The organism is Dactylosporangium sp. CA-139114 (genome assembly GCF_050955725.1).
Lineage (GTDB): Bacteria > Actinomycetota > Actinomycetes > Mycobacteriales > Micromonosporaceae > Dactylosporangium.
The window spans coordinates 4263298-4375910 of record NZ_CP192080.1 but is presented as its reverse complement, the minus strand read 5'-3'; the positions used below and the strand labels follow the sequence as shown (position 1 = coordinate 4375910).

The 112613-nt window shown below is 73.9% G+C and carries 103 protein-coding genes and 2 pseudogenes (2 of these 105 only partly in view); 34 read left to right on the top strand and 71 right to left on the bottom strand.

Annotated features, from left to right (window positions below):
* A protein-coding gene (locus ACQP2P_RS19910) for a hypothetical protein (protein WP_433618059.1) crosses the window boundary here: on the bottom strand, positions 1 to 348 show its start. Its footprint begins 420 nt before the window's first position; 348 of the gene's 768 nt are visible here — the first part of the coding sequence; the start codon lies at positions 346 to 348; its stop codon lies beyond the left edge, outside the window.
* A 329-nt stretch (positions 349 to 677) separates the two neighbouring features.
* Between ACQP2P_RS19910 and ACQP2P_RS19905 the strand changes: the two genes are divergently transcribed.
* A complete protein-coding gene (locus ACQP2P_RS19905) occupies positions 678 to 1334 on the top strand; it encodes a flavodoxin family protein (RefSeq protein WP_433618058.1) in 657 nt (218 codons plus the stop codon).
* On the opposite strand, the gene ACQP2P_RS19900 is transcribed toward ACQP2P_RS19905, so the two are convergent.
* The 6 genes from ACQP2P_RS19900 to ACQP2P_RS19875 are packed head-to-tail and all read right to left on the bottom strand — an operon-like array spanning position 1277 to position 6375.
* On the bottom strand, positions 1277 to 1813 hold the full coding sequence (locus tag ACQP2P_RS19900) for a hypothetical protein (protein ID WP_433618056.1): 537 nt from the start codon (positions 1811 to 1813) through the stop codon (positions 1277 to 1279). The genes ACQP2P_RS19905 and ACQP2P_RS19900 overlap by 58 nt on opposite strands.
* The gene (locus tag ACQP2P_RS19895) at positions 1803 to 2195 is read right to left on the bottom strand and encodes a carboxymuconolactone decarboxylase family protein (RefSeq protein WP_433618054.1); all 393 of its coding nucleotides are present in this window, start codon (positions 2193 to 2195) and stop codon (positions 1803 to 1805) included. The genes ACQP2P_RS19900 and ACQP2P_RS19895 overlap by 11 nt, the downstream gene beginning before the upstream one ends.
* A 3-nt stretch (positions 2196 to 2198) precedes the next feature.
* Positions 2199 to 3407, bottom strand: coding sequence for an MFS transporter (locus ACQP2P_RS19890; protein WP_433618052.1), 1209 nt, complete (start codon positions 3405 to 3407; stop codon positions 2199 to 2201).
* Between the two features lie 7 nt (positions 3408 to 3414).
* A complete protein-coding gene (locus ACQP2P_RS19885; protein ID WP_433618050.1) occupies positions 3415 to 3927 on the bottom strand; it encodes an aromatic-ring-hydroxylating dioxygenase subunit beta in 513 nt (170 codons plus the stop codon).
* Positions 3924 to 5213: an aromatic ring-hydroxylating oxygenase subunit alpha gene (locus ACQP2P_RS19880; RefSeq protein ID WP_433618048.1), complete on the bottom strand. Its 1290-nt coding sequence runs from the start codon at positions 5211 to 5213 to the stop codon at positions 3924 to 3926. Before ACQP2P_RS19880 ends, ACQP2P_RS19885 begins: the two co-directional genes overlap by 4 nt.
* Complete coding sequence (locus ACQP2P_RS19875) at positions 5185 to 6375, bottom strand: glycosyltransferase (RefSeq protein WP_433618046.1); 1191 nt, start codon at positions 6373 to 6375, stop codon at positions 5185 to 5187. The genes ACQP2P_RS19880 and ACQP2P_RS19875 overlap by 29 nt, the downstream gene beginning before the upstream one ends.
* A 218-nt stretch (positions 6376 to 6593) precedes the next feature.
* Here ACQP2P_RS19875 and ACQP2P_RS19870 point away from each other — a divergent pair, with 218 nt between their 5' ends.
* The gene (locus ACQP2P_RS19870) at positions 6594 to 7337 is read left to right on the top strand and encodes an SDR family NAD(P)-dependent oxidoreductase (RefSeq protein WP_433618045.1); all 744 of its coding nucleotides are present in this window, start codon (positions 6594 to 6596) and stop codon (positions 7335 to 7337) included.
* Positions 7338 to 7402: 65 nt separating this feature from the next.
* Here ACQP2P_RS19870 and ACQP2P_RS19865 read toward each other — a convergent pair whose 3' ends face one another.
* Entirely contained in the window at positions 7403 to 7936 is a 534-nt protein-coding gene (locus ACQP2P_RS19865) for a CGNR zinc finger domain-containing protein (protein WP_433618043.1), read from the bottom strand.
* A gap of 87 nt (positions 7937 to 8023) precedes the next feature.
* On the opposite strand from ACQP2P_RS19865, the gene ACQP2P_RS19860 reads away from it, so the two are divergent.
* Entirely contained in the window at positions 8024 to 9556 is a 1533-nt protein-coding gene (locus ACQP2P_RS19860; RefSeq protein WP_433618041.1) for an aminotransferase class I/II-fold pyridoxal phosphate-dependent enzyme, read from the top strand.
* A gap of 74 nt (positions 9557 to 9630) precedes the next feature.
* Here the strand turns inward: ACQP2P_RS19860 and ACQP2P_RS19855 are convergent, their stop codons facing one another.
* Positions 9631 to 10068: a GNAT family N-acetyltransferase gene (locus ACQP2P_RS19855; protein ID WP_433618039.1), complete on the bottom strand. Its 438-nt coding sequence runs from the start codon at positions 10066 to 10068 to the stop codon at positions 9631 to 9633.
* A gap of 32 nt (positions 10069 to 10100) precedes the next feature.
* Between ACQP2P_RS19855 and ACQP2P_RS19850 the strand changes: the two genes are divergently transcribed.
* Entirely contained in the window at positions 10101 to 10382 is a 282-nt protein-coding gene (locus tag ACQP2P_RS19850) for a hypothetical protein (protein WP_433618037.1), read from the top strand.
* Here the strand turns inward: ACQP2P_RS19850 and trxA are convergent.
* A complete protein-coding gene (gene trxA / locus ACQP2P_RS19845) occupies positions 10379 to 10810 on the bottom strand; it encodes a thioredoxin (RefSeq protein ID WP_433618035.1) in 432 nt (143 codons plus the stop codon). The two genes, ACQP2P_RS19850 and trxA, sit on opposite strands and share 4 nt — an antisense overlap.
* A 55-nt stretch (positions 10811 to 10865) precedes the next feature.
* Complete coding sequence (locus ACQP2P_RS19840; protein ID WP_433618034.1) at positions 10866 to 11945, bottom strand: hypothetical protein; 1080 nt, start codon at positions 11943 to 11945, stop codon at positions 10866 to 10868.
* Positions 11946 to 12071: 126 nt separating this feature from the next.
* Between ACQP2P_RS19840 and lexA the strand changes: the two genes are divergently transcribed.
* Both lexA and ACQP2P_RS19830 read left to right on the top strand, forming a co-directional pair.
* Complete coding sequence (gene lexA / locus ACQP2P_RS19835) at positions 12072 to 12680, top strand: transcriptional repressor LexA (protein ID WP_433618033.1); 609 nt, start codon at positions 12072 to 12074, stop codon at positions 12678 to 12680.
* Positions 12681 to 12770: 90 nt separating this feature from the next.
* Positions 12771 to 13649, top strand: coding sequence for an AMIN-like domain-containing (lipo)protein (locus ACQP2P_RS19830; protein WP_433618031.1), 879 nt, complete (start codon positions 12771 to 12773; stop codon positions 13647 to 13649).
* Positions 13650 to 14143: 494 nt separating this feature from the next.
* Here the strand turns inward: ACQP2P_RS19830 and ACQP2P_RS19825 are convergent, their stop codons facing one another.
* Positions 14144 to 15052 (bottom strand): class I SAM-dependent methyltransferase, encoded by a 909-nt coding sequence (locus ACQP2P_RS19825; RefSeq protein WP_433618029.1) that lies wholly within the window; start codon positions 15050 to 15052, stop codon positions 14144 to 14146.
* A 48-nt stretch (positions 15053 to 15100) separates the two neighbouring features.
* Between ACQP2P_RS19825 and ACQP2P_RS19820 the strand changes: the two genes are divergently transcribed.
* On the top strand, positions 15101 to 15679 hold the full coding sequence (locus ACQP2P_RS19820; protein WP_433618027.1) for a helix-turn-helix domain-containing protein: 579 nt from the start codon (positions 15101 to 15103) through the stop codon (positions 15677 to 15679).
* On the opposite strand, the gene ACQP2P_RS19815 is transcribed toward ACQP2P_RS19820, so the two are convergent.
* From ACQP2P_RS19815 to ACQP2P_RS19785, 7 genes are all read right to left on the bottom strand, one after another.
* The gene (locus ACQP2P_RS19815; RefSeq protein WP_433618025.1) at positions 15676 to 16428 is read right to left on the bottom strand and encodes an aminotransferase class IV; all 753 of its coding nucleotides are present in this window, start codon (positions 16426 to 16428) and stop codon (positions 15676 to 15678) included. The genes ACQP2P_RS19820 and ACQP2P_RS19815 overlap by 4 nt on opposite strands.
* Entirely contained in the window at positions 16403 to 17881 is a 1479-nt protein-coding gene (locus ACQP2P_RS19810; RefSeq protein ID WP_433618023.1) for a chemotaxis protein CheW, read from the bottom strand. The genes ACQP2P_RS19815 and ACQP2P_RS19810 overlap by 26 nt, the downstream gene beginning before the upstream one ends.
* Positions 17878 to 20709 carry a methyl-accepting chemotaxis protein gene (locus ACQP2P_RS19805; protein ID WP_433618021.1) on the bottom strand — a complete coding sequence of 944 codons (2832 nt, stop codon included), beginning with the start codon at positions 20707 to 20709 and terminating at the stop codon, positions 17878 to 17880. The genes ACQP2P_RS19810 and ACQP2P_RS19805 overlap by 4 nt, the downstream gene beginning before the upstream one ends.
* 216 nt (positions 20710 to 20925) lie before the next feature.
* Entirely contained in the window at positions 20926 to 21111 is a 186-nt protein-coding gene (locus ACQP2P_RS19800) for a hypothetical protein (protein WP_433618020.1), read from the bottom strand.
* Between the two features lie 19 nt (positions 21112 to 21130).
* Entirely contained in the window at positions 21131 to 21634 is a 504-nt protein-coding gene (locus ACQP2P_RS19795; RefSeq protein ID WP_433618018.1) for a dihydrofolate reductase family protein, read from the bottom strand.
* 38 nt (positions 21635 to 21672) lie between these two features.
* Positions 21673 to 23025 (bottom strand): alpha,alpha-trehalose-phosphate synthase (UDP-forming), encoded by a 1353-nt coding sequence (locus ACQP2P_RS19790; RefSeq protein WP_433618017.1) that lies wholly within the window; start codon positions 23023 to 23025, stop codon positions 21673 to 21675.
* A 125-nt stretch (positions 23026 to 23150) separates the two neighbouring features.
* On the bottom strand, positions 23151 to 25178 hold the full coding sequence (locus ACQP2P_RS19785) for a glycoside hydrolase family 6 protein (RefSeq protein ID WP_433618015.1): 2028 nt from the start codon (positions 25176 to 25178) through the stop codon (positions 23151 to 23153).
* Positions 25179 to 25789: 611 nt separating this feature from the next.
* On the opposite strand from ACQP2P_RS19785, the gene ACQP2P_RS19780 reads away from it, so the two are divergent.
* Positions 25790 to 28222, top strand: a complete 2433-nt coding sequence (locus ACQP2P_RS19780; RefSeq protein WP_433618013.1) for a GH32 C-terminal domain-containing protein — start codon at positions 25790 to 25792, stop codon at positions 28220 to 28222.
* Positions 28223 to 28302: 80 nt separating this feature from the next.
* Here the strand turns inward: ACQP2P_RS19780 and ACQP2P_RS19775 are convergent, their stop codons facing one another.
* From ACQP2P_RS19775 to ACQP2P_RS19765, 3 genes are all read right to left on the bottom strand, one after another.
* Positions 28303 to 28539 (bottom strand): hypothetical protein, encoded by a 237-nt coding sequence (locus ACQP2P_RS19775; protein ID WP_433618011.1) that lies wholly within the window; start codon positions 28537 to 28539, stop codon positions 28303 to 28305.
* A 65-nt stretch (positions 28540 to 28604) separates the two neighbouring features.
* Positions 28605 to 29489 carry a hypothetical protein gene (locus ACQP2P_RS19770; protein WP_433618010.1) on the bottom strand — a complete coding sequence of 295 codons (885 nt, stop codon included), beginning with the start codon at positions 29487 to 29489 and terminating at the stop codon, positions 28605 to 28607.
* Positions 29490 to 29519: 30 nt separating this feature from the next.
* On the bottom strand, positions 29520 to 30014 hold the full coding sequence (locus ACQP2P_RS19765) for a SigE family RNA polymerase sigma factor (protein WP_433618008.1): 495 nt from the start codon (positions 30012 to 30014) through the stop codon (positions 29520 to 29522).
* A gap of 91 nt (positions 30015 to 30105) precedes the next feature.
* Here ACQP2P_RS19765 and ACQP2P_RS19760 point away from each other — a divergent pair, with 91 nt between their 5' ends.
* Positions 30106 to 30930 (top strand): hypothetical protein, encoded by an 825-nt coding sequence (locus tag ACQP2P_RS19760; RefSeq protein WP_433618006.1) that lies wholly within the window; start codon positions 30106 to 30108, stop codon positions 30928 to 30930.
* Here ACQP2P_RS19760 and helR read toward each other — a convergent pair.
* Positions 30914 to 33034 (bottom strand): RNA polymerase recycling motor ATPase HelR, encoded by a 2121-nt coding sequence (gene helR, locus ACQP2P_RS19755; protein WP_433618004.1) that lies wholly within the window; start codon positions 33032 to 33034, stop codon positions 30914 to 30916. The genes ACQP2P_RS19760 and helR overlap by 17 nt on opposite strands.
* Before the next feature lie 178 nt (positions 33035 to 33212).
* Between helR and ACQP2P_RS19750 the strand changes: the two genes are divergently transcribed.
* Complete coding sequence (locus tag ACQP2P_RS19750; RefSeq protein WP_433618003.1) at positions 33213 to 33539, top strand: hypothetical protein; 327 nt, start codon at positions 33213 to 33215, stop codon at positions 33537 to 33539.
* Positions 33540 to 33651: 112 nt separating this feature from the next.
* The gene (locus ACQP2P_RS19745) at positions 33652 to 34509 is read left to right on the top strand and encodes an alpha/beta fold hydrolase (protein WP_433618001.1); all 858 of its coding nucleotides are present in this window, start codon (positions 33652 to 33654) and stop codon (positions 34507 to 34509) included.
* Here ACQP2P_RS19745 and ACQP2P_RS19740 read toward each other — a convergent pair.
* The 10 genes from ACQP2P_RS19740 to glgX all read right to left on the bottom strand — a co-directional run bounded on the left by ACQP2P_RS19740 (position 34463) and on the right by glgX (position 45414).
* Positions 34463 to 34819 (bottom strand): hypothetical protein, encoded by a 357-nt coding sequence (locus ACQP2P_RS19740; protein WP_433618000.1) that lies wholly within the window; start codon positions 34817 to 34819, stop codon positions 34463 to 34465. The two genes, ACQP2P_RS19745 and ACQP2P_RS19740, sit on opposite strands and share 47 nt — an antisense overlap.
* Before the next feature lie 92 nt (positions 34820 to 34911).
* Positions 34912 to 35628: a hypothetical protein gene (locus ACQP2P_RS19735; RefSeq protein ID WP_433617998.1), complete on the bottom strand. Its 717-nt coding sequence runs from the start codon at positions 35626 to 35628 to the stop codon at positions 34912 to 34914.
* 403 nt (positions 35629 to 36031) lie between these two features.
* Entirely contained in the window at positions 36032 to 37789 is a 1758-nt protein-coding gene (locus ACQP2P_RS19730; RefSeq protein WP_433617997.1) for an ankyrin repeat domain-containing protein, read from the bottom strand.
* Positions 37776 to 38624 carry a type 1 glutamine amidotransferase domain-containing protein gene (locus tag ACQP2P_RS19725; RefSeq protein ID WP_433617995.1) on the bottom strand — a complete coding sequence of 283 codons (849 nt, stop codon included), beginning with the start codon at positions 38622 to 38624 and terminating at the stop codon, positions 37776 to 37778. The genes ACQP2P_RS19730 and ACQP2P_RS19725 overlap by 14 nt, the downstream gene beginning before the upstream one ends.
* The gene (locus tag ACQP2P_RS19720; protein ID WP_433617994.1) at positions 38621 to 39445 is read right to left on the bottom strand and encodes an MBL fold metallo-hydrolase; all 825 of its coding nucleotides are present in this window, start codon (positions 39443 to 39445) and stop codon (positions 38621 to 38623) included. The genes ACQP2P_RS19725 and ACQP2P_RS19720 overlap by 4 nt, the downstream gene beginning before the upstream one ends.
* Positions 39438 to 40211, bottom strand: a complete 774-nt coding sequence (locus tag ACQP2P_RS19715) for a DJ-1/PfpI family protein (protein ID WP_433617992.1) — start codon at positions 40209 to 40211, stop codon at positions 39438 to 39440. The genes ACQP2P_RS19720 and ACQP2P_RS19715 overlap by 8 nt, the downstream gene beginning before the upstream one ends.
* Positions 40208 to 40639, bottom strand: a complete 432-nt coding sequence (locus ACQP2P_RS19710; RefSeq protein ID WP_433617990.1) for an ester cyclase — start codon at positions 40637 to 40639, stop codon at positions 40208 to 40210. Before ACQP2P_RS19710 ends, ACQP2P_RS19715 begins: the two co-directional genes overlap by 4 nt.
* Positions 40640 to 40650: 11 nt before the next feature.
* Positions 40651 to 41235, bottom strand: a complete 585-nt coding sequence (locus ACQP2P_RS19705; protein WP_433617988.1) for a DJ-1/PfpI family protein — start codon at positions 41233 to 41235, stop codon at positions 40651 to 40653.
* A complete protein-coding gene (locus ACQP2P_RS19700) occupies positions 41232 to 43367 on the bottom strand; it encodes an AGE family epimerase/isomerase (RefSeq protein ID WP_433617986.1) in 2136 nt (711 codons plus the stop codon). Before ACQP2P_RS19700 ends, ACQP2P_RS19705 begins: the two co-directional genes overlap by 4 nt.
* 13 nt (positions 43368 to 43380) lie before the next feature.
* Positions 43381 to 45414: a glycogen debranching protein GlgX gene (gene glgX, locus ACQP2P_RS19695; protein WP_433617984.1), complete on the bottom strand. Its 2034-nt coding sequence runs from the start codon at positions 45412 to 45414 to the stop codon at positions 43381 to 43383.
* 89 nt (positions 45415 to 45503) lie between these two features.
* On the opposite strand from glgX, the gene ACQP2P_RS19690 reads away from it, so the two are divergent.
* On the top strand, positions 45504 to 46283 hold the full coding sequence (locus ACQP2P_RS19690; protein ID WP_433617982.1) for a hypothetical protein: 780 nt from the start codon (positions 45504 to 45506) through the stop codon (positions 46281 to 46283).
* Here ACQP2P_RS19690 and ACQP2P_RS19685 read toward each other — a convergent pair.
* From ACQP2P_RS19685 to ACQP2P_RS19670, 4 genes are all read right to left on the bottom strand, one after another.
* Complete coding sequence (locus tag ACQP2P_RS19685) at positions 46253 to 47176, bottom strand: hypothetical protein (RefSeq protein WP_433617981.1); 924 nt, start codon at positions 47174 to 47176, stop codon at positions 46253 to 46255. The two genes, ACQP2P_RS19690 and ACQP2P_RS19685, sit on opposite strands and share 31 nt — an antisense overlap.
* A gap of 340 nt (positions 47177 to 47516) precedes the next feature.
* Positions 47517 to 48350 (bottom strand): class I SAM-dependent methyltransferase, encoded by an 834-nt coding sequence (locus tag ACQP2P_RS19680; RefSeq protein WP_433617979.1) that lies wholly within the window; start codon positions 48348 to 48350, stop codon positions 47517 to 47519.
* 13 nt (positions 48351 to 48363) lie between these two features.
* Positions 48364 to 49404, bottom strand: coding sequence for a WD40/YVTN/BNR-like repeat-containing protein (locus tag ACQP2P_RS19675; RefSeq protein WP_433617977.1), 1041 nt, complete (start codon positions 49402 to 49404; stop codon positions 48364 to 48366).
* A gap of 58 nt (positions 49405 to 49462) precedes the next feature.
* Entirely contained in the window at positions 49463 to 50998 is a 1536-nt protein-coding gene (locus ACQP2P_RS19670; protein ID WP_433617975.1) for an alpha-L-arabinofuranosidase B, read from the bottom strand.
* Positions 50999 to 51159: 161 nt separating this feature from the next.
* Here ACQP2P_RS19670 and ACQP2P_RS19665 point away from each other — a divergent pair, with 161 nt between their 5' ends.
* Together ACQP2P_RS19665 and ACQP2P_RS19660 are read left to right on the top strand one after the other, a co-directional pair.
* On the top strand, positions 51160 to 52188 hold the full coding sequence (locus ACQP2P_RS19665) for an NAD(P)H-binding protein (protein ID WP_433617973.1): 1029 nt from the start codon (positions 51160 to 51162) through the stop codon (positions 52186 to 52188).
* Positions 52185 to 52886 carry a lysostaphin resistance A-like protein gene (locus ACQP2P_RS19660; RefSeq protein ID WP_433617972.1) on the top strand — a complete coding sequence of 234 codons (702 nt, stop codon included), beginning with the start codon at positions 52185 to 52187 and terminating at the stop codon, positions 52884 to 52886. Before ACQP2P_RS19665 ends, ACQP2P_RS19660 begins: the two co-directional genes overlap by 4 nt.
* A 44-nt stretch (positions 52887 to 52930) precedes the next feature.
* On the opposite strand, the gene ACQP2P_RS19655 is transcribed toward ACQP2P_RS19660, so the two are convergent.
* The 3 genes and pseudogenes from ACQP2P_RS19655 to ACQP2P_RS19645 all read right to left on the bottom strand — a co-directional run bounded on the left by ACQP2P_RS19655 (position 52931) and on the right by ACQP2P_RS19645 (position 54666).
* Positions 52931 to 53422 (bottom strand): SRPBCC family protein, encoded by a 492-nt coding sequence (locus ACQP2P_RS19655; RefSeq protein WP_433617970.1) that lies wholly within the window; start codon positions 53420 to 53422, stop codon positions 52931 to 52933.
* Position 53423: 1 nt separating this feature from the next.
* Positions 53424 to 53759 (bottom strand): annotated as a pseudogene (locus ACQP2P_RS19650) (ArsR/SmtB family transcription factor); the annotation flags it as partial.
* Between the two features lie 397 nt (positions 53760 to 54156).
* Positions 54157 to 54666, bottom strand: coding sequence for an alpha/beta fold hydrolase (locus ACQP2P_RS19645; RefSeq protein WP_433617968.1), 510 nt, complete (start codon positions 54664 to 54666; stop codon positions 54157 to 54159).
* 299 nt (positions 54667 to 54965) lie between these two features.
* Here ACQP2P_RS19645 and ACQP2P_RS19640 point away from each other — a divergent pair, with 299 nt between their 5' ends.
* Positions 54966 to 55154: a hypothetical protein gene (locus tag ACQP2P_RS19640; protein ID WP_433619603.1), complete on the top strand. Its 189-nt coding sequence runs from the start codon at positions 54966 to 54968 to the stop codon at positions 55152 to 55154.
* Positions 55151 to 55756, top strand: a complete 606-nt coding sequence (locus ACQP2P_RS19635; RefSeq protein WP_433617966.1) for a TetR/AcrR family transcriptional regulator — start codon at positions 55151 to 55153, stop codon at positions 55754 to 55756. The genes ACQP2P_RS19640 and ACQP2P_RS19635 overlap by 4 nt, the downstream gene beginning before the upstream one ends.
* A 104-nt stretch (positions 55757 to 55860) precedes the next feature.
* Here the strand turns inward: ACQP2P_RS19635 and ACQP2P_RS19630 are convergent, their stop codons facing one another.
* Positions 55861 to 56469, bottom strand: coding sequence for an acetoacetate decarboxylase family protein (locus ACQP2P_RS19630; RefSeq protein ID WP_433617964.1), 609 nt, complete (start codon positions 56467 to 56469; stop codon positions 55861 to 55863).
* A gap of 225 nt (positions 56470 to 56694) precedes the next feature.
* Here ACQP2P_RS19630 and ACQP2P_RS19625 point away from each other — a divergent pair, with 225 nt between their 5' ends.
* Positions 56695 to 57303, top strand: coding sequence for a hypothetical protein (locus tag ACQP2P_RS19625; protein ID WP_433617962.1), 609 nt, complete (start codon positions 56695 to 56697; stop codon positions 57301 to 57303).
* Between the two features lie 75 nt (positions 57304 to 57378).
* Here ACQP2P_RS19625 and ACQP2P_RS19620 read toward each other — a convergent pair whose 3' ends face one another.
* Positions 57379 to 58608 carry a D-alanyl-D-alanine carboxypeptidase family protein gene (locus ACQP2P_RS19620; protein ID WP_433617960.1) on the bottom strand — a complete coding sequence of 410 codons (1230 nt, stop codon included), beginning with the start codon at positions 58606 to 58608 and terminating at the stop codon, positions 57379 to 57381.
* Between the two features lie 144 nt (positions 58609 to 58752).
* On the opposite strand from ACQP2P_RS19620, the gene ACQP2P_RS19615 reads away from it, so the two are divergent.
* Positions 58753 to 60990: a putative bifunctional diguanylate cyclase/phosphodiesterase gene (locus tag ACQP2P_RS19615; protein WP_433617958.1), complete on the top strand. Its 2238-nt coding sequence runs from the start codon at positions 58753 to 58755 to the stop codon at positions 60988 to 60990.
* Here the strand turns inward: ACQP2P_RS19615 and ACQP2P_RS19610 are convergent.
* From ACQP2P_RS19610 to ACQP2P_RS19575, 8 genes are all read right to left on the bottom strand, one after another.
* Positions 60987 to 61358, bottom strand: a complete 372-nt coding sequence (locus tag ACQP2P_RS19610; RefSeq protein ID WP_433617956.1) for an AtzH-like domain-containing protein — start codon at positions 61356 to 61358, stop codon at positions 60987 to 60989. The genes ACQP2P_RS19615 and ACQP2P_RS19610 overlap by 4 nt on opposite strands.
* 10 nt (positions 61359 to 61368) lie before the next feature.
* A complete protein-coding gene (locus tag ACQP2P_RS19605; RefSeq protein WP_433617955.1) occupies positions 61369 to 63042 on the bottom strand; it encodes a regulator in 1674 nt (557 codons plus the stop codon).
* A 5-nt stretch (positions 63043 to 63047) separates the two neighbouring features.
* Positions 63048 to 63728: a cysteine hydrolase family protein gene (locus ACQP2P_RS19600; protein ID WP_433617953.1), complete on the bottom strand. Its 681-nt coding sequence runs from the start codon at positions 63726 to 63728 to the stop codon at positions 63048 to 63050.
* 11 nt (positions 63729 to 63739) lie between these two features.
* Positions 63740 to 64435 carry a biuret amidohydrolase gene (gene biuH, locus ACQP2P_RS19595; protein ID WP_433617951.1) on the bottom strand — a complete coding sequence of 232 codons (696 nt, stop codon included), beginning with the start codon at positions 64433 to 64435 and terminating at the stop codon, positions 63740 to 63742.
* Positions 64432 to 66168 carry an allophanate hydrolase gene (atzF, locus tag ACQP2P_RS19590; protein ID WP_433617950.1) on the bottom strand — a complete coding sequence of 579 codons (1737 nt, stop codon included), beginning with the start codon at positions 66166 to 66168 and terminating at the stop codon, positions 64432 to 64434. The genes biuH and atzF overlap by 4 nt, the downstream gene beginning before the upstream one ends.
* Before the next feature lie 118 nt (positions 66169 to 66286).
* Positions 66287 to 66928, bottom strand: coding sequence for a GntR family transcriptional regulator (locus tag ACQP2P_RS19585; protein WP_433617949.1), 642 nt, complete (start codon positions 66926 to 66928; stop codon positions 66287 to 66289).
* A gap of 67 nt (positions 66929 to 66995) precedes the next feature.
* Positions 66996 to 68342: a chitosanase gene (locus ACQP2P_RS19580; RefSeq protein WP_433617948.1), complete on the bottom strand. Its 1347-nt coding sequence runs from the start codon at positions 68340 to 68342 to the stop codon at positions 66996 to 66998.
* A gap of 89 nt (positions 68343 to 68431) precedes the next feature.
* Positions 68432 to 70660 carry an ATP-binding protein gene (locus ACQP2P_RS19575; RefSeq protein WP_433617947.1) on the bottom strand — a complete coding sequence of 743 codons (2229 nt, stop codon included), beginning with the start codon at positions 70658 to 70660 and terminating at the stop codon, positions 68432 to 68434.
* 64 nt (positions 70661 to 70724) lie between these two features.
* Between ACQP2P_RS19575 and ACQP2P_RS19570 the strand changes: the two genes are divergently transcribed.
* From ACQP2P_RS19570 to ACQP2P_RS19560, 3 genes are all read left to right on the top strand, one after another.
* Complete coding sequence (locus tag ACQP2P_RS19570) at positions 70725 to 71102, top strand: response regulator transcription factor (protein WP_433617945.1); 378 nt, start codon at positions 70725 to 70727, stop codon at positions 71100 to 71102.
* 33 nt (positions 71103 to 71135) lie between these two features.
* Positions 71136 to 72791: a lysine--tRNA ligase gene (gene lysS / locus ACQP2P_RS19565; RefSeq protein ID WP_433617943.1), complete on the top strand. Its 1656-nt coding sequence runs from the start codon at positions 71136 to 71138 to the stop codon at positions 72789 to 72791.
* Between the two features lie 175 nt (positions 72792 to 72966).
* Complete coding sequence (locus ACQP2P_RS19560; RefSeq protein ID WP_433617941.1) at positions 72967 to 73605, top strand: FKBP-type peptidyl-prolyl cis-trans isomerase; 639 nt, start codon at positions 72967 to 72969, stop codon at positions 73603 to 73605.
* A 62-nt stretch (positions 73606 to 73667) separates the two neighbouring features.
* Here ACQP2P_RS19560 and ACQP2P_RS19555 read toward each other — a convergent pair whose 3' ends face one another.
* The gene (locus tag ACQP2P_RS19555) at positions 73668 to 74813 is read right to left on the bottom strand and encodes a trans-sulfuration enzyme family protein (protein WP_433617940.1); all 1146 of its coding nucleotides are present in this window, start codon (positions 74811 to 74813) and stop codon (positions 73668 to 73670) included.
* A 71-nt stretch (positions 74814 to 74884) separates the two neighbouring features.
* Between ACQP2P_RS19555 and ACQP2P_RS19550 the strand changes: the two genes are divergently transcribed.
* Positions 74885 to 75481 (top strand): NlpC/P60 family protein, encoded by a 597-nt coding sequence (locus tag ACQP2P_RS19550; protein ID WP_433617939.1) that lies wholly within the window; start codon positions 74885 to 74887, stop codon positions 75479 to 75481.
* On the opposite strand, the gene ACQP2P_RS19545 is transcribed toward ACQP2P_RS19550, so the two are convergent.
* The gene (locus ACQP2P_RS19545; protein WP_433617937.1) at positions 75468 to 76574 is read right to left on the bottom strand and encodes an ROK family transcriptional regulator; all 1107 of its coding nucleotides are present in this window, start codon (positions 76572 to 76574) and stop codon (positions 75468 to 75470) included. The genes ACQP2P_RS19550 and ACQP2P_RS19545 overlap by 14 nt on opposite strands.
* A 42-nt stretch (positions 76575 to 76616) precedes the next feature.
* On the opposite strand from ACQP2P_RS19545, the gene ACQP2P_RS19540 reads away from it, so the two are divergent.
* Together ACQP2P_RS19540 and ACQP2P_RS19535 are read left to right on the top strand one after the other, a co-directional pair.
* Positions 76617 to 77228, top strand: coding sequence for an HAD family hydrolase (locus tag ACQP2P_RS19540; RefSeq protein WP_433617936.1), 612 nt, complete (start codon positions 76617 to 76619; stop codon positions 77226 to 77228).
* Positions 77229 to 77464: 236 nt separating this feature from the next.
* The gene (locus ACQP2P_RS19535) at positions 77465 to 77923 is read left to right on the top strand and encodes a group II truncated hemoglobin (protein WP_433617934.1); all 459 of its coding nucleotides are present in this window, start codon (positions 77465 to 77467) and stop codon (positions 77921 to 77923) included.
* A gap of 4 nt (positions 77924 to 77927) precedes the next feature.
* Here the strand turns inward: ACQP2P_RS19535 and ACQP2P_RS19530 are convergent, their stop codons facing one another.
* Positions 77928 to 78839: a GNAT family N-acetyltransferase gene (locus tag ACQP2P_RS19530; protein ID WP_433617932.1), complete on the bottom strand. Its 912-nt coding sequence runs from the start codon at positions 78837 to 78839 to the stop codon at positions 77928 to 77930.
* 63 nt (positions 78840 to 78902) lie between these two features.
* Positions 78903 to 79712, bottom strand: a complete 810-nt coding sequence (locus ACQP2P_RS19525) for a winged helix-turn-helix transcriptional regulator (protein ID WP_433619190.1) — start codon at positions 79710 to 79712, stop codon at positions 78903 to 78905.
* Positions 79713 to 79837: 125 nt separating this feature from the next.
* On the opposite strand from ACQP2P_RS19525, the pseudogene ACQP2P_RS19520 reads away from it, so the two are divergent.
* Positions 79838 to 80998 (top strand): annotated as a pseudogene (locus ACQP2P_RS19520) (MFS transporter); the annotation flags it as partial.
* Between the two features lie 405 nt (positions 80999 to 81403).
* Here the strand turns inward: ACQP2P_RS19520 and ACQP2P_RS19515 are convergent.
* Positions 81404 to 81874: a hypothetical protein gene (locus tag ACQP2P_RS19515; RefSeq protein WP_433617930.1), complete on the bottom strand. Its 471-nt coding sequence runs from the start codon at positions 81872 to 81874 to the stop codon at positions 81404 to 81406.
* Positions 81875 to 81883: 9 nt separating this feature from the next.
* Positions 81884 to 82075 (bottom strand): hypothetical protein, encoded by a 192-nt coding sequence (locus tag ACQP2P_RS19510; protein WP_433617929.1) that lies wholly within the window; start codon positions 82073 to 82075, stop codon positions 81884 to 81886.
* A 97-nt stretch (positions 82076 to 82172) separates the two neighbouring features.
* On the opposite strand from ACQP2P_RS19510, the gene ACQP2P_RS19505 reads away from it, so the two are divergent.
* Complete coding sequence (locus ACQP2P_RS19505) at positions 82173 to 82919, top strand: hypothetical protein (protein ID WP_433617927.1); 747 nt, start codon at positions 82173 to 82175, stop codon at positions 82917 to 82919.
* An 8-nt stretch (positions 82920 to 82927) separates the two neighbouring features.
* On the opposite strand, the gene ACQP2P_RS19500 is transcribed toward ACQP2P_RS19505, so the two are convergent.
* Together ACQP2P_RS19500 and ACQP2P_RS19495 are read right to left on the bottom strand one after the other, a co-directional pair.
* Positions 82928 to 83218 carry a peptidoglycan-binding protein gene (locus ACQP2P_RS19500; protein ID WP_433617925.1) on the bottom strand — a complete coding sequence of 97 codons (291 nt, stop codon included), beginning with the start codon at positions 83216 to 83218 and terminating at the stop codon, positions 82928 to 82930.
* A 49-nt stretch (positions 83219 to 83267) separates the two neighbouring features.
* Positions 83268 to 85922, bottom strand: coding sequence for an AAA domain-containing protein (locus tag ACQP2P_RS19495; RefSeq protein WP_433617923.1), 2655 nt, complete (start codon positions 85920 to 85922; stop codon positions 83268 to 83270).
* A 213-nt stretch (positions 85923 to 86135) separates the two neighbouring features.
* Here ACQP2P_RS19495 and ACQP2P_RS19490 point away from each other — a divergent pair, with 213 nt between their 5' ends.
* Positions 86136 to 87281 carry an ROK family transcriptional regulator gene (locus ACQP2P_RS19490; protein ID WP_433617922.1) on the top strand — a complete coding sequence of 382 codons (1146 nt, stop codon included), beginning with the start codon at positions 86136 to 86138 and terminating at the stop codon, positions 87279 to 87281.
* Positions 87282 to 87289: 8 nt separating this feature from the next.
* Here ACQP2P_RS19490 and ACQP2P_RS19485 read toward each other — a convergent pair whose 3' ends face one another.
* Positions 87290 to 87697, bottom strand: coding sequence for a hypothetical protein (locus ACQP2P_RS19485; RefSeq protein WP_433617920.1), 408 nt, complete (start codon positions 87695 to 87697; stop codon positions 87290 to 87292).
* 185 nt (positions 87698 to 87882) lie between these two features.
* Between ACQP2P_RS19485 and ACQP2P_RS19480 the strand changes: the two genes are divergently transcribed.
* On the top strand, positions 87883 to 88665 hold the full coding sequence (locus tag ACQP2P_RS19480) for a universal stress protein (RefSeq protein WP_433617919.1): 783 nt from the start codon (positions 87883 to 87885) through the stop codon (positions 88663 to 88665).
* Positions 88666 to 88758: 93 nt separating this feature from the next.
* Here the strand turns inward: ACQP2P_RS19480 and yidD are convergent, their stop codons facing one another.
* The 6 genes from yidD to sthA all read right to left on the bottom strand — a co-directional run bounded on the left by yidD (position 88759) and on the right by sthA (position 98910).
* A complete protein-coding gene (gene yidD / locus ACQP2P_RS19475) occupies positions 88759 to 89190 on the bottom strand; it encodes a membrane protein insertion efficiency factor YidD (RefSeq protein WP_433617918.1) in 432 nt (143 codons plus the stop codon).
* A 48-nt stretch (positions 89191 to 89238) separates the two neighbouring features.
* Entirely contained in the window at positions 89239 to 90510 is a 1272-nt protein-coding gene (locus tag ACQP2P_RS19470) for an aminotransferase class I/II-fold pyridoxal phosphate-dependent enzyme (RefSeq protein WP_433617916.1), read from the bottom strand.
* An 18-nt stretch (positions 90511 to 90528) separates the two neighbouring features.
* Positions 90529 to 93594 (bottom strand): EAL domain-containing protein, encoded by a 3066-nt coding sequence (locus ACQP2P_RS19465; protein WP_433617915.1) that lies wholly within the window; start codon positions 93592 to 93594, stop codon positions 90529 to 90531.
* A gap of 919 nt (positions 93595 to 94513) precedes the next feature.
* Complete coding sequence (locus ACQP2P_RS19460; protein ID WP_433619188.1) at positions 94514 to 95797, bottom strand: hypothetical protein; 1284 nt, start codon at positions 95795 to 95797, stop codon at positions 94514 to 94516.
* Positions 95798 to 95969: 172 nt separating this feature from the next.
* Entirely contained in the window at positions 95970 to 97487 is a 1518-nt protein-coding gene (locus tag ACQP2P_RS19455) for an NTF2-like N-terminal transpeptidase domain-containing protein (RefSeq protein WP_433617913.1), read from the bottom strand.
* Positions 97488 to 97506: 19 nt separating this feature from the next.
* Positions 97507 to 98910, bottom strand: a complete 1404-nt coding sequence (gene sthA / locus ACQP2P_RS19450) for a Si-specific NAD(P)(+) transhydrogenase (RefSeq protein ID WP_433617911.1) — start codon at positions 98908 to 98910, stop codon at positions 97507 to 97509.
* A 330-nt stretch (positions 98911 to 99240) separates the two neighbouring features.
* Between sthA and ACQP2P_RS19445 the strand changes: the two genes are divergently transcribed.
* Positions 99241 to 99738 carry a type II toxin-antitoxin system PemK/MazF family toxin gene (locus ACQP2P_RS19445; protein ID WP_433617909.1) on the top strand — a complete coding sequence of 166 codons (498 nt, stop codon included), beginning with the start codon at positions 99241 to 99243 and terminating at the stop codon, positions 99736 to 99738.
* A gap of 554 nt (positions 99739 to 100292) precedes the next feature.
* Here ACQP2P_RS19445 and ACQP2P_RS19440 read toward each other — a convergent pair.
* Positions 100293 to 100952 (bottom strand): hypothetical protein, encoded by a 660-nt coding sequence (locus tag ACQP2P_RS19440; protein WP_433617907.1) that lies wholly within the window; start codon positions 100950 to 100952, stop codon positions 100293 to 100295.
* Between the two features lie 452 nt (positions 100953 to 101404).
* On the opposite strand from ACQP2P_RS19440, the gene ACQP2P_RS19435 reads away from it, so the two are divergent.
* Positions 101405 to 101755 (top strand): STAS domain-containing protein, encoded by a 351-nt coding sequence (locus tag ACQP2P_RS19435; protein WP_433617905.1) that lies wholly within the window; start codon positions 101405 to 101407, stop codon positions 101753 to 101755.
* Between the two features lie 90 nt (positions 101756 to 101845).
* Here the strand turns inward: ACQP2P_RS19435 and ACQP2P_RS19430 are convergent, their stop codons facing one another.
* The 3 genes from ACQP2P_RS19430 to ACQP2P_RS19420 all read right to left on the bottom strand — a co-directional run bounded on the left by ACQP2P_RS19430 (position 101846) and on the right by ACQP2P_RS19420 (position 104930).
* Entirely contained in the window at positions 101846 to 102697 is an 852-nt protein-coding gene (locus ACQP2P_RS19430; protein WP_433617903.1) for a DUF3159 domain-containing protein, read from the bottom strand.
* Between the two features lie 161 nt (positions 102698 to 102858).
* Complete coding sequence (locus tag ACQP2P_RS19425) at positions 102859 to 104058, bottom strand: polysaccharide lyase family 7 protein (protein ID WP_433617902.1); 1200 nt, start codon at positions 104056 to 104058, stop codon at positions 102859 to 102861.
* Positions 104059 to 104204: 146 nt separating this feature from the next.
* Positions 104205 to 104930, bottom strand: coding sequence for a tyrosine-protein phosphatase (locus ACQP2P_RS19420; RefSeq protein ID WP_433617900.1), 726 nt, complete (start codon positions 104928 to 104930; stop codon positions 104205 to 104207).
* A 321-nt stretch (positions 104931 to 105251) separates the two neighbouring features.
* On the opposite strand from ACQP2P_RS19420, the gene ACQP2P_RS19415 reads away from it, so the two are divergent.
* From ACQP2P_RS19415 to ACQP2P_RS19400, 4 genes are all read left to right on the top strand, one after another.
* On the top strand, positions 105252 to 106493 hold the full coding sequence (locus ACQP2P_RS19415; protein WP_433617899.1) for an aromatic acid exporter family protein: 1242 nt from the start codon (positions 105252 to 105254) through the stop codon (positions 106491 to 106493).
* A 186-nt stretch (positions 106494 to 106679) separates the two neighbouring features.
* Positions 106680 to 108248: an ABC-F family ATP-binding cassette domain-containing protein gene (locus ACQP2P_RS19410; protein ID WP_433617897.1), complete on the top strand. Its 1569-nt coding sequence runs from the start codon at positions 106680 to 106682 to the stop codon at positions 108246 to 108248.
* 6 nt (positions 108249 to 108254) lie between these two features.
* Entirely contained in the window at positions 108255 to 110618 is a 2364-nt protein-coding gene (locus ACQP2P_RS19405) for a DUF6493 family protein (protein WP_433617895.1), read from the top strand.
* On the top strand, positions 110615 to 111808 hold the full coding sequence (locus ACQP2P_RS19400; RefSeq protein ID WP_433617893.1) for an SWIM zinc finger family protein: 1194 nt from the start codon (positions 110615 to 110617) through the stop codon (positions 111806 to 111808). Before ACQP2P_RS19405 ends, ACQP2P_RS19400 begins: the two co-directional genes overlap by 4 nt.
* Before the next feature lie 24 nt (positions 111809 to 111832).
* Here the strand turns inward: ACQP2P_RS19400 and ACQP2P_RS19395 are convergent, their stop codons facing one another.
* Together ACQP2P_RS19395 and ACQP2P_RS19390 are read right to left on the bottom strand one after the other, a co-directional pair.
* Positions 111833 to 112351: a hypothetical protein gene (locus tag ACQP2P_RS19395; RefSeq protein WP_433617891.1), complete on the bottom strand. Its 519-nt coding sequence runs from the start codon at positions 112349 to 112351 to the stop codon at positions 111833 to 111835.
* Positions 112352 to 112537: 186 nt separating this feature from the next.
* A protein-coding gene (locus ACQP2P_RS19390) for an FAD-dependent oxidoreductase (protein WP_433617889.1) crosses the window boundary here: on the bottom strand, positions 112538 to 112613 show its end. Its footprint extends 950 nt past the window's final position; 76 of the gene's 1026 nt are visible here — the last part of the coding sequence; its start codon lies beyond the right edge, outside the window; the stop codon is at positions 112538 to 112540.

The window sequence follows — 112613 nt, the reverse complement described above, 5'->3', positions numbered from 1 at the left end:
CGGCTCCAGGGCGGGGCAGCCGGGGAAGCTGCCGCCGCCGATGCTCACCTTGCCGTTGTGGCTGCTCGCCACGGCCACGGGGGTGAAGCCGCCGCCGGGGATGTCGGCGTCGGTGAGCAGGGCCGCGCGCAGGTCGTCGGCCGCGTTCGAGGTGCCGGCCGAGGCGCCGGGCGATGCGCCGGTGCCCGGGGCGCTGGGCGCCACCATCACGGGCGCGACCGAGGATGCCGCGGCCAGGCGGGCCAGGCCGGTCAGGCGCACCGCCGTCTCCGCGTTCGCGTGCTCGGAACAGCCGGTCAGGGCCAGGGCGCCGAGGAGCAGCAGCGCCGCCCCCTTCGTGCGATTCACCGCTCGTCTCCCTCCGATCGGGCCTGTCACGCCCGACCTTACGGAACTGACGAATGCGATGTGTCCGAAATTTCGGATTTACGCGCACTATGCGGGAATCCGAAGCCGTGCGACCGCACCGGCCGGGGACCGCGAAGCCGAGCCGCTCGTGGACCCCGGATCCCTCGCGCGACGCTCGCGGCCGGCCGCGCCGCGGCGACGCCCCCACCGGATCGCCGAGGACTGCGAGTGCACGGTGTTCGGCACCGCGCCGCGGCAGCCGAGGCGTATCGGTGGCGCTCGATTGCCGGTAGGTTGAGGCGCACCGAGCGGACCGGGAGGCTCTTCGCATGAAGATCGTGGCGTTGTCCTGCACGCAGAAGCGCCTCCCGTCGCTGACCGACGCGCTGCTCGAGGCGGCGATCACCGGCGTCGCCCGGGAGGTCGGCGACGCGGAGATCCAGCGGATTCGGCTCATCGACCACCGCATCGCGATGTGCGAGGGCGAGGACACCTGCCTCGATCCCGAGGTGGGCCGGTGCACGCTCGACGACGACTTCGAGCACGTGGTCGGCCTGGCCGAGGGCGCGCAGGCGATGCTGCTCGCCATGCCGGTGTACGCGGGAAACGTCCCCGCGGTGCTGAAGATCTTCCAGGAGCGCCTGAAGAGCTTCATGAACGCCGCGCAGCGCCCGTTCGGCAACCTGCTGGTGGCAACGATCGTGCATTCGCGCACCATGCTGACCGAGCCCGCGCTGGGATCGCTGTTCCCGTGGTACCTGCGCCTGCGGAACAGGAACGTCGCGTCGGCGTGCTTCACCCAGCACGAGCACCAGGACCTGACCCGCACCGCGGCGCTCGACATGTGCGTGGCCGTCGGCCGGCAGCTCGGCATGACGCTCGACGGCAGCCGGTCGCCGGCCGCCGGCCGCACGGCGCTGCCGCTGGTTCAGTCGCCGGCCCGTCCGAGATGCGGCGACCCGGCCCCGTCCGCTCCCGGGTCGTGAGGGGACTCCGCGCGCCAGGTGCACCCGTCGCCCGCCTGCTCGCACGACACCGTGACCTCCGGCTCCACGTAGCGGGCGGCGATGGCGGTGTTGAGCTGCTGGCAGTACGGGCACGGCGAGGAGAACGTCAGCACGACGCCGGCGCGGGCCGCCCGTTTGCGGTACCGGAGGATCCCGCAGTCGGCGTTGCGCAGCACGGCGCCCGAGGGCTGCGGCTCGCTGGTCACGGCCGAGTCGTACAGCAGCAGCTGATGCCGCAGCCGGGCCATGAAGTGATCCGTGGCGGACACCCCGGCGGGCCGTTGCGCCCGCAGCAGCTCCGCGGTGATGCGGGAGTTCGCCTGGATCCACGCGGCCAGGCCCTCCTCGCCGTGCTCGCCCAGGATGAACTCCTCCGCGGCCGCCTGGGCCTCGAAGAACCGCTGACGCCACAGGTCGACCTTGTCGGCCGGGTCGAGGGGCGACGGCTCACCGGTCATGGCCCCCATCCCTCCCGGTGGCGCTGTCGAGCTCGGCGAAGACCTCCTGGGCGACGCGCAGCCCGTTGTTGGCGACCGGCCAGCCACCGTAGTAGGCGAGCTGGATGATGACCTCGACGATCTTCTCCCGCGACATGCCCAGGTGCAGGGCGGCGCCGATGTGGCCGCGCAGCTCCCAGTCGGTCCGCGCCAGCGTGACCGCGCTCAGCGCGACCAGTTCGCGCTCCTCGACGCTCAGGTGCGGGCGGGTCCAGATCTCGCCGAAGAGGTGGTCGACGGTGATCCCCAGGAACTCCGGGTAGGAGCCCGGGCGCGGTTCGCGGCCGAAGACCCGCTGGAACATGGCCTCCCCCCGCTCGTGCCGGGCAGACGGCTCCGTCATCGATCAGCTCCTTCGTGTTGGCCGAGCGGTTGTCAACGTCCACGACGCCGCGAAGGCGACGACCAGCAGCGCGGCGCCGCTGCCGAAGGCGGCCGGCACACTCGCGCGTTCGGCGATGAGCCCGGCAACGACCGGCCCGGCGACGGCGCCGGCATCGGCGCACATCGAGAAGACGGCGACGCCGCTGCCGCCCCGGCCGGCCACGACGTCACCGACCAGCGCGGCCGGTGCGGCGTTGAGCAGCGCCGATCCCGCCGCGTACACACCGAGCAGGACGACGAGCCAGGCGTAGCCGTCCACGAACACCAGGGCGGTGATCGCCGCCGCGGCCACACCGGTCCCGGCGATCATGGCGGACCGGCGGCCGGCCCGGTCGACCACCCGGCCGGCCGGCATGATCAGCAGCGTCTGCACGACGGCGGAGATCGTGAACGCCCACCCGACCCACGTCACGTCGTGCCGCCACGCCACGACCACGATGGGGACCAGCGCGCTGCGCAGCCCGAACAGGACCCATCCCTGCGCCAGCGCCGCGAGGCAGGCGACCAGGTAGCGCCGGTCCCGCAGCAGCACCGGGAGCCGGACCACGTCACGGCCGGGCTCCGCGCCGGCGGCTCGGCCGGTCCGCAGCACCGCCAGGGTCAGCGCCGCGGCGGCCAGCAACAGCAGGGCGTACACCACGAACGGCGCGGGCAGGGCGATGAGCGCGAGGAGCCCGCCGAGTGCCGGTCCGCAGACCCCGCCGAGCAGGAAGCCCGCCTCGAACACGGCGCTGGCCCGGCCCCGCTGACCGGCCGGCGCGATCGCCAGGAGGGTCGCCAGCGCGGACACCGAGAACAGCACCGAACCGGCGCCGCCGAGGCTGCGGAACACGAGCAGCTGCCAGTAGGACCCGGCGAACGCCGTCAGGGCCGAGGAGACCGCGCACACCAGCAGGCCGGCGACCAGGACCCGCCGCTCCCCGAACCGCACCGCGAGCCGGCCGCAGAAGGGACTCGTGGCCAGGCGCATCAACGCGAACAGGGAGACCAGCGCGCCGGTCCGCGCCGGCCCGGCCCCGAACGTCGCCGCGTAGACCGGCAGCACCGGCAGCACCAGGCCCAGGCCCAGCATGACGCAGCCGCCGACGACGCTGAGGACGTACACCTCACGAGGAAGACCCGGCTGGGCGGCGGCAACGGGTGCGGCGCTGCCGGGGACGGCCGTCGTCACTGCCCGGTCACAGGATGATGCTGAGCTTTCCGTGCTCGTACAACGTCTCGTGGTCGAGCACCACGACCCGTCGCCGAACCCGGAACGACTCACCGTCGACGACGAGCTCGAACCGGCACTTGCCGACGTAGGCGTCGCAGCGCCCGTGCCCGAAGCGGTGCACGATGAGGTTCGCCGCCACATCGAGGTGCGTGCCCCGATCGGCCAGGATCTCCACGTTGCCGATCATCCGATTCGTCCGCGACCGAGGGTTCTCGCACCACACCTCGCCGTTGAGGAGCTGCTCGATCCGCTGGCGGAGCCGGGCGGCGTCGTCGTCGATGAGCCCGAGCGCGTCGGCCGTCTCGCCGCGCACGTCGGTGGCCGGAACCGAGTAGCGCACGTCGCCGGTCAGCATCTCGTCGTACCACTCCAGCAGCCGCCACTCGTCCAGCAGCCGCGCCTCACGGAACAGGAACTGGCTCACCCGGTGCCATAGCCGGACCCGGGCCGCCTCGTCGACCGTCAGCTCGATGGTCATCGTGCGACCTCGCGGTGACCGTCGCCGCCGTGCATCAGCCGGTCCCACTGCCGCCAGAACTCGCGGGCGGGCAGCTCGTCGGTCGTCTCCGGGACCGCCTTGTTCATCCCGCGGGACAGATCCGAGTAGCGGACCGTGCGGTTGCGGTAGCCCCGCTGGCACGACTCGATGATCTCGATGTCGTCGGGGGTGGCGAAGCCGGCGGGGCCGAGGAACGTCAGGTAGTGGCTCTTGCGGAGTTCCCGGATGTCCGGGTCCTCGTCCCGGGGGGCCAGGGCGACCGAGGTGATGGCCATCCGGCCGGCGCCCACCGGGTCGATCTTGCGGATGGTGATCGCGATCGCGTCGATGATCATCAGGTTGGGGAAGACCAGCAGCGCGCGGTTGGTGCCGGTGATCCGTCCGGCGCGTTCGGGGCCGAACCGGTCGACGAACCGTGCGGCGGTCGCCTCGATCCGCGGCCGGACCTCGGTGCCGAACATCGGCGTCCAGTAGGCGAGCGGGCGGGCCGCCGCCGGCGGCAGCTCGTTGGCGCCGTGCCCCAGCCCGAGGGCGCGGCCGAAGCCGCCCCGTCGTCGTGGTGGCACCGACCCCAGCGACTCCATGTAGCCGACGTAGCGCTTGTGCAGGGCCCGGAAGTGGTAGATGTCGACGCTGTTCTCCATCATGAGCTTCCAGTTGGCCTGGGCCCCGTGCAGCTGCGCGCCCTGGATCACCTCCATGCCGACCTCGGACTGGTCGTCGATCAGATCCAGGTACTCCGCCGCCCCCGCCAGGTACTCGGTCAGGGTGCGCGGCTGCTCGGGATCGAAGGTGGCGAACACGAAACCGCGGTAGCTGTCACTGCGGTGCCGCGCCAGGCCGAAGTCCGCCTTCCGGAAACCCGGCCCGTACCCGTCCGGGATCGGGACCCCGACCAGGTCGCCCTGGTTGGAGAACGTCCAGTCGTGGTACGGGCACCGAAACGATCTGGCCCGCCCGGCCGGCTGCGAGCAGATCAGCGCCCCGCGGTGCGGGCAGCTGTTGGCGAACACCCGGATCACCCCGTCGGACCCGCGCGCCATGACCACCGGGCGCCCGCCGACGTCGCGCGCCACGTAGGAGCCCGGGGCGGGCACCTCCGACTCGTGCCCGACATACAGCCAGCAGCGATCGAAGATCCTGGTCATCTCCCGCGCGGCCAGGTCGTCGTCGGTGTAGGCCCGGCGATCCACCCGGAACGAGAGGCGTTCGGGATCATCGACCACGATCGGGTCGTCAACGGGCCGTTGCAGCTCGATCGTCACGGCTTCCCTTCCGCTGTAGCGTCTCGATGGTGCCGATGACCAGCTCGGCCGCGCGCACGGCGGCGTCGCCGCACTCCGGCCGCGCGGCCCGCAGCCGGGCCCGGTAGTCCCGGGCGGGATCGAGCAGGTCGGTGACGGCGTCGGCGACCGCCCGCTCGGTGACGCCGACCGGCTCCAGCGCCGTGCCGAAGCCCGCACTGCTCACGAAGTACGCCTGGATGGGCTGGTCCACCGCCAGCGGGATCACCAGCATCGGTGTCGCCGCCCGGATCGACTCGGCCACGGAGTTGTAGCCGCCGTGGGTGATGAACACGTCGGCGCGCTCGAGCACCTCACGCTGCGGCAGGTACGGGGCGGTGAGCACGTCGCCGGGCAGCGCGAGCTCCTCGGCGAGGTCTCCCACCGCGGCGACCACCTGCGCGCCGGTCGCCGCCGCGGCGGTGATCACCGTGCGCAGCAGGTCCGGTCGCCGGTAGAAGATCGTGCCGAAGGAGACGTACACCAGCGGACGGCCGGGGTCGATCCGCTCCAGGCCCGGGAAGGCGACCTCGTCGCCGCGGGCCCCCGCCGCCCCCGGCAGCCCGACCAGTTGCACACCGTCGTCGGTGACCGCGTCGCCGCCGACGAGGGACGGAATCGTCGGCATCAGGTTGAGCAGCGGCGAGCGCGCCGAGTGGGTCCGCGTCGACCACAGCACCCCGTGCCTGGTCAGATAGTCCCCGACCTGCTCGTCGTAGGGCCAGCGACCCCGCCGGTGCTCGCGCGGGCACACCCCGCCCAGGTTGGCCCAGATCATCCCGTACGGCACGCCGGAGGCCTGCACTCCGGCCATGGCCGACGCCGTGATCGGCAGCGAGTCGACGAGCACGAAGTCCGGCGCCGCGGCACGGATGGCCTCGCCCGTCAGGCCCGCCACCGGTGACGACTCGAGCATCGGGCCGATCTTCGCCGGGTCGCCGCTCCACGGCGCCATCTCGATCTGCCCGATCGCATGAACCGGCGTGCCGCCCAGGGCCCGGCGGCGCCGCTCGTCGAGCGCGCCACCGTCCGCGGACAACAGCAGCAGCGTGACCGCACTGCCGGCGGCTCGCAGCGCATTGACCACCGGAGTGTAGGGATTCAGGTGGCCGTGCTGCGTCGTGGTGAGGAGGGCGACGCGCATCAGATCTCCGATCCATCGCGAGAGGACGGCCAGCAACGAGTCGAGGCGGCGGCGCACGGACGCGCGCAGGGCCCCCGCACGACGGCTCTACGCATTCGTCAGCATCAAAGCGTGCCGGGATGCGCACTCGATGTCAACGCCCCGCGACTGTCAGCTACGACCGGCTTGCGCCAGGCCTGGGGCATGCACGTTCTTGCGCCCGCTACGATGTCGACCTGATGAGAATTCTGGTCACCGGTTCGACGGACGGCATCGGGCTGCAGACGGCCCGCACCCTGCAAGAGCTCGGGCACGACGTGGCCTTCCACGCCCGCAGCGAGCAACGAGCCGCGGCGCTCGACGGCTCGCCCGAAGTGCTCGTCGGCGACCTCGCCGACCTGGAGCAGACCCGCGCGATGGGCCGGGCGGCCGGCGCGTTCGACGTGGTGATCCACAACGCCGGGATCGGCGGGCAGGACGAGCGCCGCGTGACCGGCGACGGGATCGAGCACATCTTCCAGGTCAACGTGCTCGCGCCCTACGTGCTCACCGCGCTCATGCCCCGTCCCCGGCGCATCGTGTACCTCACCAGCGGCCTCGAGTCCGTGGGCGTGGCCGACCTCGACGACCTGCAGTACGAGCGCAAGCCCTGGCACGGGATGCAGGCGTACAGCGACTCCAAGCTGCACGACGTGGCCCTCGCGTTCGCGGTCGCCCGGCGGTGGCCGGACGTCTGCTCCAACGCCGTCGACCCCGGCTGGATCCGCACGAAGCTCGGCGGCCCCAACGCGACCGACGACCTGCCCGAGGGCGCCGAGACGCAGGTGTGGCTGGCCACCGGGGACGGCGACGCGCTCGTCACCGGGCGGTACTTCAAGCGCCGCCAGGATCTCACGCCCAACGCCGCCGCGCGGGACGTGCGCTACCAGGACGGGCTGCTCGCCGCGTGCGCCCGGCTGAGCGGCGTGGAGCTCCCCGGCTAGTGTTCGGCGGCGCCGCCCGTTCGACGCCGGCGATGATCGGCGAGGTCGCCGGGCGCGCCGTGACGCTAGGCGTTCGTGGCGCGGCGGGCGCGGTAGGACGCGGCCTTCACGCGGTTGCCGCACTCCTCCATCCCGCACCAGGTGCGGTTCCCCGCGCGCGAGCGGTCCACGAACAGCCGGGTGCACTCCTCGCCCGCGCACTCGCGGATCGGCGGGCGGGTCTCCAGCAGGGTCAGGGCCGCGCCCGCGATCGCGGCGGCCAGCGCGGGCGCGTCGCCGGTGCGGCGCACGCCGTCCGGGGTCAGGGACGGGCGGGGGCCGGGATGGGCCGCGGCCCGGTTCAGCACGCGCACGTCGGACGGGCGGGGCGCCCCCGCGTCCGGGTGCAGCAGCCGGTAGACGGACTCGCGCAGGGTGAGCAGGTCCCGCAGATCCTCGGGGCCGACGCGCGGCGGGCTGGTCAGCACGCCCGCCTCGACGGACCAGCGGGCCACGTCGGCGCCGGTCGGCAGCAGCTCGTCCGGGGCGGGGCGGCGGCGCCACTTGCGGGTCGCGGCGAAGTCCAGGGCCAGGTCGCCGCTCACGAACACGAAGCTCACGTCACCACCTTGACAGGTGACGGCGGGCCGGCGCAAGCTTCCCCCCGTCACCGGTTCAGACGGTGACGCGGGTGAAGGGAGCGGGTCGTGATCACCGTCGAGGAGTATCTGGGCGCGGTCGGGCGGGCGCTCGACGGCATGGCCGACATCGTGGCCGGGCTCGGGGACGAGCTGGCCAATGCGCGGCCGCCGGTGCAGGGGGCCAGCTCGCCGTACGCGCTGCTGACGCACTGTCTCGGCGTGGTCGGCTACTGGGCCGGCGGGCTCGTCGCCGGGCGGGTCGCCGAGCGGGACCGCGAAGCGGAGTTCACCAGCTCGGGGCCGGTCGCGCCGCTGCTCGAACGCGTCCGCCAGACCCGGGAGCAGCTCGCGGCCGACGCGCGCGGCGCCGACTTCGCGGGGCCGCTGCGCGCGACGCCGAACCCGGACTTCCTCGGGCCCGCCGGGATCGCGACGCAGGGGGCGGCGCTGCTGCACGTGTACGAGGAGCTGGCGCAGCACCACGGCCAGATGGAGATCCTCCGCGACCTGCTGCGGCCCAAGGAGGGCATCCGGCGCGGCACCGGGGCCAAGTGGGGGGCGGTCGGGCCGGACACGATCGGCGCCTGGGTCGCCGACATGGACCTCGGGGTGGCGCCGGCCGTCCGGCACGCCCTGCTGGATGCCGTGGACCGCGAGGACTTCGGGTATCCGCACTGGCCCGCCGGCGACCCGGTGCCGGCCGCGTTCGAGGCGTGGATGGCCGAGCGGCACGGCTGGGAGCCCAGCGCCGGGCACACCCGCGTCTTCACCGACGTGCTGCAGATCCTGCAGGTCGTGATCGAGCAGACCACCCGGCCCGGCGACGGGGTGGCGATCCACGTGCCGGCCTATCCCCCGTTCCTGGCCGCGATCCGGCGCAGCGGGCGGCGCATCGTCCCCATCGGACGGTCCCCGATGGACGGTGTACGGCTCCTGGTGCTCGTCAACCCGCAGAACCCCAGCGGGCGGGTGTTCCGGCGGGAGGAGCTGGAGGCGCTGCTGGAGCTGGCCGAGCGGCACGACCTGCCGGTGCTGGCCGACGAGATCCACGCCGACCTGGTGTACGCCCCGCACCGCCACATCCCGTTCGCGTCGCTGGGTCCGCGGGCGGCCCGCCGTACCATCACCACCACCTCGGCGACGAAGGCCTTCAACCTCGCGGGGCTGCGCTGCGCGGTCGCGCACGTGGGACCGGCGGACCTGCGCGCGCGGCTGGACGCGATGCCGCCGGACATCTTCGGCACCCCGAGCACGCTCGGCCGCCTCGCGACGGTGGCCGCGTGGCGCGACGGCGCCGGCTGGCTGGAGGGGCTGCGGGCCACGCTCACCGCGAACCGGGCCACGATCGGCGCCTGGGCGTCCGGGTTGCCGCTGCGGTACCGCGAGCCGGAGGGCACCTACCTCGCCTGGCTCGGCGGCCTGCGGGGGCCCGAGCCGGCGGCCCGGCTGGAGCGGACCGCGCTGGTGCGGCTCAGCGAGGGGGCGGAGTTCTCCGAGGGCACCGACGTGGAGACCGGCGACTGCGTGCGCCTGAATTTCGCGACCAGCCCCGCGGTGCTGGCCGAGATCCTCCGGCGCCTCACCCCGCAGGTCGGCTGACGCAGGGGGGAGCGTCCAGCGCGGTGCCGTGCCCTGAACGCTCCCGCACGTGACACTGTACGGTTACCCGCCGGTCAGCGCAGCGCCCGGCTCATCCACACGGAGTCCTCGGCCGCGAACCCGTGCCGCGCGTAGAAGCCGCGGACGCGCTCGTTGTGCGCCTCGGTCTCCAGGAACATGACCGCGGCGCCCGCCTCGGCCGCGGCCGCGACCACCCGCCGCAGCAGGTGCGCCCCGGTGCCGTTGCCGCGCTCGCGCACGTAGATCTCGTCGAGCAGCGCCTCCCGGCCGCCCGATTCGAGGCTCCATCCCCACGTGACGACGGCGTACCCGGCCGCCGCCCCGGCCAGCCACACCTGGCCGTGCTCGTCGTCGCGCAGCAGCGCCGTGAGGGCGCGGGTGATTCGCGCCTCGTCGAACTCGTGCCCGTCCTCGGCGCAGAACTCCCGCACGAGCGGGAGGATCGCCGGGAGGTCGGCGGGCTCGGCGCGGTACACCCGGATGTCGGCCACGCCGGTCAGACTACGCGTGGGAGACTGGGCCGGTGCCCGCACCGCTGCTCGTGGCCCTGCTCGTGGCGCTCGCGTACGCCGGGCTGATCGCCGCGCACGCCCGGCTGATCCGCCGCGACCGGCGCCGCGGCGCCTACGAGCCGCGGGCCGCGCTGTGGCTCGCGTCCCGGTTCGGCCCGCTGCCCGCGCCGCGCGGACCCGGCGGGCTCGACCGCGTCGAGGCCGAGGCGATCGAGCGGCTGCTGCGCGGGGAGCTCGAGCCGGCGGCGTACCGCGCCACGATGGCCGACGTCGCCGCCCGCGCGGCGCGCTAGGCGTTCTGGAGGGCGCCCTCGACCCAGGAGCGCAGGGCGGCCGGCGAGGCGGCCCCGGCCTGGCGCGCGATCACGGTGCCGTCCCGCACGATCAGCAGGGTCGGGACCGCGCGCACGTCGAAGCGGCGCTGCAGACCGGGCGCGTCGTCGATGTTGACCTTCACGAGCTTGACGGCGCCGGCCAGCTCGCCCGCGACCTGCTCCAGGGCCGGGCCGACCATCCGGCACGGGCCGCACCACGGCGCCCACAGGTCCACCAGCACGGGGGTCGCCGAGCGCTCGGCCACCTCGCCGAAGTCGGCCTCGCCGGCGTCGACGATCCACGGCACCGCCGCGCGGCACGTGCCGCACACCGGCTTCCCGCTCGCCGCGGCGGGCACGCGGTTGCGCTGCCCGCACTGGACACAGGACACGATCCGCGAACTCATGCCGAGTACGACGCCGTGGTGCGCCCGGGCATTCCCGGCCGGCGCGAGCCCGGCGTCAGAGGCGGGCGGGGTCGACGCCCAGGGCGACCCCGCGCCGCGCGATCGCGGCGGTCAGGGCCGAGGCGATGCCCAGCGGCTGGCCCATCGAGCGCAGGCGGGCCAGCTCGCGCAGGGCCGGCACGGTGCTGAACCGCTCCAGGGCGTGGATGCCCGCGTGCGCGAGCATCTGGCTGCGGGGGCCGTGGCCGGGGACCTTCTCCGCGCTGTACTGGACCAGCCGCCCGACGGCCGCGGCGTCGTCGTCGTGCGGCGGGGTCACGGCGAGCAGGTACAGCAGCCCGCGCAGGGCCCGCGCGTTGTACGCGTCCGGGATCTCGTTCGGGTCCCAACGACCGTCGAGCGGGCGCAGCGGGATCGTGCGGCGGTGCGGCACGAGCGCGAACCAGCCCCGGATCAGGGCGCGGGTCTCGTCGCCGCCGGCCTCGGGCAGCAGCGCCCGGGCCTGCCGGGTCCAGCGCGACGCGGGCTTGGCGCCGGACGCGGCGAGGGCGTGGACGAGCAGTGCCGGGCCGGGCGTCGCGGCGTTCGCGGCCTCGGCCCAGGGCTCGCCGGCGTTGAGCCCTCCGGCGGCGCGGTCGAGCCACGGCTGGATCGGGGCGCGGTACCGGGCCGGCCAGCGCTTGTCCCCCTCGTGCGCGGTGCGCCGCATGACCGCCAGCAGCGCGGGCGGGCACTCGCCGGTCTCCCGCTCGGCGACGCCGGCCAGCACGGCGAGGATCTCGGGGGCCGCGGCGACCCAGGCGGAGACGGCCTCGACGAGGTAGCGCCCGGCCCGCCAGGACAGCGCGTCGGCGGGGACGCCCTCGAGGAGCCCGACGAGGAGCCGCTCGGCGCGCACCGGCGGGGTCGCGGTCGTGGCGCGCTCGATCACGCGCAGGATGAGGGCGCCGCGGCGGCCGACGGGCAGTGCCCGCAGCTCGGCGTGCACGTCGTGGCGCCAGGCGTCGCCGTCGGCCGCCGCGAGGTCGACGAGCTCGGCGGCGAGACCGGCGTCGTCGCCCGCCTCGGCCAGCTCGTGGACGCGGGCGACGCGGTGCGGGGAGGTGTCCCGGGGCGCCCGGGGCCGGTCGAGCATGGCGGTCAGCATAAGCCTCGCGGTCGTCGATGTACTGGGCCGAACAGCGCGCCGGCGGTCGCACGGATGGATTGAATCCGGGGCAGATTCGTACATCTGATCGAAGCGCTGGGGTATCGTGCTGCCATGACGAGCCCGCGCCAGCAGAGCATCCTGACGGTGATCCGCGAGTCGATCGAGAAGCGCGGCTATCCGCCGACGGTGCGCGAGATCGGCGCGGCGATCGGGCTCGGGTCGCCGTCATCCGTCGCCCATCACCTCAAGGCGATGGAGAAGATCGGCCTCATCCGCCGTGACGCGCACGGGCCGCGGGCGGTCGACATCCGCGGCCCCTACGACGGCGCCGCGCGCGGCACCGACCCGGGCGTGCCGGTGCCGCTGGTCGGCACGATCGCCGCCGGTGGGCCGATCCTGGCCGAGCAGGTGCCCGACGACGAGCTGACGCTGCCGACGACGCTGGTCGGGCACGGCACGCTCTTCGCCCTCAACGTCAAGGGCGACTCGATGATCGAGGCGGCGATCTGCGACGGCGACATCGTGGTCGTGCGCCAGCAGCAGGTGGCCGAGAACGGCGACATCGTCGCGGCGATGCTCGACGGCGAGGCGACCGTGAAGGCCTACCGCAACCGCGACGGGCACGTGGAGCTGGTGCCGCGCAACCCGGCCTACCAGGTCATCCCCGGCGACGACGCCACGATCCTCGGCAAGGTCGTGGCCGTCCTGCGCCGCGTCTGACCGGGAGACGACAACCGGCGCGTCAACCGGGCGGCTTGATCCGGCGTCTTGTGTGCACCCACATCCCCGAGAGGGAAAGGAGCACCCGCGATGCGCCGTTCACTGCTCGCCGCGGCGGTCTGCGCCGGGCTGGTGGTGGCTCTGCCGGTCGCCGCCCAGGCCGCGGACCTGCCCGCCCCGACGAGCACCGCCCCCATCGCCGGCGACCCGTCCGGCTCCGGCCGCCCCGTGCTGACGGGCATCCGCACCGGACGGCACGACGAGTACGACCGCACCGTCTTCGACTTCACCGGCGGCACGCCCGGCTGGCGGGTCGCGTATGCCCCGCTGGTCGAGCAGGGCCGCGGGAACACCATCCCCGTCGCGGGCGCGGCGACCCTGCTCGTCGTGTTCGACAGCGCGGGCCCGCCGGCGGTCGACCTCGCCACCGTGCACGAGGTGAACCTGCCCACGCTGCGCCAGATCAAGTCCGGCGGCTACTTCGAGGGCCGCGCGAGCTTCGGCCTCGGCGTGCGCGACCGGGCCGGGTTCCGGGTGCTGGTGCTGCACGGCCCCGATCGCATCGCGGTGGACGTGGCCCACCAGCCGGCCCAGGCGTTCACCGCCGAGCCGTTCTCCCACACCGGCGACGCCTCCGGCACCGTCGTGCGGGCGGTGCGGGCGGGCAGCCACCCCGGCTACGACCGCATCGTCTTCGACCTGGCGGGGACCGCATGGCCGACGCTCGAGGTCGGGTACCTCGGCTCCGGCCCGACGATCCGGGTCCGCCTCACCGGCACCGGGCGCGCCGCGGGCGTGCCGCCGGCGATCGCGTTCGGCCGGCCCGCGCTGCGATCGGTCGCCTTCGACCCGGCGGGCGCGGCGACCGCGGACATCACGACCGCGGACATCACGACGGCGTACGCGCGCGGGTTCCGGGTGATGCTGCTGGACGGCCCGGCCCGCGTGGTCGTGGACGTCGCCTCCTGATGCGCACGGCCCCCGCCCGGCAGGACGGGGGCCGTGGTGCCGCAGCTCCCGGCGGAGAAGAAGCCGGAGACCTCCGACGCCGGCCGGGCGCGGCTGTAGCGCGGACGCTGTCGGCGGCGCCGTCGAGCTCCGGTCTTCGCCGACGGCGACAGCGACCTCCTCGCCGGCTGGACACCGATCGACCACGCGGCCCGCGCTGCGCGGGCGGCACGATCGACGCCGACGACCTCGCGCGCATGGAGTCCATCCTGGGGCACCTGCCGCCGCGCTGGCAGGTGGAGCTGCTGCGCTGCGCCACGGCCGGCCCGGCGGCCGCGGCGCTGCTGCGCCCCGCCGACATCACGTTTTCGAGGACGAGGCCGCGTACGCGCTGTCGATCGGCCAGCCCTACGGCGCCGAGATCTCCCGCCTGCTGGCCCAGGTCCCGCCCGCCGTGGCGGAGCCGGTCACCTGAGGAGCCGGTCAACTGAGGAGGCGGTCAACTGAGGAGCCGGTCAGCTGACCGGCCGGGCGATCCAGACGGTCCGGGCGGCACGGACGGTCAGGTCGGCGCGGCGGCGCACCGAGCGGGGGCCGTCGCCGAGCAGCTCGTCCAGCGCGGCCACGTCGGCCGGGTCGAGCAGGTCGGCGAGGCCCTGACGGGTGCGGCTCAGCGACGCGTGCGCGTAGCGCGTGGCCGCCTGCGGCAGCGGTGCGCGCAGCGCCACCTCGAAGCGCCGCTCGGCCTCGACCTTCAGGCCCGCCCCGGCCAGGGTCGCGGCCCAGTCGTCGCCCATGTGCGGCATGTCCTGCTCGCGCCGGCGGGCCATCGCCGCGTGGCAGCGCTCCTCCAGGCCGCCCTCCGCCCCCTCGGGCAGGAACCGCGCGAACGAGTCGAGCTCGGCCATGGCCAGCAGCCCGTCCGGGACGAGGGCGGCGCGGATGTCGGCGAGCACGCGCGCCGGGTCGGCCATGTGGTGCATCGAGTTCGCCGCCCACACCAGGTCCAGCCCGTCGAGGTCCGGCCCGGCGGGCCAGCCGGCGTCGAGGTCGGCCCGCAGCGTGCGCACCCGCTCGCCTGCGCCGCGGGCGGCGGCGTTGCCCGCGAGGCGGTGCAGCATGGCCTCGTCGGCGTCGACGGCGGTGACGGTCGCGCCGGGGAACCGGGCGAGCAGGCCGAGAGTGCCGGCGCCGGTGCCCGCGCCGATGTCGGCGATGCGCCGGACGCGGCCGGACGGGTCGTGCGAGCGGACCCAGCCGAAGATGCCGTCGTGGAAGTCGTGCAGGACCTCGGCGTCGAGCTCGAGCAGCTCGGCGAGGCCCTCCTGGTGCTCGTGCCCATGCTGGCCGTGACCATGACCGTGACCGTGATCGTGACCGTGCGAGCGGGCGTGGCCGGTATCGGGGTGACCGTGCGTGTGCATACGGCCGACTGTAGCCGCGACTTGCCGTTATCGCATACCATCTTGCGTATGAAGCAAGAAGCAGATGGCGGGGACCTCGACGCGCTCGTCCGCAAGCGGATCCGCGGGCTGCGCGCCGCGCTCGGCATGTCGCTCGACGACCTGGCCGCCGCGTGCTTCATCAGCCCGTCCACGCTCAGCCGCATCGAGACCGGGCACCGGCGCATCAGCCTCGACCAGCTCACCGCGATCGCCCGGGCGCTCGGCACCACCCTCGACCAGCTCGTCGAGTCCGCCGACGCCGACGTGGTCATCCGGCCCCGGCACGAGCCCGCCCGCGGCATCACCACCTGGACCCTGCGGCACGAGGCCGGCCCGGGCGGCACGACCGTCGCGAAGATGCGCATCGACCGGCCGCTGCCGGGGCCCGACCAGCTCAAGGCCCACCCCGGGTTCGAATGGTTCACGGTGCTGTCCGGCACCATCGCGCTGCGGCTCGCCGAGCGCCTCATCCTCGTCGAGACCGGCGAGGCCGCCGAGTTCTCCACGATGGTCCCGCACGCGTTCGGCAGCCACGAGGGCCCGGCCGAGATCCTCGGCATCTTCGACCACGACGGCCGCCGCACCCACCTGCGCAAACTCCCCTAGATGACGTCCCAGGGGATGCTCGCCTCGGCGTCGGCGACCGCACGCATCAGCTCGGCGTCGACGTCGAAACGCACGTCGTCGACCGCCGCCACCGCGGCCACCCCGATGGAGTTGGCGACGAACGCCGACCGGAACGAACCCAGCTCCGCCAGCCCCACCCGCGCGTCGACGGACCGCAGCAACGGCTTGAGCAGCTGCATCGCGGTCCCCGGCAGGTGCGGCGAGGACGGCCACGTCAGGGCCGCACCGTCGAAGAACGCGATGTTGGCGGAGGCCGCCTCGCACACCGCCCCGCCCGCGTCGACCAGCAGCGCGTCGTCGAAGCCCTCGGCCCGGGCCCGCTCCCCGAAGTAGCGCTGCCCGAACCCGCCCACATGCTTCAGGTGCGCCGCCGGCCGCACATACGGCACCGAGCGCAGCCGCAGCGCAGCCGCCGGTGGCAAGGCCGGCGGCCGCACGCAGACCACGGTCATCAGCTCCTCGCGCCGGTACACGTTGACGCGCACGGAAGCATCCGGCACCCCGCGCACCGCATGCCCGAGCAAGCCCCGCACGCGCCCCACGTCCAGGGACGCGCCGAACAGCTCCCGGGACGCGTCCGCGAGACGGCTCAGGTGCAGCTCCAGGCCGCGGACCCGGCCGCCGCGCACCTGCATCGCGGTGAAGTGGCCGTAGCTGGACAGCAGCGCGTGGGACAGCTCGGCGACCGTCGGCTCCCGGCCGTCAACCTCCACCCGGATCGGCTCCACGATCGCCAACCATAGTGCGGGCGAACTCCTCCAGATCCAGCCGGGCGAGCATCCGGGTGCCGATCTTCACCAGCGGGCTGCCGGCCAGCTTCGTCGGCGCCGGGCCCTCCTCGGCGATCCGCTCCTCCCACGTCGACTCCTCGATCGCGCGCAGCGCCGGCACGATGAACCCGACCCCGCCGACGAGCAGCACCCGCGCCGCCGCCGGGTCGATGTCGGCCCGCTCGCCGAGCAGCACCGGCAGATCCACCAGCGGCACCGACCGGCGGTGGTGCGTGAACACGCCGCGCAGCGGCCCACCGCCGACGAACGGGATCACGTCGCCCGGATACGGCACGATCTCGGCGATCTGCGTCAGCGGCGTGGCCACCTCCGGCCCCGCGAGATACGTCAGGTACTTGCGGACCCGGTGCTCGATCACCCGCCCGTCCTGCGGCGCCGGCCCGTCCTCCCGCGGCGGCTCACGCCGCGGCGCCGCCCCCGCCCCGCCCACCGGCGTGCCCAGCCCGGCCAGCGTGCCCAGCTCCTCGTCGGCCCGCAGCCGCGCCCCGTCGATCACCAGATACGAGCCGCCGGCCGGACCGGGCAGGATGCCGACCGCGTACTGCGACGCCGGCAACCCGAAGCCCGGCATCGGCAGCACATCGCCGTCGGCCACCGAGACGATCGACACCACCTCGGTCACCGCGAACGTCAACAGCCCCCGCTCGTAGGCCAGCGCCACGCCCCGCTTCACGTCGACCGGGGCCAGCGCGCCCAGCCCCAGCACCGCCAGCGCGTCGACGGCCGGCACGAAGTGCTCGGCGAGCTCGATGACCCCCTGGATGATCCCGCCGTCGATCGGCGAGGACTTCAGCACCAGCTCCGGCACGACCGAGTGAATGTGCGACACGTCCACGCACAGGCCGATCTCCCCGGCCCGCAGCAGCATCATCATGCGGCGATTTCCCGTACCACCGTCACGCCCCTGCTCCTGCGCCTGCGCCATCGCCCCGCTCGGGCCGCCCGTGTCGGTCGCGACGACCATCCCCGGCAGGCGCTGGATCGCCGCGCAGTCCAGCACACACACGACCGCACCGTCGTCCGGCCGCTCGAACGTGCGCGCGAACACCTGCGGCAGCTCGCTGTTGACCGAGATCCCCAGCTGCTCGCGCTCCTCGACCTGCACCACGCCCCGCACCGCGTCGCCGAGCAGCCCGAACACCGACCCCTCGTGGGAGGCGACCACGACCACGTCCTGCCCCGACGGCGAGCGCACCCCGAGCATCCGGCGCAGATCCAGCACCGGGATCACCTGGTGGCGCAGGTTCACCGCACCGACCAGACCCGGCGCCGTGGCCAGCAGCGGGTTGAACGACGACGGGCACGGAATGACCTCGCGCAGCTCCGACAACGGCAGCGCGACATGCACGTCGGCAACCGTGAACACCCCGTACAGAATCCCGCCGCTCATCCCTCGATGCCGATTTCGCCCTGCGGCGCCGCCCCCACCAGGTCACCGATGAGCGAGTTCACGGTCCGCGACGCGTCCTGCTGCATCTGCGTCTGCGTCACGATGTGGTGGATCGACTCCGCGGTCTTGCCGACACTGCGCAGGATCTCCTCGAACGCGTCCTGCGCCCGCTGCGCCACCTGCGAGCCCTGGTTGATCCGCGTCGCCGACTCCTGGATGAGCCGGCTGATCTCCCGCGCCGAGTCCGACGACCGCTCGGCCAGCTTGCGCACCTCACCGGCCACGACCGAGAACCCGACCCCGTGCTCGCCGGCCCGGGCCGCCTCGATCGAGGCGTTGAACGCCAGCAGGTTCGTCTGGCTCGCGATCTCCCCGATCACCTGCACGATCCCGGCGATCTGATCCGAGGAGCGCTCCATCAGGTCGATCGCCTCGATCGACTTGCGCAACTCCTCGAAGCCCCGCTGCGCGTTCGTCTGCGTCTCCCCCGCCAGCTCACTGGCCTGCCCGGCGTTGCCGACGATGGTGGCAATCGACGTGCTCAGCTCGTCGATGGCCTTGCTCATCTCACGGGTCTTGACGCTCAGCCGCTGCTCCAGCTCGATCTGCTGGGTGACGTCGGTGGCGAACTTGATCACCTTCACCGGATCGCCCTTGAGATCGAAGATCGGGTTGTACGTCGCCTGCAGATACACGTCCCGGCCGTACTTGCCGATCCGGTGGAACCGCCCGCTCAGGATCTCGCCCCGGCCCAGCCGCAGCCAGAAGTCGCGGTACTCCTGCGACGTGATGTAGTCCTGCGTGCAGAACATGCTGTGGTGCTGGGCCAGGATCTCCCGCATCGAGTAGCCCAGGGTGCGCAGGAAGTTGTCGTTGGCGACGAGCACGTTGCCGTCCAGATCGAACTCGATCACCGCCTGCGCCCGGTTGATCGCCGCGACCTTCCCCTCGAACTCGGCCGTGCGCAGCTTCGCCTGCGTCACGTCGGACGCGAACTTCACGATCTTGTAGGGCCGCCCGTCGAGATCCAGGATCGGGTTGTACGTCGCCTGAATCCACACCTCGCGCCCGTCCTTGCCGACCCGCTTGTACTCCCCCGAGTCGAACTCCCCGCGCCGCAGCCGCTCCCAGAAGTCCTCGTACTGCTCCGACTGCGCCTCCTGCGGGTCCACGAACATCCGGTGATGCTTGCCCCGGATCTCCTCCAGCCCGTAGCCCAGCAGGTCCAGGAAATTCCGGTTCGCGTCGATCACCACGCCGTTGGTGTCGAACTCGATGACCGCCTGCGCCCGGTTCATCGCGGCGACCTTGCCCTCGAAGTCCGCGTTGCGCGCCTTCTGCTCGGTGACGTCGACGGCGTACTTCACCACCTTGTACGGCCGGCCCTCGAGATCGAAGATCGGGTTGTAGCTGGCCTGCAGCCACACCTCCCGGCCGCCCTTGCCGAGCCGCTTGTACTCCCCCGACTCGAACTCCCCGCGCCCCAGCCGCTGCCAGAACTGCCGGTACTCCTCCGACGCGGCCACGAGCGGGTCCACGAAGATCCGGTGGTGCTTGCCCTTGAGCTCATCGGCCGAGCCGTAGTGCATCGTCTCCAGGAAGTTCCGGTTCGCCGTCAGGATCATCCCGTCGAGGTCGAACTCGACCACCGCCTGCGCCCGGTCGATCGCGGCGACCTTCCCCTCGAACTCGGCGTTGCGGTTCTTGGTGTCGGTGATGTCGGTGGCGTACTTCACCACCTTGTACGGCCGACCGTCGAGGTCGAAGATCGGGTTGTAGCTGGCCTGCAGCCACACCTCCCGGCCGCCCTTGCCGAACCGCTTGTACTCCCCGGACTCGAACTGCCCCTTGGACAGCCGCTGCCAGAAGCCCCGGTAGGCGTTGGAGCGGGCCTCGTCCTCGCTCACCAGCATCCTGTGGTGGCGCCCGACGAGCTCGTCGGGCTCGTAGCCGGTGACGTTGCAGAAGTTGCGGTTGACCGCCGTGATCGTGCCGTCGAGGTCGAACTCGATGACCGCCTGCGCCCGCTCGACGGCCGCGACCTTGCTGACGAACTCCGCGTTGGCGAACTTGGTCTCGGTGATGTCCAGCGCGTACTTCACGATCTTGTACGGCCGGCCCTCGAGATCGAAGATCGGGTTGTACGTCGCGCGCAGCCACACCTCGCGACCGCCCCGGCCGATCCGCTTGTACTCGCCGGTCTCCACCTCGCCGCGCGCGAGCCTCGCCCAGAACTCGGCGTACTCGGCGCTGCTGGCGGTCCCCTCCTCGACGAACATCCGGTGGTGCTGCCCGACGATGTCACCGAGCGCGTAGCCGGTGAGCGTCAGGAAGTTCTCGTTCGCGGTCAGGATCTCGCCGTTGAGGTCGAACTCGATGACCGCCTGGGCCCGGTCCACCGCCGCGTACTTCCCGCGCAGCTCCGCCACCAGCCGCCGGTCGTTGGTGATGTCGTAGGCGGTGACGAGGATCGCCTCGGTCTCCCGCCCCGCCCCGCCGACCGGCCCGCAGTTGAACCGCAGCCAGCGCTGGCGCCCGCCGCTGTCGACGATCGAGTTGACCATCTCGATGAACTTGTGCGCCCGCGCGGCGTCGAGGAGCTGGTCGACGGTCTGCGACTGCAGCCGCCAGAGGTCCTCGAGCCGCCGCCCGACGATCTCCTCGATCGGCACGTCGGTGGTCTCCAGCACCCGGTCGTTGACCGAGACGATGGCGCCGTTCTTCGCGTTGAGCACGATGACCAGGCGCTCCTGCACCAGCAGCGCGATCGCCGCCTGGGCCAGCGCGGGCGTCGCGTTGTCGTTGACCAGACCGGTGGATTCGGGCACGGGTTGCTCCTCGGGTGCCGCCGCGTTGCTGACCACCGGCCTGTTCGGCGGATTCCGTCCCTCCTTGAGACAAACCGTTCGCACCCCGTCACACTGCGTACGCTTTCCTAGGAAACTAGGTCATGACGCCACGGCCGGTCGATCTCCGCGGCTCACACGCGCTCCTGGCCGCGGCCGAGGGCTTCGTCTCGCCCAGCACCGTCGTGCGGACCGTCGTCAGGGTGAGGCGGTCCAGCGCGTCGCGCACCTCGCTGCGGCGGGGAGCCGGGGCAGGCCGAGCGGGGCCGTGGGGTCGTCGCCGCCGGGCGGGCAGGCCACCCGGGCCGGGTGCATCTCGGGCGGCGCCGGCGACAGTGCCGGGGCGGCGCAGGCGGCGAGCACGATCAGGGCGACGGCGAGCACCGCGACGCCTCGCGTGGCCCTACGACGCGGCGGCCGGCCCCACGGTTCCCGGGCGGTAGTCGAGCAGGACCAGGCGGCCGTCGAGGACCCGGGACTCGGCGAGCTCGTAGCCCACGCGGGGCAGCTCGATGTGCTCGCGGCCGTCGGCGCCCATGGTCACCGGGAACACCATCAGCCGCAGGTGGTCCACCAGGCCCGCCGCCAGGAGCCCGGCGACCAGCCGCAGGCTGCCGATGGTCCGGATCGGGCCGTCCGACCCGGCCTTGAACTCGGTGACCGCCCGGGTCAGGTCGCCGCTGAGCAGCCGCGCGGAGCCGGCGGAGGTGAGCGTGTTGGAGTAGACCGCGGCGGCCAGGTCCGGGAAGGTCTCGTAGGTGTTGCGGCCCACGAGGATCCGGTAGTGGCTCGCCGAGGCGATCCAGGCCTGCAGGTCCGGGCCGTCGTAGCCGAAGAAGGCCTCGGTGTTGTCGCCGGCCGCGTAGCCGTCGGCGCTCACGAACAGGTCGCAGGTCAGCTCGGCCACGCCCGCAGCCTAGCCGCCCCGCCCCGGCGCCGCCCGTCTCACCCGAGCGTGTCGAGAAACGCGCGGGCCCACCGGTCGACGTCGTGCGCCCGCACCTGCTCGCGCATCCGGCGCATCCGCCCGGCCAGGTCCTCGGGGCCGGCCGCGATCGCCGAGGCGATGCCGCGCTTGAGATCGTCGACGTCGTACGGGTTCACCGAGAACGCGCCGCCGCACAGCTCGCTCAGCTCCGAGTGGGCGCCGGTGAACTCGCTGAGCACCAGCGCGCCGCCCTCGTCCCGGCGGGCCGCCACGTACTCCTTGGCCACCAGGTTCATCCCGTCGCGCAGCGGGGTGACGAGCATGATGTCGGCGGCGAGGTAGAGGGCGACGAGCTCGGCCCGGGTCCGCGACTGGAACAGGTAGTGCAGCGGCACCCGGCCGACGTCGCCGAACTCCCCGTTGATCCGGCCCACCTCGCGCTCGACCCGCTCGCGCAGCTGCCGGTAGTGGTCGACCCGCATCCGGCTCGGGGTGGCGACCTGCACCAGGACGGCCTCGTCGTTGGTGATGATGCCGTCGGCGAGCAGCTCGCCGTAGGCCTCGATGCGCTGGTCGATGCCTTTGGTGTAGTCGAGCCGGTCGACGCCGAGCAGCAGCAGCCGGCGGTCGCCGCCCAGGTCCTTGCGCAGCCGCCGGGCACTGTCCTGCACGGCCGGGTCGGCCGCCAGCGCCTCGATCTCGGCCACGTCGATCGAGATCGGGAACGCCCGGGCCGTGACCGTGCGGCCCTCGTACTCCACCCGCTCACCGTCGGGCCGCAGCCCGAGCACCTGCGCGGTGAGGCGCAGGAAGTTCTGCGCGGCGAGCGGCTGCTGGAAGCCCACCAGGTCCGCCCCGAGCATCCCGCGCAGGAAGTCGGCCCGCCGCGGCAGCTGCATGAACAGCTCGACCGGCGGGAAGGGGATGTGCAGGAAGAACCCGATGCGCAGGTCGGGCCGCAGCTCGCGCAGCATCCCGGGCACGAGCAGCAGCTGGTAGTCGTGCACCCAGACCGTCGCCCCCGGCGCCGAGGCGGCCGCGGCGGCCTCGGCGAAGCGCCGGTTGACCTGCTCGTACGCCACCCGCCAGGCCCGCCGGTGCACCGGCGGCTCGACGCTGTCGTGAAACAGCGGCCAGATCGTCGAGTTGGACTGCCCCTCGTAGTACCGGTCCACGTCGTCGCCGCTGAGCTCGACGGGGTGAATGCGCACGCCCTCGTGCTCGAACGGCTCGGGCCGCTCGTCGGGCTCACCGGTCCAGCCCACCCACGCCCCGCCGGAGCTGCGGGCGATCGGGTGCAGGGCGCTGACCAGGCCACCGGGGCTCGCATCCACCGGCAGCCGGTTGGCCACCACCACGAAAGGCTTCACGACTGCCCCTGTACCGCACGATCGCCCGCTGAAACGTCCGCGGCAAGGGCGGAGGGCCCCCGGGTGACCGGGAGCCCTCCTGACGTGCGGTGGAGCCGTGTGGCGTTGCGTGACGCCGCGGCCGGCTAGAGCGCCGGGTACGCGTTCTGCATCAGCTGCTGGAACTGCGCGGAGAACCACGCACCGGAGACCGGGGCGTTGGGCAGCGCGCCGCTCAGGCTGTTGCCGTTGCGGCCGTTGCCCGTGTAGGTCGGGTCGCACATGCGGTCGAAGCCCTTGCCACCCGGGTTGTTCGGGCCGGTCGGGACCAGCGAGCTGGAGCCGTCGGACTCGCCCGGGGGCTTGATCCACACGTAGGCGTCGATGCCGGCGGCCGGGGTCGCCCGCGGACGCTCGCCGAGACCCGCACCGCTCTGGTTGCACCAGTTACCGGCGTGGATGCGCCGGTCGATGCGCGACTGGTCGACGTAGGTGTTGACGTCGGTCGAGGTGCTCGCCGCGGTCGGCCGGGCCGAGCCGCCCCAGCCGTTGCGGGAGGTGTCGATCAGCATGCCGATGTTCGAGTTGAAGCCCTGCGAGACCAGCTGGTTGCGGAAGGCCTGCGCGAAGGTCAGCTCGTCGGTGTACTGGTTCCAGTCCACCCACTTCGACTGGCGGATGTTCTGGCCGCCGACCGTGGTCGTCGGCTGCACCCACGGCTCGGACAGGGCCGAGTAGTTCGCCGTGTTGGTGATGAAGCCGTCGACCGTGTTGACGCCACCGACGGCACCCTTCGCGGTGCTCGCGAAGAGCTGGGCGGAGGGGGTGAAGTTGCTGTCCCAGCCGATCCAGCCGTGGTGCGCGGCGTCGATGTAGTTGTAGGTGTTCGTGCCCGCGGCGTGCAGCTTGCTCAGGGCGTACTGGATGCCCGTCACGTAGTTGCCGTTGGCCTTCATCGTCGCGCAGGCCGCCGTGGCGCCGGCCTGGCCGTCCGCGTTGGTCACGAGGTTCGGCAGCGAGTCGATCTCGATGATGTTGATGATGCGGATGCCCGCGTACTTCGGGTTCGCCTCGATCGCGGCGATCGGGTCGATGTACTCGGTCTTGTAGCGGTCGATCTCGGTCGGGCCGAGCTCACCGTTGGAGGCCAGCGCCGCGCAGTCACGGCCGGGCAGGTCGTAGATCACGAACTGCGCCGCCGTCGCGCCCTGGGCGATCGCGTTGTCCAGGTGCTTGGCCATGCTGGTGGTGTAGCCCGAGCCCGCCGGCGCCGTGATGGCGGCGATCGAGTCCAGCCAGACACCGGTGGGCTGGTTGGAGATCCGGCTGCCGCCGGTCTCCGCGGCGGCCTTGGCCGACCAGTCCGGGTTCACGTAGACCTTGGCGCCCACGTAGGGGTTGTCCACGTGGGTGCCGTTGTTCCCGCCGCCGGTCGTCACGCTGATCGCCGCCGAGGAGCTGGTGGCGGTCTGGTTGGCCGCGGTGTACGCCTTCGCGCTCACCGAGTAGTTGCCGGCCGCGACGTTGGCCCAGCTGTAGGTGTACGGCGCGGTGGTGTCGGTGCCCAGCAGCGTCGTGCCGTTGTAGAACTCGACCTTGCTGATGGTGCTGCCGGTGACGCTCGCGTTGGCGGCCAGGCTGATCGTGGCCGGCGCGGTGAACGTCGAGCCGGTGGTCGGGCTGGTCAGCGTCACGCTCGGCGCGCCGTTGCCCGGGTTCGACGGCGAGGTCGACGGGGACGGCGACTGCGAGGACGGGCCGCCGGTGGTGCCGCCCGTGCAGGCGGTGCCGTTGACCGTGAAGTTGGTCCCGGCCGGGTTGCTGCCGCTCCACGCACCCGTGAACCCGAACGAGATCAAGCCGTTGGTGGCGACGTTGCCGTTGTAGCTCAGGCTGGTGGCGTTGACGTGCACACCGGACTGGGTCTTGTTGGCGTTCCAGATCTGGGTGATCGTCTGCGAGCTGTTGCCGAAGTCCCAGCCGACGTTCCAGCTGGTGAGCGCGTCACCGAGGTTGGTGACGTCGACCTGGGCCTGGAACCCGCCCGGCCATGAGCCCACGATCGTGTACTTGGCTGAACACCCGGCGGCCGCGAACGCCTGATTGGCGACCACGACGGTACCGGCGGTCGCCACGACGGCAGCGGCCGATATGAGGGCGATCTTGCGCCTCATCGACTCTCCTAACATTGACGGGTCGGAATCGAAGTGCGATTACCGTCCGTACCGTCCCGGGACCGCGTCAAGGTGATCGTCGGCGAGGACCGCGTTCACCTCGTAAGTGCCTGGTAGCGGGCCTGAAACTTACGCCACGAAGATCCGGGTGACGCCTCGGGAGGGGTGGCGGCGTGGAGCCCCCGGAAGATCAGCTTTCGCCAGAACGCCCGTCTCCCCACGTGAGGGCTCCACGTGGCTGAGGATGCTGCCACGAATCCCCCGACCCGGAAATGTCGATCAAGCTCACCGCGGGACAGCCCCCGGGGCTTCGGAGATCCATCGATGGCTGACAACCGCGCTCCCGGTCGAAGCGCTTCCGGACCCGATGACGAGGTCCATGAAAGTTACGCAGCGCTGCCCCGGCCCCGTCCCGCGGGCCCCCGGGCGGCGACGCCGGGGCCGCGCCGGCCGATCCTCGCCCCGAACATATTGACCATCGTCACAGCAAGGCGAACACTGACAACGTTGACGTACCGGGCCGCGGCTTCTGGCCGCGGCTCCAGCGGGCCGACTTTGACAACGTTGTCAAAGGCGAGTTCGCGATTCCGGCCGCCACCGGGAGGGCCACCATGAGAAGACGCCTGCTGTCCTGCGCCGCCGGGCTGCTGCTGGCCGTGGCCGCGCTCGTCGCGCTGCCGCCCGCCGCCGCCTCCGCGGGCACCGTCGCCGACTATCCCGAGTTTCCGTATCCGGCCACCGCGTACGACGAGCCGCTGCGCGGGCAGTTCCACTTCAGCCCGCGCGCCGGCTGGATGAACGACCCGAACGGCATGGTCTACTACCGCGGCACCTACCACCTGTTCTTCCAGCACAACCCGCACGGCCTGGCCTGGGACACCATGCACTGGGGCCACGCCACGAGCCCCGACATGGTCCACTGGACCCAGCGCCCGATCGCCCTCGAGCCCGGCGTGCACCCCGGCGACCTGTGGTCGGGCAACGGTGTCGTCGACACCGCGAACGTCACCGGGCTCAAGTCCGGCGACGACGACCCGATCCTCGTGTTCGCGGGCACCAACGGCGTCACCGTGCACTACAGCACCGACGGCGCCAAGACGTTCCAGAGCTTCGACCACGGACGCAAGGTCGCCGTGCCGAGCGGGACGAGCCGCGACCCGCACGTGTTCTGGCACGCCGCCTCGAACCGGTGGGTGATGGTTGTCTGGAACGACGGCGGGGGCAGTAACGATGGCGGGGGCAATGGCGCCTCCTTCTACACCTCGGCGAACCTGCTCGACTGGACCTTCGCGAGCCGCTTCCCGGCCGGCTGGTTCTTCGAGTGCCCGGACATGTTCCCGCTGGCCGTGGACGGCAACACCGCGAACCAGAAGTGGGTGCTCACCGACGCCTCGGGCGAGTACGTCATCGGCACCTTCGACGGCACGACGTTGCGCTCCGACTGGTCGTCGCCGCAGCGGATGGACATGGGCGCGAACACCCCCGACGGCACGTTCTACGCGGGGCAGACCTTCACCGGGGTCCCCGACGGGCGGCGCATCCAGATGAGCTGGCAGCCCGGCAACCACGGCAGCACGTGGACCGGCGACCAGACCTTCCCGGCGGAGCTGGCGCTGAGGACGTTCCCCGAAGGCGTGCGCCTGACCCGCAACCCGATCGGCGAGATATCCACCCTGCGCTCGGGCGGGGTGTTCTACGCGAACCGGGCCGTCGGCGCCGGCAGCCCGCTCGCGGTCGCGACCGCCGACACCTACGAGGTGACCGCCGAGTTCGACGTCGGCGGCGCCACCGCGAGCGCGTTCGGCCTGCGGCTGCACACCCGCGCCGACGGCTCCTACGACCGGGCCGTCGGCTACGACCGGGCGGCGCAGACGCTGTACGGCCGGGCCCTCGCGCCCGTGAACGGCCGGGTGAGGATGCGCGTGCTCGTCGACCGCGGGCAGCTGGAGGTCTTCGGCAACGACGGCCGCCTCTCGGTCAGCGACAACGTCGGCTTCAACTCCGCGCCGGCGAGCCAGGGCCTCCAGGTGTACGCCGAGGGCGGCACCGTCAACCTGGTCTCCCTGCAGTTCTACCGCCTGGGCAGGGCCTGGGGCACCGCCGAGTCCACCTTGGACGGCAACCTGGCCGGCCCGTGGAGCGCGGTGGGCGGCGCGTGGAGCGACACCGCCGGCGGCAAGCAGGGCACCGCGACGGGCGACGCGTTCTACCTCAGCGGCACCACCGCCGCCGACTTCACCTACGAGGGCGACGTCAAGGTCGTCAGCGGGACCGCCGCCGCCCTGACGTTCCGCGCCAGCGCCGACGGCACCCAGCACTACACCGCGAACATCGACACCACCGGCGTGGTCAAGCTGTGGCGCCCGGGCCGGGAGATCGCCACCTACGCGACCCCGATCGCGACGGGCCGCTTCTACCACCTCAAGGTCGTGACGACGGGTCCGAGGATCCGCGTGTACCTCGACCACAGCACCGGTCCCGTGGTCGACGCCACGGACACGACGTACACCTCGGGCCGCCTGGGCCTCAACGTCTTCCACGGCACCGGGGTCCTGGCCGGCCCGACCCTGAACGGCGTCGGCCTGCGCACCAACCTGGCCGGCCCCTGGCACCCGGCCGCGGGCACCTGGACCGTGCCGGGCACGGGCCTGAAGGGCAACGCGGGCGGCGACGCCTTCTACCTCAGCGGCTCGACGGCGGCGGACCTGACCTACGAGGGCGACGTGCGGGTCGTCAACGGCGTGGCCGCGGCCCTGACCTTCCGCGCCGGCGCCGACGGCACCCAGCACTACACCGCGAACATCGACACCGGCGGCCTGGTGAAACTGTGGCGCCCCGGGCGGGACATCGCCGTCTTCGCGACCCCGATCCTGGAGGGCCGCACGTACCACCTCAAGGTCGTCGCCCGCGGCCCGAGCATCGCCGTGTACCTCAACGGCACCAAGGTGATCGACGCCTCCGACGGGACCTACGGCTCCGGCGCCGTGGGCGTCAACACCTTCAACGGCACCGCCACGTTCCAGAACCTCACCCTGTCCGCCTAAGGAGGTCCGTACCGACCACGGGTGGCCGCCTCCGGTGCGGCGGGGGCGGCCCTCGGCCGGGTGGTGGCGGGGTGCGCCGGCTACGGCAGCGGGTGCCCGCCGTCGCCGTCGGCCTTCGTGTCCATGACGCCGTCCTCGTCCAGGTCGGCCATGGTGACGTTCACCTGGCCGTCGCCGTCGCTGTCGAGCTGGAACAGGTCGGCCTTGCCGTTGCCGTCGGTGTCGATGGCGAGGACGTCGTTGACGCCGTCGTGGTTGGTGTCGACGGCCAGCAGCTCGGTGCGCTGCTCGCCGCGGGTCTGCACGGGTTCGGTCATGGGCGGCACGATACGGCGGCGGCACCCGGGCCGGGCGACCCGGGTGCCGCCGCCGGTGCGGGCACTCAGGCGACGATGTGGAAGGCCTGGTCGAGGGCGAGCGCGGCGAGCCGCTGGTCGTCGAAGGGCAGCTCGGTCAGCGGCGGGGCGGTGTTCTCCGGCGAGAAGTTGCCCTGCCGGGACTGCGCGACGTAGACGGTCGTGCCGTCGGGGTAGCGGTACGTCGACCATTTGTCGAGCCGGTCGTCGGTCTTGCCGCCGGTCGACAGCGCGACGGTCTGGCCGCCGGACTGCACGGTCGTGCAGGTGCCCGGCGCGGACCAGAAGATCAGGTCGCACAGGCCGGCGCCGGGGCGCAGGCCCGGCTCGTACACCTCCACGATCAGCTGCCCGGCGGTGGCACCCTTGCGGATCTCCAGGGTGACCAGGTAGCTCCAGCGGTCCTGGCCGCCGACCTTGTCCTCGAACTGGGCCTGCACGATGTTCATCGGCGCGTCGGGAACGGCGGTGTAGCCGGCCGGCACCAGCGAGATCACGTGCGCGGCGAGGGCCTTCGCGGCGTCGGCCTTGCGGCCGGCCCGGGCGGTGCGGTCGCCCTGCGGCGAGCCGTCCACGCCGGTGGGCCAGACGGGCTTGGTCTCCCCGCCGGTCCCGATCGGCACCGGGCTGGGGGTGACGCTCACGCTGGGGCCGTTGCCGCTGGCCAGCGGGGCGGGGCTCGGGGCGCCGGGGCCGGCGGCCTGCCGGGCGCCCGAGCCGGCGGTGGCCACCACCAGGCCGAGCGCGGTGACGATGGCGAGCACGCCGGCCCCGGCGGCCCCGGCGGCGAGCGTGCGGCGCCGGGCCGCGCGGCGGCCGGCCTGCAGGGCACCGCCCGGCGGCATGCTCGGCGGCGCGGTGGTGTGGTCGAGGGCATCGCGCAGCGAGGCCCGGAACTCCAGTTCGTCCATGATGTTCGCGCTCTTTCGTCGCAGCGGTGGTCAGTCGGTGGTGAACGTCGGGCTCAGCCGGGCGCGCAGGGCCTGCAGTCCCCGGGCCGCCTGGCTCTTGACCGTGCCCGCCGAGCAGCCGAGCAGCTCGGCGGTCTCCTCGACGGAGAGGTCCTCCCAGTAGCGCAGGATCAGCACGGCGCGCTGCCGGGGCGGTACCGCGCTCAGGGCGGCCAGCACCGCGACCCGCTCCTCGGGCCCGGTGTCCACGGTCGGCGGCTCCGGCGGCGTGTCGCTGGTGCGCACGCGCCGCCACCAGCCGAGCCGCCGCTCGTCGAGGTACGTGCGCACGAGCGTGCGCCGCAGGTACCCGTCGAGCACCTCGTGCCGCGAGACCCGGTTCCAGGCGAGGTACAGCTTCGTGAACGCCGTCTGGGTGAGGTCCTCGGCCCGGTGCCAGTCGCCGCACAGCAGAAACGCCGTGCCGCGCATCGCGTCCGACCGCGCGGCGAAGTACTCGGCGAATGCCGTGTCCCGATCCGTCATGCGCTACTCACGGTCGTGGCCCTCCACCGGGTTGCACGCCCGGCCGGAAATTTCTCTGGCGCCGCAACCGGGCGGGGTGATCCAATGCGCCGTGCTCGCTCGTCACTGGCGCTGGGGCGCCGCCGCCGTCTCGCTCGCCACCGCGCTGTGGACGGCCTGGTTCACCGCCGGGCCGGTCGGCGAGTGGTTCACCACCGCATTGTTCCTCGTGGCGCCGCCGATCATCGCGGCGCTGATCGCCCCGGCCTGGCGCTCGGGGGCGGCCGTGACCGGGGCGCTGCTGGCGGCGTTCTGCGGGCTCGTCCTGTTCTCCACGCAGCGTCCGGACTCCCTGCGCCCGCCGCAGACCGACTGGCTGCTGCCGTACCTCGCGCTGGCCCTCGTCGCCTGGATCGCCGCGTTCGCCGCCCGGGTGGTCGCGACCGGTCCCGAGCGGCGCAGGACGGTCCTGCTCGCGGGCGCGGGCGGCGCCCTCGTGCTGCTGTGCCTGGCCGGGATCGTCGCGGGCGGCCCCGGCGGGCAGCGCCCCGGCTCCGGCGACGTGGGCATCGATCGCAACGACCTGGTGCCGTTCCCCGCGGCCCTGCGCAACCGGCGGGTCGCCATCGACTGCACGACCGGCACCGGCGTGTGCACCGAGCTGATCGAGTTCTGGAGCGAGACCGGCCAGTCCCCGGACGCGATCGCCGCGACGGTCGCGGCGCACCTGCGCACCCGGGGCTGGCCGATGGTGGAGGACCCCCGGACCGGCCGGCTGACCGGCTGCCTGCCGATCCGCGGGGTGCTGCACTGGTCGGACCGGGCCTGCGCCGAGCTCGTCGTGTCCGCGGACCTCGACTGGCCCGGGGACGTCAAGCACCACGACGACGGCCTGGTGCTGGCGCTCGGGGCGCAGCCGCTCAGCTCGTCAGGATGACCAGGCGCTGGGTGGCGCGGGTCATCGCGACGTACCGGTCGACCGCCCCCTCGACGCCCTCGCCGAACGCCTGCGGGTCGACGAGCACGACCAGGTCGAACTCGAGCCCCTTGGACAGCTCCGGGGTGAGCGAGCGCACCCGGTCCGTGCCCGGGAACAGCGGGGCGCCGATGACGCACGCGACGCCCTCGCCCCCGGCGTGCCCGGCGAGCCATTCGTCCACGATGGACGGCAGTGCGGCCGCGGTACCGTACGTGACCGGCACCCCGCCGTGGCGGATCGACACCGGCACGTTCGCGTCGGGCAGCGCGGCCCGGATCACCGGCTCCGCCTCGGCCATGATCTCGGCCGGGGTGCGGTAGTTGACGGTCAGCGACGCGAGCTCGATCCGGTCGAACCCGGCCCGCTCCAGCCGCTGCCGCCACGACTCGGCGAACCCGTGCCGCGCCTGGGCCCGGTCCCCCACGATGGTGAAGCTGCGTGACGGGCAGCGCCGCAGCAGCATCTGCCACTCGGCGTCGGTGAGCTCCTGGGCCTCGTCGACCACGATGTGCGCGAACGGGCCGGCGAGCGAGTCCGGGTCGGCCCGCGTGAGCCCGGCCTCGTCGACGAGGGCATCGTGGAAGTCCTCGACGCGCAGCATCGAGACCAGCCCGGCACCGTACTCGTCGTCGGCGACGGCGACGATGCCGTCCACGACCTCGCGCATCCGTGCCCGCTCGACGGCCGCCTCCGCGGACTGCCGGTGCCGGCGCCGCACCGCGTCCGGGTCGCCGAGGCGCTGGCGGGCCGCGTCGAGCAGCGGCAGGTCCGAGACCGTCCACGCCGACGGTTCCGATCGCCGCAGCAGGTGTGCCTCCTCGTCGCTGAGCCACGGGGCGCACCTGCGCAGATAGGCCGGTACCGCGTAAAGATCCCCGACCAGGTCCGCCGCCTCGAGCAGGGGCCACGCGCGGCCGAACGCCGAGCCCAGGTCCCGGTTGCGGCGCAGCTCCCGCGGGTCGGCCTCCTGCCGGTCGGCCAGGATCGCGACGAGCTCGGCCCAGACCAGCTCGCGGGCCTCGTTGTGCGGGATGCCCGGCTCCGCCGCCAGGAACGCCCCGGCCCAGTCGTCGGCGGTCACGCGCAGGTCGGCGTCCTCGGTCGCCACGAGCATCGGCTTGGTGGGCGGCCGCTCGTAGAACCGCACCGCCTCCTCGATCGCGTGGACCATCCGCGCCGAGGACTTGAGCCGGGCCACCCGCGGGTCCGCCTCGGCCGCCGCCGCCTCGCCCTCGGCCACCAGGTCCCGGACCGTGCACGTGCGCACCCCCTCCTCGCCGAGGCTCGGCAGCACGTCGGAGACGTACGCGAGGTACGGCTGATGCGGGCCGACGAAGAGCACGCCGCCGCGGCGGTGCCCGAGCCGCGGGTCGGCGTAGAGCAGGTAGGCGGTGCGGTGCAGGGCGACGACGGTCTTGCCCGTGCCCGGCCCGCCGTCCACGACGAGGGCGCCGCCGGAGCCGGCCCGGATGATGGCGTCCTGGTCGGCCTGGATGGTGCCGAGCACGTCGCGCATCCGGGCCGAGCGGTCGCCGCCGAGGCTCGCGATGAACGCGGACTGGTCGTCCAGCGCCGCGTGGCCCTCCAGCCCGGCGGCGGTGAACACTTCGTCCCAGTAGTCGGTGATGCGGCCGCGGGTCCAGCGGTACCGGCGCCGGCTGGCCAGGCCCATCGGGTTGGCGTGGGTCGCGCCGAAGAACGGCTCCGCGGCCGGCGAGCGCCAGTCGAGCAGGAGCCGGCCGCCGTCGGCGCCGGTGAGCCCGAGGCGGCCGACGTAGACCGGCTCGCCGCCGTCCTCGGCGACCATCCGGCCCAGGCACAGGTCCAGGCTGTAGCGGCGCAGGGTGCGCAGGCGGGCGGTCAGGCGGTACACCTCCTGGTCCCGGTCCATCGCGGCCTGCCCGATCCCGCCGGGCGCCCGGCGCTCGGCGTCGAGCCGCGCCTGCAGCTGCGCGGTCACCTGCCCGAGCCGCGCGGCGATGGCCGCGAAGTGCTGCTCGTCGGCGGCGACGAGCGCCGGATCGTCCTTGGCCGGCTCGGACAGCGCGAACACTTCCGTCATGCGCGAATTCCCCCTTGTTGGCGCGAGACCGCCGATTCTGCGCCGCCACCGGGGCCTTGCCGCAAGCCCCCACCTGCGGTATACGTTAAGAATGGAGGAGCGACATGTGCTCCTCTTTTGCATATGGCGGCTCGGCAGCCATTGATGGGCGCCACTTGTTCTGCCGAGAATTCCCGTCATGCAGATGCGCCGTCTCCTGACCCTCGCCGCCGGCACCGTCCTCGCCGGCGCCGCCACCGTCGCCTTCGCCGCCCCCGCCCACGCCGCCACGGTCGACGTCGCCTTCGGGCCGCTGTCCATCGGCGACTACTGCCACTCGCGCTACCCCACGGCGTGGATCGGCTTCTACGAGAGCAGCGGGCTGCGCTGCTACACGGGTTCGAGCCCGCTGCAGTACGTGGGCAGCGGCGACCCGTACCTGGCGTGCAAGTACCTGACGCCGGACGTGGTGATGAGCGCGTCCCGCGGCGCGTCGGACGCGCTGGTCTGCCGCGTCATCCGCTGATCCGTCACGCGCGCCGGCCCGGCGTCCCCGCACCCGGGCCGGCCGCGGACCCTGGCCCCACGGCCGGATAACTGCTAACATCGTTCGCAGTTATCCTACGGGAGGGGGAGGCATGCAACAGCGGATCGTCGCGCCCGACGGGGTGGACATCGTGGTGCACACTGTCGGCAGCGGGCCCGGCATCGTCGTGGTGCACGGCGGCGGGGTCACGATCGGCATCTACCAGCGGCTGGCGAACCGGCTCGCCGACCGGTTCACCGTGCACCGCTACAACCGGCGCGGGCGGGAGGACGCCGGCCCGCGCCGCGAGCCCTACACCTTCGAGCAGGACATCGACGACCTCGGGGCGGTGCTCGCGCACACGGGGGCGGGCAACGTCATCGGGCACAGCTCCGGCGGGTTCATCGCGCTCGAGGCCGCCCTCCGGCTGCCCATCCGGCGGCTCGCACTCTACGACGCCGCCGTCAGCATCGACGGGCTCTTCCCGGCCGCGTGGCTCGACGCGGCGATGGCCGCGGCCCGGGCCGGGGACACCCCGCTGGCCATGGCGCTCACCGGCGCCGGGCTCAACACGCACGCGGCGACGTCCCGGCTGCCCCTGGGGATGCGGATCGCGATCTCCCGGCTGTTCCTGCGCACGTCGATCGGGCGGATGATGGGCGGGCTGCTGGCCACGACGCTCGACGAGTCGAACCAGATCCGCCTCGCCGACGGCCCGGCCACGCGCTGGGCCGCGGTGCGGGCCGAGGTGCTGCTGGCCTACGGGGCCGCCGGGCCGCCGTACTACGCCCCGCTCAACGCCGCCCTCGCCGACGCCCTGCCGCACGCGCGCGTGCTGCCGGTCGCCCGCAGCGGGCACGACGGCATCAACCGGGCGCCGGCCTCGATCGTGGAGCCGCTCGCCGCGTTCTTCGCCGCGCCGGTCAGTGGATCCACGGAAGATCCGCGGGCATCTCGTACGTCACGCTGACGTCGAACCCCCCGTCCCCCTCGACCGTGAAGGTCAGGCCGAACCGGGACGGGCTGCCCCGGGCCACCATGGCGGCGCGCAGCGCGAGGAGCGTGTCGCTCAGCTCGTCGGTCCACGGGTCGGCGAACGCCACCCAGCCGCTGCTGTCCAGCGGCCCGCTCGCCGAGTGGAACTCCATGCGCGCGCCCGTGTAGTGATCGTCGACCTCGGCGAGCAGCACCGAACGCACGGCCTCGGGCGGGGTGACCTTGCGCACGATGGCGACGATCGCGTCCACACAGGAGATGCACGCGGCCGACACCTCAGACAAGGCTGACCCACATATCGACCATGGTCTCAGGATAGGGTGCGCCGGGACGCACTCGCGCGGCAGGGCACCGATACGGTCCGCGACCCCGGGGCTCAGTCGGCCAGGGCGGGGTTGGCCTCCAGCAGCGGGCGCCCGTCGGCCAGCACCGTGCGAGCGGCCAGGGCCCGCACGAGCGCCCGCCCGCCGCTCACCGCGCCGTCCTCGTCGTTGCCGACCGCGGCCGGCGGCACCCGCAGCGTGACGAGCCGCCCGCCGCCGACGTCGGTGGTGTCCACGTCGAGCCCGGCGGTGTCCACCCGCGCGGCCGTGTCCCGCAGCCAGGTCGCCACGGAGAACACGGGCAGCCCGCGGCGGTGGTGGTTCCAGTCCTGCCGCACGTGCGCGAGGTCGATCCAGGCGTAGTCGGCCGCCCAGATCCGCCCGGCCTCGGCGACGAGCGCGGCGATGGCGCTCAGCCGCTCCTCGAGGACCGGGTTCATCAGCGGCTTGGTCCCGATCCGCAGCTGCGCCCGCGCCCCGGGCCGCCCCGCATCGGGGTCGCGCCACGTGATCCAGAGCCGCCCGCGGCCGAGCCCGAGCGCCTCGACGCCGGTGTTGCCGCCCGCGGCGAGGGCTTCGCGCAGCAGCTCGGCGGTCGCGTCGTCCGCGACGGCCAGCTGGTCGCCACCGGGGGTCATCCGCACGGTGTCGGCCTCCCCCGGGAACGCGCCGGCCAGGGCGCGCATGGTCTCGAGCAGGCGGCCGGCCCCCTCGGCCGCCGTCGATAACCGCGACGGCCCGTCGGTCCAGATCTCCCAGCGGTACGACATGTGCCCTCCGAAGCCCTCGCGCTCCCGCGCCGACACGGAATCCCCGCACGGCTCGTGCCCCATACCCGGCGCGGCGCGCGGCACCCGTCCCGGATGAGCCCGGTTCGGGCCGCGCCGCACGCGGAGGGCATCGTTCGGTCCCGTACGACCCCCGTCAACCTATACGCAGCCCCGCGACGAGCCGCCGACCGGCTCGTGCTCGCACGCCACGCGGGCGGAATCGCAGGCGGAGCCGGGTGCGGGCGGAGGCCCGGGGCCTGTCCACTGCCCGGGCTCGGCGGCGGCGGCGAGACGGGCCGCCCTGATCAGGATGTGCCGGATCGATGGGTGATGCCATGCCGACCTCCCCGTGTCTCGGCACGCATCGATGCTAGCCGACCAGGACCGGGCCCCGCCGACCCGACTACCCGCAGTGAGCATCCCGGGACGGATCGGCGGGCGCGCCGAGGGCGGCGAGGACGGCGGCCGCGTGCGGCTTGAGCACCGGGTCGGCGAGCGCCGCCGTGGCCCGGCCGAGCGGGGTGACGCCGGTGTGGTCGGGGATGTCGGCGCGGGCGCCGTGCGCCACGGCCCAGCGGATCTGCTCGAGATGGCTGTCCACGGTGGACGGTGGGGCGGTGAGTGCGCGGTGCACGGTGTCGTCCAGGGCCGTCTGGCCGTTGATCGCCGGGCGCTCGTTGAGCGCGGCGGCGAAGGCGAGCGGCGGCATGTGCTCGGCGATCGCCCGCAGGCAGGCGAAGTGGTTGAGCACGGCGGCCCGGATGACGGCGTCGACGGCCATCGGGTGCCGCTCGGGCCGATCGGGGTCCGCGCCGCGGGCCAGCAGGTCGCGCACCACGCGCAGCCGGGCGGCGGCGGTCTCCGCGTCGGGGTCGGTGCCGGTGACCGCGGCGATGATCGGGGTCTGGCCGAGCGGGCCGCCCTGGCGGTTCAGGTCGAGGCCGGGCGCGTCGAGGCAGGCGGCGATGCGGGCCTCGTCGCGCGGGTCGGCGAGGGCGGCGACGAGCGCGTCGACGGGCGGGTCCGGCTCGCCGGCGATCGAGGCGAGGAGCCGGGCGCGGTAGGCGGCCTGCTCCCCGGCGAGCGGCAGGTCGGGCAGCAGCGCCAGGATGGGCTCGTTGTGCCACAGCTGGGCCATGGTGCGGGCCGTGTAGCCGCGGACGTTGCAGGCCACGAGCAGCGCCGCGGGGTCGTAGGTCTCGAGCAGCCAGGCGACGAGGTCGCGGTGCCGGGCGCTGCCGAAGAAGACCGCCTGCAGCAGCACGGTGTGGCCGTTGACCGAGCTGGTGGCGTGGGCGTGCTCGGGGTGGCGCTCCAGCAGCGCCCGCACGGTGGCGAGGTCGCCGTGCTGCGCGGCCCAGAAGACCGGCAGCGCGTCGGCGTCGGCGACCCGCAGGCCGGGATCGGCGCCCGCGTCCAGCAGCATCCGGACGGCCGCGGCCCGTCCCCGCACCGCCGCCGCGCACAGCAGCGTCCAGCCCCGCGGGTCGCGGAGGTCCGGGTCGCCGCCGCCGCGCAGGTAGCGGGCGAGGGCGTCGAGGTCGCCGGAGCGGGCCGCGGCGAAGACGGGCCCGGTCAGCCATTCGGCGATGCTGAGCCGCTGGTAGAGCTCGTCGGCCGGCATGGTGTCGGCGACGGGCACGGGCAACGGCATCGGGGTCATGCGCAGCAGGGACAGGGCGCGCATCGCGCAGTACCGCAGCCAGAGATCGCCGTCGAGCGACTCCAGCAGCAGCTTGCCCACGGTGGACGGGTCGCGCAGCGAGCACCCGATGCGCAGCAGGGCGCTCGCGGCGATGGCGTTGTCGAGCGGGTCGGGGCCGAAGGTGCCGTCCTCGCGCTGCATGGCCCGGAAGAACGCGATCGACCTGTCCACTGTGGATCTGTCCGGCCAGGAGCACTCGTCGGCGACCGCGATCGTCATGAAGTGCTCCTCGCGGGTCGCCGCCCGCGAGGCCATCGCCGTGAGGGTCGGGCCGAGCAGGTCCCCGGCCCCGCCGACCATGTTCAGCCGCAGCACCGCCCCGGCCAGGGCCAGCACCGGTCCCCCGGCCGGCCAGAGCGCGAGCACCTCGGCCCGCACGTCGTCCGGGTGCGGCGTGCGGGCGCCGAGCAGCTCCAGCGCCTTCAAAGCGCTGAGGGAGTGATCAGACGAGAGCATCGGCGAAGCCGTAGACCCGCAGGTCCTCCGTCAGCGCCCGCACCATCACGGAGCCGCACAGGTCGCTCTCGCCCACCGAGCGACTGGTCAGGAACGGGTGGTCGAGGATCACGGAGCAGCGGTGCCCCACGTTGCCGTGGAAGCGCCCGTGCGGCCCGACCGCGTCGCGCAGGATGTACTCCAGCGAGAACGGCGGCGCCCCGAACACCAGCGGCGCCCCGTTGGCGGTCACGGCCCAGCCCGCGGTGTAGTCGTACTCCATGGTGTGCCCGGTGACGTGCCGCCCCTCGATGATCGGGCGCCGGTCGTCGAGCTCACGGGCCATGGCCAGGCAGGTCACCGCGTAGCACTCGGCGGCGATGAGCTTGCCGGCCGCGTGGAACCCGAGCACGAGGTCGTGCACGCGCGGGTTGTTCACCATGTCGACGATGGGGCCGCTGCCGCCGACGAGGAGCAGGGCGTCGTAGCGCGGCACGATCGCGTCCCAGGCCGCCTGCCGCCGGTCGTAGTACTCCTCCATCGCCGCGATGTAGCTGCCCGAGCTCAGGTACGGCCGGACCGGCAGCATCGCGGCGAGGTTCTGGCGGTCCTTGAAGTACGTCTCCCAGTCCGTGGTCCGGGCCCGCTCCCCCATCTCGGGCGAGGTGACCGGCCGGCCGAGCGGCGGGTCCACATAGGAGCTGTCGAGGCTCCCGCCGTCCGGCAGCGGCTGCGCGCCGGTCGGGGTGGCGAAGTGCACGCTGATCCCGGCCGCCTCGAGCCGGTCGACGGGCAGCAGCAGCTCCTGCGCCCAGAACCCGTGCTCCGACACGACGCACAACACGTTCTTGCTCACGGGTTGACCTCCACGGTGGACGACTCGAACAGGCGCGGGATGAAGATGTCCAGCAGCTGCGGGCAGCGCCGCTGCGGGTAGGCGGCCAGCAGCGCCTCGCGGAACGCGGCCGGGTCGTCGTGGGCCAGGCGCTGCTCGGCGAAGGTGAGGTAGTCGGCGTTGTGCAGCACCTCGGCGGCGTCGGCGACGGGGCCGTGCCCGGCGAGGAACACGTCGGAGCCGGACGTGGCCATGACCCGCAGCAGCGCGACGGTGTTGGCGGCGTCGCGGGTGACGTACACGTGCGTGCCGCTGTAGACGAGGTCCTGCGCGATCGTGACGCCGTGCCCGGGCAGGGTCAGCACCAGCTGGGCCGGGCACTCGGCGTCGCGCACGACGTCGAGCCGGTAGTCGACCCCGTCGACGGTGTCGAAGCCGGGCTCGGCCACGTGCTGCGGCATCACGACCGCGTCGGGGACGAACGGGCCGTACTGCGCCTGCCGCTCGGCCCGCTGCGCCTCCCCGGTGCGGCGCAGCTCCTCGATCGTCGCCTCGGCGGCCCAGACGGGCACGTCGGGGAAGGCGGTGCTGAGGCCGAACCAGTGGTCGACGTGGGCGTGACTGAGGTACAGCTTGCGGATCGGCTTGTTCAGCGCGTCCACGAAGCGCCGGAAGGCGATCGCGTAGGGCGCGACGAACTGCCCGTCGATGACCACCAGGGCGTCGGCGGTCTCCAGCACATGGGTCGAGTCGGCGAGGAACTCGTCGGGCGCCGTGAACGTGTGGACCGTGAGGTCGCCGCGCGTGAAGGAGCTGGTGTGCGGAGCGGGGAGATCAGGCATGAGCGCTCACCGGATCTCTGGACAGGACCTCGACGAGCTTGGCGCCGAACGCCTGCGCCGACTCGACCGAGAGCCCGGTGACGAAGGGGTGGTCGTGCACGACGCTGGGGTGCTCGCGGGAGGTCCTCGGGTCCGAGGCGACCGTCCCGTCCGGGCCGACCGCGTCCTGCACCATGTACTGCAGCGGGAACACGAACCCGCTCGTCCTCAGCTGCAGCCGCGGGTTGTCCGGGGTGGCGCGGACCACGTCGTACTCCAGGTCCTCGACGAAGTCCCAGGCGTGCGGGTGCGCGGTGACGTGCCGGCCGTGGATCACGGAGCGCATGCCGTCGTCCGGGTCCCGGGTGAAGGCGAGCGCGGCGACGGCGTAGCAGAGCGCGCCGATCGTCTTGCCGGACTTGTAGGCGTCGAGCACGAGCCGGTGCACGAGCCCGCTGCCGGCGACGTCCAGCGCGGACCCGGCCCCGCCGACGATGACGAGCGCGTCGTAGTCGCCCATGTCGGCGTCGCGGGTGCGGATCGGGTCCGCCCACTCGCCGGTGTCGAGGATCTGGTTGACCCGCGCCAGCAGCTCCGGCGGGTTCATCTTCACCTTCTGCATCGGGTCGACGAACTGCGGGTCCATGCTGATGACGCCGGGCAGCGGGGTCTTGCCGAGGTAGGTCGCCAGCGTGAGGTCGTGGCCGGCCTCCTTGAGCGCGTCCCACGGCCCCTGCAGCTCCTCGGCCCACACCCCGTAGTTCGAGGCGATGACGAGAATTCTCACTGTTCCTCCTGCGACGAGTCCGAACCCTGCAACTGGCGGATCGCGGTGCCCCAGTCCTCGAGGTGGTGCAGGACCGACAGCCGCCCGTCGCCGCCGATCTCGTGCACGTCGATGGTCATGATGCTGAACGAGCGCCCGGTGTGCGGGACCATGAAGTCGCCGGCCGGGGTACCCGACAGCTCGCTGCGCACGGCGACGTGGACGCCGTCGACGCTGAGGTGGAGGATCTCCACGTTGATGTCGGGCACCAGGTCGAAGAGGCCCTCGATGTACGGCCGCGTCTCGGCCTTGGTGCGGTAGCGCCCGTTGGTGTAGTACGAGCGCCAGTCGTCGGCCAGGACGGCGAACCCGGCGTCCCAGTCCCGCCGCTTGCTGCGGAACAGGTCGTAGAACGGTTCGATGAGCCGCTGCGCCGCTTGCTTGGTCATGATCCTCCCCCTCACACCGGCGCCGGGACCGCGGCCGCGACCCGGTCGATGACGGCCCGGGCGAAGAGGCCGGCCTGTGCGCCGGTGCGCCCGGTGACGAGGTCGCCGTCGACGACGACGTCCCGGTCGACGTAGCGCGCGCCCATGTTGAGCACGTCGCCGTACAGGTTGGGATGGCACGTCACCTCGCGGCCGCGGACGAGCTCCGGGGTCCGTGAGAGCAGCCACAGGCCGTGGCAGATGACGCCCTTGACGATCGTGGGCTCGGCGAAGGCCCGCTGCAGCAGCCGTGTCGCCGGTGGCAGGTCGTGCAGGTCCTCGCTGTAGCGCAGCCGGTCGGAGACGAACGCGCTGGGCACGATGATCGCCGAGTAGCCGCGCAGCGCCGCGTCGTCGAGCTCCTCGAAGGATCGTTCGCACACGAACGGCGCCTTGTACTCGTGCCCGGTGAACGTGAGCCGCGGCTGGCCCCACAGCCGGCTGAGGAAGTGCACCTCGGCGCCCTCCTCCGGGAAGCGGTAGGAGTAGTACCAGATCTCGTGCTCGTAGAAGTCGCTCTCGATGAGCACCGCGATGCGGTGGCCGGCGAGCCTCACCGGACGAGCTCCTGGTCGAGCCGGCTGTCGCGCAGCTCCTGCTCGACCTGCCCGGCCGCGCCGGCGACGTGCAGCTCGACCTCGCGCTGCTGCTTGAGCATCGCCAGGTAGCGGGTCGCCTCCGGGTCGAGGTACACCAGCTCGGCCGCGTCGAGCTCGAGCCGCCGGCAGCCGTGCTCGAGCGCGCCCTCCAGGGCCGAGCGCAGCACCGCCATCCGCGGCGGGGTGAGGGACCCGGCGAGGCTGATCTTCGCGGTACCGTCGCCGATGCGCAGCGTGTCGGCGCTGAACGCGACCGTCCGGCCGGTCAGGCGCACGCGCACCGACTGCGGCTCGGTGCTGTGCGGCAGGTTCACCGTCATCGCGTCGGCGTCGAAGTCGGCGTGCTCGTGGCCGTCGACCCACACCTGCGCGATGCGCACCGTCCTGGGCGGCAGCAGGTCGGGCGCGACGCGCAGGGTCCCGCCGAACGCGCCCGGCCGTGGCGCGAAGTACAGCTCCAGCGGCTGGCCCTCGGTCTCCAGGTTCTGGTAGACGGCGGAGAGGTAGCACAGCTCGGCGCTGTGGTACATCGCCATCGAGTGCGAGCCCTTGCTGCGCTCCCCGCCGAGCATGAACGGGTTGCCGTTGGCGAGCACGTTGAAGTACACGCCGCCGGCCGTGGTGTCGAGCATCCAGCCGTTGTAGAAGGCGGAGCTCTCCCGGGCGTACTTGTTGTAGAACGGGTGCGCGAAGACCGCGTCGAGGATCTGGTAGGCGAGGATCCCCTGCTCCTGCTGCCACCAGGCCTTGCGGTCGTGCCAGACGAGCCGGTGCACGCTCTCGCCGGGCGCGGTGTGCCGCTCGACCATGTCGTACCAGCCGCCGCGCTGGCGGTCCATGCCGACGGCGGGCATGACGTCGGCGATGCGCCGGGCGAAGGCGACCCAGCCGGCGTTCGGGCGCAGGTTGTTGACCCGGGTCAGGTTCCACGCGATCTTCAGGTTGTGCCCGACGATGGCCCGGTCGAGCTGCTGGCCGTAGTCGCGGTCGTGGCTCCAGTCGCCGTGGAACTTCTCCTGCACGAACGGGCTGCTGTCGTAGTCCGGGAAGTGCTCGGTGATGATGTCGCACAGCTGGGCGAGCTCGTCGGCGTAGCGCCGCTCCCCCGTGGCCAGGTAGAGGTTGATGAGGTACGCCGGGATGTGGTCGCCGATCGAGTTCCAGTTCTTGCGGCCGGCGTTGGTGCGGGTGCCGTCGTCGAGCGACGGGCTGTGCGGGTCGAACGTGACCGGGTCGATGTGGGAGTAGTACCCGCCCCGCTCGGGGTCCTTGAAGTAGTGCTGGAACAGGTTCACGGTCAGGTCGATGATCTCGCGCAGGCGCGGGTCGCCGGTGATGCGGTACACCTGCGTGATCCCGGCGAGGGCGTAGATCTGCTCGTAGCACGGGATCGCGTCGTAGTCGTCGCCGGACTCGGAGGCGAAGATCTTGCGCTCGGTGCCGTCGGGGTTGATGACCAGCGCGTGGTACCAGTACGCGATCTGCTGGCCCCGGTCGATGCTGCACAGGTTGTCGATCATGTAGTTGGCGCCCGCGACGGCCGCCCGCAGGTACCGCTCCCGCCCGGTCATGAGGTGCGCGGTGGCCAGCCCGTAGACGAGCCGGGAGACGGTGTCGGTCTCCTGGCGCGCCAGGCCGGTCTTCGCGCCCTCCATCGACAGGTCGGTGCGGTAGGCGCGGTAGTCGAACGCGGTCGCGCCCGGGCCGAACTCCTCGTCGAGGTAGAAGTCGGCGATCCGCGCGATCTGGTCGACCCACCAGCCGGGCGCCTCGAACCGGAACTCGTCGGGCTCCTTGCCGAACATGAGCACGTGCTTGGCCTCGAACGCCGTGTGCTCCGGCTGGGGGTAGAAGATGCCGTAGACGTGCACCAGGCGCCCGTGCTGCAGCATCTTGCCGAGCTGGGCCGTCGCGTCGAGGTAGCCGTCACCGAGGTTGCGCACCATCTCGGCCGTCGTGGTGGCGGTGAGCGTGATCCGGTAGGGGCGCCCGTCGGAGGTGTTGAGCTCGATGGTGCGGCTGTGCTCGTCGTAGCTGATGACGTAGCCCGCGATGAGATCGGAGAACGTGAAGTCGATGGCGTTGGGCACGGGGTGGCTCCTCTTACGCGTGGGAAAGCAGAACGGCGATGCTGCGGCCGCGCAGGGTGTAGTGCGGACCGGCGACGGCCGGCTCGGCGCCCTCGTCGCGCAGGTCGTCACCCGCGGGCAGGGCGGTGTCGATCGCGCGCGCCCAGCGGCGGCCGTCGACGGGGATCTGGAAGTCCAGCGGCTCCCAGTACATGTTCATCATGACGTGCAGGTCGGGCCCGCCCGCGCGGCCGCGCACGGTGCACGCCAGCGCCCGGGCCTGCGGGTCGGACCAGTTCGGGGTGCCGAGGTCGGTGCCGTGCCAGGCCGCCTCGTCCGGCGTGTAGAACTCGGCGGCGCGCAGGGCCGCGTGACGGTCGCGGAAGGCGATGAGGCCGCGCCAGAAGCGCAGCAGTCCGGCGTTGCCGCCGGCCAGGTGCCAGTTGACCCAGCCGATCGGGTTGTCCTGGCAGTACGCGTTGTTGTTGCCCTGCTGGGTGCGGGCGAACTCGTCGCCCGCGAGCATCATCGGCACCCCGCGGGACAGCATGAGCAGGGTCGCCAGGTTCTTCATCTGCTGTTCACGCAGCGCGAGCACGGCGGGGTCGCCGGTCGGGCCCTCCGCGCCGCAGTTCCAGCTCATGTTGTCGTCGTTGCCGTCGCGGTTGCCCTCGCCGTTGGCCTCGTTGTGCTTGTGGTCGTAGGAGACCAGGTCCGCGAGGGTGTAGCCGTCGTGGCAGGTGACGAAGTTGACGGAGTTGGACGGGGTGTGCCCGCGGGCCTGGTAGAGCGACGCGCTGCCCCCGAGCCGGTCGGCGACCTCGCCCACGAGCCCGGCGTCGCCGCGCACGAACCGGCGCATGGTGTCGCGGAAGCGGCCGTTCCACTCCGCCCAGCGGTAGCCCGGGTAGCGCCCGACCTCGTAGGCGCCGGCCGCGTCCCACGCCTCCGCGATGATCTTCGTGTCGGCGAGGATCTCGGACAGCTCGATCTGCCAGACCACCGGCGGCTCGTCGAGCACGGCGCCGCCGGCCCCGCGGGTGAGCACCGCGGCCTCGTCGAAGCGGAACCCGTCCACGTGCATGTCGCGCACCCAGAACTCGAGGCAGTCCTGGATGAGCTTGGTGACGATGGGGTGGTTGGCCATGAGGGTGTTGCCGCAGCCGGAGTAGTCGGCGTAGTACCGCGGGTCGGCCGGGTCGAGGTGGTAGTAGTTCGCGTTGTCCAGGCCGGCGAAGGCGAACAGCGGGCCGAGGTGGTTGCCCTCGTCGGTGTGGTTGAACACCACGTCGAGGATCACCTCGATGCCGGCCGCGTGCAGGGCCCGCACCATGTCCCGGAACTCGTCCAGGTGCCCCGCGCTCTGAGGGTTGCAGGTGTACCGCGCGTGAGGGGCGAAGAACGCCGCGGTGCTGTACCCCCAGAAGTTGCCGACGGTGTCGTCGAAGTCCGCGACCGGCATCAGCTCGACCGCGGTGACCCCGAGCCGGCGCAGGTGCGGGATCTTCTCCACCACGCCGGCGAACGTGCCCGGGTGCGCCACCGCGGCGCTCGGCGAGCGCGTGAAGCCCCCGACGTGCAGCTCGTAGATCACCTGGTCGGCGAGCGGGCGGTTCAGGGGGCGGTCGCCGCGCCAGTCGTACGCGTCCACGTCGATGACCACGCCGCGCAGCGAGCTCGCGGTGTTGTCGCCCGGGCGGCAGGCCGCGTCGCGGTCCCAGCGGGCGCGGGAGACGCCCTTGGCGTAGGGATCGATGAGCGCCTTCTGCGGGTCGAAGCGGTGGCCGCCGCCCCCGGGGCCGCTCACGCGGAAGGCGTAGAAGGCCGGCGCCCGCAGCCCGCGCACGTAGCCGTGCCAGGTCGCGAAGCTCCGGTTGGTCAGCGGGTCGAGCCGGAGCGTCTGCGCGGGCCGCTCGGCGTCGTACGAGTCGAACAGCAGCAGTTCGACTCCGGTGGCGTGCTCCGAGAAGAGCGCGAAGTTCACGCCCTCGGCGTCGCATCGGGCCCCGAACGGATGCGCTCGTCCGGGTTCGAGGGTCAGGGCGGTGTCCAGCGCCTGCGAGCTCATGGCGCCGACCGTAGCAAGATGATCACCATGGGTGACCGGATCGCGTGTTCTGGGCCGGCCGCACCCGGGGCCCGTTACCGTGTGATCGCGTGGAATTGTGGCTCGTGCGGGACGTCCCGGCATGGCTCGTCGGGGTCCTGCTCATCGCCGGGCTGCCCGGCCTCACGCTCGCCTTCGACACCCTCGTGCACCGGCGCCTGGCGCACCGCCGGCTCAAGCGCCACAACGAGGTCACCGGCGTCATCGTCGCCACCGTCGGCGTCGCCTACGCGATCGTCATCGGGCTGTGCGTGGTGTCGCTGTGGGAGGGCTACAAGGACGCGCAGGACACGGCCCGCGAGGAGGCCGTCGCGCTGACCCCGCTCGTGCCGGGCAGTGCGGTCTTCGGCGCCGACGTGCAGCGCTCGATCCGGGCGGAGATCGTGCGCTACGAGGGCGACATCATCGCCGGCTGGCCCGCGCACCTCAACGCCGACCCGGACCCGCGCCGCATCGCCGACCTCGACCACCTGACCGGCGTCATCGCCGCGCTGCAGCCGGCGACGGAGGCGCAGAAGGCGTTCGTCACCGACGCCCTGAGCACGATCGGCCACGCCGAGGCCATGCGTCAGGCGGCGAAGTCCGAGGCCGACGACCGCCAGATGTCCCCGGTCATGTGGATCGGCGTGCTCATCGCGACGCTGGCGATCCTGGCGCTGTGCCCGCTGTTCGGCCTCGACGACACCGCGGTGCGCCGAACCCTGCTCGTGCTGGCCTCGGCGGTCATCGCCACCAACCTCTACCTGGTGGTGGAGATGAACTTCCCGTACTACGGCGCGTTCAGCGTCGGCACCGACGCCTACCGGGACGTGGTCGCCGCGCTGTCCTGAGCGTGCCGCCGCAGGTTGCTCATGGCCAGGATGGACGAGCGCACCTCCTGCAGCAGCTCGGTGGTGCTCAGCGGCCGCCCCCACTCGGTCATCGCGGCATCGTCGAAGCCGACGGTCTCGATGCCGCAGCCGTACCGCGTGCCGAGCAGCCGGATCGCATCACAGTGCTGGTGGCGCACGTAGGGCGCGTTCGTGACGAGCAGAACCCGGTCGCCGGGGCGCGGCCGCTCGACGATCTCCGCCCACCCGGTGAGCGTGTCGGCCGTGTTGGCCCGCAGCCCCGGCCGCGTCGAGGGCGCCGCGAGCACGTGGATGCCGCCGGCCCACGACCGGTGATGCTCGTGCACCGCCGCGGGCTCGCCGATGCCGAGGAACCGCTTGAACGCCTCGGCCATCATGTCGGCCTCGGTGTCGACGGGCCCCAGCCCGAGCCGCGCCCCCTCGCGGAACTCGCGGTCGTCGCGCCACCGCAGGCTGGCGAGCCCGGTGAGCGTTCGCGTCGTGAGCCCGGCGGCGAGCAGGCGGGCCGTGTAGTCGGTCCGCCCGAGGGTCACCCGGATTCCGCCCCCGAGGACGAGCACGTGATCGTACGCCCGGTGCGCGGGGGCGGGCCGCCCGCCCATCCCGAGCGCGTGCAGCAGGTCACGGACGCGCCGGTCCCGCTCCGGCTCGAAGTCGATCCGCTCGGTGTCGAAGCGCTCCTTCACGCCGCCGCGGTAGTCCCACACCGCGCAGAACCCGGCCAGCTCCGCGAGCGACTGCCCGGCCGCGCCGCCGAACTCACCCACCAGCTCCCCCATCGCGGGCGACGCCGCCCACGCGTCGACGGCCGCGGCCACCTCGCGCAGATCCTGGCCGCCGGGTTCGCAGGGCGGGAGCGGAAACGGTTCCATGGTCCCGGAAGCGTACACACGGCGAAGGTGAGCGGACCCAGGCAGACGCGTCTTCCCGACGGCCGGCGGCTGAGCTGGACCGAGCACGGCGACCGGAGCCGCGCGGCGCCCGCCCCGGCCGCGCGCACCGCCGGCAGCCACGGGCTCGGATCGCCGAGGTCCGCGACCAGGGGCAGCTCCCGTGCGAGCCACTCGGGGTCGCCGCCCCCGGCGCCGAGCAGCCCGAGGCCGCCGCCCCGGGTCACGGCCGCCGCGAGCGCCCCGCCGGCCGACCCGCCCATCGGGGCGGGCGCGATCGGATGCCGCACGCCGAGCAGGCTCGTGAACGCCGTGACCAGGCTCATGGGGCGAGGCCGGTCGCGAGCAGGTGGCCGCTCGCGGCGACCAGGGACGGCTCGGTGCTGTAGAGGCGGGCCAGCTCCAGCGCCGCCGCGTAGACCGCGTCCGCGGCCGGGCCGCCCGCGGCGGCCTCGGCCGCCGTCCACAGTGGACCTTCCAGGCCGTGCAGCGCGATCCCGGTCAGGCCCGCGTCCGCGCACTCGCCGAGGATCTCCTCGGGGCGGTGGAAGTACGCGTGCGTGAAGCCGGACGCGGGGTCGTTGCGCCCGTCGGTCAGCAGGGTGCGGGCCTCGGCGAGCACGCGCGCGTCGAAGCGGTCCGTGGCCGCCAGGTCCAGCGGGCCGGCGAACCGCGAGATCACGGCCGCGGCCACCCGCCCGCCGGGCCGGGTCACGCGCACCGCCTCGCGCAGGGCCGCGACCCGGTCGGCGCGCTCGCCGAGGTGGTACAGCGGCCCGAGCAGCAGCGCCGCGTCGTACTCCCCGTCGCCGAAGCGCAGCGCCCGCGCGTCGCCGACCTCGGCCTCGATCGGCGGGTCGCCGCCGCGCACCTGCTCCACGTGGGCCGGCACCAGGTCGACGACCCGCACGCGGTAACCGGCCGCGACCAGCTCGCGCGCGTAGGCGCCGGTGCCGCCGCCGACGTCGAGGACGCTCGCGCCCGGCGGCGGGAGCAGCTCGCCCAGCAGCTGCAGGGTCCGAGCGCGCTCGAGCCGGGCCTGGGGGCGGCGGTCGAGGCGGAGGTCCTCGCGGTAGCGCTCGGTGTAGTAGGCGACGATCTCGTCCCGCTCCCGGCCGGCGTCGGGGGCGGTGCGAGGCTGCGACGGTGGTGTCATGCGCGGCGCCCGGTCAGCGCAGGCGGGCGATGCGGCCGAGTGCACCCGACGCCCAGCAGGCGCCGTCCGCGCAGGCCACGGCGTCGAAGCTGCCGGTGTCGAAGCGGGTCCAGGTGCGGCCGCCGTCGCGGGTCCAGTCGCTGCCGGTCGGGCCGACCGCGTAGGCGGTGTCGTCGCGGGGCGAGCGCCAGGCCACGCCGGAGCGGTACTCGCCGGGGACCGTGCGCGCGACCGTCCAGGTGCGCCCGCCGTCGCGGCTGCTGGCGGCGGCGTCCGGGGCCGCGGCCGGCGCGGCGAAGTCGCCGCCGACCGCGAGGCCGTGCGCCCGGTCGCGGAAGGCGAGGGAGTAGATGCCGGCCGAGGCGCCCGACGGGATCGGGGTGGTCGCGACGGTCCAGTGGCGGCCGAGGTCGGCGGTGTGCAGGACGCGGGACGCGGAGCCGCCGCCGGTGGCGAACCAGGCGTCCGGGCCGGGGCGGGCGGCGGTCACGAGGCAGGTGCCGCTGGCGGCGAAGGCGAACTCGCCGTCGAGGGCCGCGGGCATGTCGGCGCGCCGCGGCGCCCAGTGCCGGCCGCCGTCCTCGGTGGCCAGGAGCTGGAAACGGCCGTCGACCGGGTCGCCGAGGGCGAGGCCGTGGCGGCGGTCGAAGAACGCGAAGCAGTCGTAGAACGCCGCCTCGTCGGTGTTGCGGAAGGTCTCGGTCCAGGTGCGGCCGCCGTTGTCGGTGAGGTAGACCCGGGAGTCCTCGCCATTGCCGATCGACAGGACGACGGCGTGCTCGGCGTCGAAGGCCTCGATGTCGCGAAACTGCAGGCCGGCGGTGTCCGGCGGCCCGAAGGAGCGCCAGCTGCGCCCGCCGTCGACGGTGCGCAGGACGGTGCCCTCGGTGCCGGAGGCCCAGGCCACCCGGTCACTCACGGCGGCGAGGCCGCGCAGGCGCGCGGTGGAGCCGGTGTCGAGCAGCCGCCACGACGGTGCCGGCGGCCATCCGAAGCCGCCGGCACCGAGGACGACGGCAAGTCCGAGCGTGATCACGACGATGCGAGACCTCATATCGCCAGAACTTACCGACTTCGATGGATCCTGCAAAGATGGATGCCGGAAAAGGGGCTCAGGGGGTCCAGGGGGCGGTGACGACCCAGCTCACGTCGTCGGACCACAGCGCCGTGGCGTCCCACGCGTTCGAGCCGCCGTTGCTGGCGATGTAGAGCAGGTTGTTGTAGTGGCGGATGTAGCGGTCGGCGAAGTTGAGCGACCGCAACGCGTTGCCCTGGCCGTTCTTGCCGGCCTCGGAGCAGAACGTCGCGTCCTGGGCGAACAGGGCGCTGCCGTCGTTGGCCTGCAGCGAGATCTGGTAGTTCTGGTGCCGCAGGTACTGCCCGGCGGTGTTCCTGGACTCGAACGAGTAGCAGGAGCCGTTGGCGAGCCCGGCGCGCACGATCCAGGACGCGTTGGCCTTGTCCGTGGCCGCGCTCGACGCGCTCACCACCGCGGTGTTCACGGCGCTGCCGGAGTGGCTGATGTACCGCGTCGTGCAGCACGCCGTCGTCGCCCGCAGCGAGATCGACTGGCCCGGCGTGAGCGTGGTGCCGCTGCCCTGCCCGGAGGTGTTGTAGTTGGCGGCGACGATGTTGGCCTGGACCGAGTTCTCGGTGGCGTCGCTCGGGTAGCCCGAGGTCATGACGCCCTCGTAGAAGGTGCCGGCCGAGCCGTTGCTGTTGTCGCCGCCGATGCCCAGGATGATCGCGCCCTCCTTCTTCATCGGGTTGTAGCCGGACGCGTTGGGCCGGGCCCCGTTGTAGAAGGTCGACAGGCCGCCGGACTGCGCGTTGGCGCCGCGGATCGACCAGTGGTTCGGCTCGCCCTTGACGATCGCGGTCACGAACCGGTTGGCGATGCTCGGGTCGTTGCTGTTGTACCCGGGGTTCGCGCCCGAGAACAGCCCGTTCTCGAGATCGGCCATGATCCACGGGCCGTTGCCGGTGCCGTAGCCCCAGACCTTGATGTTGCCGAAGTAGATGGCCTCCATGGTGCCGTTGCCGTTGTCCCGGCTGTTGCGCTCGGCGTTGCCGTAGTCGAAGCAGCAGCCGCCGTTGTAGTGCGTGCCGTCGAAGATCGCGTACATGCCCTCGGGCTGGTCGCCGGTCGCGATGCCGTTGGTGTTGTTGTTGCGGTAGCCGGTGCCCGGGGCGACGAACACGCCGTACACCTTGTGCCCCCCGATCGTCACGGGCGCCGCGGTGGCGTTGGCGAGGTTGTCGTAGCCCCCGGCCGCCGGGCCGTTGAACCCGCCGGGCGGGGCCTGGGTGAGCCGGTTGTTGCGGCCGGACTGGTCGTAGATGATCGTGATCACGCAGGACGTGTTCGCGCAGAAGCTGTCCTGGGCGGCCGCGTTGGCGTAGCTGCCCGCGGAGACCGGCGCGATGTCCTGGGTGGCGTTGTCCGACGCCCGCCGGACCTGGTAGAGCGGGCCGCCGTACGTGCCGTAGAGCGCCCGGGTGGTGCTGTGCGCGGCGACGCAGGGCGTGCCGCCGGCGGCGTAGATGTCGCAGGGCTGCGACGTCGCCGCCTGCGAGGTGCCGACCCCGACGAGAGCGCTCACAACGAGCGCCCCGGCGAAGACGGCCCCGAGGAGGGCCTTGCGCATGGTTTCTCGACCTCATTCCGTGTGGCGGTACGGATGGAACGTCGTGAATGTGAGCGCTAACATATCCGAGTCGCCGCCGATACGCAACGCCCGGGACGACCGCCGGTGCGCCCGGGCGCCGCGGGGCATGAACGTTCCGTCGCCGTGGTATCAGAGAAGACATGACCTTGACCGTCCTGGTGACCGGCGCCTCCGGGTTCGTCGGGTCGCGACTCGTCCCGCGGCTGCTCGCCGAGGGGCACCGGGTGCGCGCGATGACGCGCCGGCCCGGGCAGTACACCGGCGAGGGCGAGCCCGTCGCCGGCGACGTCACGGACCCGGCGAGCCTGCGCGGCGCGCTCGAGGGCGTGGACGTCGCCTACTACCTGGTGCACTCCCTGGGCCTCGACGACTTCGTCGAGCGCGACGCCGCCGCCGCGCGCCACTTCGCCGCCGCGGCCGCCGAGGCGGGCCTGGAGCGGATCGTGTACCTCGGCGGCCTCGGCGCCGACGGCGACGCGCTCTCCGAGCACCTGCGCTCGCGGCGCGAGGTCGAGCAGATCCTGGCCGCCGGTCCGGTGCCGGTGACGACGCTGCGGGCGGCGGTGATCGTCGGGCACGGCGGCATCTCGTGGGAGATCACGCGCCAGCTCGTCGACCACCTGCCGGCGCTGATCACGCCGCAGTGGGTCACCACCCGCACCCAGCCCGTCGCGCTGCCGGACATGCTGCGCTACCTCGCCGGCGTCGCGGACAGCGCGGCGGCGCGCGGCCGCGTCTTCGAGGTGGGCGGCCCGGACGTGCTCAGCTTCGCCGACATGCTGCAGCGGGTGGCGGCGGTGCGCGGCAAGCACCTGCCCAACGTCACCGTCCCGCTGCTCACCCCGCGACTGTCGTCGATGTGGCTCTCGCTCGTCACCGACGTGGACATCCCGACCGCGCGCACCCTCGTGGACTCCCTCAGCGCCGAGACGGTGGTGCGCGAGCACCCGATCGCCGAGCTGTTCCCGGGCCCGGCGCTGGGCTACGACGACGCGGTGCGGCTGGCCCTGGCCGAGCGCGAGGCGGAGCTCGCCGACCGGGAGGCGCGGCGGAGCGCGGACGCGGCGACCGAGGCCGCCGCGACCGCGCGCACGGCCGCCGACGCCGCCGACGCCGCCCGCGAGCGGGTCCGGGCGGTCCGCGCGGAGCTGGGCGTGAGCGGCTCGTGAGGGCCCTGCGGGCGCTGGCCCGGGCCGCGTTCGTCGACCCCGTGCCGCGCACCCACGACGAGCCGGACGCGGCCTTCCGCCGCCGCCGGATCGTGGTCGCGGTGACCCTCGTCGTGGGCGCGGCACTGCTCGGCTGGTCGCTGACGATCCGCCCCGGCGACCCGCTCTTCTACGCCACGACGCTCGCGGTCGCCGCGACCTGGGTGGCGGGCAGCCTGCTGTCGGGCCGGCTGCACCTGGGCCGCATCCTCTACCGCGACCGGCTGCACCGCCCCGTGCTGACCCCGATCGCGACGGGCCTGCTCGTCGGGGGCGTGTTCGTGGCCGGCGCGCTGGTCGTGGCGCACATCCCGCCGCTGCGCGACTTCACCGGCGAGGTGCTCGACCACGCCCGCTACGGCGCGATCGTCCCCATCACCGTGGTCACCCTGCTCAACGGCCTGGCCGAGGAGGTCTTCTTCCGCGGCGCCCTGTTCGCCGCGATCGGCCGCCGCCACCCGGTGCTGATCTCGACCGTCGTCTACGCCCTCGCCACGATCGCGACGGCCAACCCGATGCTGGTCTTCGCCGCCGCGGTGCTCGGCACCGTGCTGGGCCTGCAGCGCCGCGCGTCCGGCGGGATCCTGGCCCCGATCCTCACCCACGTGACGTGGTCGATGGTCATGCTGTTCGCCCTGCCGCCGCTGCTGAGGACCTAGAGCGACGCCTGCTCTGAGGCCTGGAGCGACGCCCGCCCGGGGGCCTAGAGCGACACCGTGACCGACTCCAGGGCATCGAGGGAGCGCTGCAGCCCCGCCTCCATGCCCGAGGCGACGATCGCGTCGCGGGTCTCCTGGTCGCCGTATTCGCAGCGCATCTCCATCAGCGTCCGCCCGCCGGTCTCGGTGAGCGTGACCGTGACGAGCCCGGTGTGCGCGTCGGGGTCGGGCAGGCCCTCGAAGACCTCGGTGTTCACCAGCCGGTCCGGGGCCTCGACCTCGCGGTAGACCCCGCGGAACGCCACCTCGTGGCCCTCGGGGGTGAGCTGCACGAACCGCCACGCGCCACCGACGCGCAGGTCGATCTCGGCCGAGTGCATCTCGCCCATCCCCGCGCCCCACCAGCGCTTCACGAGCTCGGGCTCGGTGTAGGCCCGCCACACGAGCGCCTTGGGCGCGTTGAACTCACGGGTGATGAGGATCTGCCGGTCGGTCGGGAGCGTGACCTTCGCCGTGCCCCTGGTGGTCGTCGCCATTGTCGGTCTCCTTCGCCTTGAGGTCGTCCAGGACGTCGTCCATGCGGTCGAATCGTTCGTTCCAGCGCCGCTCGTAGGTGGCGAGCCACTCGTAGAGCGGCTTGAGCGGCCCGGGGTTGAGCCGGTAGACGCGCTGCCGGCCCACCTCGCGCACCCGCACCAGATCGACCTCGCGCAGCACGCGCAGGTGCTTGGACACCTGGGGCTGCGTGAGGCCGAGCACGTCCACGAAGTCGCCGACCGGCCGCTCGCCCTGGGCGAGCAGGTCGAGGATCTGCCGCCGCCGAAGCTCCGCGACGGCGTTGAAGGCGTCCGTGGTGGTAGCCGCTCGTGCCATGCGCCAATCATATGCCGATAAGGGAATGCGTCAAGGGGCAAATGGCGGAAATGCTTCCCGGCTCGGGCCGCGTCACCTGCGGACCGTCGCTCATCGGCGGAACCGGTATTGCCGGCTCGTGGCGCTGGGTGGCGTCTGGTCCGCCGGTTCACTCCCGCCAGGGCGCCCGGCCTGGGCCGGTTTCCGCGAAGCCACACCGAGCCGGACCGGGCGCACCGGCCTTCGCGGTGGCCGGAGTGAAGAGCTACGCCGCGGCTGGCGGCAGGCGCCGGTTCACGAAGCCGTGGCGGCGACCAGGCCCCGGACACGCGAGCGGATCGTCGTTGAACGGCAGATGACCGCAGCCCCGCAGCCGCACCTGCCGGGCACCACGCCGCGGCTGGCGGCAGGCGCCGGTTCACGACGCCGTGGCGGCGACCAGCCCCGCACACGCGTGCGGATCGTCGTTGAACGGCAGGTGACCGCAGCCTCGCAGCCGCACATGCCGGGCGCCCGGCAGCAGCCGCCGGGCCCGGCGCGCCTGGAACGCGGGCAGGATCAGGTCCCGCGACTCCCACGCGACCGTCACCGGGATGTCCGCGAGCGCCCCGGCGTCGCCGAACCGGTGCCCCGCGAAGGCGTCCCGGGCCGCCGCGAAGCCGGGCGCCGCCGCGAGGGCCCGCGCGTCGGCCACGCCGGCCGCCGGATCGACCCGCGCCGGGTGCCCGAAGAACAGCCCGAACAGCGCGACCCGCCCCGCCGCCGTCGACGCCAGCCGCGGCAGCGCCGGCCCGCACGAGCGGGCGCAGGCCCGCGCCGCGGCGACCGAGGCCTGGCACCAGCGCCGCGACACCGGGCCCCAGAGGCCGACCGGCGCGAAGGCCGTCACCGACAGCGCCGCCCCGCGCCGGCCGAGCTCGGGCGCCACGCCCCCCGCCCATCGAGCTGCCGGCGACGTGGAAGGGCGGCGGCACGGCCGCGAGGACCCAGTCGGCGAGCGCGGGCACCGAGGCGGCGCCCGCGGCCGGGGACGTGCCGAAGCCCGGGAGGTCGAGCGTGCGCACGTCGGCGAGGCGCGCCGGCAGCGCGGGCCGCAGCGGGTCCCACACCTGGCGGCGGCTGCCCAGGCCGCGCAGGAGGACCAGCGGCGCCATACCCGCGATCGTAGTTGTTGACAGCCCGACAACAAGGGCTCAAGGTGGCTCGCATGAGTACGACGTCATCGTCGTGGGATCCGGGTTCGGCGGCGGCGTGCGCGCGCTGCGGCGGACCGGGAAGGGCCACCGCGCCGGCGTGCTCGAGACCGGCCGCCGCTTCGCCGGCGCGGACTTCGCGCCGGCGCCGGGGCCGGCCCGCGTGACCGGGACCGTCGGCGCCGCCGCGACACGCGATCCGGCGCTGGAGCCCGCCGCGTGACCGGGGCCGTCGCCGAGCGCGGGCGCCGCCTCGAGCCTGACCAGCGACGCGCCCAGATCCTGGCGTGCGCGGTGCGGCTCTTCGGCGAGCGCCCCTACGCCGAGGTGTCGACGACCGGCATCGCCGAGGCGGCCGGCGTGGCCCGCGGGCTGATCAACCACTACTTCGGCACCAAGCGGGACCTCTACGTCGAGGCCGTGCGGGTGCTCGTCACCATCCCGCCGGTCGCCGTGGAGCAGCTGCCCGCGGGCGGCCCGGCGACCCGGGTCGACGCCGGTGTCACCTGGTTCCTGGACGTCGTCGCGCGGCACGGCGCCTCCTGGCCGGCCGCGGTCGACGCCGGCGACCCCGACGTGCGCCGGGTCCTGGCCGAGGCCGACGAGGTCGCCGCGGACAGCATCCTGGTCGCGATCGGCCTGGCCGCCGAGGACGGGCACCGTGACGAGCGCCGGGCGATGATCCGCGCGTACTGCGGCCTGGCCAAGGCGACCGCCCGCGAGTGGCTCGAGCGCGGCGCCCTGACCCGCGAGCAGGTCCACACGATGCTCGCGACCACGCTCATCACCCTCGTCCGCGAGGTGTTGCCGCGGGTGCGCCCGTGACGCGGCGTGTGGACCGGCTGCACGAGCTGGTACCGCACCGCCACCGGCCGCGCGGTGACCAACTGGGCGGGGACGGCCTCGCAGTACCGCCTGTCCCGCTCCGACTACCGCTGAGCCGCGGCCCCGAACGACATCCGGAAGTCCTCGGCGACCAGCGAGACCAGCGGCCTGCGCCCGGCGAGGAACCCCAGCGGCCCGTCCGGCGCGAAGTCCCACCCGACCTTCGCCGTCCCGCACCGGGCCGTGGCCCGCACGGGCGTCGTCCTGGGCCGCCCGTGCAACACCTGCGTGCACCGGAACCGGACCGGCAGCCGCAGCAGCGGTCGCACGGCGGAGAACCCGGCCGAGGCGATCGACCCGGCCGAGGCCCGGGTGCCGGTGATCTCCAGCGCGGCGAGCTCCTTGGGAATCCCCCAGAGCTCCCGCCCGCCGTCGCGCGAGTCGACGCTGTCGACCCAGATGTGCGAGATCGTCACCCGGGGCCGGATCCCGGCCCGGACGAGCACGGCGGCCAGCAGCTCGCGATAGCTCATGTCCCCGCCGGGCCGGTAGTCCACCCACGCCGCGCCGACGAACGCCCGCGACCCGGCCCGCACGACCCGCACGGCCCCGCGCAGCTCGACGGGCAGCGGGGGCGCGGCGGCGACCGGGACCGCCCAGACCGACACGGTCATGCGGCCGCACAGCGACCACGGCTCCGGCGGGTAGCCCATGGCTCGGCACTCTACGCTTCTTGGCACCCTGCCAACAGCCGCCCGCGGGCCCCCGCCGGCGAGGGGCTCACCGCGACGCCGGCCGAGATGGCGGTGCGGGCGAGCCGGCTGACCGCCGAAGGCGTCCGGGTGACGCCGGGACGGCACCGCGAACATCGGGCGAAACGCTCACCCCGGACGGGGGCGGGCCGAGCTTAAGGGGCCCGCCCCGACCCCGGAGTGCCCATGACCCCCGAGCCCACCGGCCGCTCCTCGAACCCGTACGCCACCTACGTCGACCTCGACACGGCCGAGCAGCCGCAGAACGTGTACCCGCGGCAGCCGCCGCCACCCGCGAACGCGCCGCCGCCACCGCCCGTCGCCTCCCTCCTGCCGCCGCAGCAGCCCGAGCGCCGCACGCGGGGCGGGTTCAAGGTCGCCGGGGCCGTCCTGGTCGTGCTGCTGCTGGCCGGCGCCGGCCGGACCGTCGTGCGGGAGCATCGGCAGAAGGCCCGGGCCTGCGGCGTGATCACCACCGCGGTGGCCGGCCCGGCGGGGAGCGGCGCGGCGCAGGCGACGGCGGAGCAGGGGGCCGCCTTCCTCGACCGGCCGATCGACCCGGGCGAGATCGACCGGCAGCGGCGGGAGGACGCGCACAACCGCGCCTTCGCGGGCAACCTCTTCCTCCACCCGAGGCTGCGGGCGGCGCTCATCGGCATCGCCGACGACATGGACGCGCTGATCGACGTCCGGCTCGACACCCAGGGCGACCGGGGCGAGCGGGCCACGAGGGCCGCGCGGCTCGGCGACGCGCTCAACGGGCACGTGGCGGCCGCCCGGGAGGCCTGCCGCTGAGCCGGTGCGGTGCGCTCGCCGCCCGCGGCCGCACGGCGGCCGCACGGATGCGGGGCGGCGTGTCCGGGCCGTGGCTCAGGCGCGGATCCGGCGGGCCCGGCGGAGCATCACGACGGTGCCGGACGCGAACAGCACCACCAGCACGGCCAGCGCCACCACGCTGAACGAGAGCGAGCGGCCGGGGGCGGGGGGCCGCGCGCCCGCGGTGCCCGGGGCGGCCGCGGCCTCGGCGGCGGCCGACGGCGGCGGCGCGTGCAGGCGGGCCGCCTCCTCGGGCGTGACCAGGTGCCCGACCGAGGCGCCGGCGGGCCGGGTGAAGCCCCAGTCCAGCAGCGTCGTGCCCTGCTTCCAGGCGCGGGCGGGCACGATCTCGGCGCCCATGATCGTGACGACGAGCCGCCGGTCGCCGCGCTTGGCGGCGCCGACGTACGTGTGCCGGGCCTCGTCGGTGAAACCGGTCTTGCCGCCGATGGCGCCCGGGTACTCGGTCAGCAGCTTGTTCTCGTTCTGGATCTGGAAGCCCTTCGGGTCCTTCGGCGGCTGGGCCGGCCACTGGAAGGTCAGGGCGCTGTCGTACTGCAGGAACGCCGCCCGGTCCAGGTTCTCCCGGGCGATGAGGGCCAGGTCGTAGGCGCTCGTGAACTGCTCGGGGGCGTCCAGCCCCGACGGTGTGACCGCGTGCGTGTCGTCGGCGCCGAGCCGGTGCGCCTCGGCGTTCATGGCCGCGATCGTCGCCGGGACGCCGCCGTCGCCGCCCCCGACCCGGGCCAGGGCGTTCGCGGCGTCGTTGCCGGACTGCAGCAGCAGGCCGTACCACAGCGTGGAGACCGGGTACCGGCCCCCGGCGATGATGCCGACCAGCGAGCTGTCGCCGGGCAGGTCGAGGTCGGCCGGGGTCGCCTCGACGACCTGGTTCGGGTCGAGCTTGGGCAGTACCGTCGCGGCGAGCAGCAGCTTCTGCACGCTGGCCGGACGGCGGCGCAGGTGCGGGGCGCAGGCACCGAGCACCTCGCCGGTGTCGAGGTCGGCGACCACCCACGACATCGCCGAGGTGCTCGGCGGGGCGGGGGCACCGGGCGGGACGGCCAGGCCCGGGGTCGCCAGCTGCGCGCCGCCGACGACGGGCGCGGCCGGGTCCCGCTCGGGTGAGGGCGGGGTGGGCGGGATGGTGGCGATGGACGCGTAGGGGCACGGCACCACGGCGGCCGTGTCGGCGGCGGCGGACCCGGACGGCTCCAGCAGCGGCAACGGACCGGCCGACAGCGCGGCGGCCAGCGCGCCGGCACCCAAACGCCACAGATCCATGAGCGGAGCCTACCGAGACGGGCAGTCGCCCGCCGTGCGGTCGTGAACGCGGCGACGGTGGCGACGGATCGCCGCTGCCGGCGCACCCCATCCTGCACCAGAACCGCACTCAGAAACGGCGCCCACGCACCGATCGGTGTGGCCATGCCGGACAGCGCGCTCGAGCAGCACGAGATCGACTACCGGGCCCGCCAGGTCAGGCTGGGCACGTGGGTTGGCGTCGGGGTCATCCTGATCGGCGCCGTGCGGGTCCGGCTGGACTGGCACGGCGGCCCGTGGATCATCACCGCCCTGCTCGTCGCCGCCCTGGGACAGGCGGGACTGGCGATGCTGCCGTGGCAGCGGTACGTCCAGGCCCCCTGGCTCCCCCGGGCGCTCGCCGGGTGGTGGCTGGCCAATCTGGTGCTGCTGCTGGCGTTCACCGCCTACGACACCGCCGCGCTGGCGATCTACCCCGCCGGCGTCATGCTCGTGCTGGCCTCGACCGCGGCGCTGGCCGACCGGGGCTCCGTGATCGCGCTCGGCGCGCTCAGCGTCGCCGGGTACCTGGCCCTGGTCATCACCCGGGACCGGCCCGTCGGCCCCACCCTGGGCGCGCTGACGGTCACGCTCATGCTCGGCGTCACCTGGTTCTGCGCCCAGACCGCGAGCAACCGCAGCCGGCTGGACCGGGCCCGGCGCCGCGCCGAGAACAAGATCGAGGCGCTGCTGGAGGCCTCGTCCGACGCGGTGCTGGCGATCCGCGGCGACGGCCGCGGGGTGACCTACGCGAGCCCGTCGGTGCGTACCGTGCTCGGCTACGACACCGCGTTCGTGACCAGCGCGCTGCTCTCCGACATCACCCACCCCGACTACCTCCCCGTGTCCCAGGAGTGGTGGCAGCGGGTCATCGGCGGCGGGCCCGGCTACACCGCCCGGGCCGAGTCCCGCGTGCGCCGGGCCGACGGCGCCTGGATCTGGGTCGAGGTCATCGGCACCAACCGCACCACCGAGGCGCCGCTCTTCGCCGCGGTCATCAGCATCCGCGACATCACCGGCCGCAAGGAGCTGGAGGAGGAGCTGACCCGGCAGGCGTTCGCCGACTCGCTGACGGGGATGCCGAACCGGGCCCTGTTCCGCGACCGGCTCGAGCACGCCATCGCCCGCAACCGGCGCTGCGGCGGCCGGATCACCCTGCTCCTGGTCGACCTCGACGACTTCAAGCTCGTCAACGACAGCCTCGGGCACACCGCCGGCGACCAGCTCATCGCCACCACCGCGCTGCGCCTGCACCAGCAGCTGCGCGCCGCCGACACCCTCGCCCGCCTCGGCGGCGACGAGTTCGCGGTCCTCGTGGAGGACATCACCGAGATCGAGGCCACGGACCTCGCGGAGCGGCTGCTGGCCGCGATCCGCCGGCCGCTGCGGCTGGGCAACCGCGACGTCGTCTGCTCGGCGTCGATCGGCGTGGCGACCGCCAAGGCCGGCGACGGCGACGACGGGCCCGACCCCGGGGAGCTGCTGCGCAACGCCGATCTGGCCATGTACGCCGCCAAGGGCGCCGGCCGCGACCGCTACGCCCTGTTCGACCCGGCCATGTACGCCGGCATCATGCGCGAGGCCGAGGACCGCGCCGAGCTCGAGCGCGCGCTGGCCCACGACGAGTTCCTGGTGCACTACCAGCCGATCGTCGACCTGCCGACCAGCCGCCTCATCGGCGTCGAGGCCCTGGTGCGCTGGCAGCACCCGGCGCGCGGCCTGCTCGGCCCGAACACGTTCATCCCCCTGGCCGAGTCGACCGGGCTCATCGTGCCGCTGGGCCGCTGGGTGCTGCGCCAGGCCTGCGAGCAGCTGGCCGCCTGGTGCGAGCAGTTCCCGGCCGCGGCCGGGATCCGGGTCAACGTGAACCTCTCGGCGCGGCAGTTCCAGCACGAGGGGCTGGTCGAGGAGGTCGCCGGCATCCTGGCCGAGACCGGCGTCGACCCGCACCAGATCGTCCTGGAGATCACCGAGTCGCTGCTCATGCAGGACACCGACTCCACCATCGAGACCCTCGGCCGGCTCAAGGCGCTCGGCGTGCGCCTGGCCATCGACGACTTCGGCACCGGCTACTCGTCGCTGTCGTACCTCAAGCGCTTCCCGGTCGACATCCTCAAGATCGACCGCTCGTTCGTCGACGGCATCGACACCGGGAACGGCGACGCCACGCTGGCCGAGGCGGTCGTGCAGCTGGGCCGGGCGCTGCAGCTGCAGACGGTCGCCGAGGGCATCGAGACCGCCGAGCAGTGGTCGACGCTGCAGGACCTCGGGTGCGAGTTCGGGCAGGGGTACCTCTTCGCGCGGCCGGGCGCCGCCGACGAGATCTCCTCGATCCTCGGCGACGCCCGGGTCCCGCAGGGCTAAACCACGGACACGTGGGCGTGCACGATGCGCCAGCCCTCCGCCAGCCGCACCCACGTCTGGGACTGGCGGCCCTCGCCGGAGCCGTCCGGATAGCCGAACAGCGTCGTGACGGTGGCCAGGTCCGAGCCGAAGGTGCAGATCCGGGTGTCGTACAGCCTCCGCCCCGCCGGCACCGCAGGCTGGGCGGACCGCCACGCGTGCAGCGCGGCCGCACCGGTCTGGCGGTCCGCGACGCCGAACCGGGTCACCGCGGGCGAGTCCCAGAACCAGCCGGCGAGCGCCGCGGCGTCACCGGCCACGAGCGCCTTCTCGTAGTCGCCGAACGCGGCCGCGACCTCGGCCACGACGTCGGGGCGATCGATGTCCACGGTGCCCTCGCTAGACGGCCGGGGCCGCTTCGGCAGCGGCCGCGGAGGCCGGTTCGGCAGCGGCCGCGGGGGCCGGTTCGGCAGCGGCAGCGGCCGCGGGGGCCGGTTCGCCGCCGTCGTGCAGGCGGTCCAGCTCGGCCTCGTCGGGGTCCTGCTCGCGCGGGGCCGGGCGGCTCAGCGCGAACAGGCCGCAGACGACCGCGATGAACAGGTACCCCAGCGCCACCGGGCCGTCGGCGTTCCAGCCGACCTTCTCGGCGTGGATCAGCCCGACGAAGGACAGCACGGCGCCGGCCAGGGCGAAGATCCCCGCGTGGACGAAGCGCTTGTCGATGATGAAGGCCACGATCGAGCCGAGCACCAGGCCGGCCAGGATGGCGCCCTGGCCGAGGGTCAGCAGGCCGCCGTAGATGACGCCGTTGCCCTCGAGGGCGTCCGCGCCGACCTTCGCCGCGGTGGTTCCGGCCGCGGCGAGGGAGTTGTCGATCTGGCTCGTGGCCCACTGCGCGATGTTGGGCACCAGGGCCGCGATCACCGCCGCGGCGTGCGCCTTCGGGGTGAACTGGAAGGCCTGGGCGCCGATGAGCAGGCCGATGTAGAGCAGGATCGGCACGATCGCCGGCATCGGGAACACGGCGCCGAGCAGCCCGAACATGCTCAGGAAGCACAGCAGCGCGATGACGATGCCGGTGGCCATCGAGTAGCCGTTGCGCCCGCCGGCCTTCTTCCAGCCCGGGTGCCCGACGTAGACCGCCGGCGGGAACGGCGAGCCGAGCGCGGCGCCGACGATGGCCCCGGCACCGTCGGCCAGCAGCACGCTGCGCAGGTTGTAGTTGTCGCCGGCCGCCGCCGCGCTCTCCACGTTGGACATGCCCTCGGTGAAGTTGTAGACGCCGAGCGGGATGGCGGTGGCCAGCAGCGGGGCCACGTCGGACAGGCCGGAGAACAGCAGGTCCAGGTGCAGGCCGGGCAGGGCGAAGCCGATCTCGTGGGCGGCCGCGCTGACCGCGTTGCCGTGCATGGCGCCGCCGATCCAGCCCACGGCCGTGCCGACGAGCAGCGCGGCGAGGCCGATCGGGAAGTTGCCGGGCAGTCTCGTGTCGGTGAGCAGGCCGATGAGCAGCAGCGCGAACACCGGCAGGGCGACCCACGCGAGGCTCCACATCCGGGCCGCGGGCAGCATCGCGATGAACGTGATGGAGATGCCGGCCAGCGTGCCCAGCAGGGCCGCCCGCGGTGCGTACCTGCGGATGAACGGCCCGACGAACGCGCCGATGAGCACGATGACGCCGATGATGAACGCCCAGGCGAGGCCGGCCTTCCACGCCTTGGTCGCGTCCTGCGTCCTGAGGTACACCGGCAGCATGATGACGAAGATGACGATGAACATGTGCGGGACGCTGGGGCCGTAGGGCAGGGCCGTCACGTCGGTGCGCTGCTCCCGCCGGGCCAGGCGGCGGGCGAGGAAGGTGTAGTAGACGTTGCCGACGACGAGGGCGATGCCCAGGGCCGGCAGGATCGCGTGGAACACGTCGCGCTCGCTGAGCTTCACCACGAACAGGCACAGCGAGGTCAGGGTCAGCACGTTGACGAGCACGTTCACGCCGAAGCCGAAGAAGGCGTTCGTGTCGCCGCGCACCCACCACGGGATCTTCAGCGCGGCGGTCGGGGTCTCGGTAGCCATGTTGGTCACGTCCTCTGCAGCGATGACTGGAGGGCGGCGATGAACGCCGGCGACTCGGCGACCCAGCCGAAGATGCCGCCCTGCGCGGCGATCATCCTCAGGCCGGTCTCGTGGAACTCCGGGAAGTACGAGCCGACGCAGTCGGCGAGCACGAGGCACTCGTACCCGCGGTCGTTGGCCTCCCGGACGGTGGTGTGCACGCAGACCTCGGTGGTGACGCCGGTGACGACGAGGCTGCGGATGCCCCCGGCGGTCAGCCGCTCGCCGAGGTCGGTCGCGTAGAACGCGCCCTTGCCGGGCTTGTCGATGACCGGCTCGCCCGGGGCCGGGGCGAGCTCGTCGATGATGTCGTGGCCGTACTCGCCGCGGATGAGGATGCGCCCCATCGGGCCGGGCGCGCCGATGCGCAGGCTCGGGTCGCCGCGGTTGAGCTTCGCGGGCGGGCAGTCGGACAGGTCCGGCCGGTGCCCCTCCCGGGTGTGGATGACGGTCAGGCCGGCCGCGCGGGCCGCCGCGAGCAGGGCCCGCGTCGGCTCGATGGTGCGGCGCAGCTGGGCGACGTCGTTGCCGAGGGTCTCGCCGAAGCCGCCCGGCTCCATGAAGTCGCGCTGCATGTCGATGACGATCAGCGCGGTCGTCGCGGGATCGAAGGTGTACGGTCCGGGAACCGCGTCGAGGACGCCCACAGTGGACACTCCTAGCCGGCCGTAGCCGCGATGAGGTCGCCGGAGGTGGCGACGCAGCCGAAGACCCCGCCCTGCATGGTGACCATGTGCAGGGCCGCGGCGTGGTTGGACGGGTCGGTGGCGCCGGTGCAGTCCGACAGGATCAGGCACTCGAAGCCCCGGTCGTTCGCCTCGCGCATCGTGGTGTGCACGCAGACGTCGGTGGTGATGCCGGTCAGGATGAGGTGCGTGATGCCGTGCGTGCGCAGGACGAGGTCGAGGTTGGTGGCGTAGAAGGCGCCCTTGCCGGGCTTGTCGACGATCACCTCGCCGGGCAGCGGCGCGACCTCGGGCACGATCTGCCAGCCGGGCTCGCCCCTGACGAGGATCCGGCCGCACGGGCCGGCCGCGCCGATCTCGGCCCCGATCCGCGCCGAGCGCCAGCGCTTGTTGGGTGGCAGGTCGCTCAGGTCGGGGTCGTGGCCCTCGCGGGTGTGCACGACGAGCATGCCGAGCCCGCGGACGTGGTCGAGCAGCTTCGCCGTGGCCGGCAGGCCCGCCCGGGTCAGGCCGATGTCGTAGCCCATGCTGTCGACGTAGCCGCCCGGCCCGCAGAAGTCGGTCTGCCAGTCGATGCACAGCAGGGCGGTGCGCCCGACCGGCACCTGCCCGTCGTAGGGCCAGGCGTAGGGTTTCGCGCCGACGACCGGGCCGATGGTTGCGCTCATGGTCCCTCCTCGTGCCGGTGTGCCCGCCAGCCGCCGCTGGCGGTGATGTCCCGCGCGCCGGCGGTTGCGTACGCCTCGCACAGGAAGCCCTGGGTGACCGATCCGTCCACGGTGGACACGAACCCGATCGACAGCGGCGGGGCGACGCCGGCCAGCAGCGTCCCCAGCGCCGTGCTCGGCAGCCGCCAGATCTCGACCTCGATCGCCGCGCCCGCGCCCGCGGCCACCCGCACCAGCCCCGGCACGCCGCTGGGCAGCCGGTAGAGCCGGTAGCACTCGGCGGTGCGGGCGGTGCGCGCGAAGTGCCCGCCGAGCGCGACGAGCTCGCCGTTGCGGGCCTCGCCCCGCAGGTGGTGCCCGACGACCGCGAGCTCGACGAGACCCTCGTCCGGCGGCGCCGCTGGCGGCGCCTCCCCCAGCAGCGCGGCGGCCAGCGCGAGCAGGGTCGGCTCGCTGAACGCGGGCCCGATCAGCTGCAGCCCGGCCGGCCGCCCGTCCGGGGTGTGCCCGTTCGGCACGCTCACCACCGCCAGGTCGAGCAGGTTGGCGAACTGGGTGTACCGGCCCAGGACCGCGTTGCGCCCCAGCGGGTCGGCGGCGATCTCGGCGAGCGTGTACGTGGTGGGGATCGTCGGCAGCGCCAGCACGTCGGCGCGGGCGAAGAGCCGGTCGGTCGCGGCCCGCAGCTCGCGCAGGCGGTGCTGGGCCCGGAACGTGTCCGCGGCGGTGAAGCGGTGCCCGCCCCGCAGGATGCCGCGGGTCAGCGGCAGCACCTCGTCGGCGTGCCCGCGCAGGAAGTCCTCCAGGTCGGCCAGGCGCTCGGCGACCCACGGCCCCTGGTACAGCAGGCCGCCCGCCTCCAGCAGCGGGCCGACGTCGACGGGGTCCGCGCCGGCGGTGAGCCGGGCCAGGGCCGCACAGCCGGCGGCGTAGCGCTCCGCCTGCCCGCGGTCGCCCTCGAAGTCCAGCGTCTCGGGGCGGGCCACGGCCAGCAGTACCGAATCCGGGGCCTTGGCCTGTGCCGTTCCCGTGCGGGACCAGGGGTCCTCGGGGTGCGGGCCGGCCGCGACGCCCAGGACGGCCGCGGCGTCGGCGACGTCGTGGGTGAAGACCGAGACGCAGTCCAGGGACCGGCAGGCCGGCACGACGCCGAGCGTGCTGAGCAGGCCCCGGGTCGGCTTGAGCCCGACGATGCCGTTGAGCGCGGCCGGCACCCGGCCGGAGCCGGCGGTGTCGGTGCCGAGCGCGAAGGCGACCAGCCCGGCCGCCACCGCGACCGCCGAGCCGCTGCTGGAGCCGTCGGCGATGAGGCCGCCGCCGTAGACGCTCTCCACGGCCCCGTAGGGCGACCGGGAGCCGGTCAGGCCGGTGGCGAACTGGTCGAGGTTGGTCTTGCCGGTCAGCATCGCGCCCGCGGCGAGCAGGCGCTCGACCACCGGCGCGGTGCGCGGGGCCGGGTAGGCGAAGGCGGGGCAGGCGGCCGTGGTGGGCAGGCCGGCCACGTCGATGTTGTCCTTGACCGCGAACGGGATGCCGTAGAGCGGCAGATGCTCGCTCCCCCGCAGCTCCCGCGCCCGGCGCCGCAGCGCGTCCGGCTCGACCCGGCCGATCCACACGCCGTGCGGGGCGGGGGCGGCGATGACCTGCTCCGCGACGTCCTCCGGGCCGGTTTCGCCGCGCCGGTAGGCGTCCCGGAGGGCGGCGATCCCGCGGCGGGTGTCGATGCTGGTCATGCTGTCGATTGTCGACAGTTCTGTTACGCGGACCACCGCGCTGTGTAACGCATCGATGTCCTGCGCCTCACGGCGCGACGGCCCAGGTCAGGGCCGCGGCTCAGGTCAGGGCCGCGGCTCAGGCCAGGTAGGAGCGGGCGCCGTGCTCGGCCAGCGCCTCCAGCACGGCCGCGGCGTCGTGGGTCCGCACCGCCTCGTGGAGACGCTCGTGGCGGTGCACGCCGTCGTGCGGGCGGGCCAGGGTGGCCTCGCGGCGCAGGTTGAGCGCCATGTAGAGCTGGATCTTCACCAGGATCGACTCGTACGTGAGCGTCAGCTGGCGGTTCCCGGCCAGCGCCACCACCGCCACGTGGAACTCGCGGTGCGCGGTGGCCACCTCGAAGTGGTCGCCCCGCGCGTCGGCGGCCTGCATCGCCTTCATCGCCGCGGCCACGCCGGCCAGGTCGGCATCGGGCGGGGTGGCCTGCACGGCGTGGCGCTCGAGCACGTCGCGGACCGCGTACAGCTCCTGGATGTCGGTGTCCGACAGGATCGCCACCCGCACCCCGCGCCGCGGCAGGTGCTCGACCAGCCCCTGCTGGGCCAGCAGCCGCAGGGCCTCCCGCAGCGGGGCCCGGCTGATGCCGAAGCGGCGGGTCAGCTGCTCCTCGACCAGCCGCTCCCCCGGCTCGGTGCCGCCGCCGAGGATCTCCCGGGTGAGGCGGAGCGCGGCGAGCTCGACCAGGCTCGCGCCCGGCAGCTCGCCGCTCTCCTCCTTCATCGCCACAGTGTGGCAGATGGGCCGATCGGGATCGGGTGGGGCTTCAGGCCGGGACTCAGGCCGGGATTCAGGCGGTGATGGTGTACGGGTCGCCGTACACCTTCCACGACAGCGGCGGGTCGAGGTCGAAGTTGCGGTTGCCGAGGAACACCCGCTGCTCGGTGTCGACCCGGCTGGTGTCGCTGTGCGCCTCCTCGGTCTTCATCGCCGCGACCCGCGCGTCGAGGAAGGCGTTGAGGTAGGTCGCCTCGTCGCCGCCCTGGGCCGGGGTCTTGGCCTTGGCCATGGCGGCCTTGCGGATGCCGCCGAAGCTGACGGAGCTGTTGCCGGGGCCGTGCATGACGATCGCGTCGTAGTAGATGAACTGGCCCAGGGCCCGCAGGCCATCGGCCTTGGCCTGGCTGACGGACGGGTTGAAGTACACCCGGTCCCGCTCGTCGTTCTGGGCCTGCTGGAACGCCGGGTCGGCGGCGGCGGTGCGCCAGTCCTTGGTGAAGTTCGGGTCCAGCCCGGCGTGCGAGTCGCTGTTGTTGACGCCGCGCAGCGCCGGCAGGTACTTGGCCAGCACGTTGCCGGGCACCCGCTGGGTGTAGAGCTCGACGAGCTCGAGCATGTCGCCGGTGCCGGAGCAGAAGCCGATGATCCCGGCGGTGTAGCCGCGCCCGTCGCCGATGTCCTCGATGTACTTGTACTGCGCCTTCCAGTCCAGCGAGGAGTTCTCCGCCGAGGACACCAGCTGCATCGCGATGTCCTTCTTGCGCGGGTCGTTGAGATCCTTGCCCGGGGTGGCGGTGGGGCTCCTGGTGGGCGAGGCGCCGGCGGACGCGCTGCGCGACGGGGACGCCGAGGGCGAGGCGGAGGCCGGCGGGCCGCCGGTGCGCGACGCCGACGGCGAGGCGGTCGGGGTGCCCTCGGTGAGGCCGGTGCCGTACACCTTGAACTCCCACAGCGAGTAGCCCCACTGGGTGCCGCGGGCCGTGCCGAGGAGCCGCACGTAACGCCCGGTGCCCGACAGGCCGGTGAGGTCGTCGGTGCCGCCGTCGCCGCCGGTGGTGCTGTAGACGGCGGTCCAGGCGTTGCCGTCGGCCGAGGTCTCGATGCGGTAGGCCTTGCCGTAGGCCGCCTCCCACTGCAGGTTCACGTGCGTGATGCGCTTGGCCGCGCCGAGGTCGACGCGGATCCACTGCGGGTCGGAGCCTTCGGCGCTGGCCCATCGCGTGCCGGTGTTGCCGTCGAAGGCCTGGGCGGCACCGAGCGACGAGCTCTCCACCGACGAGGACGTCGCCGGGCGGCCCTGGGAGAGCAGGGTCTCGGTGGCGGCGTCGGCGCCCTGCATGACGACGACGGTCGTCACGGTGCCGGCGGCGAGCAGTGCCGCGGCGCCCAGGCCGGCCAGCCTGAGGGGGTGGTTCACGAGGTGCCTCCGGAGGAAGTCTGTCAGGCAAGTTGCCTGCCAGATCCTTTGATCGGAGCGCCTCGATGTCAAGGTTCCTAAATGAGACTTCATTTCACGTTATGGTTGGCGGCTCGGACCGCGGCCGCGGGGCGCTGCAGACGCTCCCAGCCCTCGCCGGTGTCCGGCTCCCCGCCCGGAGTGCGGTGCGGCAGCAGCACGCTGAAGCGGGTACCGCCGCCGGGGTTGTCCTCCACCGCGATCGCCCCGCCGTGGCGCTCCACGATCCGCCGGCAGATGGCCAGGCCGAGGCCCGTGCCGCCGTAGTCCAGCGCGCGGGCCCGGCGGAACGACTCGAACACCCGGCCCTTCTCCTCGTCCGGGATGCCGACGCCCCGGTCGGCGACCTCCAGCCGCACACCGTCGGGCCCCTCGGCCGCGGAGATCTCCACCCGGGGCGCGACCCCGGCCGGGGTGTACTTGACGGCGTTGCCGACCAGGTTGTCCACGACCAGCCGCAGCAGCCCGGCGTCGGCCCGCACGGTGGGCAGCGGCCCGATCCACACCGACGGCGCGGGCGGGGCGGCATCCGGCACGGCCGGGGACAGGTAGGCCGCGGGGCGGGGCGCGGTCCGCTCGGCCACCACCGACTCGACCAGCGCCCGCAGGTCGATCTCGGCCACGTTGAGCGGGGCGTCGCGGGCGGTGGTGTAGGCGAGCAGGTCGTCGATGATGTCCCGCATCCGGGTCGCGCCCTGCCGGACCCGCTGCAGCGCCGCCCCGGCCGTCCCGGTGCGCGGCGGCACCCCGCCCAGTGCGTCGGCCGCGACCGCCGCGAACCCGTGCACCGCCGTGAGCGGGCTCTTGAGGTCGTGCGCGACCACCGCCGCGAACTGGGCCAGCTCCGTCTCGTAGCGCCGCAGCGCCGTGATGTCGTGCAGCACCGCGACCGCCCCGCCCGGGCCCCCGCCGGAGCGGTCCAGGGGCCGGGCGCTGACGCTCACCAGGATGCCGTCGGGGTGGGTCGCGTTGCGGATGACCATCTCCACCCCGTCGACCGGGATGCCGTCCAGCGCCCGGACCATGGGCAGCTCGGCCGCCGGGAACGGGGTGACCCGGTCGGGCCGGAAGGCGCCGTAGTGCGCGGGCCAGTCCTCGAGGTGCTCGGCGTCCTCGGCGGTGCCGAGCAGCGCCCGGGCCGCCGGGTTCTGCAGCAGCACCCGCCCGTCCTCGCCGACGACGGTCACCCCCTCGCCGACGCTGGTGAGGATCGCCTGCTGCAGGGCGGCCTGGTCGCGGGCCTCCCGCCCGGCCGCGCGCAGCTCCCGGGTCGCCGCCCGCACCAGCACGAGCGCCTTGGCCCGCCGGGAGCCCAGCACGTGCACGAGCGCGGCGATGAGGACGCTGAGCAGCGCCCCGGAGGCCGCGGCGACGAGGGGCCGGTCGGTGAAGGCGCCCGGCAGCTCGTGCGGGTCCGCGGCCACCTCCAGGCGCCACCGCCGCTGGGCGATGTCGAGGTCCCGGGTCCGCTGCAGCGCGTCGGACGGGGGCGCGATCGGGTGCACGGTCGCGATCGGCAGCAGCCCGCCGCCCTCCTGCGCGGCCGAGAGGGTCGCGGTGACCCGCGGGTGCAGGACCGAGCCGATCGCGCCGCCGAAGAAGTCGGGCCCGCGCAGGCCGAGCAGCACGAAGCCGCGCAGGCGCCCGTCCACGGCGAGCACCGGGGTGGCCAGGTTCAGCGTGCGGCGGCGCTGGGCCGGCGGCAGCGCGGTGTCGCGGGCGTCGACGGCGGCGGTGGACACCGCGGACCCGCCGAGGCTGCGGGCCTGGCCCAGGACGTCGGCGACCTCCGGTACCGCCGCGAGATCCGCGCCCCCGGCGGCCGGCGCGCGCCCGTCGAGCTGGCGGCCGTAGACGGCGAAGTAGTGCCGGTCGGTGCCGGGGCCGGGCCGCAGGGTCAGGCCCGTCGCCCCGGTCGCCCGCCAGGCGTCCTGCACCGCGGGCACCTCGGCGGTGGCGGCGGGCACCACGAAGACCACGGCGGTCGCCCCGGCCAGGTTCTCCCCCGGCACCCGCACGGTGGCCCGGTCGAAGGCGGCCGGGGTCAGCGCGTCGTGCGAGCCCAGGGCGGCCGCGATCGTGTCGATCGTGTCGAGGTAGCGCTGCACCTCCCCGCCGACCGCCGCCTGCGCGAGGTCGACCTGCCGGTCCATCGCCTGGGCGGCCGAGCGGCGCTCCTTCTGCGCGAGGGCGACGCTCACCCCCGCGGTCGCGAGCAGCCCGAGCAGCAGCACGACCGCCGCCAGCCCGAGCGGTACGTACCGTCGCCCCGAATGCACCTCTCAACCATATTTGACCGAATTTCTCCGTATACTGGTGTCAGCGCGATTCGGGGAGGAAGTCATGTCGACGGTCCTGGTTGCCGAGGACGATCTGGCCATCCGCGATCTGCTCACCTTCCTGCTCGACACCTCCGGGCACCACGTGCTGGCCTGCGCCGACGGCGGCAGCGCGCTGGACACGGCCCGGCGCGAGCACCCGGACCTGGCCATCCTCGACGTGAGCATGCCCGGCATCAACGGCATCGAGGTGTGCCGGGCGCTGCGCGAGCGGGCCGACACCGAGCTCATGCCGGTGCTCATGCTCACCTCGCACGGGCAGTGGCTGGACGTGAGCACCGGCTTCGACGCCGGCGCCGACGACTATCTCGTGAAGCCCTTCGAGCCCAGCGAGCTGATGTCCCGGATCGAAACGCTGCTCGAGCAGTCGGGGGCCGACTAAAATCCGCTCGACCGGATCGGGCAAGATAGTCGGGTGACGCACAGTATCGCTGACGACTGGGTTGCCCGCTTCGCCGACGAGGTCATCGAGGCCGCGAAGGACCGCGCGCCCGGCAAGCCGATCGTCTGCGCGTCCGGCCTGAGCCCCTCCGGCCCGATCCACCTCGGCAACCTGCGCGAGGTGATGACCCCGCACCTGGTCGCCGACGAGATCCGCCGCCGGGGCCACGACGTGGTGCACATCCTGTCGTGGGACGACTACGACCGCTTCCGCAAGGTGCCGGCCGGCATCGAGGGCGTCGACGAGTCGTGGAGCGAGCACATCGGCCGCCCGCTGACCGCCGTGCCCGCGCCGCCCGGCAGCCCCTACGCCAGCTGGGGCGAGCACTTCAAGGCGGCGATGGCGGCCTCGCTGGAGCAGCTCGGGGTGCAGTACCGCGGGATCAGCCAGACGCAGATGTACCGCTCGGGGGCGTATGTCGAGCAGATCCTGCTCGCCATGCGCGAACGGCAGCACATCGACGCGGTGCTCGGCAAGTACCGCACGAAGATCGCCCCCGAGGAGAACGACGAGGACGGCGAGGGCGCGACCGGCTACTACCCGTATCGGCCGTACTGCTCGGTCTGCAACCGCGACACCACCACCGTCACCGCCTACGACGACGAGACCACCGAGCTGACCTACACCTGCTCCTACGGCCACGGCGCCACGATCCTGCTGGGCGAGCACCACAACGGCAAGCTGGTGTGGAAGGTCGACTGGCCGATGCGCTGGGCCTACGAGGGCGTGCACTTCGAGCCGTCGGGGGTCGATCACACCTCCCCCGGCTCGTCGTACGTCGTCGGCAGCCAGCTCGTCGCCGAGATCTTCGACGCCAAGGCCCCGATCGGCCCGATGTACGCGTTCGTCGCCATCGCCGGGCAGGCCAAGATGAGCAGCTCCCGGGGCGGGGTGCCGACCCCGGCCGACGCGCTGCAGATCATGGAGGCGCCGCTGCTGCGCTGGCTCTACAGCCGCCGCCGCCCCAACCAGGCGTTCAAGGTCGCGTTCGACGACGAGATCCAGCGCATCTACGACGAGTGGGACACGCTCGGGCGCAAGGTCGGCGAGGGCACCGCGGCGCCGGCCGACGCCGCCGCCTACCACCGTGCGGTCGGCACCGCCGCCGGGCCGCTGCCGGTGACGCCGCGCCCGCTCGCCTTCCGCATGCTCGCCTCGGTCGCCGACATCACCGTCGGCGACCCGGCCCAGATGCTGCGGATCCTCACCGACGTCGACCCCGCCAACCCGATCGTCACGCTGGAGGAGGCGCGGCCCCGGCTGGACTGCGCGGTGCGCTGGGTCACCACCTACGTGGCCGACGAGCAGCGCACCCACGTGCGCGCCGAGCCCGACGCCGAGCTGCTGGCGTCCCTCGACGACGAGCAGCGCGCCGCCCTGGCCCTGCTGGCCGAGCGCCTCGAGGACCAGTGGTCGCTCGAGGGGCTGACCAGCCTGGTGTACGGCGTGCCGAAGATCCGCCTCGGCCTGCCCCTGGACACGAAGCCGACGCCGGAGCTCAAGGTCGCCCAGCGGGAGTTCTTCTCACTGCTGTACCGCCTGCTGGTCTCCCGCGAGTCGGGCCCGCGGCTGCCCACGCTGCTGCTGTCACTCGGCGCGCAGCGGGTGCGCACCCTGGTCGGCGCGTAAGCACGGCATCGCCGGGGTGCGGCGGCGGCCCGAGCTCGGGCGGTTCGCCACGCTACCGGGGAGCCGGCCGCGGCCCGGCGCGGGCTCAGCGCCCCGCGGGAACCGTGAGCGCCGGTGCGGGTTCGTGGCCGTGCCCTCACGGAGGGTCCCGGCGGCGGTGCCGTACGGTGTTGCGGTGACCGAGCGAACGGATCTGCTGTCCAAGGCCGAGAAGCGCGCCGCCGCCAGGGCCGCGCGGGCCCGTGCCGCGCGCGCCGCCCAGCGGCGGCGAACCCTGTCCATCGTGGGCGCCGCGGTGGCCGTCGTCGCCGTGATCGCCGCCCTGGTGGTCCTGGTGGTCGTCAACAGCGGCTCCTCGAACCCGTCGGCGAGCCCGTCCGGCGCCGCCACGACCGGGGCCGCCGCGACCGAGGCCCCGTTCCCGCCGGTCCCCGCGGGCGCCGACCCGGCCCTGTTGAAGAAGCCGGAGGCGAAGGCCGGCGGCGGCACGCTGACCAGCCTCGTGAAGACGACGCTCATCGAGGGCACGGGCCCGGCCACCGCGGCGGGGCAGTCGATCACCGTGAACTACGTCGGCGTGACCTACGCCGACGGCAAGGAGTTCGACGCCTCCTGGGACCGCAAGCAGGCGTTCACGTTCAGCCTCGGCGGCGGCCAGGTCATCAAGGGCTGGGACCAGGGCCTCGTCGGCATCAAGGTCGGCTCGCGGGTCCAGCTGGACATCCCGCCGGCCCTCGCCTACGGCGAGAACCCCACCGGCGGCCAGCCGGCGGGCGCGCTGCGCTTCGTCGTGGACGTCCTCGCCGCCCAGTAGCGCGCCGCGGGCCTGGTCTGCCATGGCGTACCGGCCGAGCACGGCGCCCGGCCGCGCACGGCTCACAGCGCGTCGAGGGCCTGGACGAGGTCGGCGATGATGTCCTGCGGCTCCTCCAGGCCGACCGAGAGCCGCAGCAGCGCCGGATCGATCCCGCCCGCGGTGCCGCCGTGCGTGAACAGCAGGCTCACCGGGTGCGTGATCAGCGTCTCGGTGCCGCCGAGGCTCACCGCGTTCAGCGCCAGCCGGGTCCCCTCCAGGACGCGCTGAGCGGCCTGCGCCGAGGCGACCGTGAACGACAGCATGCCGCCGAACCCGCTCATCTGCCGGCGCGCGAGCTCGTGCTGCGGGTGGCTCGGCAGGCCCGGGTAGTGCACGGCGGTCACGGCCGGGTGGGCGGCCAGGGCCTCGGCAACCGCCTGGCCGTTGGCGTTGTGCCGGGCCATCCGCAGCGGGAACGTGCGCAGGCCGCGCGCGAGCAGCCAGGCCTCGAACGGGTGGCAGGTCGGGCCGAGCACGCGCGCGGTCTCCCAGGCGCGCTCGATGAGCTCGGCCCGGCCGGTGAGCACGCCGGCGGTGACGTCGCTGTGGCCGTTGAGGTACTTCGTCGCCGACTGCACCACGAGGTCCACGCCGAGGTCGAGAGGGCGGGTGTTGTACGGCGAGGAGAACGTGTTGTCGACCACGAACAGCGCGTTCGGCGCCGCGGCCCGCACCGCGGCCAGGTCCGTCAGCACCATCGCCGGGTTGCTCGGCGTCTCGGCGTAGACGAGGTCCGTGTGCTCGTCGACGGCGCCCGGGAGGGCCTCCTGCGCCACCAGGGCGACGTCCACGCCGAAGGAGGGCAGCACGTCGCGCAGCAGCGTCAACGCCGCCGTGTAGTGGTTGGTCTGGGCGACGACCCGGGTGCCGGACCGCACGTTCGACAGCAGCGCGGCGCTGACCGCGGCCATCCCGCTGCCCAGCAGCAGCGCCCGCTCGGCGCCGTCGAGGCCGGCGAGCATGGCCTCGGCCTCGGCGGCGTTCGGGGAGCCGTAGCGCGTGTAGTAGCCGACGGGCGCCACGGCCTCCGCGATCTGCGCGGCCTCGGGGCCGCGGGGTAGCTCATAGGTGCTCGTCTGATAGACCGGTGTCGTCACCGGGGTGCCGCCCGGCCGCTCGGGGACGTCCGGGTGCAGCAGGCGGGTCATGCTCGGGCGGATCTCCATGGACCCAGTATCGCCGCTTCCGAGATGCCCGATTCGCCACGAACGAGAGGGTTCTTCGTTATGTTGCCTCCATGCGACATCGGATCGGAGCGGTTGTCCTCGCTCTCGCGCTGCTGGGTGTACCGCAGCAGGCTCACGCGGCGGACCGGCCCCAGACGATCGTGGTGCAGCCCGGCGACACGCTGTGGGGGCTCGCCCGCCGCAACGGCACCACGGTGCAGGACCTGCAGCGCCTCAACAACCTCGGCACGTCCACCCTCATCCGCATCGGCCAGACGCTCGTCCTGCACGACGACGCGGCCGCGATCCGGGCCCGCAAGACGGCCACGGCCATCGCCTACGCCAAGGCCCAGGTCGGCAAGCCCTACAAGTTCGCCACCGCCGGGCCCGACACGTTCGACTGCTCGGGCCTGGTGATGATGGCCTGGGACGCGGCCGGCGTGCGGCTGCCCCGGGTCACGTACGACCAGATCAAGGTCGGCGAGCGGGTCACCCGCGACCGGCTGGTCCCCGGTGACCTCGTGTTCACCAACAACGGCGGCCACGTCGAGCTCTACATCGGCGACGACCAGGTGGTCAACGCCGGGCACACCGGGGTCTCCGTGCACCTGCAGGACCTGCCCCGCGAGGAGCAGATCGTCGCCTACGTCCACCTCACCGACGTGTGACGAGGTCCTCGAGGAGCACGGCGAAGGCCGACTCGGCGGCCCCGATCGACGGCCCGAGGGCGCCCAGCCCGGCCGGGACGATCGGCGGGAGGGCGTCGCGGCGCCAGGCCATCGCGGCTCGCCGTACCGCCGCCGAGAAGACGTCCCCGGCCGAGGCCAGCAGGTCCGCGCCCAGCCCGCCCAGGGTCACCACGGCCGGGTCCAGCGCGTTGAGCAGCGCCCCGACGCCCCGGCCGAACGCCTCGGCCGCCCCGTGCACGGCGGCGCGGGCGGCCCCGTCCCCGGCCTGCGCGGCGGCCAGCACCTCGCCCGCGAAGGCCCGGGGGTCGGCCGGGGCGGGCCGGCCGAGCGAGCGGGCCATCGCCCGGCCGTCGACGGTCACGTCCCAGCACCCGCTCGCCCCGCACGGGCAGGCCAGCGCCGGATCGCCGAACGGCACGTGCCCGAACTCGGCGGCGCCCGGCGCCGGGGCGCCGTCGATGAGCACGACCCCGCCGACGCCGACCTCGACGGTCAGGTGGAGGGCGACCGCGTGGCCCCGGGCGGCCCCGCGCCGGGCCTCGGCCACCCCGGCGAGGGCCGCGTCGTTGCCGACGGTCAGCGGCAGCCCGCACCCGAGGCCGCCGAGGTCGACGTCGCGCCAGTTGAGGGTCGCGGCCTGCACGACGGTCGTGCCGCGCACGGTCGCGGGGACGCAGGCCGCGACGGCCACGACGCGCTCGGCGCGCTCGGCGCGCAGCGCCCGCACCGCGTCGGCGATCTCGCCCAGCACCGTGGCGGCGTCGCCGCCGTGGCGGCGCGCGGGCGCGGGGTCCAGCGCTCCGCCGACGGCCGCGGTGGTGACCCGCCAGGTCGCGTGGGTGAGCTCGACCACGGCGACGAGCGGCCCCTCGGGGTGCGGGACGAGCACGGTGGTGGGCCGGCCGCGCCCGGCGCTGGGCGCGGCGACCTCGCCGAGCAGCCGGGCGGCGCGCAGGCGCCCCATGACCTCGGTGGCCGAGCCGCTGCTGAGGCCGAGCCGGGCGGCCGCCTCGGCCCGGGTCACCCCGGGATGCGCGTGAGCGAACCGCAGCAGGTCTAGGGCGGCGGGCATTCCCCGAATATACTCGCCATACGAGTTTATTTGGAGGACGGCATGCGGTTTGCGGCGGTACTGCTCGACATGGACGGCACGCTCGTCGACTCGGACGCGGCGGTCGAACGGGCGTGGCTCATGTGGGCGAACGAGGCCGCAGTGCCGATCGAGCAGCTGCGCCCCCGCATGCACGGCGCCCCGGCCCCGACCACGATCCGCGCGGTGCGCCCGGACCTGTCCGAGGCGCAGGTGCAGGCGGCGTCGCGGCGGCAGCTGGAGCTGCAGTACCGCGATCTCGACGACGTCGTGCCCACCCCGGGCACGGCCCGGCTGCTGGTCGCGCTCAAGGAGCTGGAGCTGCCCTGGGCCGTGGTCACCAGCGCCGACCGCCGGCTGGCCTCGGCCCGGCTGGGCGCGGCGGGCATCGAGCCGCCGCTGCTCGTGACGGTCGAGGAGACCGCGCTGGGCAAGCCGCACCCGGACCCGTATCTCGCGGCCGCCGCCCGCCTCGGCGTCGACCCGGCCGCCTGCCTGGTGGTCGAGGACTCCCAGCCGGGCATCGACGCGGGCCGTGCGGCGGGGTGCACGGTCGCGGCCCTGCGCGGCCTGGACGCGGACCTGCGCATCACGACGCTGGCGGACCTGGCCGACATCCTGATCCAGCGGTCGTAGCGTCCCCGCCGGCCGACCCGACGGGGGTGCCGGTCCGGCATGCGGCGGCGCAGCTCGCCGTAGCGGTGCACGCCCTCCTTGAGGTGGGCCAGGATCACCGGGCGCCATTTGCCGCCGATGACGTCCACGGCCAGTTCGACCGGGCAGTGGTACCGCTTCACCGTGCTCCTCCCGAACGCCACGCACCGAAAAGTGCGTACTTGTCGCCGTCCGCCGAACCGTGATCCCGTCGCGGTGTGACTCCGACACGCTACGAATGGGCGGGCGGCGAGGCGGCCCTCGAACGGCTCACCGACGTGTTCTACGCCAAGGTGCTCGCCGACCCGGCGCTCGCGCCCGTGTTCGCGCACATGGACCCCGGGCACGCGCACTTCGTGGCGATGTGGCTCGGCGAGGTGTTCGGCGGGCCGGCCGCGTACACCGCGCGGCGCGGCGGCTACCCCCACATGCTCGGCGAGCATCTGGGCCGCGCCATCACCGAGGCCCAGCGGCGCCGCTGGCTCGAGCTCATGATGGACGCCGCCGACGAGGCGGGGCTGCCCGGCGATCCCGAGTTCCGGGCCGCGTTCGTCGGCTACCTGGAGTGGGGCACGCGGCTCGCGGTGAGCAACGCCCGGCCGGGCGCGGAACCGGCCCGCGAGGCACCGGTTCCGCGCTGGGGCTGGGGCGAGGCGCCGCCCTGTCAGCCGTCGTGAGCCGCTACTGCCACGTCATGTCGAGCTGGTTCTGGTAGTTGACGTAGCCGGCCCGGGCGAACGCGCGCGCCATCGGCACGTTGCCGGCGTCGGTGTTGGCCCGGATGCGGGGAATGTCGTGCGCGGCCAGCACGCGGGTGCCCTCGGCGAGGATCGCGTCGACGTAGCCGTGGCCGCGGTGCTCGGGCAGCACCGCGATGTACGCGATGATCGGCCCGTAGTCGTTGCGCGCCGGGAAGACGAACCCGACGGGCTCGCCGCCGGGCCGGGTCGCGACGCGCCACCACTCCTGCGGGCTCGGCCACTGTTCGAGCTCGCCGTGGAAGTGCTCCTCGGCGACCGCGCGCGGGCTCATCCGCTCGAGGTCGGCGCGGTTGTGCGCGTCGAGGGTGCCCTCGACGGCGCGGGTCATGAGGTCCAGTGCCTCGCCGGGGCCGGCGAAGCCGCGGAAGCGCAGCCGGCCTTCGTCGGGCGCGATCTGCGTGCCGGGGCGCCACTCGAGCCGGAGCCGTTCGACGAGCAGGCGCGCGCCGAGGTGCTCCAGGGCGGCCAGGCGCGGGCGTACCGCCGTGTCCCCCTGACGCCAGTCGGGCGGCACGAACCGGATGTACTCGGGCGGGGCCGACCCGGCCGGCACGAGCCGTTCGAGCGCGGCGCGCACCAGCGCCTCCCCGGTCGCCGCATGGCCGTCGGCGAAGTCGAAGAAGTCCATGAGGTACGGCTCCGTCGCCCCCGGGCGCGCCCACCAGCCGGCGCGGGCCAGGACCTCCCCGTCGCGCTCGGCGATCCAGAGCCATTCGGGCCGGCGGTTGCCGCGCTCGAGGTCGCCCGGCACTTCGCCGTCGAGCTCGTAGGTCAGGCGGAGGAACAGAGGCAGTTCATCGGGCCCGGTGATCGGGCGGAAGGTGACGTGCATGTGTGGCTGCTCCAATGCGTGGTGCACGGACTGCGGACATGACCGGCTCCTCCCTTCCGGCGATCACGCGTCGCCGCCGACCGTTCTATCGGTGTCGCCGCCCGCCCGCAACCGCATTTCGCCGAGCATCGCGTCGACCGAGCCGGCCGGGTCGGTGATCGGGAACTGCACCGCCCGCACCACCCCGGCCGGGTCGAGCAGCAGCGTGAGCCGCTTGAGCCGGTCGGCGCCGGCGACCCGGAACGTGGGCAGGCGCAGCGCGGCCGCGAGCCGGACGTCCTGGTCGGACAGCAGCGGGAACGGCAGCCGCGCGTGCTCGGCGAAGGCCCGCAGCTGGTCGGGGCGCTGGGTGCTGATCCCGCGGATGTCCGCGCCGAGCTCGCGGAAGGCCGGCTCCCGTTGGGCGTACGTCAGCGACTCCAGCGTGCACCCCGTGGCGCCCGGGATGTCGCCCCAGCCGGGCGGGTGCCCTCCGGCTCCGGGTGCGAAGGCGCCGGGGAAGCAGTACAGCACCGTCCAGTTCTTGCCGTGCAGCCCCGGCACCGGGTGGCCGGCGAGGGCGTGGACCCGCCGCGCCTCGGCCTCGGTGCCGATCGCGTCCAGCGAGCCGTCGCCCATCACGTGCCGCGAGCCCCAGTCCTGCAGCGCGACGAGCACCGGCAGCAGCCCCTCGCCCTTGGGCGTGAGGACGTAGTCGTGGCGGGGCGGGTGCTGCGAATACGGCCGCCGCCGCAGCACGCCGTGCTCGACCAGGGCGCCGAGCCGCTCGGTGAGGGCCCGCCGGCTCACGCCCAGCCCCTTCGCGAGCGCGTCGAAGCGGGTGGTCCCCCCGGCGATGTCCCGCACGATGAGGAACGTCCACCAGTCGCCCATGACACCGAGCGCCTGCGCGATCCCGCAGTCGGCGTCGGCCAGATCCTCGTGCCGCACCCATGCAGTATAGTCAGTTCCAATTTGGAACCCACTGATGTCACATTGGGACCCACTGAGGAGTGCGCATGTTCTGGCGCTGGTGGTCGGCGGGTATGGCCAGTTCCGCGGGGTCCGCGATCAGCGCCGTGGCGCTGCCCCTCACCGCGCTCACGGTGCTCGACGCGACCCCGGTGCAGATGGGGCTCGTCGCGGCCGCCGGCTACGCGGCGTGGCTGCTCATCGGCATGCCCGCCGGCGTGCTCGTGCAGCGGCTGCCCCTGCGCGGCGCGCAGATCGCCATGGACGTGCTGCGCGCCGTGGCGCTCGCGTCGATCCCGGTCGCGTGGGCGCTCGGCGTGCTCACCATCGCCCAGCTCATCGCGGTCGCGCTCGTGGTGAGCCTCGCGACCGTCGTCTTCGGCGTGGCCAACTCGACGTTCCTGCCCGCGATCGTGCCCCGCGAGCAGCTGCAGGCCCGCAACAGCCTCACCTCGGCCACCGACGCGGTCGTGCAGCTCGGCGGCCCGTCGGCCGGCGGCCTGCTCGCGCAGCTGCTCGGGCCCGTGCCCACGCTGCTCGCCGACGCCGCGAGCTACCTCGCCTCGGCCGCGCTCCTGCGCACCCTTCCGGCGCGGCGCACCCCCGTCCCGGACGCGTGGCCGCCGATGCGCCGCATGATCGCCGAGGGCTGGCGCTTCGTCGCCCGGCACCCCGTGATGGGCCCGGGCATGTGGACCGCGACGGCCGTGAACTTCGTGTGCGGGGCGCAGCTGGCGCTGTTTCCGCTGTACCTCGTCCGCGTCCTGCACACCCCGCCCGGCCTGCTCGGCGTGCTGCTCGCCGCCGAGGGCGCCGGCACACTGCTCGGCGCCACCGTGACGTCGCGCTTCACGGCCCGCGCCGGGGCCGGGCGCGCGCTGATCCTGGCGGCCGGCATCGCCGTGCTGGGCGCCACGATCATTCCCATCGGGACCGGCTGGGCCGCCTACGCCGCCTTCGCGCTGGGCAACATCGTCTTCGCCGGCGGCGTGGTGATCCTCAGCGTCACGACGCGCACCTACCGCCAGCTCGCCACCCCGCCCGAGCTGCTGCCGCGGGTGGCCGCGACGGTCCGCTTCGTGTCGTGGGGCGCGATCCCGGTCGGCGGCCTGCTCGCGGGCCTGCTCGCGGACGCGACGAACGCCCGCACGGCCCTCTTCGCCTTCGCCGCGGCGACGCTCCTGGCCCCGCTCGCGCTGCTCGCGAGCGCCCGCATCCGCTCAGCCGGTCTGGATCCGCACGACGACCTCGGACTCGGTGACCTTCTGCACGGAGATGTCGAAGCCCTGCGCGGTGGTGCTGCCGTCGACGGGCACGCTGACGACCGTTCCGCCGACGTCGAGCTTGACCTGGCCGTTGTCGACCCCCACGAGCTTGACGTCGACGCCGAGCACCGAGGACTCGGCGTCGACCCCGCGGTCGAACGTGACCGTGCAGGCACTGGTCGTGCAGTCGACGTTGTCGGTACTGCACGCGGCCGTCCCGAGCGCGAGCACGAACCCGGCGGCGAGCGCGGCGGACCTACGACCCAGCTTCGTAGCCATCATGCGGACCGAGTCTAGACGGCCCGCGCACGCGCACCCCGGCACCCGCGCACGGCCCCGGCGGTGGCGTCACGGGTCGGCCAGCGACCGCAGCACCGCGCCGAGATGGTCGGCGGCCCCGCACAGGGCCTGGATCGCGTCGGCCGCGACGGGGCCCGACGGCGGCGGCGCCGCCAGCAGCTCGGCCAGCACCCCGAGCGTCGTGGCCACCGCGTCGGCGACCGGGTCGGGGCGGCGGCCGCGGCGCCGGGCCACGGTGTGCTGGACCCAGGCCAGGCGGGCCCGCTCCAGCCGCGCGACCCCACCGGCGCCCGCCGCGGCCCGGTCCGCCGCCCAGTGCAGGTCCGCCCGGTCCTCGACGTCGAGACCGGCGAGCGCCTCCAGCGACTCCTGCCGCTCGACGAGCGCGGCCGTGAGGTGGGCGAGCAGATGCGCGCGGCGGCGGTCGGGGTCGAGGTCCTGCATGATGTACCGCGGATCCCCGGGGATGCCCAGCACGGTCATCGCCCGCAGCAGATCGTCGGTGCCCGGCAGGTCCATCGCGCCACCCTAGACCGGGCGGTCCGCGGCGGGCTGTGACGAATCCGGCAGCCCGGACGCGGCGAACAGGACCGCATCGAGCATCGTCGTCACGTCGGGGCGCGAACGGCCGCCGCTCGCGATCCCCACGCATCCGTCCATCCTGCCCACCGGCGCCGAAAACCGGCGAAACACCTGGCCGGTGCGGCGACGGAGGGGCATGGCGGGCTCCGTGCGACGTTGCCCTAGGCTGTGTCGAATTGGCGGCGGCGGGGCCTCCCGGTGACCCGATACATTCCCCTGCATAGGAGGTGGCACGGTGTCACAGAGTGCGAACGGGGACGACAACTTAGCCCGGCGCAACGCCTGGCTCTACTACCTGGTCGTCGGCGGCGCGGGCATCGTGCTGCTGCCGTTCACGGTCGCGCTGCACGCCGAGCTCTGGCCGCAGCTCGTCGCGATCCTGCTGCTGGTCGGCTCCGGCGTCGTCGGGTTCGTGACCAGCTGGCGCACCCGCAAGCCGCGCACGCTCGTGGTGCGCCCGGCCGCGTTCGAGGCGCCGCCGGCGTATTTCCGGCTCGCCGTCAACGCCGCGAGCCTGCCGCCGGTCGTGGGCATCCTGTGCAGCATCGTCTACGACGACGATGACTGGGGCGTGTTCACCTGGATGCTGTTCGCGGTGACGCTCGGATTCGCCTATCTGATGGTGTACGCCCTCGTCATGCTCGTCCGCGGCACCGGGCGCCTCGTCCTGCGCGCCGACGGCCTCACCGTCGTCGACGCGACCACCACGCACGAGGTGCCGTGGGCGGCCATCATGTCCGGCCCGTTGCCGACCGTCTTCGGCGTCGGCCGGCTCGGCATCCTGTGGCCGGAGCTGGTGACCACGACCGGGTTCGGGCGCAAGAAGAACCTGCAGCGCATCCAGCTGCAGCTGCAGTCCAGCGCCGTGCACCGCGAGTTCCTGCACGACTCGGTCAACCACTACCTCAACCACCCCGAGGACCGCGGCTCGATCGGCACCGACGAGGGGCTCGCGCACCTGCTCGCGACGCTGCCGGCCTGAGCCCTGTCCTATGCCGCCATGCCGAGGGAGCGCAGGTGGCGGGCCTCACGGGCGGAGCGGGCGAGGGCCTGGGTCGTGCGCGGGCCGGCGATCCCGTCGACGGCGAGCCCGGCGCGGGCCTGGAAGCGGCGCAGCGCCTGCGGCAGCTCGGCCTCGAACGCGCCGGGCCGGATCAGCCCGAGCTCCGCGAGCAGCGCCCGGACCTCACGCGGGTCGGCGGGCGGGACGGCCTCGTCGGTCGCGTTGACGGTGCCGGCGAGGGCGGCGCCGACGAGGGTGAAGATGCGGCGAACGGTCATACCTCGAGTGTGTTGCGCGAACGTTCGGCCGGCGTCAGGGGAAACCCTGTCAACCGACCCTGAAAACGTCCGTCGCCAGGTCCAGCGCGGCGCGGACCGGGTCGCCGTGCCAGCGGCTCGGGAACGCCTCGCGCAGGGTCCAGCCGGCGCGCAGCAGGGCCCGCTGGCGCTCCAGATGGGCCCGGTTGCCGTCCGGGTGCGGGGCGCAGACGAGGCCGACGCCGTCCACCACGAGATCGAGGGTCCAGTTCCCGACCCGGTACGCGGCGTGGACCTCCCGGCCGGCCGCGGACAGTTCGGCGGCGAGGCGGGCGGCCCACGGTACCGCCGCCGGATCCCCGGCATCGCGGGCCGGGCGCGGGTCGTCCGCGTGCGCGAGGAAGTCCGCGATCAGGCCGCTGCCGCTCGTGAGGGAGGTGACCACGACCAGGCGCCGGCGGGCGCGGGTGGTCATGACGTTGAACAGGTTCGGCTCGGCGGCGAAGCGCGTCCGGGCCGGGGTGTCGCCGTCGACGAGGCCGAGCGAGACGACGACGGTGTCGGCCTCGCCGCCCTGGAACGCGTGCACGGTGCCGCAGCGCAGCCCGAGCCGCTCGATCTCCTCGGCCGTGAGCTCCTGGAGCAGCGCGGCCTCGATCGCGTCGGCCTGCGGGCGGAAGGGCGTCACGACGCCGATCCCGGTGCGCCCGGCGGCGGCCAGCTCGCGCACGGTGCGCAGCACCGCGTCGACCTCGGCCCGGTTGACGCCGTCGCGCACCTCGGCCCCGGCGACCCGCACGACGTCGATGGCGTCCTCGCGCTCGGCGGCCGGGGTGCGGGTCATGAGCGTGAGCCGGCCGTCGTAGAAGCGGCGCGCGGCGAACGCGATGAGGTGCGGGGCGCACCGGTAGTGCTCGCCGAGCCAGGTCGCCGGGGCGGCGCCGACGGCCACGTCGAAGGCGCTGGAGCGGCGCACGTCGATCCGGTCGGGCAGCCCGTGTCTGGCGAGGGTCGCGGCCACGTCGACGTCGGCGACGAACGACACGAACCGCAGCTGGCTCGGGTCGCCGGCGACGAGCGCGCGGCGGGCGCGGGCCAGCACGGGCGCGGCCCGGATCTGGTCGATGTGCGCGGCCTCGTCGAGGATGACGAGGTCGAACAGGCCGGGCACGGGCGGCAGCAGGTCCTCGATGTCGGCGACGGTGCCGACCCACAGCGGCAGCGCCTTGACCAGCGCCGGCCCGTCGAGCGCGGCGAGGGCCTCGCGGCGGCGGTTGCGCCCGGCCCGCAGGGCGGCCCCGAGCTCGGCGGTGCTGCCGCGGGCGGAGCGGCCCCACCGGTCGGCGGCGGCCGCGGCGTCGCGCATCTCGGCCCCGACTGCGGCCCGCAGCCGGGCGTCGGCGTCCAGCAGCGCCGGCCAGACGGCCCCGAGGTCGGTCCCGCCCCGCACGGCGAGCGTGGCGGCGGCCCGGTCGGCCTCGACGGCACCGAGCAGCTCGGCGAGGCGCCGTGGCTCGACACCGTAGCGGCGCCGCACCCGCCATTCGCGCAGGAAGCGGGATTCGAGGAGCCTTTTGGCCCGCGGTACGTCGACATCGCCGGCGAACACCCGGGGCGCCTCGGCTCGCAGCCCGGCCAGCAGCGGCTCCCACACCGTCATCTCGGCGGCCTTGCGCTCCAGGTCCAGCGCCGCGCCGATCGCGTGCTCGAGGCGCTCGACGGCCTCGGCCGCCGCCCGCACCTCGGCCCGCCGCGCGTCGAGCTCCCGGCCGCCGACGCCCTCGGGCCGCCCGGACGTGAGCGCGTGGGCGAAGCGGTCGCGCCGCTCGGCGTCGCCGAACAGCACCGGCTCGGCCCCCGGGAACCGCCCGAGCAGCCCCGCGAGCACCTCGGCGGCGTGACTGGCCTGGGTCGCGACGAGCACGGACCCGCCCCGGTGGACGGTGTCGAGCGCGGCCGCGACGACCGCGTGGCTCTTGCCGTTGCCGGGCGGCCCGGACACGACGACGACCCGCTCGCGGCGCACCCGGCGCACGACCTCGCGCTGGGCCCGGTTCAGCGGCAGCGGGGAGTGCACGGCCTCGTCGGCGCCATCGTCGGGCGGGGCGCCGTCGCCGTACACCTGCGCGAGCGCGGTCTGCTCCAGCCCCGGCCGCGTGGACCAGGCCCGCAGGGTGTCCCGCAGGCCCGGCATGGCGACGTCCCGGGCCACGTACAGTGCCGCGCGGGCCCGCCCCGCCAGGCGCTCGTCGGGCTTGAACCCGGCGGCGTCCGCGGCCGTCTCGATCCAGGCGCCGGTGCCGACGGCCGCGAGCCACGCCGCCGTGCCGACCCCGGGCGCCGACTCCAGCACCGCGGCGAGCCCGCGATCGGCGATGAGCGGCGTGACCTCGAGATCGCCGGCCGAGGTGACCCGATATCCGCGCAGCCGGCCGCCCGAGCCCTCCAGCCGCACCGGCTCGAAGAGCAGCGGCAGCCGCACGGTCCGCGCGACCCCGTCGATGTCGGCGGTGCCGAGCAGCCACGCCCAGCCCCGCCGCAGCAGCCGCTCCTCGCGGTGGAGCGAGTCGAGCGCGGCGAGGCGCTGGGCGGCCTTGCCGGCGGGCACCCGGTCGGGCTCGTCCAGCCACAGCGGTGCGGGCGCCCCTTTCGCGACGTCGAGCACGCGGTCCCGGCCGGCCGGCGCGAGGTCGGCGAGCGCGGCGAGGACGCGGCTGGGCTCCATAGGAGCCCGATTCTGTCATGCACGTTCACGCGCCACCCGTCACGCCGATGCCGCGCAGCGCGGCCGACGCGGCGGCCCGGACGGTGGGCTTCGTCGCATTGTGTCGGTTGCGTTCGGTTCATGTCCGGTCCCGGATTGACACCGACCGGGGCCGCCCATAGGTTTCGAGCCACCATGACGCACCTCGGCGGATCATCGAAGCTGCTCAGGGCCATGAACGACGCGGCCGCCCTGAGTCACGTGCTGGAACGCGGGCCGCTGACCCGCGGGGAGCTGCGCGACCTCACCGGACTGTCCAAGCCGACGATCTCCGAGGCGCTGCGCCGCCTCACGGAGGCGCGGCTGGTGAGCGTCGTCGGCTACGTCAGCGCCGGGCCCGGGCCCAACGCCGAGGTGTACGCGGTGAACCCCGACGCCGCCTACGCGGTCGCGCTGTCCGTGCGGTCGGTCCGCGAGCCGGACAGCCACGGCACCCCCACGGTCACCGCTGCCGTCACCGACCTCGCCGGCGTCGTGCGCGGGCGGCTGGAGTCCGCCGTCGACTTCGCCGCCACCGACACCGTGGCCGTGGTCGCCGACATCGTCGACGAGGTGTGCAAGGAGGCCGGCGTCGCCCGCGACCCGGTCGCCCACGTGCAGATCGCCGTCGCCGGCTCCTACGACCAGCGCGGCGACGTCCTGCACCACGTGGACATCCCCGGCTGGGGCCGCTCGGGGCTGGTCGAGGACCTGCGCCGGCGCCTCGGCGTGACCGTCGGGGTCGACAACGACGTGAACCTGGCCGCCGTCGCCGAGCGCGCGCACGGCGCCGGCCGCGACGCGGAGAGCTTCACGCTGCTGTGGCTCGGCGAGGCGGGCCTGGGCCTGGCCATCGACCTCGGCGGCACCCTGCTGCGGGGGGCGCGGGGCGGGGCGGGCGAGATCGGATACATGCCGATCGGCGCGAGCACCGACCTGCAGACCCTCGTCGGCGGCGCCGCGGTGCTCGAGCTGGGCGCGGCCCACGGGTTCGCCGCCCCGACGGCCGCGGGCACCATGGCCGCCGTCGCCGCCGGGGCCGCCGAGGGGGATCCGGCCGCGGCCGAGTTCGTCACCGTCCTCGCGGGCCGCATCGCGATCGGCCTCTCAGCGGTCGTCGCGGTGCTCGACCCGCCACTGGTCGTCATCGGCGGCGAGGTCGGGCGGGCCGGCGGCGAGCTGCTCGGCGCCGCGGTGGCCGCGGCCCTGGCCGAGGCGGCCCCGCTGGACACCACCATCGCCACGACCCGGGTGCAGGACGACGCCGCCCTGCTGGGCGCCCAGGAGGCCGGCCGCGCCTCGGTGCGCGAGGCCCTGCTGGCCGACCTGAGCCGCCCGTAGCCGACGGGTCAGTCGTCCTCGGACTTCTTCGTGGTGCGCCGCTTGCGGGCGGGCCGCTTGCGCGGCTTCGGCGCCCCGGACGCCAGCTTCGTGTAGGTCAGCATGTTCGCCAGGCCGATGCCGACCGCGGCGAAGAGCACCTGGATGCCGAGCTCCCACCAGCTCCACTGGATCTTCCACACCTTGACGAGGGCCTTGTCGTCGAGGTTGACCAGCTCGGCCACCAGCGTGCCCAGCAGCGCCGCGCCGACACCGATCAGGAACGTGATGAACACGCCGATCGACTGCCGGCCCGGGAGCACCAGTCGCCCGAGCACGCCGATGAGCAGGCCGATCGGGATGGCCACCCAGAAGTCGTTGATGTGCATGTCGGTCGCGCGCTCCCCTCGCGAGTCGGTCGAGACGGGACCGTACACGATTGCTTCGATGCCTTTTGCTCGGGCCCGCGTCACCTGCGGGCCGTTGCTCCCGCCAGACATCCCGGCCTCCGCGGGCGCAAGGACGACAACCGCACCGCCTCGAGCGGGACCCGCGGGCGCCCTTGTGCCGGGGCACGCGGCGAGAGACGGTGGAATCGGGACAAGTGGGAAGGAGGCGCGCCATGCTGCTGGAACACTGCCCGATCGTCGTAGGCGTGGACGGCTCGGCCGCAGCGCTGGGCGCCGTGCGCTGGGCCGCCGACGAGGCCGCGCGACAGCAACGCACGCTGCGGATCGTGCACGCGATGCGCTGGGAGGGGTCCGCGGACGGCCAGGGCCTGGTGCTGGACGCGGCCACGGAGGCCAAGGGCTGGCAGCCGGGCATCGCGGTGGAGACGATGACCCTGGGCGGCTCCCCCGCGTGGATCCTGCGCCAGCAGTCCCGCACGGCCGCCCTGGTGGTCATCGGCGGCCGGGTGCACGACGGCAGCGTGCTGGACGCCTCGGTCAGCGCGCACCTGGCGGCCTTCGCGCACTGCCCCGTGCTCGTCGTCAACAACGGCTGGCGCTGGGCCGACCCGACGACCGCGCTGCCGGCCCACGCCCCGGTCGTCGTCGGCGTCGACGGCTCGCCGTCGAGCCGGCGCGCCCTCGCGTTCGGCTACGGCGAGGCCGCCTCCCGCCACGTGCCCCTGCTCGCCGTCCACGCCGGCCGGGCCCGCCCGCACGCGATCGTCGCCGCCGAGCTCGAGCCGTGGCTGTACCGCCACCCCGAGGTCGAGACCCGCTTCGACAGCCGCGACACGGGCGTGCTGGAAACCCTGACGGAAGCGGCCCGCAGCGCCCTCATGCTCGTCGTGGGCGCGCACCGGGTGGGCTGGTACGAGCAGCCCCGCCCGAACCCGGTGACCCAGCTCGTCGTCCACCACGCCGCCTCGCCGGTACTCGTCACCCGCAGCGTCTAGCCCTGCCGGTCACGCCGGCCCGCGACGGCCCGTCGCGGCCGCTCCCGGCCCGCGACGGGCCGGGAGCGGCCGCGCGCACCCCGCGGCAGCCGGTCACGACACCGGCACCGGATCGGCCCCGCGGGCGCCGCCCGGGCGGCAGCGGGCCAGTCGCCGCGCGGCCAGCCAGACGCCCCGCACGGCGCCGTGGCGGGTGATGGCCTCGGCCGCGTAGTGCGAGCAGCTCGGCGTGAACCGGCAGCACGGGCGCGCCCGGCGGGCGGAGACCTCGGTCTGGTACCGCCGGATCGCCCCGACGAGCGGACCCTCCGGCGACGCCGCCCGCCGCGGCGCCCTCGCCATCGTCAAGAGCATGGCCGGCAGCGACAGCAGCCCCACCATGAGGCAGGGCCCGTCGATCGCCTCGCCGATGCAGCAGCCCGCCTCGAGCAGGCAGGCATCGCGCAGGCAGCTGTTGTTGCCGCCGCGCCGGTAGCCGTAGTCGTCGTGATGCCGGTGCCGCCGGCGGGACCATCGTTCGCGCATGACTCCGTGATACCGCCCCGGCGCCACCCGTAGGGGAGGCCCCCGATGTCAGCTCGCGCTGGACTCCCGGGCCTCCTGGAACACGCCCGCGCCCGCCAGCTCCGAGATGACGTCGTTGAGGGTGTCGATCTGCGCGTCCGTGTTCGCCGCGGTCACCTGCACCCGGAAGCCGACCTGGTCGCGCGGCACGCCCGGGTAGGGCGCCAGCGTCACGAACAGCCCCCGCTCCCACAGCAGCTCGGACACGTCGACGAGGTCGCGGTCCAGCGCGATCGGCAGCTCGATGATCGGGGTGTCGTCGGTGTTGGGCGTGAACACCCCGAGCCCGCGCACGTGGTTGAGCACGCGCGTCGACATCCGGTAGAGCTCGGCCCGCAGCTTGTCGCCGCACTCCGCGTTCACCTCCAAGCCGGCGAGCACGGTGGCCAGCGAGGCGGTCGGGGACGGGCCGGAGTAGAGGTAGGGCGCCGCCGAGGCCTTGAGCCGGTTCTTGAGCACCGTCGGCACCGCGAGGAAGGCCATGAGCGACGAGTACGCCTTCGAGAACCCCCCGACGAGCACGACGTCGTCGTAGGACTCCCCGCAGTACCGGATGATGCTGTTGCCGGTGGAGCCGTAGGGGCTGGTCTCGTCGGCGCAGCGGTCGCCGATGACGCCGAAGCCGTGCGCGTCGTCGATGTAGAGCACGGCGCCGTGGGCCCGGCACAGGTCGAGGTATTCCCGCACGTCCGGGATGTTGCCGGTCATGCTGTTGACGCCGTCCATGCACACGAGCACCGGCCCGCCGTCCCTGGACGCCGCCACGGCCGCCCCGGGCAGCAGCGACGCCAGCTCGTCCAGCGAGCGGAACCGCGAGAGGGTGGCGCCCTGGGCCCGGGCGAAGACGCAGCCGTCCCAGATGGTCTTGTGGGCCCGGGCGTCGATGAGGATCTGGCCCCGCTGGGCGATCGCCGGGATGACGGAGAGGTGGATCTGCGTGATGGTCGGCAGCACCAGGGTGTCCTCGGCCCCGAGCAGCGCGGCCAGCCGCTCCTCGATCTGCGGGTAGAGCGCCGGGTTGCCCAGCATGCGCGACCACGACGGATGCGTGCCCCAGCGGCGCAGCTGCTCCTCGACCGCCCCGATGATCTGCGGCTCCAGGTCGAAGCCGAGGTAGTTGCAGGAGGCCCAGTCGGTCAGCCAGTGCTCCCCGACGCGGATGCGCCGCCCGTCGATCTCGTCGATGACGGCGTCGTAGAACCGGGTCTCGGTGCGGAGGCGGGCGATGCCGCTGTACCGCGGGTCAAGGTCAACTTCGGTGGCCAGCTCTGAGGCGTGCACACAATCCTCCGGGGTGGTTCAGGCCGCGGTGCGGCCTCCCCGTTGAGGCCCCGACGCATCGTCCGACAACCATTGACTCGCGTCACGGTAGCTCAGCGGCCTCGAGAACAAGTACCCCTGACCATGGTCGCAACCCATCGTGACCAGCAGGTCGCGCTCCGCCGACGTCTCGATGCCCTCGGCGACGACCTGCAGCTTGAGAATCCGGGCCAGCTGCACGATCATGTCCACGACCGCGTGCTGCTCGGCCGAGGAGACCACCGTGTCGATGAAGCTCTTGTCCAGCTTGAGCACGTCGACGGGGAGTCGCCGCAGGTAGGACAGCGACGAGAAGCCGGTGCCGAAGTCGTCGATGGCGATGCGCACCCCGGCCTGACGCAGGGCCGCGAGCTCGGCCGCGACCTCGCCGTCGTCGTGCAGCAGCAGGCTCTCGGTCATCTCCAGCAGCAGGCCGCCCGGGGGCAGGCCCATCCGGTCGATCTCGGCGAGCACCCACCGGGCGAAGTCCGGCGAGCGGAACTGCCGGGCCGAGACGTTCACGGAGACATAGATCTCATCTTCGGGGTACGCGATCCGCCACTGCGCCGCGGCCGTGATGGCCTGGCTGAGGACCCAGGCGCCGAGCGGGACGATGAGCCCGCTCTCCTCGGCGACGGAGATGAACTCGTCCGGCGGGACCATGCCGCGGGTCGGGTGGTCCCAGCGCACGAGGGCCTCGAAGCCGCGGGTGCGGTCGTCGGCGAGCGTGACGATGGGCTGGAAGTGCAGCAGGAAGGCCTCGCCGGCGATGGCCCGGTCGAGGTCGGCGCGCAGCTTGTGCCGCTCGACGACGGCGCTGTGCAGCGAGGACTCGAAGCGCCGCCAGCGGTCCCGCCCGGCGTCCTTGGCCACGTAGACGGCCAGGTCGGCGTGGCGCAGCAGCTCCTGGGCGGTGGCGGCCTCGGCGGTGGTGGCCACGCCGATGCTGGCCGTGGCCGACACCGTGCCGTGGGCGAGCTCGAACGGCGCCTTGAAGCTCTGCAGCACCCGCTCCGCCACCCGCTCCACGTCGGCGGAGGTCCCCGCCCGGCGGACCAGGGCCGCGAACTCGTCGCCGCCGAGCCGCGCCACGGTGCCGGCCGCGCCGTAGGAGCCGTCGACGGCCCGCAGCGCCTCGGTCAGCCGCTGCCCGACCGCGACGAGCAGGGCGTCGCCGGCGCCGTGGCCGAAGGTGTCGTTGACCACCTTGAAGTCGTCGAGCTCGACGATGAGCACGCCGACCGTCGCGCCCGTCTCGGCGCCGGACGCGACCGCCTCCTGGACCCGGGTGAGGAAGACCTCGCGGTTCGGCAGGCCGGTGAGGGCGTCGAAGGTGGCGCGCTGGTACAGCTCCGCCTGCAGCCGGCTGCGCTCGGTCACGTCCCGCAGGGTCACCACGACCCCGCGCACGGTGGGCTCGCCGCGCAGGTCGCGGAAGGTCGCCTCGACCAGCGCCGGCCGCCCGTCGGGGCCGGTCACCTGCAGGTCCTGCCCGGGCCGGGCACTGTCGGCAACGGGCGCGTCCACGGGCCGGCGGGGCAGGTCGGGCGGCAGCGGCGCGGGGTGGCGGACCGGCCCGGCGGCGCGGACCTCGGCCAGGCGCCGGGCGACCTCGGCCGCGCTCTCCTCGGCGAACGCCGTCGGCAGCGGGGTGCCGAGCAGGTCGGAGCCGAACAGCGCCCGCGCGGAGGGGCTCGCGTAGCCGACGAGGTCGCCGTCGCCGACGATGAGGATGACGTCGGCGGTGTTGAGCACGAGGGTGCGGAAGTACGCCTCGCTGTTGCGCCGCCCCACCTCCTCGCCGAGCGCGATGCGCTCCAGGGCCATCGCGGCCTGGGTGGCGAGGATCTGCGCGGCCTCCTGCAGCCCGGCGAGCACCACCTCGTCGGCGGCCACGTACAGCGCCCGCTCGGCGGCCCGCCCGTCGGCCAGGGCCAGCGGGCAGCACAGGGCGACCTCGAAGCCGCCGAGCTCGGCGGCGAGCTCGGGGTCCAGCTCCGACAGGTACGGCATCGACACCTTCGGCCCGCGGGCGGGGCCGAGCGCGACGGCGTAGGAGCCGCCGGGCGGCAGCAGCTCGGCGACGGCGCCGCGGACGGTCCGGGCGACGCCCCCGGCGTCGGTGGCCATGAGCAGCGCGGCACCGGCGCTGCGCAGGCGTCGCTCGCGCTGCACGGTGAGCCGCTGCGCGCGCACCGCCCGGCCCAGCCGCAGCAGGACCAGGCCGGACAGCAGCGCGGACACGGCGGCGATGGCGGCGGCGTCGCGCACCTGGCCTCCCCGCATCTCGACGAACAGCACGATCGGAGCGATGAACAACGACAGCCCGAGCAGCAGCAGGCGGCCGAGCCGCTCCTCGCCGCCGCGGTGGACCTGGGGCTCGGTCAGCTGCCGCATCGAGGGATGCAGCGCCGCGACGCCCCACAGCGCGTAGAACGCGGCCCAGCCGATGTCGATCGGGCCCCCGGTGTGCCAGCTGCCGGCGAGCTGGTGCAGGCCGTAGCCGACGTCGGAGCTGAGCAGCCCGACACCGCCGAGCGCGAGCAGCGCCAGGGCGGCGTGGAAGCGCACGGAGGCGATGAGCCGGGCGCCGACGAGCAGCACGACGATGTCGGCGAGCGGGTAGGCGATGGAGATGCTCCGGTCCAGCGTGGACAGGTTCGGATTGTCCACATAGGGCCGGATCAGGAAGATGTACGACAGCAGGCCGAGCCCCGCCGTCAGCGTGACCGCGTCGAACAGGCCGCCGAGGTCGCGCCGGACCACGCCGAGGCGGTAGAGCCAGACCAGGGCCGCGGCGATGAGGACGTACATCGTGAGGTAGAGCGCGTCGGCCAGCGACGGGAAGCCGGACTGGTGCAGCAGCCGGGTCAGCACGTCGGCGATGAGGTCGCCGGTGATGAAGCAGGCGACCGCGCCGGCCAGCAGCAGCCATGGCGCCCGCTTGCGGGGCTTGTGCAGGTGCACCCCGAGCAGGATCGCGGCCACGCTCGAGCAGCCGATCGCGGACCACAGCACGGGATGGAGGCTGGGCAGCGCGAAGTTGGCGATCACCAGGACCGCCATCGCACCGGCGTAACCCGCCAGCACCCCGCGTGCCGACCCGCTCACTCTCTGCTGCCTTCGTTAGCGATCACCAGCCCCGCCCCGCGCGCTCGCGGCGAGGCAGACGCTACCCAGTTCGCTGCCGAATGAGGAGTACCTGGCAGGATCGTTCCGAGCGGCCCGCACGACGCCTTTGACGCCATTTGCGCATTTGGCGGTTTAGATGGTACTGCCCAGTGCCCGTCATATCTACACCGTGCGATGGCTGGTTTTACGCTCGGCAACCAAACGCTCGGATTCATTCACGCAAACGTTCAGCGTCATTCGTGGTCATTCGCAGTCATTCGCGCGTTCGCGTCCACTCGGGGTTGGCGGCACTCGTGTTCGCCGGCACTCGGGTGCGGCGCCACGCGCGCGTTCGCTCGCGGTTCGGGGTCGTTGCGCGCTTGCGGTCGTCCGCGCGGTCGCAGCCGTTCGCGGTTGCGGTCACTCGAGCGATCGTTCGCGGTCACTCGCGCGCCTTCGCCCCGTCGTTCGCGCACGCCCACGCAGTCGTTCGCGGTCGTTCGCGCGCATTCGCCCGGTCGTTCCCGCGCGCCCGCGCCGTCGCTCGCGCACACCCGCGCCGTCGCTCGCGCACACCCGCCGTCGCTCGCGCACACCCGCGCCGTCGCTCGTGCGCACCCGCGCCGTCGCTCGCGGTCACTCGCGCGCACCCGCGCAGTCGTTCGCGGTCGTTCGCGCGCATTCGCCCAGTCGTTCCCGCGCGCCCGCGCAGTCGTTCGCGCGCAGTCGCGTTCGCGCGCAGTCGTTCGTGGTCACGCGCACCCGCGCCTTCACTCGCGCGCACCCGAGCCGTCGCGCGCATCCGCGCGATCGTTCGCGGTCACTCGCGCGCATTCGTTCGCGCGCTCGCGCGCACCCGCGCCGTCGTTCGCGGTCACTCGCGCGGTCGCGGTCGCCGTCGCACCATGGTCACCGAGAGTGCCGCTGTCAACGCGGCGACGCACCAGACTCCGCCGACGGCCCAGGCCCCGAACAGCAGCAGCGCCGAGAGCTCCGTCGCCAGGGCCGCGACCGAGGTGACCGTCGCCCGGGCCGCGCCGTCGATGACGGCCTGCAGGCGCGCGTCGGCGATGACGAGCACGAGGCGGTACAACGCGTAGAAGACGGCGACGAGCACGATCCCGGCGGGCCGGTCCAGCGCGGCCGCCCCGGCCAGGAACAGCCCGCCGGCCAGCATCAGCCCCGCGAGCCCCCGGCCGGGCAGTCCCCCGGCGCGGGCGGCCAGCCCGGCCCCGACCGCCCCGCCGAGCGTGATGACGAGGGTGGCGGCCGGGTTCAGGGCGGTGGGCACGCCCCAGCCGTGGGCGAGCAGCGGAAAGTACTCCTCGACCGCGTCGAGCCCGGCCAGCGCGGCGAGCACGAGGGCCGCGGTGCGCACGGCCGGGCGCCCGGCCGCCTCCCGCAGACCGTCGCGCAGGGTCGCGAAGTACCCGAGCTCACCACCGTCCTCGAGTTCGCCCCCGTCGCCGGGTCCGCCACCGTTCCCGGGTTCGCCGCCGTCTCCGGATCCGTCACCGTTCCCGGGTTCGCCCCCGTCGCCGGGCCCGTCACCGTCGAAGCCTCCGACCTGGCGCCTGCCGCCGTCGAAGCTGCCGGCCTGGGATTCACCGCCGCCGAAGCCTCCGACCTGGCGCCTGCCGGCGCCGAAGCTGCCGGCCTGGGATTCACCGCCGTCGACATTGTCAGCCTGGAATTCACCACCGCCCAGGCTGCCGGCCGTGGACCCCCGGACCTCGGGCAGCCGCGCGGCCAGCGCGGACGCGGCGAGGCACACGCCGACGCTCACCCAGCCGACCAGCGGGTAGCCGCCGAGCGGGAACAGCACCGCGGCCGCCACGGCCGCCGGGATCTGCGCGACGAGCCCGGCCGCGGTGACCTGGCCGGAGACGCGTACGTAGCGGCTCTCGTGCCCGGCCGCGAGCAGCCCGTCGTAGAGCAGCGCCTCGATCGACCCGCTCGCCAGCGCCCCGCCGAGGCCCCAGAGCACGAACCCGGCCGCGAACACGGCGAAGGAGGGCAGCGCCGTCCACAGCGCGAACCCGGCCGCCTGCAGCAGCCCGGCCGCGACCAGGTTGGCGCGGCGGGAGAACCGGTCGGCGAGGGCGCCGGTGGGCACCTCGGCGGCGATCCCGACCGCGGACCAGAGCGCGAACAGCAGCGAGATCTCGCCGCCGGACAGGCCGGTGTCGGTGAACAGCAGGGCGTACAGCGGATAGAGCGGGACAGCATCGGACAGCAGCGCCCAGCGGACCCCGCGGCGGCTCAGGCGGCGGACATCGGCCGGCAGGGGCTCCGGTGTTCTGCGTCAACCGAACGGCATGGTGGGCACGCTACTTGACGGCGGCGTAGAACGCGTCCGCAATCGCGCCGGCGGTCTGGCTCGTGCCGTCGGTGACGTACGCGCAGTACGCGATCCCGTCCCGCACGCCGACGGCCAGGTTGGGCGCGTCGAGCGTCCCCTGCACCTTCGCGCCCGGCTGGGCCTTCGCGTCCTTGACGAGCACGGGCTCCTGCCAGGCGCCGCGGGACAGTGCCGCGGCGGCCGCGGCGTAGCCGATCGGGGCGGCCGTCACGCCGTTGGCGTCGGCGCGGCCGGTGAACACGTCGGCGCCCAGGCTCCACTTGGCGCCGACGCCGAGGCTCGCCGGGTCCGCGGGCCACGCCGGGCCGGGGATCTCACCGAGGAAGGCGAGGTTGTACCCCGCCGGGCCCGGCCCGTTCGCGACGGCCAGGACGGTGCCGTCGCTGACCTTGACGGCCACCAGCGCCGAAGGCTTCCCGGTGCCGGCGAGGGCGGCGTCGGCGGCCTGCTGCACCTTCACGTCGATGGTCGTGGCGATGACCGCCCCGTCCTGGGCCGGCAGCGTGAACAGGGGCTCGCCGGGTGTCGCGCCGGGCCTGGCGTCCAGCGGGGCGATCGAGACGCCGGGGAGGCCGCGCAGCTGGGTGTCGTACCGTCGCTGCATTCCGGTGAGCCCGGCGACGTCACCGGCCTTGAGCGCCCCGCCGCTCGCGTCGATGATCTCCTTCGTCGCCGGGCCGGAGGTGCCGAGCAGGGCCCGGGCGAACGTGCGCGTCATCGGCAGCGAGAGGGTGCCCGCCCTGACCCGGATGCCGGGCGTCTTGTTCAGGTCGGTGGCGATCTCGTCGAAGTCGGTCCTGCGCAGCGTCACCACGTCGACGAACGCGTCCGGCTTGGCCGCCTGGAGCTTCGCGGGCAGCCCCTGCACGTCGACGTCGGCCTGCACCGAGCGGAACACGTCGCCGAGGTGCGCCACCAGGTCGGGCACGTCCGGCACGGCCCGGGGCTCGACGCCGACGTACACGACCGGCGTCTCGGCGACGATCGGGGTGCCGTCGGCGGCCGCGATCTTCCCGCGCCCGGCCGGGGTCGCGCGCAGGGACAGGTGCTGACCGTCCTCCAGCTTCGGGTGGACGGTGGAGGGGCCGAAGTACACCTGCCAGCGTTTGCCGAGCAGTCGCGCGTGCACGGCGGTGTCGTAGGCCCACTTCCGCCCGTCGGGCAGCGTCCACGCCACCGCGACGCTCAACGTGGCGTCGGACGCCTGAAGCCGGGCCTTGCCGTGCGGGGTGAGCTCGGGCCGGCGCGCGGACAGGTCCCCCTCGGTGCCGGCCAGCAGCTCCTTGGCCGCCGCGGCGTCCAGGGTGCGGCCCTGCGGCGTGAGCAGGTCCGGGAAGCCGCTGAAGTCGGCCTTGCGCCAGTCGGCGAGGAAGGTCGTGAACCGGTCGTGCACGACCTTGTCCTGATCGTCGTCGCAGGCGGCGGCCAGGGGCGCGACCAGGGTCAGCGCGCCGAGCAGCAGCAGGAGTCCCCGAAGCCTCGTCACAGGCCGACGATAGCGGCCCCTATGCGGACAAGCGCGACACGGATCGCATCTTGTTCATTGCGTCAAGTGCGGCAACTTTGTACGACTCCGCGAGCGTCGGGTAGTTGAAGACCGCGTCCACCAGGTAGTCCACCGTCCCGCCGCAGCCCATCACCGTCTGTCCGATGTGGACGAGCTCGGTGGCGCCGGTGCCGAAGACGTGCACACCGAGGATCTTGCGGTCCTCGGGCGAGACGATGATTTTCAGCATGCCGTACGAGTCCCCGATGATCTGGCCGCGGGCCAGCTCCCGGTAGCGGGAGATGCCCACCTCGAACGGGATGCTCGCGTCGGTGAGGTCGTCCTCGGTGCGCCCGACGAAGCTGATCTCCGGGATGGTGTAGATGCCGATCGGCTGGAGCTGGCCCATGCCCCGCACCGGCTCGTCGCAGGCGTGGTGCGCGGCCAGGCGGCCCTGCTCCATCGACGTCGAGGCGAGGGCCGGGAAGCCGATGATGTCGCCGACGGCGTAGATGTGCGGGACCCCGGTGCGGAAGTGCTCGTCGACGGTGATCCGCCCGCGCGCGTCGGCGGTGAGCCCGGCCTTCTCCAGCCCGAGCAGGTCGGCGGCGCCCTGGCGGCCGGCCGAGTACATGACGGTGTCGGCGGCGATGCGCTTGCCGCTGGCCAGGACCGCGACCGCGGTGCGCCCGTGCCGCTCGACGGCGGCGACGGACTCGCGGAAGCGGAACGACACCGACAGGTCACGCAGGTGGTACTTCAGCGCCTCGACGATCTCCAGGTCGCAGAAGTCGAGCATGCGATCCCGCCGCTCGACCACGGTCACCTTGGTGCCCAGGGCCGCGAACATGGAGGCGTACTCGATGCCGATGACCCCGGCGCCGACCACCACCATCGAGGCGGGCACCTTGTCGAGGTTGAGGATGCCGTCGGAGTCGATGATCGTCACGTCGTCGAAGTCGACACTGTCGGGCCGGGCCGGCCGCGTCCCCGCCGCGACGATGATCTTCTCCGCGCTCACGTGCGACTCGCGGCCCTGGTCGTCCTCGAGCGCGATGGTGTGCGGGTCGACGAACCGCCCGGTCCCCTGCAGCAGCCGGACCCGGTTGCGGGCGAGCTGGCTGCGGATGACCTCGATCTCGCGCCCGATGACGTGCGTGGTGCGCGCGCCCAGGTCGCCGACGGTGATGTCCTCCTTGACGCGGTAGCTCTGGCCGTACATCTCGCGCTGGTTGAGGCCGGTCAGGTACAGGACCGCCTCGCGCAGCGTCTTGCTCGGAATGGTGCCCGTGTTGATGCAGACCCCGCCGATCATGTTGCGCCGTTCGACGACGGCGACACGGCGCTCGAGCTTGGCGGCGGCGATGGCCGCCTTCTGCCCACCCGGCCCGGAGCCGAGCACGAGGACATCGAAGTCGTACATGGTCCACAGTCTCCCCGGCGCGCCCGGGACGCGTAAAGACGCGTGCGGTTACGGTCGCCCGCGGGCAATGTGTTCTGCACACTGCGGCTACACGCCCCGGCCGCGGCTGGCGCCTTCGGTCTGTCCACCGCGCTTGGTCCGGGCGCTGCGCTTTGGCTCGGGCGCTGCGCTTCAGTCTGGACGCCGCGCTTCGGTCTGGGCGCTGCGGCTGCGGCTCGGGCACTGCGGCCGGCGGCTGCGGCCGGGCCTGCTCTCGCGCGGGGCGCGGCGGGGCTCGGGCTCGGGCGTGCTCCGCGGCGGGTGGCGGGGGTTGCGGCTATGGTCGTCGGCGTGAAGCGTCTTCTGCAAGCCGTGGCCACCCGCCTGGGTGTGCGCCGCCCCGCCCCCGCTCCGGCGCCGGCCCCCCGGCCGCGCGCCCCGCAGCACCCCGTCCCCGGCCCGCCGCCGCAGCGCCACGAGACCGAGAAGCTGCTCGAATACTCCCCCAGCCTCGACGGCGACGCCGACCCGGGCGAGATCGTGTGGACGTGGGTGCAGTACGAGGAGGATCCGCACCAGGGCAAGGACCGCCCGGTGCTGGTCGTCGGCCGCAAGGGCGCCGCGGTGCTGGGCCTGATGCTGTCGAGCCAGTCGGAGCGGGACGGGCAGCGCAACTGGTTCGCCCTGGGCCCCGGCTCGTGGGACCGCGACAAGCGCCCGAGCTGGGTGCGCCTCGACCGCGTCCTGACGGTCGACGCCGACAGCATTCGCCGCGAGGGCGCGATCCTCGACCGCGAGCGCTTCGACCGTGTCGCGGCGCAGCTGCGCTCGGGCTACGGCTGGTCCTGAAACGTCCCGACTTCCTGACCGCCGCGCGTCCCGGCTCTCGACCGCCGCGCGTCCCGGCTCTCGACCGCCGCGCCTTCGCTTTTCGCGCCCACCCGCCCGGGCCGGCCGCCGGCGCGCGGCTCCGACCTCGTAGAGGCGCCCGGCCCGGGCGGTGGGCGCGCGGCTCAACCGCCGGCGCGCGGCTGAACTCCCGGCTGCGTGGTTCCACCGCGGGCGCTCGGCTGAACTCCCGGCTGCGTGGTTCCACCGCGGGCGCTCGGCTGAACTCCCGGCTGCGTGGTTCCACCGCGGGCGCTCGGTCCGGCCGCCGAAGCTCGGCTCGGCCGCCGGCAGGGTGGTGCGGCCGACGGCAGCATGGTTCGACGATCGACGCGCAGGGCTCGGCCGCCGGTGCGAGGCGCGGCCACCGGCAGCGTGGTTCGACGATCGACGCGCAGGGCTCGGCCCGATCGAAATCGGCGGTACGGCTCGACAAACTGCATTGCGCCGTTGAAACGGAAATGTCCGAACACTCCGTGTCCGGACATTTCCGACTTTTCGTATATGCGCAGTAGCTACGACGGCTGCGTGACCTGCATCGGCAGCATGCGTCCGAGCTCCTCGCGCATCACCGCCGCCGCCGCGTCGAAGTCGTCGGCCTTGGTCTCCGTGCCGTCGCGGGTCACCACGCGCCACTTGCCGTCGGCCGACGAGGACAGGGTCGCGCGGCCCGGCTGGATGCCGCGCTCGAAGTCCGCCGCCGAGGAGGCGGTGAACGTGGCGACCGCCGGGCGGTGGCGGTGCAGGAACCGGTCGGCGACGGCGAGCAGCGGCTCGCGCACGTCGGTGTCGGCCGGGATCGGGGTGATGTCATAGCAGCGGTACGCGCGCGCCGCCACCAGCACCCGGATGCGCTCGGCGTCGAGCATCAGGGCGCCGTCCGCGTGGTCGTCCGCCGTGAGCCCGACCTGCACGAACCCGCGGGGCCGGTGCAGCCCGGCCGCGACGGCCGCGACGGCGGGGGCGAGCTCGAGCCGGCTACCGCTGCCCTCGACCGGCGCGGCCAGGTGGCGCAGGAGCAGCGAACCGACGCCCGCGCTGAGCACCGAGTCGGTGCGATCGGCCTCGGTGAGCCCGAGCAGCCGCGGCGTCTGCCCCGGCTGGCCGGCGCTGGCCAGCAGGAACGACAGTTCGGCGGCGGTCATGCTGAGCTGTTCGGTGGCGGTCCCGTCCATGGCGTCCTATCCCGTCGCGCGGCTGTCGTGGCAGTGGCCCCCTGCGACCGGCGCGGCGAACGCTCCGCCGCATCGAGGGGTCGCAAGGCTCAACGGCGCCGGCCGCCGAGAGTCACGCACGGATTGCGGCGCCCGCTAAGACCCGCCACCGGTCACTCACCATCAGCCCGAATCCACCTGCCCGGAGGACTCGCCGTCCACCGCTCGTAGGACTCGGCGCTGGCGGCCGGGGCGAGGGTCGGCGCGTTGTCCGGGCGGCGGGAAAGCGGATCGCGATAGGTTCGGATACAGGGAGTGAAGGCGGGTGCCGGGAACCGGCCCGCGATGGTTGCAAATCGGGCGTGGGATCGCGAAGGGTGACCGCGGGGGCGGTAACATGCCGCGTGTTCGACCGGAGAGGGACCTCGCTTGACGCAGCGTGACAGGCCACGTGACAGGCCATGGGGGCGGAAATGACCGACGGCATCGCGACCGGCACCGTAGGCGGGTGCGTGGTGGTCACGCCGACCGGGGCGCTCGATGTCGCCACCTCGCCGGAGCTGCACGCGCTGCTGCATCAGACCCTCGACGACGGCGAGACGCGCCTCGTGCTCGACCTGTCCCAGGTCGACTTCATCGACTCCACGGCGCTACGGGTGCTGGTGTCGATCCACAAACGCCTGCGCGAGAGCGGCGGCTTCGCCGTGGTGTGCCCGCACGCGCGCATCCGGCGGATCTTCGACCTGACCGCGCTCGACCGGGTGCTGACGCTCACCGACACCGTGGACGAGGCCCTGACGGCGCTGGGCGAGACGCCCCGATAGCCGGACGTCAGGCGGCCGGGCCGTCAGGTAGCCGGACGCCGGAGAGCCGTAGGCCGGGTAGCGGGCGCACCGACCCGTGGGTGCGGCGCCTCAGGAGGGCTCGTCCGGCCGGTCGAGGGTCTGCGCGGCGCGCGGGATCGGCCCGGACGAGACGGGGTGGCGGATCCCGGGATGCTCAGCGGGCAGGGCCCGGCGCAGGACCCACCAGCTCACCGCCAGGCACGCCGCCACCAGCGGCCAGGTCAGGATCGTCTGCGCCGCGGCCAGCCACAGCACGGCACCCGCGGCGTAGAGCGGGATGAAGACGGCGAGGCGGATGACGTACTGCAGCACCCACACCCAACTCGCGCGCTGATAGGCCCGCAGCAGGGCCCGATCGGACCGCCAGCGGGTCTTCTGGCCCAGGACCGTGCCGACGATCAGGCCGAGGAAGGGCCAGCGCACGAGAATGCTCGCGGCCCAGGCGAGGGCGGAGACGGCGTTGGTCAGCACACGGACGCCGAAGAAGTCCTCGGCCCGCCCGGTGCGCAGCGCCACCAGGGCACCGGCGCAGACGACGAGCAGGCTCAGGACCGTGCCGACCGGGCGCCGGCGCTCCGCCAGACGCCAGCCGGCGACCATCGCGCCGGCCAGCACCGCGATGCCCGCGCCCCACGGGATCGAGTGGGCGCCGGCCAGCCAGCCGATCGCGAAGCCGGCCAGCGGCACCGCGGTCTCGACGGCCGAGCGCCAGCCGCCGAGCAGTGTGGTCAGCGACTCGTCCGCGGCCCGATCCGAACCGGCGGCGTCCGCGGCCCGATCCGAACCGGCGGCGTCCGCGGCCCGATCCGAACCGGCGGCGTCCGCGGCCTGATCCGAACCGGCGGCGTCCGTGACGGCCCGAGCCGGCGCACCACCCTCGCCCGCGCCGGCCAGCTCCGCCGGCTCACTCTCGCGCGCCATCCGTCCCCCGCCTCGCCCACGCTCCGCTCGAACGAAGGTTAGCCTGCCCTGTCGGGCGTGAGCGAGGCAAGAAGACGGATGCGCTTCGCATCACGGCCATGACGCACGGTCAGCGCAGCCGAGGCTGCCCGTGCGACGCGGCCACAGACACCTGATGCGGGTCAGCCGTGGCTCACGGTCAGCGCGTAGAACTTCACCTTCGCGCCGTTCGTGGTGCTCTCGGACGAGGACTGGTTGTAGGAGCCGGCCTTGAAGTACATGCCGTACTGGTTGAACGACGACGGAATCCCGTAGCTCGTCGTGCTGCCGTTGATCGTCAGCTTGATGGTGTTGCCGCCGGAGACCGCGATCACGTAGCTCCACTGCACGCCGAGCGGCACGTTGCCCACGGTGTGCAGCGTCTGGCCGCCGTCCGGGGAGTTCTCGGTGCCGAGGATGATATCGCCGTTCGGCCGGTAGTACAGCTCCAGCAGCGGCTTCGTCGACGGCCCGCCGGTGCCGAGGTGGATCTGCCCGACGCACACGTTCTTCGTGACCGATGGGATGCGCAGCCTTGCGGAGAGCTTGTGCGAGCCCGCGAGCTTCCAGTCGGCCGCGCTGCCGTTGGCGTTCATCTCGCGCAGCTCGGAGCGCGCGTAGTTGGAGTTCGGCGTGGTCACGCCCTTCTCCGGCGCCCAGAACGTCATCGAGCCGTCGGTCTTGTCGGTGAAGAAGTACGCCGGGTTGACGTACCCGTTCGCCCCCTTCAGCTGCGAGGGCGGGATCTGCGTCGGCGATCCGGGGCTGCCCGTCGGCAGCTGCAGCTGCCAGATGGACAGGTCGAAGTTCCCGCCCGGCGCGACGTTCGGGTCGAGGCCCGACGAGGGCGTCGTCGGCGTCGTCGTACCGCCCGGCAGCGTCCACGCCTGGTTCGCCGAACCCGCACAGGTCCAGATCTGCAGGCGGGTACCGTTGGCAGAGCTTTGATCCGTGGCGTCCAGGCACTTGCCCGAACCCGTGTTGACCAGCGCCGACCCGTTCGCGGTCCACTGCTGGGCCGCGGTGCCGTTGCAGTCGTAGAGCTGGATCTTCGCCCCGTTGGCGGTCGATGCCGCCGTCACGTCGAGGCACTTGCCGAGCGCCCGGACGGTGTTGTCGCCGGTGCCGACCGTCCAGCTCTGCGCGTTCGTGCCATTGCAGTCGTACAGCTGGATCGCGGCCCCGTTCGCCGAGCTCGCGGCGGCCACGTCGACACACTTGCCGCCGAGGCCGACGATCGGCCCGGCGGTCGCCGCGGTGGCCGCGGTGACCCCGAGCACGCCGAGCGTGCCGGCCACGGCGGCGGCGGTGAACCCGATGAGAATCTTGGAGCGGCGTTTCATGGGCGGTCCCTTGCCGATCGGGGGTTATCTGGCAGAGTGGCTGCCAATAAACGCTCCCATCGATGCGTTGTCAACCGGCCCCCGAGCCCGGAAACGGGCATCCGCGCAGCTCACGCCGTTGTTAGGAAACTTAAATTAAGTTTCGCTTAGCCGGCCGGCCGCTCCAGCAGGTTCTCCTCGAGGCGGGCGAAGGTCGCGGCGGACAGGCCGAGGTAGTCGCGCACCGACCCGTGCCGCGCCCGCAGGTCGGCCAGGAACAGCAGCATGGTCTCGGCCGGCGAGAGCAGCCACCGCGCGGGCATCCGGGCCACCTCGGGGTTGAGCGCGCGCAGGAACGCCATGCTGCGCTCGGTCGCGCCCTGGGTGAGCGCGTAGTCCTCGGCGATCACGTCGTCGGGCACGCCGAGCGCACCGAGCGTGACCGCGGACACCACACCGGTGCGGTCCTTCCCGGCGACGCAGTGCACCACGACGGGCGCGTTCTCGGCGTCGGCGATGATCTCGACCGCGGCCACGACCGCGTCCCGCCCGTCCTCGGCGAGTTCGAGGTAGCGGTTGGCCAGCCAGCGAGCGTCGCTGACCTCGTCGGCGTCGACCGACGCCTCCCACTCGGCGTGGACCGGATGCAGATGGTGATAGGTCAGCCCCTCGAACGCGTGCACCCGCCCGTCGCGCTCGATCTCGCGTGGGCGGCGCAGGTCGATGACGGTGCGTACGCCGAGCGCGGTGAACGACGCGGCGTCGGCCGGGTCGATGCGGCTGAGCGAGTCCGAGCGGAAGAGCCGGCGCCAGCGGGTCGTCCGCCCGTCGGCCGCGGGGTACCCGCCGAGGTCGCGGAAGTTGAACAGGTTGGGGTGGTCGTAGTTCCGCACGGCTTGGACCCTACGCGACCGGCTCCTCGCGGAGGGGGCGCGATAAGTCGGGCGCTCCGCGCCACGACTTATCGGACATTTCACGATTTAACGGTGCGTGCGACATGCACCGCTCCGGCCCGCGCGACCAGCGAAAGACTCCGTTGCGTGAAGGGCCGGCGAGTGTGTGCTCGACCGCGTCACGGCGTTGACGAGGCCCGGAGCGGACCGGAAAGGCTCCATGGCGTGGAGGACCGGCAAGTGTGTGCTTGACCGCTTCACGGCGTTGACGAGGCCCGGAGTTGAGAGGATCGAGCCGTGGCGCGCAAACCCCATGAAGTCGTGACCGAACCGCTCGGGACGCTGCTCGCCAGCGTGCCACAGAGCAAACCGAGCTGGCTCACCATCGTCAAGACGACCGCCGCCGCGACGATCGCGTGGGCGCTCGCCCGGCAGCTCAACCAGAACACCGCCGTGCTCTTCGCGCCCGTCGTGGCGGTGCTGACACTGCAGGCCAGCGTGTACGGCTCCATCGCCACCGGCCTGCAACTGCTCTTCGCGAACCTCATCGGCACCGCGCTGGCCATCGCCTGGACGCAGCTGCTCGGGCTCACCTGGTGGTCATTGGCCCTCGCGGCGTTCGCCGCGCTCGCGGTCGCCCGGCAGGTCACGAACACACCCCTGGCCCGCAACCAGCTCACCATCGCGACCCTGGTGGTGCTGGTGCTGGCACCGGTGGCGCACGGGTACGGCCAATGGCGCTTCCTCGACGTCGCCCTGGGCTCCGTCGTGGGGTTGACGATCGCGGTGGCCGTGCCCGAGCGCCCTCGGATCGCGAAGATCCGGGCGACCCTGGAGGCGTGGGGCCGCGAGTGTGTCTCGGTGCTCCGGCACATCGCGGACGAGCTGGGAACGCGCCCGGACCCGGCGGCGCGCGCGGATGGCCCCGGAGCACCGCCGGCGGGCGCCAAGCCGCCGGCGAACGGCGCATCGTTCCCGGGCGGCGCGCCTTCGGTTGGCGGCACACCATCGGCGGGCGGGGCACCTTCGGCGGACGGGGGCGGCCGGCTGCTCGGGCCCACGGAGCGGCACGACTGGATCGCCGAGTCGCGCAAGCTCAACGACGTCGCCTCGGCGGCGGGCGCCGCGGTCGCGGGGGTCGAGGAGGTCGCGCTCATCAACGTGTTCGCCCGCGGCCTGCGGCGGGACGTGGAGCAGGTCCGGCGGGAGCAGCTCTGGCTCGTACGCGTCACGCTGCAGGTGCGGGCGATCTCGCTCGCGACGGACCGGCTGTACGACCGCCCCGGGCCGCCGCCCGCACTCGACCGCGCCACGCTGCGCTCGCTCATCAACGCGCTCGCGGACCTGCTCGAGCGGCGCATCGAGGGCGAGCGGGTCAACGACATGTCGCTGCGGGCGGGGCTGATCGCGGCGGTCGAGCGCGTGCACACCGTGTTTCCGACGGCGGTCGCGGTGCTCGACTCGGTGTCGCTGCTCGGGCGGCTGGACCAGCTGCGCCAGGACATCATGGGCGAAGGCGCCGAAGCTCTCGTCGATCTGGACAAAGTCCCGCGAAACGAGTGAACACCCCGTCGGGCGATAAGTCCGAAATGTCGCGGCGCGGAGCGTCCGGCGCCGGCCGAATCACGTTGCCGCGGCGGGTGGCCCGGGTTATCTTCAAGGGGATGTGATCACCAGACCTTCCCGCGCCCGCGCCTGAGGACCCATGTGCCCGGCGGGCGGAAGTGTCTACCCCACTGGTGGTCCGCCTTGTCCCGACAGCCCCTGATCGCCCATGACCTCGTGCGCACGTTCGGCACCCGCCGCGTGCTCGACGGGGTCTCCCTCACCGCCGCGCCCGGCCGCCGCATCGGTCTGATCGGCGAGAACGGCACCGGCAAGTCCACGCTGCTGCGGCTGCTGGCCGGCGCCGACGAGCCCGACGGCGGCACCGTCGAGCGCCCGGCCGATCTCGGGTACCTGCACCAGGAGATGCCGTTCGACCCGGCCGCGACCGTGGCCGACGTCGTCGCCGACGCGGTGCGCGAGGCCCGCGAGTGCCTCGCCGCCATGGACGCCGCGCTCGCCGCCGGGCACCTCGACGACTACGCCGGGCTGCTGGAGCGCGCCCAGGAGATCGACGCCTGGGACGCCGACCGGCGAGCCGGGATCGTCCTCGACGGTCTGGGTCTGGCGGCGGTACCGCATGATCGGCCCCTGGCCACCCTCTCGGGCGGCCAGCGCGGACGCCTCGCGCTCGCGGCTCTGCTCGTGCGCCGCCCGGCCGCGCTGCTGCTGGACGAGCCGACGAACCACCTCGACGACGCCGCCGCGGCGTTCCTCGAGGCGCAGCTGCGGGAGCTGCCCGGCGCGGTCGTGCTCGCCAGCCACGACCGGGCGTTCCTCGACGCGGTCTGCACCGACGTCGTCGACCTCGACCCGGCCGTCGACGGGCCGGTCCGCTACGGCGGCGGGTACTCCGCCTACCAGGCCGAGCGCCGCGCCGAACGCGAACGCTGGGAGCGACGCTTCGCCGAGGAGCAGGAAGAGCTCGACGCGCTGCGGCACGCCGTCTCCGTGACCGCGCACCAGGTCGCCCACAACCGGCCCAAGCGCGACAACGAGAAGATGAACTTCGGCCGCACCACCGGCCGGGTCGAGGGCCAGATCTCCCGCCGCGTCCGCAACGCCGCCCGGCGGCTGGACACGCTCACCCGCGAGCAGGTCCGCAAGCCCCCGCCGCCGCTGCGGTTGCGCGCCGAAACGCTCGCCACCGAGGCCGACGGCCTGCTCGTGGCGCTGCGCGACGTGCACGTGCCGGGCCGGCTGACCCTCGACCGGCTCGACATCCCGGCCGGCGACCGGCTCCTCGTGACGGGCGCGAACGGCACCGGCAAGTCGACGCTGCTCGCCGTCGTGGCCGGGCGGGTCCCGGCCGCGGGCGTCCGGCGCCGCCCCGGCCTGCGCGTCGGGCTGCTCACGCAGGACACGGCCTTCGAGCGCCCGGACCGCACGGCCCTGGCGACCTACGAGGCCGTGCTCGGGCCGGAGCGGGCGGCGGCGGTACCGCTGCGCAGCCTCGGCCTGCTCGCCCCGCGCGACGCGGCCAGGCCGGTCGGCGAGCTCTCCGTGGGCCAGCGCCGCCGGCTCGACCTGGCCCTGCTCATCGCGGACCCGCCGGACCTGCTGCTGCTCGACGAGCCGACGAACCACCTCTCCCCTTCGCTGTGCGACGAGCTCGAGGCGGCGCTCGCCACCGGCCCCGGCGCGTTCGTCGTCGCCAGCCACGACCGCTGGCTGCGTTCCCGCTGGGCGGGTCGCACACGGCAGTTGGGCTGAGCCGCGATGCTGACGATCGACGCCATGTACGCGCGGCTACGGGAGTCGGACGACGGTGTCGGCATCCTCCTGGCGGACCTGTGGCGGCTCGATCCGGGGCCGCCGCCCACCGGACCGCCGCCCGCGCGGCTGCGGCAGCAGGTGGCCGAGGTCGTGGGGAACATCGCGGTGCACTGGCCGCAGCGGGCGATGTTCGCCGGCGTGCGCACCCTGGAACGGCTGGGCCAGATCACGCTGGAGCGCGACGAGACCTACGTGCTGGCGATGATCTCGGCCCTGGGCGACCGGGGCGAGGCCGAGCCCCGCCTGGCCGCGATCCGCGCCGACGAGGAGCTGCGCGAGTCGCTGCTGTGGCGCGTCTTCGAGGTCGAGGGCGGCGGCGAGGTGAGCCTGGCCAACGTGGACAAGTTCAGCCACCCGGACGCGGGCTGGAGCGCCTGCCTGCGCACCCTCGCGGCCGACGGCACGCTGCCCCGCGAGCGGCTCCTCGACGCCTGCCTGCGCGCCCTGGCCCGGGACTTCAGCGCGTACCGCGCCGGCTTCTTCTCGCAGCTGTACACCGCCCTGGCACCGGCCCCGGCCGAGCTCGACCAGGCGCGGCTGCTGCGCCTGCTGGCGTCGGGGGTGCCCGCGACCGTCTCGTTCGCGGTGCGGCACCTGGTCGCCGCGGACAAGGCGGGCGGGCTGGACGACCCCGCCTTCGTCGGCGGGGCCGGGGCGGCGCTGACGGTACCGGCGAAGGGTACTCCCCTGGCCGTCCTGGCGCTCCTGGACCGGATTCGGGCGCGCAACCCGTTGCTGGCCGACGACATCACGGCGGTCGTCGCGCTCGGCCTGGAGCATCGGCATCGTGAGGTGCAGCAGCGCGCCCTGGCCCTGCTGCGGGCGGCGGGCGCCATGGCGGAGATCGCCGAGCGCGTGGAGCTGCTGGAGCCGACCGTCGCCCGCGAGGCCGCCGACTGGCTCGGCGCGAGTCCGTCCACTGTGGAGCTGCCGCCGGGCGGGCCGGGAACGGAGCCGCCGGCCGGGCCGCCGGAAACGGAGGCGGCGGGCAGGCCGGGACAGCAGCGGTCGGTGGACGAGCGGGTCGCGGCGCTGCTCGCCGGTGAGACGGACCCGTTCGAGATCGAGCGCTTCCTCGCCGACGTCGCCGCGGGCCGGGTGGGCCGCGACCTGTCCGGGCCGGCGCGGCGGGTGCACCGGCGCGGCGACGACGGGTCGCTCGGGTACGCCGTCGCCGCCCTCGTGCTCGGCGAGCCTTCCAAGGCGCGCGGGACGCTCCCGGCCGAGCGGATCCGCGAGCTGCACCGCCTGGCCGGGCCGCGCACGCTGCTGGCCACGCCGACCGACGCGTCCGGGTGGCTCGACCCGGCCGAGCTCGTCGCGCGCCTGGCCTGCGCCCCGCAGCCGCCGCACCACGATCTCGTCGCCGCGCTGCTGCGCGTGCACCCCGACGGCCGGGCCGGGGCCCTGCGCGCCGCGGCCGGGCTGCCGGGCGAGGCGGGCGCCGCGGTGCGGTACGCGCTCGGCGGGCCGCCCGCCCCGATCGGCAACCGGGCCGTGTGGATCGCCGCCGCCCGCTCCCGCGCCCCGCTGAACGACGACCCGCACCTGCTCGCCGCCCGGCTCGGCGATCCGGGCCAGGGCCGGGCCGTGGACATCCCGCTGCGGGTCACCGAGCACCGGCACACCTACCGGGACGGGCCGTACACGCGGTCGGTGCAGTGGTCCGAGCCGGACCTGCGCACGTACAAGGGCGCCGCCGACCAGCCGACCGTCCTAGCCGTCCGGCACTGGCCGGAGCCCGGCTGGATTCCGTGGCTGGCGCAGACCTGGCCGCACGACGCCGAGGTCTTCTGCGGCGAGGCCCTCGGGGAGATGCTCGGCGCGGCCGGCACCGAGCGGGCCTACGGCGCGTCCGCGGTCCTCGACGCCCTCGCCGTGCACCCCGGGCGGCTCGGGCCGCTGGCCGCCGGGGTCCTCGCCGCCGGGCTGACCGCGACCGAGATCGGGCCCCGCACGCGCGCCGCCGAGGCCTTCGCCGCGGTCGTACCGCCCCGCCGCCTCGACCCGGCCCTCCTCGCCGACGCGATGGTGACCCTGGCCCGCCACGCGACCGCGAGCCGCTGGTCCTCGGCGCTGCGCGCGTCCGGCGCCGCGCCCGCCGTCGCCGACGTGCTGTCCCGCACCCTGCCGCGCCTCCCCCGCGACCACCCCGGCCTGCACGCGCTCATGGCGACCCTGCACGAGGAGTCCGTCCGGGCCGGCGGCGTCCCCGGGTCGCCCGAGTTGCGCGCGTGGCTGGCGGGATTCACCGGCTCGTCCAAGGCCGCGAAGACCGCCCGGGCGCTGCTGGCCGAGCCGGCATGAGCGACGTTGAGCAGGCCTACCGGTACCTGCGACCCTCCACCGTGGACGATCGCGGCACGGTGCTGTCCACGAGCGGCGGCCCGGAGCCGAACCCGTCCTTCTACGACGGCCTCGTCGAGCACGCCGAGCCCGTCGCCGCCGCCCTGCTGGCCGTGGCCCGGATCGCCCGCACCCGCTTCTACACCCCGCCGAACATGGTCACGGCCGCGATCCGGGCCGCCGATCCGCTGGTGACCGCGGACGCGGCCGGGCACCTGCGGTTCGAGGCGCTGTCGGCGTGCTGCGGCGTCTACGGCCGGCTCGACCTGCTCCCCGAAGCGCTCGAGTCCGCGCCGCGCGCGTGCGGAACGACCAATGTGGACGTCAACGCGCCCATGCGCGAGGCCCTCGCCGGGATCGGCGGGCTCGATCCGATGCGGCTCGCCGTCGGGGCCGACGAGCTGCGGCTGTCCACGCTGGACGGTGACGTGGTCGAGCGGCGGGTTCCGCTGCCCGAGCGCTGGGTGCGCAGCCTCGCCGAGGTGCACGTGCTGGCGCGGGCGATGGGGCCGGGGGCGCGGTACCCGGCCGCGGCCGTGCGCCGGTTCCTGCAGGCCCTGCCGCGCGGGCCGCAGCACGGCACCCTCTTCGCGGCTCCGTCGCCGGTCGGCCCCCGGCTGTCCACCCGGCCGGTGCCCGGGGCGGTGGGGATCGCGGGGCTGGACCGGCTGCGGGTGGTGGAGCCGCTGCTGCGCCGGGCGAGCGGGGTCCGCACCTTCGGGCTGGGCACCGCCTCCGCCTGGGTGCTCGACCTGCCGGGCGCCCGGTTCACGGCCATGCTGAGCCCGGCGCCGAGCCGCGCGTTCTGCGGCGAGGGCGGCATCCTCGACGGCGGCGACTCGGCCGGCAGCGATTCGACCGGCGGGACCGGGTTCGATCTCGCCGACGGGGTCGCGTTCGAGCGGGTGCTGCCGCTGGACGCGCTCGTCGACGCCGGGGAGCAGCCGCGGTTGCGCGACGCGCGGGCGCTGGTCGCGGCCGGGGCCGTGCACCCGTCGGCGGACGGTGCCGTGGTCCACAGTGGAGGCACCCCGTACACGGTGCGCGCGACGGACGACGGGGAACGGTGCACGTGCCGGTGGTTCGCCCAGCACGGGCTCGGCCGCGGCCCCTGCAAGCACATCCTGGCCGTGCGGCTCAGCCGCACCTAGGCACCGTCCTGCCGGGGCCCCCGGCTACGGCAGGCTGGCCTTCTCGCCGGTGAGCTCGTCGACGACGTGGACGCGGCGGCCGTCCGGCGGGCGGTGCCGCGGCGTGGCCAGGATCTTCGCGAAGCGCTCGATGCCGTCGCGCCACCAGGTGCCGTCGGGCAGGCCGAAGAGGGTCGCGTCGAGTTGCGAGTGGACGGTGACGGTCAGGCCGCTCCAGACCCGGTCCGGCTCGCCGGGCAGGGGCGACGGGTGGTCCGAGGTCGTGTGGACGGTCGTGGACCGGGACAGTTCGGTGTACCACAGGCCGGAGCGGATGATGTCGGCCACGGGGCGCCGGCCCTCGTTCGGCGGGGCGGCGACCGTCGCGCCGCGCACGGTCGCCGACAGCGGGCCGCCGCGATGCAGGATCACGTCGACCACCGGGGCGGCGGGGGCGAGGCGCAGCAGGTCCGCTGCCGTCCACGCGGCGATCACCAGGGGCCAGTCGGCGGCCGGGAAGGCGCCGAAGTAGAGCCCGGGGTTCGCCTTCACGGCGCTGGACACCGACCGTACCCGTGCGCGAAGGACCGGTAACCCGTTGTCAGCCACGCGGCAGACTTTGACAGTCGCACCCTTCGATGTCCAGACCCCTCGGACCCTGCGGCTGAGATTTAACACAAGACTTGCGTGTGCCGATGACCCGGTGCGGTCTTGTCCCGCGGACGCCGGGATTCCTGGTGGGAACAACGGTCAGATCGTGACGCGGCCCGAGCCAAGAACCGCCGCCAACGCGTGCACGGCCTCGCGACCGGCCCGGTTGGCCCCG

Bases quoted from the DNA above. Each gene is read 5' to 3' on its own strand.
- ACQP2P_RS19905 (WP_433618058.1), top strand. From the start codon at position 678: ATGAAGATCGTGGCGTTGTCCTGCACGCAGAAGCGCCTCCCGTCGCTG.
- ACQP2P_RS19900 (WP_433618056.1), bottom strand. From the start codon at position 1,813: ATGACCGGTGAGCCGTCGCCCCTCGACCCGGCCGACAAGGTCGACCTG.
- ACQP2P_RS19895 (WP_433618054.1), bottom strand. From the start codon at position 2,195: ATGACGGAGCCGTCTGCCCGGCACGAGCGGGGGGAGGCCATGTTCCAG.
- ACQP2P_RS19885 (WP_433618050.1), bottom strand. From the start codon at position 3,927: ATGACCATCGAGCTGACGGTCGACGAGGCGGCCCGGGTCCGGCTATGG.
- ACQP2P_RS19875 (WP_433618046.1), bottom strand. From the start codon at position 6,375: ATGCGCGTCGCCCTCCTCACCACGACGCAGCACGGCCACCTGAATCCC.
- ACQP2P_RS19870 (WP_433618045.1), top strand. From the start codon at position 6,594: ATGAGAATTCTGGTCACCGGTTCGACGGACGGCATCGGGCTGCAGACG.
- trxA (WP_433618035.1), bottom strand. From the start codon at position 10,810: ATGAGTTCGCGGATCGTGTCCTGTGTCCAGTGCGGGCAGCGCAACCGC.
- ACQP2P_RS19840 (WP_433618034.1), bottom strand. From the start codon at position 11,945: ATGCTCGACCGGCCCCGGGCGCCCCGGGACACCTCCCCGCACCGCGTC.
- lexA (WP_433618033.1), top strand. From the start codon at position 12,072: ATGACGAGCCCGCGCCAGCAGAGCATCCTGACGGTGATCCGCGAGTCG.
- ACQP2P_RS19830 (WP_433618031.1), top strand. From the start codon at position 12,771: ATGCGCCGTTCACTGCTCGCCGCGGCGGTCTGCGCCGGGCTGGTGGTG.
- ACQP2P_RS19825 (WP_433618029.1), bottom strand. From the start codon at position 15,052: ATGCACACGCACGGTCACCCCGATACCGGCCACGCCCGCTCGCACGGT.
- ACQP2P_RS19820 (WP_433618027.1), top strand. From the start codon at position 15,101: ATGAAGCAAGAAGCAGATGGCGGGGACCTCGACGCGCTCGTCCGCAAG.
- ACQP2P_RS19810 (WP_433618023.1), bottom strand. From the start codon at position 17,881: ATGAGCGGCGGGATTCTGTACGGGGTGTTCACGGTTGCCGACGTGCAT.
- ACQP2P_RS19785 (WP_433618015.1), bottom strand. From the start codon at position 25,178: ATGAGGCGCAAGATCGCCCTCATATCGGCCGCTGCCGTCGTGGCGACC.
- ACQP2P_RS19780 (WP_433618013.1), top strand. From the start codon at position 25,790: ATGAGAAGACGCCTGCTGTCCTGCGCCGCCGGGCTGCTGCTGGCCGTG.
- ACQP2P_RS19775 (WP_433618011.1), bottom strand. From the start codon at position 28,539: ATGACCGAACCCGTGCAGACCCGCGGCGAGCAGCGCACCGAGCTGCTG.
- ACQP2P_RS19770 (WP_433618010.1), bottom strand. From the start codon at position 29,489: ATGGACGAACTGGAGTTCCGGGCCTCGCTGCGCGATGCCCTCGACCAC.
- ACQP2P_RS19765 (WP_433618008.1), bottom strand. From the start codon at position 30,014: ATGACGGATCGGGACACGGCATTCGCCGAGTACTTCGCCGCGCGGTCG.
- helR (WP_433618004.1), bottom strand. From the start codon at position 33,034: ATGACGGAAGTGTTCGCGCTGTCCGAGCCGGCCAAGGACGATCCGGCG.
- ACQP2P_RS19750 (WP_433618003.1), top strand. From the start codon at position 33,213: ATGCAGATGCGCCGTCTCCTGACCCTCGCCGCCGGCACCGTCCTCGCC.
- ACQP2P_RS19745 (WP_433618001.1), top strand. From the start codon at position 33,652: ATGCAACAGCGGATCGTCGCGCCCGACGGGGTGGACATCGTGGTGCAC.
- ACQP2P_RS19735 (WP_433617998.1), bottom strand. From the start codon at position 35,628: ATGTCGTACCGCTGGGAGATCTGGACCGACGGGCCGTCGCGGTTATCG.
- ACQP2P_RS19730 (WP_433617997.1), bottom strand. From the start codon at position 37,789: ATGCTCTCGTCTGATCACTCCCTCAGCGCTTTGAAGGCGCTGGAGCTG.
- ACQP2P_RS19720 (WP_433617994.1), bottom strand. From the start codon at position 39,445: ATGCCTGATCTCCCCGCTCCGCACACCAGCTCCTTCACGCGCGGCGAC.
- ACQP2P_RS19710 (WP_433617990.1), bottom strand. From the start codon at position 40,639: ATGACCAAGCAAGCGGCGCAGCGGCTCATCGAACCGTTCTACGACCTG.
- glgX (WP_433617984.1), bottom strand. From the start codon at position 45,414: ATGAGCTCGCAGGCGCTGGACACCGCCCTGACCCTCGAACCCGGACGA.
- ACQP2P_RS19685 (WP_433617981.1), bottom strand. From the start codon at position 47,176: ATGGAACCGTTTCCGCTCCCGCCCTGCGAACCCGGCGGCCAGGATCTG.
- ACQP2P_RS19680 (WP_433617979.1), bottom strand. From the start codon at position 48,350: ATGACACCACCGTCGCAGCCTCGCACCGCCCCCGACGCCGGCCGGGAG.
- ACQP2P_RS19675 (WP_433617977.1), bottom strand. From the start codon at position 49,404: ATGAGGTCTCGCATCGTCGTGATCACGCTCGGACTTGCCGTCGTCCTC.
- ACQP2P_RS19670 (WP_433617975.1), bottom strand. From the start codon at position 50,998: ATGCGCAAGGCCCTCCTCGGGGCCGTCTTCGCCGGGGCGCTCGTTGTG.
- ACQP2P_RS19665 (WP_433617973.1), top strand. From the start codon at position 51,160: ATGACCTTGACCGTCCTGGTGACCGGCGCCTCCGGGTTCGTCGGGTCG.
- ACQP2P_RS19655 (WP_433617970.1), bottom strand. From the start codon at position 53,422: ATGGCGACGACCACCAGGGGCACGGCGAAGGTCACGCTCCCGACCGAC.
- ACQP2P_RS19630 (WP_433617964.1), bottom strand. From the start codon at position 56,469: ATGGGCTACCCGCCGGAGCCGTGGTCGCTGTGCGGCCGCATGACCGTG.
- ACQP2P_RS19625 (WP_433617962.1), top strand. From the start codon at position 56,695: ATGACCCCCGAGCCCACCGGCCGCTCCTCGAACCCGTACGCCACCTAC.
- ACQP2P_RS19620 (WP_433617960.1), bottom strand. From the start codon at position 58,608: ATGGATCTGTGGCGTTTGGGTGCCGGCGCGCTGGCCGCCGCGCTGTCG.
- ACQP2P_RS19615 (WP_433617958.1), top strand. From the start codon at position 58,753: ATGCCGGACAGCGCGCTCGAGCAGCACGAGATCGACTACCGGGCCCGC.
- ACQP2P_RS19605 (WP_433617955.1), bottom strand. From the start codon at position 63,042: ATGGCTACCGAGACCCCGACCGCCGCGCTGAAGATCCCGTGGTGGGTG.
- biuH (WP_433617951.1), bottom strand. From the start codon at position 64,435: ATGAGCGCAACCATCGGCCCGGTCGTCGGCGCGAAACCCTACGCCTGG.
- atzF (WP_433617950.1), bottom strand. From the start codon at position 66,168: ATGACCAGCATCGACACCCGCCGCGGGATCGCCGCCCTCCGGGACGCC.
- ACQP2P_RS19585 (WP_433617949.1), bottom strand. From the start codon at position 66,928: ATGAAGGAGGAGAGCGGCGAGCTGCCGGGCGCGAGCCTGGTCGAGCTC.
- ACQP2P_RS19570 (WP_433617945.1), top strand. From the start codon at position 70,725: ATGTCGACGGTCCTGGTTGCCGAGGACGATCTGGCCATCCGCGATCTG.
- ACQP2P_RS19555 (WP_433617940.1), bottom strand. From the start codon at position 74,813: ATGGAGATCCGCCCGAGCATGACCCGCCTGCTGCACCCGGACGTCCCC.
- ACQP2P_RS19550 (WP_433617939.1), top strand. From the start codon at position 74,885: ATGCGACATCGGATCGGAGCGGTTGTCCTCGCTCTCGCGCTGCTGGGT.
- ACQP2P_RS19545 (WP_433617937.1), bottom strand. From the start codon at position 76,574: ATGCCCGCCGCCCTAGACCTGCTGCGGTTCGCTCACGCGCATCCCGGG.
- ACQP2P_RS19540 (WP_433617936.1), top strand. From the start codon at position 76,617: ATGCGGTTTGCGGCGGTACTGCTCGACATGGACGGCACGCTCGTCGAC.
- ACQP2P_RS19530 (WP_433617932.1), bottom strand. From the start codon at position 78,839: ATGCACGTCACCTTCCGCCCGATCACCGGGCCCGATGAACTGCCTCTG.
- ACQP2P_RS19525 (WP_433619190.1), bottom strand. From the start codon at position 79,712: ATGGGCGACTGGTGGACGTTCCTCATCGTGCGGGACATCGCCGGGGGG.
- ACQP2P_RS19515 (WP_433617930.1), bottom strand. From the start codon at position 81,874: ATGGACCTGCCGGGCACCGACGATCTGCTGCGGGCGATGACCGTGCTG.
- ACQP2P_RS19510 (WP_433617929.1), bottom strand. From the start codon at position 82,075: ATGCCCCTCCGTCGCCGCACCGGCCAGGTGTTTCGCCGGTTTTCGGCG.
- ACQP2P_RS19500 (WP_433617925.1), bottom strand. From the start codon at position 83,218: ATGACCGTTCGCCGCATCTTCACCCTCGTCGGCGCCGCCCTCGCCGGC.
- ACQP2P_RS19495 (WP_433617923.1), bottom strand. From the start codon at position 85,922: ATGGAGCCCAGCCGCGTCCTCGCCGCGCTCGCCGACCTCGCGCCGGCC.
- ACQP2P_RS19490 (WP_433617922.1), top strand. From the start codon at position 86,136: ATGAACGACGCGGCCGCCCTGAGTCACGTGCTGGAACGCGGGCCGCTG.
- ACQP2P_RS19480 (WP_433617919.1), top strand. From the start codon at position 87,883: ATGCTGCTGGAACACTGCCCGATCGTCGTAGGCGTGGACGGCTCGGCC.
- yidD (WP_433617918.1), bottom strand. From the start codon at position 89,190: ATGCGCGAACGATGGTCCCGCCGGCGGCACCGGCATCACGACGACTAC.
- ACQP2P_RS19465 (WP_433617915.1), bottom strand. From the start codon at position 93,594: ATGGCGGTCCTGGTGATCGCCAACTTCGCGCTGCCCAGCCTCCATCCC.
- sthA (WP_433617911.1), bottom strand. From the start codon at position 98,910: ATGTACGACTTCGATGTCCTCGTGCTCGGCTCCGGGCCGGGTGGGCAG.
- ACQP2P_RS19440 (WP_433617907.1), bottom strand. From the start codon at position 100,952: ATGGACGGGACCGCCACCGAACAGCTCAGCATGACCGCCGCCGAACTG.
- ACQP2P_RS19435 (WP_433617905.1), top strand. From the start codon at position 101,405: ATGACCGACGGCATCGCGACCGGCACCGTAGGCGGGTGCGTGGTGGTC.
- ACQP2P_RS19430 (WP_433617903.1), bottom strand. From the start codon at position 102,697: ATGGCGCGCGAGAGTGAGCCGGCGGAGCTGGCCGGCGCGGGCGAGGGT.
- ACQP2P_RS19425 (WP_433617902.1), bottom strand. From the start codon at position 104,058: ATGAAACGCCGCTCCAAGATTCTCATCGGGTTCACCGCCGCCGCCGTG.
- ACQP2P_RS19405 (WP_433617895.1), top strand. From the start codon at position 108,255: ATGCTGACGATCGACGCCATGTACGCGCGGCTACGGGAGTCGGACGAC.
- ACQP2P_RS19400 (WP_433617893.1), top strand. From the start codon at position 110,615: ATGAGCGACGTTGAGCAGGCCTACCGGTACCTGCGACCCTCCACCGTG.